Consider the following 115343-nt stretch of genomic DNA (forward strand, 5'->3'; position numbering starts at 1 on the left):
GCTTCATCTGCGAAAAGGCCAATGCGCTCACGGCGGCGCGGCGCACATGGGCATCGGGATCGTTGATCAGCGCGGTGAGCGCCGGAATGGATTCCTCCAGCTTGAGGAAGCCGATCACGCCGATCGCCTGCACACGTACAGCCGCGTCGGGATCCTGGAGCGCTTCCAGGGCGGGCTTGAGTGTATCCCTGCGGCGCAGTTCCTTCAGCGCGCGCAGAGCGCCCATGCGGACGAAAGCGTGGGTATGCCTGACCAGCGGCAGGATAGCGTCGGCGCAGGCGGGATCCTTGAATTCAGCCATGCCATCGGCCGCAGCCGCCGCGACGATCCTCTCGGGATCGACGAGCAGCTTCACCAGCGCGCTTGCTGCCTCCGGTCCGTCGAACTCGCCGAGCGCCATCGCGACCTGCTGGCGCACACCGGCATCGGGATCGGCGACCATTTTGGCGAGATGTGCGACCGCGACGGGATCGCCGGAATGGCCGAGTGCAATGATGGCGACGCGGCGTTCGGCGGGATCGGCCGCTTGCAGCCGCTCGTCGGCGTCCTCGAGATCGTCGTAGGATTCGAACGGGCTCGACATGATCACCTCAACAGATAGGGAATGTTGACGGTAACCGCGCCGGTCGGGCAATCGGCTTCACAGGGCATGCAGTACCAGCACTCGTCATAGGCCATGTAGGCCTTGTTGGTCATGTCGCTGATGCGCAGCACGTCGAGCGGGCAGACGTCGACGCAGACGGTGCAGCCCTTGTCCGCGATGCATTTGGCGTCGTCGACGACCACCGGAACCGATGTCTGATAGGACGCGAGAGGCATGTGATGTCTCCTGTTGGCTATGTTCTGGTGGATCAGGCCGAGGCGCGAATGCGCTGCTTGTCGTAGAGGTCCTTCTCGTCGTCCGCGATCGGCACGACATAGGGCTCGACGGCGCGCTTCTCGCTGGTCATCCTGCCGTCCTGTTTGGACAGCAGCGTGTGGCAGAACCAGTTCTCGTTGTCCTTTTCCGGGAAGTCCGTCCGCCAGTGATAGAGACCCCAGCGGCTCTCTTCGCGGTAGAGCGAAGCGTGCGCGGCCATATCGGCACAGTCCATGATCGACTGCACTTCGAGCGCGCGCAGCAATTCGTGCGCGTTGCGCGCGATCATGCGCTCCTGCATATCCTCACGCGCTTCGGCGAGCCGCCGCATGCCGAGCTCATATTTGCGCGTGACCTTCGGCGGCTGGAGATAGTCGTTGACCAGGCGGCGGGTCTTGTACTCGATCTGGTTCGGCGGAATGCCGTCCTCGCGCTTGGTCGGCGCCATCACGCGGTCACGTTCCGTGGCGACGTCGGCCGCGTCGAACTCCGCGAAATCATGGTTGTCGGCGAACTCCATCGCGTCGATGCCGGCGACCGAGCCGTTGGTGAAGGCGCCGAGCATGTAATTGTGCGGGACGCTCGCCATGTCGCCGGCGGCGTAGAGGCCGGGCACGGTGGTGCGGGCATTGTCGTCGACGAACACGCCGGAGGCGCTGTGGCCGGAGCAGAAGCCGATCTCGGAGATATGCATCTCGATGGATTCGCTGCGGTAGTCGACCCCGCGCCCCTGCTGGAACAGGCCGCGCGTCGGACGCTCGACCTTGTGCAGCGTGGATTCGATCTCGGAAATGGTGTCGGGGTGGAGATGCTTGAGCTGGAGGAACACCGGACCCTTGCCGGAGAGGAGCTCGTTGTAGAACTCCAGCATCATCTGGCCGGACCAGTAATCGCATTCGATGAAGCGCGAGCCTTCGTTGTTTGCCGTATATGCGCCGAACGGGCCGGCGACATAGGCGCAGGCCGGGCCGTTATAATCCTTGATCAGCGGATTGATCTGGAAGCATTCGAGGTTCGCGAGCGCTGCGCCGGCGTGATAGGCCATGGCGTAGCCGTCGCCGGAATTGGCGGCGTTCTCGTAGGTGCCGAACATGTAGCCGGAGGTCGGCAGGCCGAGGCGACCGGCGGCGCCCATGCAGAGGATCACGGCCTTTGCCTTGATCACCAGCATCTCGGCGGTACGCGTATTGACGCTGATGGCCCCGGCAATGCGGCCGTCGGTCGACTTGAGCAGCCGCGTCGCCATGTAGCGGTTGGAAATCAGGATGCGGGCGCGGCGGAGCTGACGATACAACGCCTTCTTCACGGTCTCGCCGTTCGGCATTGGCAGCACGTAGGTGCCGATGTGGTGCACCTTCTTGACGGCGTAGTCGCCGTTCTCGTTCTTCAGGAAACGGATGCCGAAGCTGTCCAGTTCCTCGATGATCTTGTAGCAATTCTGGGCGTATTTGTAGACCGCCTTCTGATCGACGATGCCGTCATTGGCGATGGTGATTTCCTTGGTGTACTGCTCCGGCGTCGCGTAACCGGGGATGACGGCGTTGTTGAGCCCGTCCATGCCCATCGAGATTGCGCCGGAGCGCTTGACGTTCGCCTTTTCGAGCAGGACGACATTGGCCTTCGGATTCTTCAGCTTCGCTTTCAGTGCCGCCATCGGGCCGGCTGTGCCGCCGCCGATCACCAGCACATCGCAGGAAACCTCCGAAAGTCCGTCGACGATCTGATCTAGTGCCATCGCTTGCTCCTGGTTCGCCGATCCCGGCGCCTTTGCGTCAGATTTGTTCAGGGGGCGTCGCCGCGATAGCAATTAGTTGTCGCTGGGACGCGATTTGTGGCTCAGCGCTCGACGAAGGCTTTTTCGATGACGAAATGGCCGGGCTGGCTATGGTTGCCCTCGACAAAGCCGCGCGCCGCGAACATCGCGCGGAGTTCCTCGAGCATCGCCGGGCTGCCGCACAGCATGATGCGGTCCGTTTCGATCTCGAGGCTCGCTTGTCCGATATCCTCGAAGAGCTGGTTCGAGGCGATCAGGTCGGTGATGCGGCCGCGATTCCGGAACGGCTCGCGGGTGACGGTCGGGTAGTAGACGAGCTTGTCGCGGATCAAGGGGCCGAAGAATTCGTGATTGCGCAGGTCCTCGACGAGGTGCTCGCCATAGGCGAGTTCCGAGACCTGGCGGCAGCCATGGGCGAGCACGATGGTCTCGTAATTCTCATAGACGTCGGGGTCCTTGATCAGGCTGGCGAAGGGCGCTAGGCCCGTTCCGGTTGAAAGCAGCAGCAGGCGTTTTCCCGGAATGAGGTTGCCGGTGATCAGCGTGCCCGTCGCCTTGCGACCCACCAGGATGATGTCGCCTTCCCTGATCTTCTGAAGGCGCGAGGTCAGCGGGCCGTCCTGCACCTTGATCGAGAAGAATTCGAGCGCCTCCTCGTGATTGGCACTGGCCATGCTGTAGGCCCGCATCAACGGCTTGCCCTCGACCTCCAGTCCAATCATTGCGAACTGGCCGTTCTGGAAGCGGAAGCCGGGATCGCGCGTCGCGGTGAAGCTGAACAGGGAATCGGTCCAGTGCCTGACCGACAGAACCGTTTCCTTCTGAAATGCACTCATCGTCTCTCCTTGTCGTCGATGACGCGCAAGGTTTCGGAGAGAGGAGAGTCCGGCAATTCGGAAGTGAAGTTCCCGGTCGATTAGTTTCACATTTAGCGTGGGTTGCTCGAAGAGCGGGCTCGCGATCCCGCCCGCACCGGCAATTAGTTGCTATTCGTGCGTTCCCGCCTCGACGTAGAATGAAGTCAGAGGTTCGTCATGACGATGACATTGGTGGCACCGACCGCGGCCGGCTACGAAGCCAGCGCCGATCTCGCTTCGCTCCTGGTCCGCACCGCGCAGGGCGGCGCGCTCAGCGTTTCCGCCGAAACACTCCGCCTCTCCTGCAAATGCGCCCATTGCACCCGCGCCCGCTTCGACGGCCGCTTCCCCAAAGCGTTTCCGGGGATTGCGATTACTGACATCGGCGATCTCGGCTATGGGCTGAACATTTCGTTTTCGGATGGGCACAACCGGGGGATTTATCCGAAGCCGTATCTGCTGAACTTGGCGGGGCGGTGACCCGGTATTCGGTGTCATTTCCCCGCGCGAGGCGTCTGCCCCCATCTGGCACGGACATTGCTCCTCTTTAGAACGATTTGAAACGTTCGGGAGGCAGGCGATGTTGCAGGCAGCGAATGCGGTTCGCGGGGCTGTTCCCCCAGCAGTCAGGCCTGCCAGCAGTTCCTCGCTGCTGCTCACCGAGAACCAGCAATGGATCGGCGGTCCACCCCCGTTGATGGACAAGCTCTCACCGCGCGAGCGGGAGTTGGTGCTGAAGCAGGGCCGCCGCAAGGTGCTCAATCGCGGCCAAACGCTGTTCAGCCAGGGCGGCAAGCATGACGGCATCTGGCTGATCGAGAGCGGCCGCATCCGTGTCTTCTACACCTCGCCACTCGGACGCGAGATCACGCTGGCCTATTGGCATGTTGGCAATTTCGTCGGCGGTCCCGAAGTGTTCGAAGGCACCGTGCATCAATGGTCCGGCGTTGCCTCCAGTAATTGCAGCGTCGTGCACCTGCCCGGAAAGGAACTGCGGTCCCTTGCCGCAGAGATCCCGAACCTCGCGATTGGCCTGATCGAAGGCCTGACGTTCAAAGGCAAATGCTATTCGGCGCTGGCCCAGATGCTTGGGACGCGCTCGATCACGCAGCGTCTCGCCCATCTCTTGCTGCATCTCGTCGAGCTTTACGGCGTCGCGGATGCCGACGGCACCGTGATCGCTGCGGCCTTCACCCACGCCGACATCGCCCACATGGTCGGCGCCACCAGACAATGGGTCACGATCAGCCTGAAGCGGATGCAGGAGAAGGGAATCGTGCTGACCAAACGGTCGCAGATCGTGGTCTGCCGGACCGACATTCTGGAGGAGATGCGCGGCCAGGCGGCGGATTGAAGGGGGCCCGCGACCATGGCCGGTGCACAGGCAAGCGGCTTTATAGTGCAGGACTGCCCAAGGAGTATGCAATCAGCTTTTCCCGGCAACTAATCGACTGCGGCGGCCACTCCGGATTTGCCCTGCCTGCGCCCTCCCCCAATCATGGCACCCACAGCACATCCAACCGAATGAGGATGAGAATGGCCCGCCATCTTCCCACGCTCTCGATCGCGATGTCGGTGACGTCGCTGGCGCTGCTCGTCGCGCAGCCGGCTTCTGCGGAAACCGTCAAGCTCGGCATCGGAACGCAGGATACCACGACCAACACGGTCACCGCAGGCGTCGTCATCCGCCAATTGCAACTGCTTGAGAAGTACCTGCCGAAGGACGGCAAATACGCCAACATCAAGTTCGAGCTCGAATGGCAGAACTTCACCTCCGGTCCGCCCGTCACCAACGCGATGATGGCGAACAAGCTGCAGATCGGGATGATGGGCGACTATCCGCTCATCGTGAACGGATTCACCTTCGAGAGCAATCCGGAGAGCAAGAGCCGCCTCGTCGGCATCGCCGCCTACAGCCTGTCCGGCTCGGGCAACGGCCTCGTCGTCCACAAGGACTCACCCTATTACGACCTCGCCGATCTCAAGGGTAAGCTCGTCAGCGTGCCTTTCGGCTCCGCCGCGCACGGCATGGTGCTGAAAGCGATGCAGGATCGCGGCTATGCGTCCGATTTCTTCCAGCTCGTCAGCCAGAGCCCGGAGGTCGGCTCGACCAATCTGCAGGAGAAGAAGATCGACGGGCACGCCGATTTCGTCCCCTTCGCCGAGCTGTTGCCGTTCCGCGGCTTCGCGCGGAAGATCTTCGACGGCGTCGAAACGAACTTGCCGACCTTCCACGGCATCGTGGTTCGCACCGACTTCGCCGAAAAATATCCCGAGGTCGTCGTCGCCTATTTCAAGGCGCTAATCGCCGCCAATCAGTGGCTGCGCGCGGATCCCAAGCTGGCCGCCGAGAAGATCCAGGAATGGACCGGCATCAACAAGGAGGTCGTCTACATCTTCTTAGGGCCCAGCGGCAATATGACGACCGATCCGACTATCAAGCCGGCGCTGATCGATGCGGCCACGACCGACGTCAAGGTGCTGCAGAATCTCGGCCGCATGAAGGAGTTCGATCCGAAAAAATGGGTCGACGACAAATACATCCGCAAGGCCTATGCTGAAATGAAGCTCGACTACGACGCCCAGCTCGCGAGCACCAACAACTATGAGATCTCGGGCGAGGACAGCTTCTGCAAGAAGCCCATCACCGATCCGCGCAAGGCGGGCGAAGTTTGGGTCGACGGTGCCGGCATCATGCCCTTCTCGTCCGCCAGCTGCACGCTCGGCGCCTATGCCGACTACAAGGCCAAGGGCAAGAAGATCGACGTCGCCTACGTCTTCGACACCACGCGCGGCATCAAGCTGTTCGCCGATCAGGCCTTCTTCGCGGTCGGCAATAGCGAGGTCGCCCCGTTCCTGCTGAAGAAGGACGCCGAAGCCTACGCTGCCAAGATCAGCGGCAAGGTGCTCGGCTTCGATGAAGCGATGAAGGCCGCCGTCGGCGGAGGCAAGACGTGAGCAGCCCCGCCCTCGTCAGACAGCCCGAGGACAGCATGCCGGCAACAGCACTTGCTGAGGCGGGCTCCGCGCCCGCCGCCATCATCCGGCCTTCGACGCCGCCTTCCTTCGCCACACTGGGGTTGCGCTGGTACCGGCTCAATCGGGCAGGTCTGCGCGCGGCGGCAATCGGCGTGATTTCGCTGCTCGCCTTTCTGCTGGTCTGGCATCTGCTCACGACCTATCGGGTCGTGTTCTTCGTGCGCTTCACCAACGTGCCCTCGCCGCTCGCGGTCTATGACAGCTTCATAAAGGCGATTCACGATCCTAAATTCCTGATGCACATCCTGCTCAGTTGCCGGCGCATCTTCATCGGATTCTCGCTCGCGGCGATCGTCGGCGTGCCGCTCGGCCTGATCATGGGGCGCTTCAAGCTGGTGCATGAGGTGATTTTCCCGGTCGCCGAAGTGCTGCGGCCGATCCCGGCAATCGCCTGGGTGCCGATGGCGATCATGCTGTGGCCGACCAACGAGCAGAGCATCGTCTACATCACCTTCCTCGGTTCGTTCTTCCCGATTCTCGTCAACACCCTGCACGGCATGTCGCTGGTCGACCCCGTGCTGGTACGCGCCGCACAATGTCTCGGCGCGCGCGAACGCTCGATCTTTCGGGAGGTCTATTTCCCAGCCTCGCTGCCGCACATCTTCACCGGCCTCACCGTCGGCATGGGCGTCGCCTGGGTGTCGCTGATCGCGGCCGAGATGATCTCCGGTCAGTACGGCATCGGTTACTTCACCTGGGAAGCTTATTCGCTGGTCCAATATGCCGACATCGCGCTCGGCATGATCGCGATCGGGGTGCTCGGCCTCGGATCGAGCCTGCTGATCCGGGGCGCGGGGCAATTGGTGATGCCGTGGAGATCGACATGAGCGAGGTGCTAGCGAACAGCCCAAAAGGCCACATCGAAGTCAAGAACTTCTCCCTCGCCTACGAGACCATCGAGGGCGCGGTGCAGGCTGTCACCGACACGCAGATCCATGTGCGGCCCGGCGAGTTCGTGTCGATCGTCGGCCCGTCCGGCTGCGGAAAGTCGACGCTGCTCAATGCGGTCGCAGGCTTCCTCAAGCCGACGACCGGTGTAGTTACCGTCGACGGCGAGCGGGTAAACGGTCCGAGCGCCGAACGCGGCATGGTGTTTCAGCAATATTCTCTTTTTCCGTGGAAAACCGTGCGCGAGAACGTCGAGTTCGGCCTGAAGATGCGCGGCATGCCGCGCTCGCAGCGCGAACGCGCCGCGCGCACGCTGTTGGGGCTTGCGGGACTCGAAGCGTTCGAAAAGCATTATCCGGAAAAGCTCTCCGGCGGCATGAAGCAGCGCGTCGGCATCGTCCGCGCGCTCGCGACGGGACCGAAAGTGCTGTTGCTGGACGAGCCCTTCGGCGCGCTCGACGCGCAGACGCGCGTCATCATGCAGCAGATCCTCACCAATATGTGGCAGCGGCTGAAGATCTCGGTGCTGTTTGTCACCCACGACATTGACGAAGCCATCTTCCTGTCCGACCGCGTCTATTGCATGACCGCGCGGCCGGGCTCGATCAAGGCGGAGATCCCGATCCCGCTGGAGCGGCCGCGGCAGCAATCGATGATGATGTCGTCGGAATTCTTGGCGCTCCGCCGCGGGCTGATGTCGCTGATCCGCGAAGAGAGCCTGAAGGCGATGGGCGGCGAGATCAACGACTTGGGCATGCAGGGGCTGAACATCGAGCTGCACGGCCACTCGCTCGCGGACGTGATTTAGCTTACCGCTCGCAGCAATGACGGTCTCGTAGGGTGGGCAAAGCGAAAGCGTGCCCACGGTTCTCCGTCTCTTAAGAACGGTCGGCACGGCGCTTGCGCCCCTTTGCCCACCCTACTGCAGCTTTGCCCTGATCACTTGAACCAGTGCACCAGCGCGATGCTGATCCCCAGCAGCAGCAGCAGCGACAGCGTCACGGCCGCCGTCACCCGGCCGCCGACATTGGCGAGCACGCGCACGTCGACGCCAAGGCCGAGGGCGGCCATCGAGACCACCGTGAGAAAGCTCGTGATCGTCGTCACGGGGCCAACCACCGTCGCCGGCACGATCTCCAGCGAGCGCAGGGTCGCAAGCGCAAGGAAGCCGAGGATGAACCAGGGGACCAGGCGGAAGAAGCCGACGCTGGTTTTCTTGGCATCGCTCTGCCAGCGCGAAGCGACCAGCGACAGGCCGACGACGACCGGGCCGAGCATCAGGACACGCATCAGCTTCACCAGCGTGCCGATCTGGGTTGAGACGAGACCTGCCGGCACCGTCGCGGCGAGCACCTGCGGCACTGCGTAAACGGTGAGCCCGGCGAGAATGCCGTACTGCGTTGCGGACAATTGCAGCAGCGGGATCAGCAGCGGCAGGCCCAGCACCATCATCACGCCAAGGATCGCCGTAAAGGAGATCGAGGATGCAATCTCGTCGTTGCTGGCGCCGATGATGGGCGCCACTGCGGCGATGGCGGAATTGCCGCAGATCGAGTTGCCGCAGGCGATCAGGATCGACAGGCGCGTCGACAGGCCGAGTAGCCGGCTGAGGCCGAAGGAGACGCAGAGCGCGACCACGACGACCGCGGCGATGGAGGCGAGCAGCGCAATGCCGGAAGCCGCGATCGCGGCAAAGCTGATGGAGGCCCCGAGCAGCATCACCGCGACTTCCAGCAGTTGCTTGGCGCTGAAGGCGATGCCGGCCTGCCACCGCGGGGCCGGCTTCCAGAAGCTGCGCACCGCCATGCCGAGCAGAATCGCCATGACCAGCGCCTCGACATAGGGGTGCTCGAACATGCCCAGTTCGGCCCGCTCGAGCAGGGCCGACACACCGGCCACGAGAACGCAGAGGAGGATGCCCGGAATCAGCGCCGCAATACGGCCCGCGGCGGTGACCGGCTTGGAATCGGCCGGGCTGGATGCTTGATTCTGCGACACAAATCTCTCCCGAAGGAGAAAGATTTATACGCACCACGACCCGATTGGGAAATATGTTTTCGACATATCAGGGCCGAGAGAAGTTCTGTCCTCGGACCGGAATAAACGGCCTCAGAAGATCAGGTTCTTGGCCAGCGAGGCGACGCGGCTGAAACCGTCATAGATGCCGGGCTCGAAGAAGGCTGCACGGGCCAGCACGATGCCCGCGACCAGCGACCAGAACAGGGTGGTGCCGGCCCGCAGCAGGAGCTTCGAGGCGCGCGACTTCGGCTGTGTGTCCGTTGCGGACACCAGTTGCTCGCCGAAGGGCTCAAATCCAGTGCGTTCCATGGCTGCCGATCCACCAATTTCTGGCGGAAATGTCGTCGTTTCGGCTGCAAACAGCAATGGAAGCGATTGGCGTTTTTGCGCTCGGAAGGGGAAACTCCTTCCTCCTGACAGGACCGCGGCAATAGTTTTCTTCTTTCCGCCTATTTGGACACCGCCGCTCCGGTCACAACGCCTTCACCGCGTCGGGATTCCCCGAGGGCTCGGGAGCACGGCGGCAGCGCCATCTTCCAGTCGGTTGATGGCGCCGCACCGACGATGGCCCATCTCGCTACGCCGCCAGTCCGCTCTCTACTGGCGCAAACTCCAGCCCCAGACTCTCCGCTACCGCCTTGTTCGTCACCCGGCCGCGATGCACGTTGAGCCCGTTGCGCAGATGCGGATTCTCCAAGATGGCCGCAAATCCCTTGTTGGCGAGCATCAGGCCGAACGGCAGCGTGGCGTTGTTCAGGGCTTGGCTCGAGGTCACCGGCACGGCTCCCGGCATGTTGGCGACGCAATAGTGAACGACGCCGTCGACCTCGTAGGTCGGCTCCGCGTGGGTGGTCGGGTGCGAGGTCTCAAAGCAGCCGCCCTGGTCGATCGCGACGTCGACCAGCACGGCTCCCGGCCGCATCGATTTCAGCATCGCACGGGTGACGAGCTTCGGCGCGCTGGCGCCAGGCACCAGCACTGCACCGATCACGACGTCGGCGGCGAACACCTCGTCCTCGACCGCCTCGATGGTGGAGAAACGGGTGCGTACGCGTCCAACAAACAGATCGTCCAGTTCGCGCAGGCGCGGGATCGAGCGGTCGATCACGGTGACTTCGGCACCTAAGCCGGCGGCCATGCGTGCCGCCTGCGTTCCGACCACGCCGCCGCCGAGCACGACGACGCGTGCCGGCTGCACGCCGGGCACGCCGCCGAGCAGCAGGCCGCGGCCGCCGCTGGAACGCTTGAGCGCGGCGCCGGCGGCCTCGATGGCGAGGCGGCCGGCGACTTCGCTCATCGGGGCGAGCAGCGGGAGGTGACCGCTCGCGTCCGTGACGGTTTCATAGGCGATTGCGGTGCAGCCGGAAGCAAGCAGGCCCTTGGCCTGGTCGGGATCCGGCGCAAGATGAAGGTAAGTAAAAAGGATCTGGCCTTCGCGAAGCTGAGCCCATTCGCTCTTCTGCGGCTCCTTCACCTTCACGATCATGTCGGACTTTGCAAAGATCTCGCGAGCGGTCTCGGCAATGGACGCCCCTGCCCGCCGGTACACCTCGTCGGACGCACCGATGCCGCTGCCGGCGCCGCTCTCGACCGTCACCTGGTGCCCGGCGGCAACGTATTCGCGGACCGCACCTGGGGTGAGCCCGACCCGATATTCCTGCACCTTGATCTCCTTCGGGACTCCGACGCGCATCTTGATCTCCCTCGCCAATGCTTTGATTCCATTGTTGATCGTAGCGAGAGGGTCGGTTTGGTTTCGTGCAAATATCCGCTACCTTGGCAGCGCCCGCGCCGGTTTCCGGCGCGAAATGGTCCTTTGACGCTGGAAACGAAACCTTGGCCCTCGACCGGAAAGACCTCGCCATCCTCGCGGAACTCACGACCAATGCGCGAGCCAGCCACACCGAGCTTGCCAACAAGATCGGCTTGTCGAGCACGGCGCTGGCGCGGCGGCAGAAGGCGCTGGAGGATGACGGCTACATCCAGGCCTACCAGGCCGCGCTCGACCTGGCCCAGTTCGGCCTCACCACCACGGTGCTGGTTCGCATCGCGCTGGAGAGCCAGAGCGACGAGGCACTGAAGGCGTTCGAGGCAGAGGTGACGAAATGCCCCTCTGTCGTGCGCTGCTTCCTGATGTCGGGGACGGACGACTACATCCTGATCGTGCTCGCCCGCGACATCCAGGATTTCGAGCGCATCCATCGCACCGAGCTGTCCCGCCTGCCCCGCGTCGCGCGGGTGCAATCGAGCTTCGCGCTGCGCGAGATCGTCAACCGCGCGGTGCCGACCGTGGTGTTCGGCGAGACCAAGCGCTGATCTCGTAAATCCAATCGGGAGAACCGATTGGGAACCAAGCAACTCGTCATCCGTTGGGCGCTATCGGCCAGCGGCGGCAACGCAGTCTCGCGTCATTTGCACAATTTGCCCGGCTCGGCCTTTCCGCAGGGAAATAGAACATGGCCGATATTACGATGCCCGAACGCATTCCGATCAACCTCGTCGTCAATGGCGAAAGCCGCGCGCTCGAGGTCATGCCATGGACCACGCTTCTGGATGCGCTGCGTGACCGTCTGCAGCTGACCGGCACCAAGAAAGGCTGCGATCACGGCCAATGCGGTGCCTGTACCGTGCTGATCGACGGAAGACGGGTCAATTCCTGCCTGACCCTGGCCGTCATGAGGGATGGCGCCGAGATCACGACCATCGAAGGCTTGGCCAGGGACGGCGCGCTGCATCCCCTGCAACAGGCCTTCATCGACCACGACGCCTTTCAGTGCGGTTATTGCACGCCGGGACAGATTTGCTCTGCCGCGGGCCTGTTGGCCGAAGGCCGTGCGCGCGATGCGGATGAGATCCGGGAGCTGATGAGCGGAAACCTCTGTCGCTGCGGTGCCTACCCCAACATCGTGGCTGCGATCGAGCAGGCAATGAGCCGGTCATGAACAACTTCCAATATTCCCGCGCAAGCGATGTTGCCGACGCCATCCGCCTGCTCGCCGCCGATCCCGGTGCGAAGTTGATCGCCGGCGGCACCAACCTGATCGATCTGATGAAGGAGAACGTCGAACGGCCCTCCCGGCTGATCGACATCTCCCGCCTGCCGCTCCGCGACGTCGAGGAGACGGCGGACGGCGGTCTGCGCATCGGCGCCTTGGTGCCGAATTCGGACCTCGCCTACCACCCGTTGATCGAGCAGCGCTATCCCCTGCTTGCCAGCGCCATCCTGGCCGGCGCCTCCGCGCAGCTGCGCAACATGGCCTCGGTCGGCGGCAATCTGATGCAACGTACGCGCTGCCCCTACTTCTATGACACCACGACACCCTGCAACAAGCGAAGCCCCGGCACGGGCTGCTCGGCCCTCGATGGCCTCAACCGCAACCATGCCATCCTCGGCACCAGCAACTCCTGCATCGCGACCAATCCATCCGACATGAGCGTGGCGCTGGCCGCGCTCGGCGCGCTCGTGCATATCGCACGCCCCTCGGGGCAGCGCACCATCGCGCTGACGGATTTCCATCGGCTTCCCGAGGACAAGCCTCATCTCGATACCAATCTCGGCAGCGGCGAGATCATTATCGCCATCGAGCTGCCGCCGCACGGCTTTGCCCGGAACTACAGCTATCTGAAGATCCGCGACCGGCTGTCCTACGCCTTTGCTCTGGTCTCGGTCGCGGCCGCGGTCGACCTGGAGGGCAACGCGATCAGCGAAGCGCGCCTTGCGCTCGGTGGCGTGGCCCACAAGCCCTGGCGAAGCCTCGAGGCCGAAGCCGCATTGCGCGGTCAGGCGGCAACACCGGATCATTTCGGGCGCGCCGCCGACCTGCTGCTGCAGGGAGCGACGGCACGCTCCCACAACGGGTTCAAGATCGACTTGGCGCGCCGAGCCGTCGTGCGTGCGCTGATGCAGGCCGCAAGCGCCACGCCGCAATCACAAGCTCACAAGAAGATCGCATGAGGACCCGATGAACGCCTATGTCGGAACACCAACGTCGCGCGTCGACGGCCGCGCCAAGGTCACCGGGGCCGCCAAATATGCCGGCGAATTCGCAGCAGACGGTCTCCTTCACGGCTTCGTCGTCGAGGCCAGCATCGCGCGTGGGCGCATCGCTCGTCTCGACACCAGCGAGGCGCTGAAGGTGAAGGGCGTGGTCGACGTGCTCACGCATGAACATCGGCCGCCCCTCGCCGACAAGGACGAAGCCTGGAAGGATGAGGTGGCGCCGGAGAAGGGCTCGCCGTTCCGGCCGCTCTATGATGAGAGGGTCAAGTTCAACGGCCAGCCGATCGCACTGGTCGTCGCGGAGGACTGGGAGATCGCCAAGTTCGCCGCAACCCGCGTTCGCGTCGAATATGAGCAGGAGGCGTTTTCGACCGATCTTGAATCCGAACGCGGCAAGGCCGAAAAAGTGGATCAACCGCACAAGCCGCGTGGTGATGCCGCAGCAGCCCTGACGCGCGCGGCCGTGCGCCACGAGGCGGATTACGTCATTCCGACCGAGCACCACAACCCCATGGAGCTCTTCGCGACGACAGCCGTCTGGAACGGCAGTGGCGGGCTCACGGTCTACGACAAGACGCAGGGCGTCCAGAACGTCCAGAAGTTTCTCTGCAGTGTTTTCGGCAAGAAACCGGACGACATCCGCGTGATCTCGCCCTATGTCGGCGGCGCCTTCGGCTCGGGCCTGCGGCCGCAGCACCAGGTGGTGCTGGCAACCCTTGCCGCGCTCGCACTGAAGCAGTCCGTCCGCGTCGTGCTGACGCGGCAACAGATGTATGGCCTCGGCTATCGTCCCATGACCATCGAGCGCGTTGCGCTCGGTGCAAAGCCGGACGGCACGCTCGATGCGATCACCCACGAAGCCGTTGCCGTGACCTCACGTTATGAGGATTTTTCGCGCAACGATACGGGCTGGGCCGAGCAGCTTTACAAGAGTCCCCACAGCAACTTTTCGCATAAGCTGGTCGAACTCGACGTTTCGACGCCCTGCGACATGCGCGCGCCGGGTGCGGCAACGGGCGTCTGCGCGCTCGAATGCGCCATGGACGAACTGGCCGTCGCGCTGAAGCTCGATCCGGTCGAGCTGCGCCTGAGGTGCTACTCGGATCGCGACCAGAGCCAAGGCCTGCCTTACACCAGCAAGCAGCTGCGCGAGTGCTACGCCCGCGGCGCCGAAGCGTTCGGCTGGAGCCGGCGTAATCCGGCGCCGCGTTCCATGCGAGACGGCAAGGAACTGGTCGGCTCGGGCATGGCGACCGGGGTGTGGGAGGCGCTGCAGATGCCGGTCGCCGTCCGCATCGTGCTGACGGCCAACGGCCATGCCGAGGTCTCCTGCGCCGCGTCCGATATCGGCACCGGCACGTACACCATCGTGGCGCAGGTCGCGGCCGATGCCCTCGGGCTGCCGATCGAGAATATCAGCGTCCGGCTCGCCGATTCGACCTTGCCGCAAGCCCCCGTCGAGGGCGGCTCCTGGATGGCGGCATCAAGCGCGCATGCGGTCTTGGGAGCGGCCGAAGAAATTCGCTGGGAACTCGCACGTCTTGCCAAGGCCATGCCCGGCACACCGCTCGCTGACCTCGACGCCGCCGACGTCACCCTGACTGACGGCATGATCGCCAGCAGCGACGGTCGCGGGGCCGCTGTCTCGATTGCGGATGTCATGCGCCACAGCAAGCTCGAGCGGATCGAAAAGGAGAAGCTCAACCAATTCGCGGAGGATAAATCGCATGCCCGCAACACACATTCGGCGGTCTTCGCGGAGGTGAAGATCGACGAGGAGCTGGGAATTATCCGCGTCACCCGGATCGTGAATGCGGTCGCGGCCGGGCGCATCCTGAACACCAAGACCGGCCGCAGCCAGATCATGGGCGGGGTGGTCTGGGGTATTGGAATGGCGCTGCACGAGGAAACGGTGATGGATCACCGCTTCGGCCGCATCATGAACGCGAACATTGCCGAATACCACATTCCCGTGAACGCCGACGTCCACGACATTGACGTCATTTTCGTCGACGAGCCCGACGACCGCATCAACCGGTTGGGAATCAAGGGGCTCGGCGAGATCGGCATCGTCGGCGTCCCGGCCGCAATTGCGAACGCCGTCTATCATGCCACCGGCAAGCGCATCCGGCGCTTCCCGATCACACTGGACAAGCTGCTGGAGTGAAGCGTCAGGCTAACCTTGCCGCAGCACTCGGGCATGTCATCCAGATGTCATCGAATGTGCAGAGAGCTGTATCTTCCTGCACATTCGGGACCTGCCATGGACTATTTCAAGCGCTTCAACTTCCTGTTCGCCGCCCCTGTGTTCGATGCCGACGATCTCGAAGGCGTCCGCTTCAACCAGATCATCGAGGACATCCAGCGCTCCGGCTTCGAGGTGGTCCGGGCCCGCAAGCTGGAGGATGCCGAGATGGCGGTGCAGACCGATGCCGCGATCGGCTGCATGGTGGTGGACTGGGGCAAGAAGGGCCTGGAAGGCAAGACCTCGGCGCTGATCAATCTGATGCGCCGCCGAGGCCTCGACTTCCCGATCATCCTGCTGATCCGTCGCAAGCGGTTCGAGGATTTGCCGGTCGAGGTGCTCGATTTCATCGACGGCTATGTCTTCCTGTCTGAGGAGACGCCAACCTTCATCGCCAAGAACCTGATCAGCCGGCTGAAGCAATATGCTGAGACGCTGAAGACGCCGTTCTTCGGCGCGCTGGTCGACTATGCCGAGGAAGGCAACCAGCTCTGGACCTGCCCGGGCCACAATGGCGGCGTGTTCTACAACCGCAGCCCGATCGGGCGCGTGTTCGTCGAGCATCTCGGCGAATCCGTGTTCCGCGACGACCTTGACAATTCCGTGCTCGACCTCGGCGACCTCCTCACCCATGAGGGCCCGGCGCTGAGGGCGCAGAAGGAAGCGGCGGCGATCTTCGGTGCGGAAAAGACCTATTTCGTGCTCAATGGCACCTCGACCTCGAACAAGGTCGCGCTGGGCGCCCTCGTCACCGACGGCGATCTCGTGCTGTTCGACCGCAACAACCACAAGGCCGCCCATCACGGCGCGCTGATGATCAATGGCGGCATCCCGGTCTATGTGCCGACCGTTCGCAACGCCTGGGGACTGATCGGCCCGATGCGCTGGGACCGGCTCGAAGAGAAGAGCTTGCGCGAGGCGATCCGCAACCATCCCCTGGTGAACGATCGCGACGCTTGGCGCAAGGAGCGGCCGTTCCGTGTCGCCGTGGTCGAGCAGTGCACATATGACGGCTCGATCCACAGCGCCGAGATGATCATCAAGCGTATCGGCCATCTCTGCGACTACATCCTGTTCGACGAGGCTTGGGCCGGCTTCATGAAATTCCACCCCCTTTATGCCGGCCGCTTCGCCATGGGGCTGGTAAATCTCTCGCCCGACGCCCCCGGCATCATCGCGACGCAGTCGACCCACAAGCAGCTGGCAAGCTTCTCGCAGGCCTCGCAGATCCACATCAAGGACCGCCATATCCGCGGCCAGAAGCGTCGCGTCGAGCACCGCCGCTTCAACGAGAGCTTCATGCAGCACGCCTCGACCTCGCCGTTCTACCCGCTGTTCGCCTCGCTCGACGTCGGCGCACAGATGATGAAGGGCCGCTCCGGCGAAGTGCTGTGGGACGACACGATCCGGCTCGGCATCGAGCTGCGCAAGAAGATCCGCGCGATGCGCCAGGAGTTCGAGGAGAAGGAGCAGAACCCGGATCGCCGCTGGTTCTTCGAGCCCTTCGTTCCCGATCGCGTCGCCATTGCCGATGTCAGCCGTCCCGGCGCGGCGCATAACGTCGCCTGGGAGACTCTCTCGACCGACGAGCTCGCCACCAACCCCGCGCTGTGGCAGCTCTCCCCGGATACCAACTGGCACGGCTTTCCCGATCTCGCGGAAGGCTTTGCCATGACCGATCCGAACAAGCTGACGCTGCTCACGCCCGGGTTCGATCGTGCGACGGGAGCTTATGCCGAGCACGGCATTCCCGCGCCGGTCGTCGCGCAATATCTGCGCGAGAACCGCATCGTCCCCGAGAAGAACGACCTCAACTCCCTGCTCTTCCTGCTCACGCCCGGCGTCGAGGCGAGCAAGGCGGGCACGCTGATCTCCGGCCTCGTCGCGTTCAAGCGACTGCACGACGACAATGCGCTGCTCGCCGACGTCATCCCCGAATTCTATCAGAGGCGGCAGGCGCGCTACGCCGGTGCACGGCTGCGTGACCTCTGCGGCGAGATGCACCGTTTCTTCCGCACCGCCGATGTCAGCGCGCTCCAGGCGCGGCAGTTCATGCCCGAGCATATGCCCGAGATCGCGATGTCGCCCCGCGATGCCGCGCGCTATCTGTTCAAGAACGACGTCGACTACCTCCCGATCGAGGCGATCGCCGGCCGAATCGCGACCACGCCGTTCGTGGTCTACCCGCCCGGCATCGCCACCATCGTGCCAGGCGAGCGGCTGACGGAACGAGCCAAGCCCATGATCGATTATCTCAAGATGTTCGAGACCTGCTTCAACACATTTCCGGGCTTCGACGTCGAGATCCAGGGCGTCTACAAGGAGGTCGATGCGAATGGGCGCATCGGGCTCTACACTTATGTCGTGACCGAGTAGGTGCCGATGAACGAAGCAGCTGCGCGCGTGGGCGATGAACCCGTCCTGGTTCGGCCATCACGTGAGAGCGACATCGAGGCGATGCTGGCGATCTACCGCCATCACGTCCGCAACGGCGTGCCGCGCGATGTCGAAGGTACCGGTGCGCCAGAGCCGGACGATCTGCGCGACCGGCGCAAGAACCTGAAGCAGACCCGCCTGCCGCATCTGGTGGCGACCTGGCGCGGCGAGGTCGTCGGCTATGCCTATGCCGTGCTGTTCCGCAAAAGGCCGGCCTATCGATACACCGCCAAGCACTCGATCTACGTCCATCACGCCCATCTCGGCCGCGGGGTCGGACGGCTGTTGCTGCAGGAATTGATCGACGCCTGCGCTGCGGCCGGCTTCCGCCAGATGATCGGCTATATCGATGCCGATAACGCGCCCTCGCTGAAGCTGCACGAGCGGTTCGGCTTCGCGCGCGCCGGCCTGCTCAGCGGCGTTGCCTACCGCCACGGCCGCTGGTCCGACACCGTCATGGTGCAACGCTCGCTCGGCGCGGGGACGACGACGCCCCCGCCCGTCACGGCACCCGGGCGCTAGTCGCTACGACGGGAAGTCGGCGGGTCTGACATGGATGCGGTCGGCATGCAGTGACCAGTGATGCAACGCCTGGTCCTTGCAGAACCTCGCTTTCGCCCGTTCCCTGGCCTCGTCCTCGTCGGCGGCGTCGATCTCGAGCGTGCCCTGGCAGACCTCGCATTGCCGGCCGTATTCGCCGAGCACGTCCTTCATGAACCTGACGACATAAGTTGACATGGGACCTCCCTGCCTGCCCGCCGGCACTCTAGTCCCATTTAGGCCGGACGGGGAAAGGAGATTTTGACGCGGATCAAGGCTTGTCCATCCCGGCGGAAGATTCGTTGCGGAACCTGCCGCGCGGGTTTATGGGCAAATGCCGGTCGCCAATGAGGAACTTGCCTTGCACTTTGTCTCCGATACCGAAGTCACGAAGGCTCTGACCTTTCCGATCCTGATTGCGGCCCTCGAAGAAGCGCATCGCCGGCCGAAGATGGAGGTGCTGGACGCCTTCCTTGGAGACGAGAGGGGGCAATACGTCATCCGCAGCGCCGTCGATTCCGGCCGATACATGGCCAGCAAGATGTTCACCAGCTTTCCGGCCAATCTGGCCGAAGGCAGGATGCCGGCGGTGCAGGCCGTGTGCGTGCTGTTCGACGGCACCAACGGCCGGCCGCTGGCGGCGATGGACGGGACCGAGATCACGCATTGGCGCACCGCAGCCGACTCCGCGTTGGCCACGAAACTGCTCGCCCCGCCCAATCCCGAGACGCTGCTCTGCGTCGGGGCCGGCGAGATGTCCGAATGGCTGATCCGGGGTCATCGCACCGTGCGGCCGTCACTGGAGCGCGTGCTGATCTGGAATCGCAGCCCGGACCGGGGCGTGGATCTCGCTCAGCGCTTGGCGAAGGCCGGCATCAAGGCGGAAGCAATCACGGATCTCGACGCCGCGACGCGCGAGGCCGATGTCATTACCACCTGCACCCGCGCGCATCAGCCGCTGATCAAGGGCCGCAATCTGCGGCCGGGCACGCATCTGGACCTCGTCGGCGGCTACACACCGCAAACCCGGGAGGCTGATGACGAGGCGGCCAAGCGCTCCCGCGTCTTCGTGGACCGGCGGGAATCCGCCTTCCATGGCGTCGGCGACATCCTGCAGCCGGTCGCGAGCGGCGCGATCAGCGAGGCGGACGTCCTCGGCGACCTCTACGACCTCGTCGGCGGCCTTGTGCAGGGGCGAACGTCACCGTCCGACATCACGTTCTTCAAGAACGCGGGCGGCGGCCATCTCGACCTCATGACCTGCGAGGCCGTGTTCCAGCAGCTCGGCGCAAAGCTGGGGTAGTGGCCCAGGCTGGCGAGACACGGCCGACGTCCAGTCCTCACGCCTTGATGTCGAGGAGCGTGTCTTGCGTCTCGGCGTAGGCCTGAATGACCTTCGCATTGGCAACGAAGCTGTATTTTGCGGTCACCAGCTGAGCGAATTCGCTAGCAAGATCGACATTCGGCGCTGCCACCAGGCCGTCCTGGTTTGCGAAGGGAGCGCTCGGGTCGGATTGCGCGGTATAGCTCGGCGATACCGTCGATACGGTCGCAACCGTACCGCCCGGCGTCGAACCGCTCGACTGGGAGACCTGATCGACCCGCAAGGGCACGTAGGCTGCAGGAAACGTTGGAGCAATGCCCGCACCGGCCGATGCGCTCGACCCGCCTGACGCGGGTAGTGGGCCGGTCGTGCTGATGTTGGCGATATTGCTCGCCGCCACGTTCACGCGCAAACTCGCCGCAGAAAGTCCGGATGTCGCAATCGAAAGTATGCTCATGCTCCCTGATCTACAGGAGAGGTCATACGCGTTCATTCACGCCATCAGTAAAATCCACCGCTCTCCGTTTTCATCCTGATAACCAAGGATCGGCGCGCAACTGGGCTTCGCGCACCCTACCCCGGCGTCACGCCAAAAGCCTGCTTGAAGCGCTCGGCATAGCGCGGCCAGGCTTCGGGATTGATGATGCGCGGCGGGCGCTTGCCGTCGAGCACATCCAGCACCTGCTCGGCGGCGATCCGGCCCATGTTCTGGCGCGCCTCGATGGTGACGCCTGCCGTGTGCGGGCTCGCCAGCACGTTGTCGAACTGGAGCAGCGGATGCTCCGGCGGCGGCGGCTCCTTGGACCAGACGTCGAGGCCGGCACCGGCGATGCGCTTGTCGCGCAGCGCCTGCAGCAGCGCGTCCTCGTCGTGAATGAAGCCGCGTGCGGTGGTGATGAAATAGGCATGCGGCTGCATCAGCGCGAATTCGCGTGTGCTGATCAAGTTGCGGCTGCCCTTGTTGAGCGGGCATGAGATCGAGACGAAATCGGCGCGGCGCAACAGCTCGTCGAGCTCGACCTTCTCCCCGCCCCGCTCGGCCATCACCTCAGCCGACAAATACGGATCGTAGGCAAGCACTGTCATGCCGAGCAGGCCCTTGCACAAGGCGGCGATGCGCCGGCCGACATTACCGAGGCCGATGATGCCGACGGTCTTGCCTTCGACCTCGTTGCCGACGAGATCGTTGCGGTTCACGTCGCGCTCGCGGCGCAGCCGGCGATCCGACTGGATGATGCGCTTGGACAGCGTCAGCATCATCGCCAGCGCGTGCTCGGCGACCGAATGGGCGTTGCCGCCGGACTGGTTGACGACTACGACGCCTGCCTCCGTGCAGGCCTCGACGTCGACGGGATCGAAGCCGGCACCGTTGCTGGAGACCAGCAGCAAATTCGGCGTCCGCTTCAGGAAGGCGGCATCGACATGGAAATGCGGGGCGAGCTCATCGCGGGCGGCGCCGACCTGGTAGACGTGGGCAGCGCCGAGGAGCGGGCCATAAACATCCTCAGGGCTTCCATTTTCGATGCGATCGACCCGCACGTCGGACCGCGCCTTCAGGATGTCGATATAGATCGGATTGGCCAAATAATTGGAGTAGACGACGCGCTTGTTGTTGACGGACATCAGGACCCTTCCGGCTCGTTCGCGGGAGATCCGCACGGTCAGCGCGATGCGCGCCCTCCTATGCCCCCTCCCGTGTTCTGGTTGTCGCCGCTTATGCCATGGCGGTGCCGGCCACGGCAGGCCTGCTGGCGCAGATCAAGGTGACGGCGCGGACATGTTGACAATCCCGCTGCCCGCGTCAAGTTCGGCAGACCGCCGCGACGGCAAGAACCAAGAAGCATGCGCGGCCCCAGGGAGAGCGCGATGGCGATTGCGGAACAGCAGCCGCAGGGGAGCAGCGACGGAAGCTGGCACGGCATCGTCCTGCAAACCTTGAAGCGGAACGAGATCAACCTGATCCCTTACGTGCCGGACCGCGTGCTGACGCCGCTGATCAAGAACCTGCACGCCGATCCCTTCTTCACCACTTTCGCGACCGCCCGTGAGGAAGAGGCCGTCGGCATCGTCGCCGGCGCCTGGATGGGCGGTCGGCGCGGCGCGGTGCTGATGCAGACCTCCGGCTTTGCGACGCTCGCAAACGTGCTGGCCTCGCTCGCAGTGCCCTACCAGATTCCGCTGATCATGCTCGTCTCTGAGCGCGGCACGCTCGGCGAATTCAACTACGGCCAGTCCCTGGTCTGCCGCACCATGCGACCGGTGCTGGATTCGCTGGCGCTGGAGCATCACACCATCACCCGGCTCGACGAGCTCGAATTCATCGCCGACCGCTCGATCAAGCAGGCCGTCACCACGCAGGCGCCGGTGGCGTTGATCCTCAACCCGCTGCTGACGGGCGGCAAGGTCTTCGACAAGTGAGGCCGACGGTGAACACTGGCAACACCAAGGTGATGAACCGCTTCGACGTCACCTCGCGGCTGATCGCGAAGCTGAAGCACGAGGAAGCCGTGATCGGCGGCATCGGCAACACCAATTTCGATCTGTGGGCCGCCGGCCACCGCCCGCAGAACTTCTACATGCTGGGCAGCATGGGACTCGCCTTTCCGATCGCGCTCGGCGTGGCGCTGGCGCAGCCCGACCGCCGCGTCTTCGCGCTCGAAGGCGACGGCTCGCTCCTGATGCAGCTCGGTGCGCTCTCGACGATTGCAGCCTTGAAGCCGAAGAACCTCACGATGATCGTGATGGACAACGGCATCTACCAAATCACCGGGGCGCAGCCGACGCCGGCAGCGAACGTTGCCGACATCGTCGCCATTGCCATTGGCTCTGGTCTTGCGAGCAGCGCCTGGGCCGCGGACGAGGAAGATTTCGAGCGGTTGGTCGACGACGCCATGGCCGCTTCCGAGCCGAGCCTGATCGCGGTCAGGATCGACGACAAGCCCGGCGTGGGCACCACCCGGCGCGACCCCGTGCAGATCCGGGAACGGTTCATGCATGGCCTCGGCGTGCGCGATCCGCTTTAACATTTTTGTCATTAACTACACGGCGATCTGATACGAGCCTCGCGACAACCCGACCAAATTCGTGCTAAGCGACCCGGATGTTCATTCGTACCTTTGCCTGGCTGCTCGCCGCTGCCGTTACGTTCGCCACCCTCGGTCCTCCCGGCCTTCGCCCCCATTCCGACCTCGGTCAGGACGGCGAACATGCGCTTGCCTTCGTCATGGTGGGATTGGCCTTCGGCCTCGCCTATCCACGCCGGCGCCTACTGAGCGCAGCGGCCGCGGTCGTCCTGATCGGCGTTCTCGAGCTGATGCAATTTTGGGCACCCGGCCGTCACGCGCGGCTGGTGGATTTTTTGGTCGATGCTGCCACCGCGTGCCTCGGCTTTGCACTCGCCGCCGCCGTAGACCGGCTACTCTCGCGCTTTCGCACCAGCTCCGCCATGACAAGCGAAGGCCCCGCGGAGTGATGCTCCGCAGGGCCCTGCTCAGCACAAAGAATTGCGTCGATCAGTCGATGATCTTGACCACGCGGCGTGTGCGCGGCTCGACGATCACACGGCGATCGTTCACGACCGCATAGCGATATTCGTTGTAGTTCGGCACGGGCCGCAGCACCACGGTCGGAGGCAGGGGCTCGCCGACCACGACGCGCTCCTGGACCACGACGGAGTCGCTGCGAGGAATTCCGCCGAGGACCGCATTCGGAATTTCGAGACCGGCGCCGACGGCTGCACCCACGGTGCCGCCAACCATTGCACCGATCGGGCCGCCGATGTCGCCACCTGCACGCGCGCCGTCCCTGGCGCCCTGTTCGGTCGTCGACTGAGCAAAGGCTGCGCTCGACGCCAGCAGCGACGCTGCAGCCAACGTAATCGCAAGACGGGTTTTCATGGTGTTCTGTCTCCAGTGATTGTCCTGCGCCTTCAACCCGCGGGGCCGGAGCATTGTTCCGGTTCCCCTGCGACGAAAGATGGATCACTGGACAGTGTTACCGCGTAACAGTTCAGGCCCTGGCGATCTCATGCCCCGCCATCAGTTCCAGCGCCCGCACCATGGCGGAGTGATCCCAGGCCTTGCCGCCATGTGCGGTGCAGGACGAGAACAATTGCTGCGCCACCGCCGTGCTCGGCAGCGACAGGCCGAGTGCACGCGCACCTTCGAGCGCGAGATTGAGATCCTTCTGGTGCAGCTCGATGCGGAAGCCAGGATCGAAATTGCGCTTCACCATGCGCTCGCCATGCACCTCCAGAATTCGCGAGGACGCGAAGCCGCCCATCAGCGCCTTGCGCACCAGCGCGGGATTCGCACCGGCCTTGGATGCGAACAACAGGGCCTCGCTCACGGCTTCGATGGTGAGCGCGACGATGATCTGGTTGGCAACCTTTGTCGTCTGCCCGTCGCCGTTGGCGCCGACATGCGTGACGTTCTTGCCCATCTTGTCGAAGATTGGCTTCATGGTGCCAAAAGCCCGCTCGGGCCCGCCGACCATGATGGTGAGGCTCGCCGCCTTGGCGCCGACCTCCCCGCCCGACACCGGCGCATCGAGATAATCAGCGCCGAGCGCCTCGATCTTTTTTGCAAACTCCTTCGTCGCCAGCGGCGAGATCGAGCTCATGTCGACGACGATCTTGCCCTTGGAGATGCCGCTGGCGACACCCTCCTTGCCGAACAGCACGGCCTCCACATGCGGCGTATCCGGCACCATGATGATGACCGCGTCCGCCTGCTCCGCGACCTTGCTGGCGGATGTGCAGGCGATGCCGCCCGCGGACATCAGCTCTGGCGCGATCGGCGCAACGTCATGCAGGAGAACGCGATGGCCCGCGGCCAGGAGATGGCCGGCCATCGGCCGTCCCATGGTGCCAAGTCCGATGAAGCCGATGTTGGTCATGTTTGATTTCTCACAGTTGAAGTAGCAAAATTCATCCGCGCACTCGGTGCACCTCTCCCGCTAGCGGGAGAGGGAGCGCACCGCCGACGTGGCAATATTCTCAGGTCTCAAACGTCTGTGCCGCATGCCACGACAGGCCCTCCAGCGTCGTGGTGCGCGGCTTGTATTCGCAGCCGATCCAGCCGCGATAGCCGATCGCGTCGAGGTGGCGGAACAGGAAGGGATAGTTGATCTCGCCGGTGCCGGGCTCGTGACGGCCGGGATTGTCGGCAAGTTGGACGTGAGCAATCTGAGGCAGATATTCCTGCATGGTGCGGGCGAGATCGCCTTCCATGATCTGCATGTGGTAGATGTCGTACTGGATGAAGAGGTTGTTCGATCTCACCTCGGAGATCAGCTGCACCGCCTGCTCGGTGCCGTTGAGGAAGAAGCCGGGAATGTCGAGCGTGTTGATGGGCTCGACCAATAGCTTGATGTTCTCTCGCGCCAGCGACGAAGCTGCAAAAAGCAGATTCCCGACCAGCGTCTCCCGAAGCTCGTGCGGATCGGCGTCGACAGGGGCGATGCCGACGAGGCAGTTGAGCTGCTCGCAATCGAGCGCCCTGGCATAATCGATCGCGCGGAACACGCCGTCGCGGAATTCGGCGATGCGGTCGGGCAGAATCGCAATGCCGCGCTCGCCCCCCGCCCAGTTGCCGGCGGGGAGATTGTGCAGCACCTGCGTCAAGCCATGCGCCTCGAGCTGCTCGCGCAGCTGCGCCTTATCGAAATCATAGGGGAAGAGATATTCGACCCCGGCAAAGCCCGCCGCCTTCGCCGCCGCAAAGCGGTCGAGGAACGGCATCTCGTTGAAGAGCATGGTGAGATTGGCGGCAAATTTCGGCATGGTGCTTCGTCCCCTATTCCGCCGGCTGCAGCACGCGCGTGGTATCGACTTCGTCGAGCGGAAGGTCCAGCACCTCCTCGAACTCGACGATGTTGTCGATCTCCGTGCCCATCGCGATGTTGGTGACCCGTTCGAGGATGAACTCGACCACCACAGGCACGCGGTGCTTGGCCATCAATTCGCGGGCGGTCGCAAACGCTGCCTGCGTGTCCTTCGGGTCGGTGACGCGGATGGCCTTGCAGCCGAGGCCTTCGGCGACCGCGACATGGTCGACGCCGTAGACGCCGATCTCGGGCGCGTTGATGTTCTCGAAGGAGAGCTGGACGTGATAGTCCATGTCGAAGCCGCGCTGGGCCTGTCGGATCAGGCCGAGATAGGAATTGTTCACGACGACGTGGATGTAGGGCAGATTGAACTGCGCGCCGACCGCGAGCTCCTCGATCAGGAACTGGAAATCGTAGTCGCCGGAGAGCGCGACGATCTCGCGCTCCGGGCACGCCGCGCGCACGCCGAGCGCGGCCGGCAGCGTCCAGCCGAGCGGCCCCGCCTGCCCGGCATTGATCCAGTTGCGGGGCTTGTAGACGCCGAGGAACTGCGCGCCGGCGATCTGCGACAGGCCGATCACGGTGACATAGGTGGTGTCGCGGCCGAACGCCTTGTTCATTTCCTCGTAGACGCGCTGCGGCTTGATCGGGATGTTGTCGAAATGGCTCTTGCGCAGCATCGTCTTCTTGCGGTCGCGGCAGGCCGCAGGCCACGCCTGGCGCTCGCGGAGCCTGCCTGACCGCCGCCACTCCCTGGCGACGGCGACGAACAGTTCGAGCGCGGCCTTTGCGTCCGAGACGATGCCGAGATCGGGATTGAACACGCGCCCGATCTGCGTCGGCTCGATGTCCACGTGAACGAATTTGCGACCCTTGGTGTAGGTCTCGACCGAGCCGGTGTGGCGGTTGGCCCAGCGATTGCCGATGCCGAGCACGAAGTCGGACTCCAGCAGCGTGGCATTACCATAGCGGTGGCTGGTCTGGAGACCCACCATGCCGGCCATCAGCACGTGATCATCGGGGATCGCGCCCCATCCCATCAGCGTCGGCACGACGGGTATGTTGGCGATTTCGGCGAACTCGACCAGCAGGTCCGAGGCGTCGGCGTTGATGATGCCGCCGCCCGCGACGATCAGCGGCCGTTCGGCGGCGTTGAGCATCTCCAGCGCCTTCTCGACCTGCTTGCGCGTCGCGGCGGGCTTATAGACCGGCAGCGGCTCGTAGGTCTCGTCATCGAATTCGATCTCGGCGAGCTGTACGTCGAGGGGCATGTCGATCAGCACCGGCCCCGGCCTGCCTGAGCGCATCACGTGAAAGGCTTGGCTGAACACACGCGGCACCAGCGCCGGCTCACGTACCGTCAGTGCCCACTTCGTGACAGGCTTTGCAATCGACTCGATGTCGACCGCCTGGAAATCCTCCTTGTAGAGCCGCGCGCGCGGCGCCTGCCCCGTAATGCAGAGGATCGGGATGGAATCGGCGATCGCGGAGTAAAGACCGGTGATCATGTCGGTGCCAGCCGGCCCGGAGGTGCCGATACAGACCCCGATATTGCCGGCCTTGGCGCGTGTATAGCCTTCGGCCATGTGCGAAGCGCCCTCGACATGGCGCGCCAGGATGTGGCGGATCGAGCCGCGCTTCTTCAGCGCCGAGTAAAGTGGATTGATTGCAGCGCCGGGAACACCGAAGGCCGTCGATATACCTTCCTTCTCCAGGATACGCACGGCCGCATCGACAGCTCGCATCTTCGCCATATCGGACCTCGCTCAAATTGCGTCAGCGAGCGAGATCATCAGATACGCAGAAGCCGATCTCAACGAGACCGATTTTATTTTCCACGATGCGGCAACCACGAGAAAATCGTGGACGTGTCAATCGGTTAGATCAACAGATGCGTGAAAGCAGCTCACTCGAACAGCGGCACCAGCTGCATCTGCGGCACCAGCACGAGTCCCTTATCGGTGATGCGAATTTCCGGAATGACCGATAGCGGAATCAAATTGAAGCCCATGTACGGGATGGTGCAGCCGGCCTCGGCCCATTCCTTCTTCAGCATCTTCACCTCTTCCGCCACTTCGGTGACACGCTTGTCGGACAGGAGTCCTGCGATCGGCAGCGGAACCAGCGTCCTCACCTCGCCGTCGGCGACGACGCAGACGCCGCCCTGCCGCTCCTTGATGGCGGCGATGGCGACCTGCATGTCGCCCTCGTTGGTGCCAGCGACGATGAGATTGTGGCTGTCGTGTCCGACGCTGGAGGCGACCGCGCCGCGCTTCAGGCCGAAATCCTTCAAGAGGCCATGGGCGACGTTGCCCGCGGATTGGCCATGACGCTCGACCACCGCGACGAAGCAGAGGCCATAGCGCGCGAACAGCGACGGCCAGTCTTTTGCGGGTTCGATCGCGACCTTCTCGTGGATCAGCGTGATGCCAGGCAGCGCGGTCTTGATGGCGTTGACGGCGCAGGCCTTGGCCGGCAATTCGGGCGTCAGCTTCATCGTCTGCGGCAGCTTGACGGTCGCATAGGCTCCCTTGGGATATTGGTAGCGATGCGACAGCGCCTGATCGAGACGCGGGGTGATCTTGCCGTGCTCGACCACGAGCTCGCCACCATACCAGGTGCATTGTGGCTCGAGCTGATCGTCCATCAGCACGAGATCGGCGCGGCGGCCGCCGCCAAGCCCGCCGATATCGCCTTCCATCCCGAAGCGGGTCGCGCCATGCAGAGAGCCCATTGACCAGGCCTGCTCGGGCGACATCCCCGCCTTCACGGCCTCGCGCACCACCCAGTCGAGACCGAACAGCAGGAGATCGTCGGCATCGCGATCGTCGGTGCAAACGGTGGTGCGCTTGTGCGAGGCCCCGAGCTCGGTGATCGTTCGGATCGCTTGCGGCAGCGAATGCCAGGGCGTGGTCGGCGGTCCCCCGCGCAAAAACACCCAAACGCCGGCATCGAGCAGGTCATCGGCGATGTCGCGGTCGATCGCCTCATGGGTGTCGGTGACGCCGGATGCCGCATAGGCCGCAACGAATTCGCGGCCGTAGACATGCCCGGAAACGGGACGCCCCCGCTTCAAGGCTGCGGAGAGGATGGCATGGCTGCGCTCGTCGCCCATCGTGACAGGCACGAAATCCATCTTCTCGCCAAGCGCCACCGCTTCGGGCCAGCGATCGAACAGACCGGCGATCTTGTCCGGCGTGAGGTCGCCGCCCGCCGTCTCCAGTTCAGCCGAGGTCGCGGGAACCGTGCTCGGCACGGTCAAGAAGATCGACAGCGGCGCCTCGCGCGCATCTTCCAGCATCGCCTCCACACCGGCGACGTCCATGACGTTGCCGATCTCGTGGCTGTCGCAGAAGATCGTGGTGGTGCCGTTCAGCAACGCAGCCTCGGCATAGGCGCAGGCCGTCACCATCGAGGATTCGATGTGGATGTGCGGATCGACGAGGCCGGGCGCGATGATGCCACCGGCGGCGTCATACAGCGGAACATCGCTCCAGGCTTTCTTGGCTGTGCCTGCCGGTTTCACCGCCGCGATGCGGCCGCCTGTGATCCAGACTTCCCGCCCCTGATGAATGCGCTCCGAATAGGTCGAGAGCACCCGCGCCCCCGTGACGACGAGATCCGGCGCGACGCGGGCCGACGCAACATCGGCCAAGCGCCGCGTCATGCTGTGCAGGGGAGCAACGGTGAAGCGGGTGAGTTTGGTCATCGGGGCTCTCACGGATATTGGACAGCCCAGCGATGGTTGCCCCCGACGGGGGCAGGGGCAACTCAAATAAAACGGCACCTTTGCTTACGCATTGGGCAAACTGGCCGTTGATGAGTTCCGCTAGTCCTCATTCGCCTTGAACCGCCCGAGCCCCTTCAAGACGAAGGGTGCCACCAGCGCGATCAGCGCGACGCCGAGGAGCGTCGCCGAGATCGGGCTCTGCAGCAGCGTCATGAGATCGCCGAGGCTGATCGCGAGCGCGCGGCGGAGCTGGCTTTCGGCAATCGGGCCCAGGATCAGGCCGACGACGACGGGCGCGATCGGGAAATCGAACCGGCGCATCAGGAAGCCGAGCACACCGAAACCGGCCAGCATCGACAATTCCACCACGGACGGCTTTGCCGCGATCGTGCCCATGGTCGCGAACACCAGGATGCCGGCATAGAGCCAGGGCTGCGGGATCGCGAGCAGCCGCACCCATAGGCCGACCAGCGGCAGGTTGAGCACCAGCAGCATCATGTTGGCGATGAAAAGACTTGCGATCAGACCCCACACGAGGTCGGGCCGCTCGGCGAACAGCAGCGGGCCCGGATTGAGGCCGTATTGCTGGAAGCCCGCCAGCATCATCGCGGCGGTCGCCGAGGTCGGCAGGCCTAGCGTCAGCAGCGGCACCAGCGTGCCGGCAGCGGAGGCGTTGTTGGCGGCTTCGGGGCCGGCGACCCCTTCGATCGCGCCCTTGCCGAATTCTTCGGGATGCTTCGTCAGCCGCTTCTCGGTCGAATAGGACAGGAAGGTCGGGATCTCCGCGCCGCCGGCCGGGAGCGCACCGATCGGGAAACCGAACATGGTCCCGCGCAGCCATGGCTTCCAAGACCGCTTCCAGTCCTCCTTGGTCATCCACAGCGAGCCGCGCACCGGCTCCAGCTTCTCCTCGGTGTGGTGGCGGCGCGATGCGACGTAGAGTGCCTCGCCCACCGCGAACAGGCCGACCGCGAGCGTTGTGACTTCAACGCCGTCGAGCAATTCAGGAACGCCGAACGCAAGCCGCGCCTGACCGGTCAACTTGTCGATGCCGACGAGACCGAGCGTCAGACCGATGAACAGGCTGGTCAGGCCGCGGATTGGGGAATCGCCGAAGGTCGCCGACACCGTGACGAAGGCAACGCACATCAGCGCGAAATAATCCTCCGGACCGAAGCGCACGGCGACATCGACCAGCCATGGCGCAAGGAAGGCCAAGCCAATGGTGGCGATGGTGCCGGCGACGAAGGAACCGATTGCGGAGGTCGCAAGCGCCGGCCCGCCGCGGCCGGCCTTGGCCATCTTGTTGCCTTCGAGCGCGGTCGCCATCGAGGCGCTTTCACCCGGCGTGTTGATGAGGATCGCTGTGGTCGATCCGCCGTACATGCCGCCATAATAGATGCCGGCGAACATGATCAGCGAACCGCCGGGGTCGAGCTTGTAGGTCACTGGCAGCAGCAGCGCGACCGTCAATGCCGGGCCGATGCCGGGCAGAACGCCCACGGCCGTGCCGAGGAACACGCCGATCAGCGCGTAAAGCAGGTTCATCGGCTGGACGGCGACCGCCATGCCGTGAGCCAGCGCGGCAAAGGTATCCATCACAGCAGTCGCTCCAGCGGGCCGGCAGGCAGGCTCAGCGTCAACAACCGGTCGAACGCGAGATAGATGAGGGTCGACATCACGAGAGCGATGATGGCGTCGATGAGGATGGCACGGCGTCCGAAGGCCGCCGAGGTCGTCACGAACAGGGCCGAGGTCGCCAGGATGAAGCCGCCGCCAAAGCCGATGATGGCGATCAGCAGCGCCAGACCGACGAGGATCAGAACCACAGGCACGGGATCGGCGCTTTCGCGTGCCGGCAGGTTGCCGCGCAGTGCATCGACGAAATTGCCGATCGCAAGCAGCGCAAGGCCGCAGGCGACCACGACCGGCATCGCCTCCGGCCCCATCCCGTACATCGCGGCGGATTGCAGGCCGCGCGCGTCCCAGACCAGCACGGCGGCGAGCACCGCAAGCGATGCCGCGATGACGAGGCCGGCGCGGTCGACGCGCCGCGGCGGCTGGACGGGATCGCCCGAGGTCATGACTTGACCAAGCCGACCGATTTCAGCACGTCGGTGACCCGGGCCGTTTCCTTCTTCAGGAAGTCGGCAAAAGCGTCGCCGCCCAGATAGGCGTCCTCCCAGCCTTTTTGCTTGAGGATCTCCTTCCAGGCGTCAGACTTCACCATCTTCTCGACCGCATCGCTCAAGGTCTTGCGCTGCTCCGGCGTGATGCCGGGAGGCGCGACCACCGAACGCCAATTGGCGATCACGAGGTCGATGCCCTGCTCCTTGAACGTGGGGATGTCGCTGCCTGCGATGCGCTTCTCCGAGGTCACGCCGATCGCGCGCAGCTTGCCGGACTTGATCTGCCCTTCATATTCGCTGAGCCCCGAAATGCCCGCGGTGACCTTGCCGCCGAGGATCGCCGCCAGCGACTCGCCGCCTCCGGAGAACGGGATGTAATTGATCTTCTTGGCGTCGGCACCGACGGCGCCGGCGAACAAGGCCGCCATCACATGGTCGACGCCGCCGGCCGAACCGCCGGCAAAGGTGACCTTGGCGATATCGGCCTTCACCGCGGCGGCCAGATCCTGCGCAGTCTTGATCGGTGAGTTCGCGGGAACCACGATCACCTGGATTTCCTCGGTCAGGCGCGCGATCGGCGTCACCTGCTCCAGCGTCACCGGCGACTTGTTCATGGCGAGCGCGCCGACCATGACGAAGCCGTTGACCATCATCTGGTTGCCGTCGCCCTTGGCGCCGTTGACGAACTGCGCGATGCCGACGCTGCCACCTGCACCGGGAACATTGGTGACCTGCACGCTGCGGGCGACGCCCGCAGCCACCAGCGCCTGCTGCATCGAGCGCGCGGTCTGGTCCCAGCCTCCGCCCGGAGCCGCCGGCGCCATCAGCTTGAGCTCGAGCTGCTGGGCAAAACCCGGATTGGCTGCCGCGAGGGTCAACGCGACGGCTGCGCCGACAAGGCGCGCGAGAAATCGGAACATGAGGGCATCTCCAGGCTCATGCGGACGTTTGCCGCATTGTGTCGTTTGGTCGCATATCAGCCAAAACGGCCGATGCTGTCCAGTGAGATCCCCAAGAGTCCTTTTAGCGGGGCGCTGGGATCACCCCGCCAAGCGCGGCCGTCAATTCGGCCGCAACTTCCCGGACGATCTGCCCGATCTCCGGCAACCGTTCGTCGGTAACGCGGCTGGTCATGCCGGATACGGAGATCGCGGCAAGCGGTTCAGCCAGTGAGTTGTATACCACCGCGGCGACGCAGCGTAGCCCGATCTGCGCCTCCTCATCGTCAACAGCAAAGCCCTGTTTGCGGATTTTCTCGAGCTCCCTGAACAGGTCGCTCGGCCGCACGATCGACTTCTCGGTCAGGCGGGGCATGCCGTGATGGCGGATGACGGCGCCGACATCCTCGTCTGAATAGGTTGCGAGCACCGCCTTGCCGACGCCGGAGGTCACCATGGGGACGCGGCCACCGACCTTGGTCAGCGAGCGCATGATCTCGCGGCTTTCCATACGGGTCAGCACGATGATGAACTCATCGTCGACCACGGCGAGATTGGCCGTCTCGCGGGTGAGATCGCGCAGCTTGCGCAAATATGGAATCGCCTGTGCGGAGAAATTGCGTCGCCGCGCAAAGCTGGCGCCGACCGTGAAGCTGCGCACCCCGACATGCCATTTGGATTCGCCACGGTCGAACTGCACGAAGCGGCGGCTTTCGAGCGTTGCGAGCAGCCGGTGCACGGTGGACGCCGACAGGCCGGTGCGGATCGCGAGATCGCTCAGACGATAGCCTTCGTCGTCCTCGGCCAGCGTCTCGATGATCGACAGCGCGCGGTCGACCGATTGCACGCCACCGTCGCGGCTCTCGTGATCGGCCTCCGAGGCCGATTTGGGCTCGAGCGATTTGCGCCGGATCACGTTCTTGCTCATCGCGACCTGCATTTCTTCTCTTCCCCTCTCCCGCTTGCGGGGCCGAGACGAGCAACGCTCGCTCTGAAAGGGTCAGGGTGAGAGGGAGCTTCCGCAAGGACAGTGGCAATTGGACTCGCGGAAGCTCCCCCTCGCCCGGAATTTGCTGTGCAAATTCCGGCCTCTCCCCGCAAGCGGGGAGAGGTGAACGCAAGCTCAGAGCAGCCCTGCCCCGCGCGCCCACTTGTACTTGGCGCCAAGCACCTCGACCGGTAGCTCGGTCGAATAGGCGTAAGCCGGGATGCCGTTCTGATAGAGATATTCGGCGGCCTCCTCGACCTCGACGTCGCCAGCGAGCGAGGCAACCATCGGCTTCACAAAACCCTTGGCCTCCATCTCCTTCTTCACCTCGACCATGTTGCGAGCGAACACCATCGGCGGCGTGACGATGGTGTGCCAATAGCCGAGGATCAGCGCGTGGATGCGCTCATCCGACAGGCCGAGCTTCACGGTGTTGACGTAGGTGATCGGCGGTTCGCCGCCGGTGATATCCACGGGATTGCCGGCAGCACCGAACGGCGGGATGAACTTGCGGAAGGCCGCATCGAGATCCGGCGGCATCGACATCAGCGACAGGCCGTTATCGACGCAGGAGTCCGACAGCAGCACGCCCGAGCCGCCGGCACCGGTGATGATGAGAACGTTCTCGCCCTTCGGCGTCGGCAGCACCGGTACGCCGCGGGCGAATTCGAGCAACTGGCGAAGTGAGCGGGCACGGATCACGCCGGACTGCTTGAACACGTCCTCATAGATGCGATCGTTGCCGGCGAGCGCGCCGGTGTGGGACGACGCCGCCTTCGCGCCGGCCGAGGTCCGGCCGGCCTTGAGCACCACCACCGGCTTGTTCTTGGACACGCGCTTTGCGGCTTCCGCGAAGGCGCGGCCGTCCTTGAGGTCTTCGCAGTGCTGGGCGATCAGATTGGTGTTCGGGTCCTGCTCGAAGAAGGCGAGCAGATCGTCCTCGTCGATATCGGACTTGTTGCCGAGGCCGACGATCGCGGACACGCCCATCTTGGCCGAGCGCGAGAAGCCGATGATGGCCATGCCGATGCCGCCCGACTGCGACGACAGCGCCGCATGGCCCTTGACGTCATAGGCGGTGCAGAAGGTCGCGCAGAGATTGGCGGGCGTATAATAGAAGCCGTAGATGTTCGGCCCCATCAGACGGATGTCGTACTTCTTGCCGACCTCGACGATCTCGGCCTGCAGCTCCGGCGCACCGGCTTCAGCGAAGCCCGACGGGATCAGCACCGCGCCCGGGATCTTCTTCTCGCCGCATTCGGTCAGCGCGGCCGCGACGAATTTCGCGGGGATTGCGAACACCGCGACGTCGATCACACCAGGCACGTCCTTGACGCTCTTGTAGGCCTTGTAGCCGAGGATCTCGGCGGCCTTGGGATGGATCGGATAGATCTCGCCCTTGTAGCCGCCGTTGATGAGGTTCTTCATCACGGAATTGCCGATCTTGCCGTCCTCCGCGGAGGCGCCGACCACGGCGACCGCCTTCGGCTGCATGATGCGGTTCATCGCCGCGACGATCTCATCGGTCGGACGCGGCTTCGGCTTGGGCTTGTAGGCGAAGTCGACCACGATGCGGACGTCTGCGGCCGTGGCATCCTTCGGCGTCGCGAACACCGGGTTGAGGTCGAGCTCGACGATCTCAGGGAAATCGGTGACGAGCTGCGAGACCTTGACGATGACGTCGGCGAGCGCGTTGCGGTTCACCGGCTCGCCGCCGCGCACGCCTTTCAGGATCTCGTGCGCCTGGATGCCGTCGAGCATCGAGAGCGCGTCTTCCTTGGTCGCCGGCGTGAGGCGGAAGGTGATGTCCTTGAGCACCTCGACGAGCACGCCGCCGAGGCCGAAGGCGACCAGCTTGCCGAACGAGCCGTCGGTGATCGAGCCGACGATGACCTCGGTTCCGCCGGCCAACATCTGCTGCACCTGCACACCTTCGATCTTGGCATCGGACTTATATTTCTTTGCGTTGCCGAGGATGGTCTCGTAGGCCTTCTCAGCCTCCTCGGTCGTCTTGAGGCCGACGATGACGCCGCCGGCTTCGGTTTTGTGGAGAATGTCCGGCGAGACGATCTTCATCACGACGGGGAAGCCCATGGACGAAGCCATCTTGCCGGCCTCGCCCGCCGACTTGGCCACGCCCTCCTTCGGCACCGGAATGCCGTAGGCGTCGCAGACCAGCTTGCCTTCCGGGGCCGTCAGGCTGGTGCGATTGTCCGCCTTGACCTGGTCAAGCACCTTGCGGACGGCATCTTTGGAATTGGACATGTGGCTTCTCCCTTGACCTCAGTTCGTTCTTTTCAAAGCGCGCGCGTGTTTGCGGCTGCCCATGATGCTTGCCATTCGCCGCGCTCTGTTCCATGCGGCGGTACGGAGTGGCATAAGCCTCAAGACTACTCCGCCGGCATGGATCAAAAATGGCTGGCGATGGCATTTGGTATGCCAGAAGCCAACTTGTCAAGCTGGTGCATGGCCTAGAAGGCCGCAAAAAATAGGCAGCTTGACATTCTGGCATGTGGTATGCCAAAAACTTTCCAGTTAATATTCCTGTAAAAGACGACTCCCCACTGGAGGAGATTCGTCGTGTCACTACGGAAACCAACCAAGGCGTTGCCGAACATGGCCGAGGCAGACATCGCAATCGTTCGTATTGCCCCGGAGAGCAGCTTCAAGAACAAGGCGTATGACGCCTTGAAGGAAGCCATCCTCAAGATGGACATCTACTCGACGCCCGAGCCGGTGATGCTCGACGAGCGCGCATTGTCTGAGAGGCTTGGCGTCAGCCGCACGCCGATCCGCGAGGCCATCGCGATGCTGGAGCAGGACGGTTTCGTGAAGACCGTGCCCCGCCGCGGCATCATGGTGGTGCGCAGGACCAAGAGCGAGATCGTCGACATGATCCGCGCCTGGGCGGCGCTGGAGAGCATGGCCGCCCGCCTCATCACCACCACCGCGCGCAAGAAGGACATCACGGCGCTGCGCGACTATTTCAAGGATTTCGGCAAGGACCGACTGCCCGAGGATCACGTCGAGGAATATTCGCGCGCCAACATCGCCTTCCACCAGGCGCTGATCTCGCTGTCGGAATCGCCGGTGCTGGTCGATCTCACCAACGACCTGCTCTTGCACGTGCGCGGCTATCGCCAGCTGACCATCGGACGCAAGGACCGCACCGCGACGTCACTGCCCGAGCATCTCGGCATCATCGAGGCGCTGGAAGCGCGCGACACCGAGCTTGCCGAGAAGCGCGCCCGCGATCACACCCTCGGCCTTGCCGCTTACGTCGAAGCGCACGGCCAAGAACTGTTTACGTAACTGTTCACTTAAGCAACGTTCACCAGAAGGGCGAACAACTCGCCCCAACGACCTTGAGACCAGGGAGACAAGGCCCATGCTGAATACCGCGACCAAGTCCGAAGCACCGGGCACCGAGCAGGAACTGACGGATGGCTTCCATCTCGTCATCGACGCGCTCAAGCTGAACGGCATCAACACCATCTATAATGTGCCGGGCATCCCGATCACGGATTTGGGCCGCATGGCGCAGGCCGCGGGTATTCGCGTGATCTCGTTCCGTCACGAGCAGAACGCCGGCTACGCCGCCGGCATCGCCGGCTATCTCACCAAGAAGCCCGGCGTCTGCCTCACGGTGTCGGCGCCCGGCTTCCTCAATGGTCTCACCGCCCTCGCCCACGCCACCACCAATTGCTATCCGATGATCCTGGTCTCCGGCTCTTCCGAGCGCGAGATCGTCGACCTCCAGCAGGGCGACTACGAGGAGATGGACCAGCTTGCGATCGCAAAGCCGCTGTGCAAGGCGGCCTATCGCGTGCTGCACGCCCAAGACATCGGCATCGGCTTCGCCCGCGCCATCCGCGCTGCGGTCTCAGGCCGTCCGGGCGGCGTCTATCTCGACCTGCCGGCAAAACTGTTCGGCCAAGTCATGAACGCCGAGGCCGGCCAGAAGTCGCTGGTCAAGGTGATCGACGCGGCGCCCGCGCAGATCCCCTCGCCCGCATCCGTGAAGCGCGCGCTCGACGTGCTCAAGAGCGCCAAGCGCCCCCTCATCATCCTCGGCAAGGGCGCGGCCTACGCGCAGGCCGATGAGGAGATCAAGAGCTTCGTCGAGAAGAGCGGCGTTCCGTTCCTGCCCATGAGCATGGCCAAGGGCCTGCTGCCCGACACCCATCCGCAATGCGCCGGCGCCGCCCGCTCGACGGTGCTGAAGGACTCCGATGTCGTCATGCTGATCGGCGCGCGGCTGAACTGGCTGCTGTCGCACGGCAAGGGCAAGAGCTGGGGCGAGGCGCCGAAGAAGTTCATCCAGGTCGACATCGAGCCGAAGGAGATGGATTCCAACGTCGAGATCGTCGCGCCCGTCGTCGGCGACATCGGCTCGGTGGTCTCCGCCTTCAACCAGGCGATGGGATCATCCTGGACCGCCCCGCCGGCCGAATGGACCAAGGCGGTCTCGTCCAAGCGCGAAGAGAACGTCGCCAAGATGGCGCCGAAGCTCATGAACAACAAATCGCCGATGGATTATCACGGCGCGCTCGGTGTGCTGAAGAACGTCATCAAGGACTATCCCGAGGCGATCCTCGTCAACGAAGGCGCCAACACACTCGACCTCGCCCGCGGCGTCATCGACATGTACAAGCCCCGCAAGCGTCTCGACGTCGGCACCTGGGGCGTGATGGGCATCGGCATGGGCCAGGCGATCGCGGCCGCGCTCGAGACCGGCCACCCCGTGCTAGCGGTGGAAGGCGACTCGGCGTTCGGCTTCTCCGGCATGGAGGTCGAGACCATCTGCCGCTACAATTTGCCGATCTGCGTCGTCATCTTCAACAATGACGGCATCTATCGCGGCACCGACGTCAACGGCGCCAACTCCGATCCGGCAACGACCGTGTTCGTCAAGGGCGCGCGCTACGACAAGATGATGGAAGCCTTCGGCGGCGTCGGCGTCAACGCGACCTCGCCGGACGAGCTGAAGCGTGCCGTCAACGACGCCATGAAGTCCGGTAAGCCGACGCTCATCAACGCCGTGATCGATCCGGCCGCCGGCTCGGAGAGCGGCCGCATCGGCAACCTCAATCCACAGAGCGTTCTGCAGAAGAAGAAGTAAGTCCACCCCTCAACCCTTATTCCCTGCCGGGTGCAGGGGCAGACAGAGTACGGAGCAATACGATGACCAAAGCGCTCGAGGGCGTTCGCATTCTCGACTTCACCCACGTCCAGTCAGGACCGACCTGCACGCAGCTGCTGGCCTGGTTCGGCGCCGACGTGATCAAGGTGGAACGCCCGGGCGTGGGTGACATCACCCGCGGCCAGCTGCAGGACATCCCGAACGTGGACAGCCTGTATTTCACCATGCTCAACCACAACAAGCGCTCGATCACGCTCGACACTAAAAACCCCAAGGGCAAGGAAGTCCTCACCGAGTTGATCAAGAAGTGCGACGTGCTGGTGGAGAATTTCGGCCCCGGCGTGCTCGACCGCATGGGCTTTCCCTGGGAGAAGATCCAGTCGATCAACCCGAAGATGATCGTCGCCTCGATCAAGGGTTTTGGCCCCGGACCGTATGAAGACTGCAAGGTCTACGAGAACGTCGCCCAGTGCACCGGCGGCGCCGCCTCCACCACCGGCTTCCGCGACGGCGTCCCGCTCGTCACCGGCGCCCAGATCGGCGATAGCGGCACCGGCCTGCACCTCGCGCTCGGCATCGTCACCGCGCTCTACCAGCGCACCCACAGCGGCAAGGGTCAGCGCGTCACTGCCGCGATGCAGGACGGCGTGCTCAACCTCTGCCGCGTCAAGCTGCGCGACCAGCAGCGCCTCGCCCACGGCCCGCTGAAGGAATACAGCCAGTTCGGCGAAGGCGTGCCGTTCGGCGACGCCGTGCCGCGCGCCGGCAACGATTCCGGCGGCGGCCAGCCCGGCCGCATCCTGAAGTGCAAGGGCTGGGAGACCGATCCCAACGCCTACATCTACTTCATCACCCAGGCCCCGGTCTGGGAGAAGATCTGCGATGTGATCGGCGAACCCACCTGGAAGACCGATCCGAACTACGCCAAGCCGGCCGCGCGCCTGCCGCGCCTGAACGAGATCTTCGCCCGCATCGAGCAGTGGACGATGACGAAGACAAAGTTCGAGGCGATGGAGATCCTCAACAAGGACGACATCCCCTGCGGCCCGATCCTGTCGATGAAGGAGATCGCGGAAGACCAGTCGCTGCGCGCCACCGGCACGGTGGTCGAGGTCGACCACCCCACCCGCGGCAAGTACGTCTCGGTCGGCAACCCGATCAAGCTGTCGGATAGCCCGGCAGACGTGACGCGATCGCCGCTGCTCGGCGAGCACACCGACGAGATCCTGCGCTCGGTGCTCGGCTTCAGCGATCACCAGGTCGCCGAGATCCACAAGTCGGGCGCGCTCGACCCGCCGCAGAAGCAGGCCGCGGAGTAAGCGGACCACATTTCACGAGACCAAAGGGGCCGTCCGAAGGGGCGGCCCCTTTTGCTTGTGAAGGCGTGCAATCGCAGGCTCAAAATCAAAACTGGAAAACAACCCCATGCACAGTAGCCATCCCGTTGGCACGCAACGATATTTCTGATTCGACGAAAAACTTCTGACCCGTCGGGCAAAACAGGGGTATTATGCCATCGTGGCTATCATGCCGGGAGCGCACATCAGGCGCTGGCTGCTGCACATCGGAGCGGATCCCGACCACACGCTGTTCGCGGAAGGGGCTGCAGAGATCTGGAGTCCAAGGGCGCTTATCGGACGTCAGCCCGAGGGACGTCAGCATGGGCCACAACTGGACGGATCGCGGCGCGATCCAACGTGCCCGCCCAGCCGGAGCCAGTCGGTGCTAGCGAAGACCGGGAAGATCACCCTTCAGCCGCGCTTGCCGACCGTCGCAGACCCGGCGGTAACCTCGTCCTTGTGCGCGGCAAACGCAGCCAGCACCTCGGCTTTCTCGCGCTTAGGGACCTTGGCAAAGTCGAGGCTCCGCCCGAGTTCCGCCGCGACCTCATCGAACTCTGCCGGAGATATTCTGAGATTGCGGTGCGCTTCCTCAAGTCCGAGCGGCGTCGCGCCAGGCTTGGTGGCCGCGAACTTAAGGGGCCCGCCCGAAACGTCGCAGACCCACAGCGTCCGCATGAACTTGAGGCCCGGCAACCTTGTCAGGTTCTTGGTGTGCCATTCTCGTAGTTGCGGATTCTTGGACTTCTGGCCCACGACGGGATTCTTCACGACAGCGTCGCTGAAGTGATCCACCACGGCCGCAATAGCAAAAACGCCGCCCAGCCGCTCATACAGACTTTTCTCAGGAGAGGTTTGCTGGGCCTGCGCGTATGCCTTACTCGCTCCCTGCAATGCAGTCGTCGGGGCGGCGGTCAGCGCCATTCCTGCGACCATGCTTCGTCGTGTGATGGAAGTCGGAATAAATTGTACCATGGTCACCTCCTCTGGTGAGGCAACAGGATAATCCGTTGGGAGCATGCCGCCGGTCAGAATTCGTCACTTTCTTCCGGCATTAAATTTTAGGTCGATGGATTGAGATGGAAGCGTCGGGGTTACACGCTAAGAACGATTCACCGCACAGTGGCTTGTGTGGCCGCTCGGGACGTCTGCGATGGGCCACAAGCGGAAGTCGGCTCTCTATTCGATAACTTCATCGGCGCGGGCTAGGAGGCTTTCGGGTAATTCCAAGCCGAGCACTCTCGCGGTGTTGCGGTTGATGATGAATTCGAATTCGGTCGGAGCTTGCACTGGCAGGTCTGCCGGATTGGCGCCGCGCAAAATTCGATCAACGTAGGATGCCGCGCCTGCATATATTTTATTGAGGTTTACTCCATACGAAACAAGACCCCCTACATCGCAGAATAGTCGTAGGAAGTAGATCGCGGGCAACCTGCACTTAGCAACAAGCGCGGTCATTTCCTTCCGTCGTGCGGCAGTCAGTGCGTCAGGTAGAAAAACAAGACCAGCGTTCCGCGCGTCTTGGAGAGATACGATTAGCCGTTCGATGCTGGAGCTATCGCCGTGGGGCGTCTCCACCGAAACCACCCCGGAGGTTTGTGCGACGGCCTTTATCGAAGCGAGAAACGCAGCAGAGTTATTCCCTGGTTCTGGGTTGTAGATAACGCCGATCCGCTCAATCTGCGGCGCGATTTCCTTCAGCAGGGAGACCCACTTACCCCCGAGAGATGGTGCAAAGGCAGTGAAGCCGGTAACATTACGACCGGGCCGCGCGAAAGTCTCGACATAGCGCATTCCAATCGGATCGCTGACCATCGCGAATACGGTCGGGATGTTAGACCCCTCAGCTTGCAGTGACGCCATCGACGTGTTGGTAACCGCGAACAAGACATCAGGCTTCAACGAGATCAATTCGCGCGCGCACTTGCGGCTCTCCTCAGTATCGCCATCGCTTATGCAATAGTCTATGAGCAGGTTCTGACCCAACAGCCAACCTTTCTCCTTCAATACTCTTTCGAGAATTGGCCTGCTTAGAGGGCTAGCTAGGAGCGCACCCACGCGGCGGACTTGGGCCTGAGCCCCCGCAGTATATGGGAGGATTGCTACGGCACCGCTGAAGACTATGAATTCCCGCCGTCGCATGCGTCGCTCCCTCTAGGGATCACGCCTGTGGGAAGATCAGCTTAGCACTTTTTTCGTCAGACTATACCGGGTGCAATGATTGCTTCGGGTCAAAAAGCTGCTGTCGAACACGAAGCCGCAATAGGTCTGCCAAGGGCCAGAAGCGGAAGAAGTACAGCCGAACTAATCAGGTATTCCCCAGGTGGCACGCACAAATAAACGGGCCGGCGGCAGCACGGAGGCGAGGTCAACTGGGGCGCGGTCCGGCTTAATTGCAATCAGATCGTAGCTCGCACCATGGTCGCTCGTCGTGTCCCTTAGCATTACACCGTCCGCGGTGTCTCGCGTCAGGGTCGCCGGTGCGGGATCAACGATGACGGCGGCGCGAATGCGCGCGTCCTGTATCGGCTCGGGCGGCGTCTCGCCGTTGTGAAGCTGTGCGCACATGCCGGTCGTCTCCTTGCAGAGGCTGGCGACCCTGGCGAAATCCGGCTTGATCCCCATCAGCACGAGGCCGGTCGCCCCGCCGAGCGAGAAACCGACGAAGCCGACCCTTGCAGGATCGATCACGGCCCTGTCCTTCGCATTGACTGGTGCCGGCCTGCGCGCACGCCTCGTCCTTCGAGACGGCGCTCCCGCGCCTCCTCAGGATGAGGTTCATCGGCGTCCGTGCTCGTTGGCTATCTCGACCGGCTCAATGCGCCGACACCCTGGTCGACAAAGATGATGCCGCATCATCTCTGCATGCTGCGCAGCCAGTGCCGGATCGCCGCGAGCTTTGGCGGCGGCATCGCAGGCTCGCGAGGCGCAAGGACGTCAGCGACGAGCCCATAGGCGATTTTCACTCGCCGTCACTCCTCTCAGGGGAGCTGATGCATTCCCTTCAGCCTGACGTTCATTGCTCTCCGGCTCCCCGGCGCTCCCCCTCGATGGCGTCCCGTTTCGAATTTCGGAAGTGATCTATGCCATAGTGGATCGTCAGTCCGACAATCCACCCGATAAAGGTGCCTAAGTGGGTCGTGTGGCCGAACAGCTTCTCCTCAATCCAGGCGCCCCCCCAGATTGAGACGAGTATTAAGATCAGCGTCCATAGAGTAGTGCTCGTTTTTTCTTTGAGTGCACTTCTCGCCTCCCTTGCAGGGCTCAGTGCTATTGACGCGGACGGACCAACTCCGAGCGAAACCGATCTTCTAGCGTCGCCCGGCAGCTGCGCGCATCAGCTTTCGCGCCCCTTAAGCAGCGCAGATCAATTTCAGATCAGCTTCGAACCTGATGCTGCGCTTGCCCGCAAGCGCCGTGCCCTCGAGGAAACCGCCCTTGGCATCGCACGTCCCGGAAAAACCAATTCCAATCTCGTGTCCGCCGAATACCGGGTCTTCCCCTCGCGCCGGCGTATGCTCTTGATTGACCATCTGCCCTCTCCATCGACCGCTGGAGGAGGAATATGACCCCAGATAGTAGAAGAAGGCATCGCCACCCAGGATACGGCCGTTGTTCAATAGCATCACTCCAGTCAGGCCGCCGGGGACGCCGTCCAAGATTTTGAGATGGATGGAGTACAATCCGTTGGAAATGCCACCTTCACCAATCATCCCGGGCGCCGGAAGGTCGCTTTCATCCAGCGGGGTCATGATGGATCGAAAGACGGCACCCGGCACCTGCGGGGAACTGCCCTCGAAGTGAAACGCCTTGCCAACGGCTCTTCCAACGACGGAAATTGACGAGACGTCGGAACCCAGCAAAGACTGATGATCAGCGCCAAAATTGTGTCGTCGGCTGGTCACATCGACACGGATTGAGTCCCCCTCGACATGGTAATTCCCGATATGAGCAAACCCTGAATTGCCGCCCAGCAACTTGCCCCGGCGCACATACGTGACGCTCCGGCCAACCATTTGATTGATCGAGAATTCACTTTTGAAGAGGCCGTCGAAAGTGCTTGATAACTCGTTCATCCGGCACCACCGATTGACTCGGACTCCTCTTTTGCTCAGCGGCTAGTCTCGGAAGACCGAGAGTACCGTTCGATTATTTCGACATCGGGGTCGATGACGCCCTCGCGATAGCCGAACAAGTTGACGTCTGAGTTCGGGGCAGAGCAGACTTGCTCTGCCCTGCCCGTGGTTCGCTACTGGCCGCGCCTGCGTTACCACCACTAAGCACCACAAAATCCATTCAGTCAAAACCGATAATTGATGCCGCCCTTGGCCGTATGAAGCTGAACCTCGGTGTCCGTGAAGGACGCGCCGGGGAATGCAAGAGCATTGCCGTTCGACTTTTCGAGATTGATGTAGATGTACTCGGCCTTGAACGTCCAGCGCGGATCGAATGCCCATTCAAGACCGCCACCCGCGGAGAAACCCACCTGGACCTCCGACGAGGAAGCGCTTCGCGTCAGGGCCGGGAAGAAGCCGTTGAAATTGGCGATATTCGGCGTGGCGAGGTTGGAGGTGAAGATGCTGTTCTTGACGTGGCCCCAGGCGAAGCCACCGGTACCGTAGATCAGCACATTGTTCGCCGCGTATCCGAGACGTCCGCGGACCGTGCCGAAGACGTCGATTTCCTGCTTGAGATTGAATACGCCGGTGAAGGCGCCATTGTCGCCGCCGATCGTGCCGGTGACGCTGAACGGGCGGCTCGCCGTCTCCCTGATGGCTGCGCCGCTGACATCCGCTTCCAGGCCGTACACGAACGTGCCGGACTGCCAGTTATAGCCGATTTGGCCGCCGCCGAATCCGCCCTTGGGGCTCACATCCAGGGTGAACGGCCCAGTCCCGCCCGTGACGACATAGCCGGGCACCGTCCCGGTCGCGAGCGCGCCGGGATCGAAGGTCGCCGTCGGATCGCTCCAGCCATAACCGCCATGCACGCCGGCGTAAAAACCGGTCCAGCTGAATGCGACCGGCGCGGGCGGCGCCTTGGTGTAGGCCCTGGCAAGATCGGCCGCGGAGGCGGCGTGGGAGAGACAGAGAGCCGAGAGCAGGAGAGTACCAGAGACAATGGATTTCATGACTTCCCTCAAATTGCGCCGAGAGGCGGCGCACCCATGGAACGATTCAGTAGCGGCTTTTCGCCTGCCTATTTCACAGAGGTGATCGCAACCACCATCTGCATGCGCGTTTGCCACCGTGCACCTAGTCGCAATAGCAGAAGCCATAGACGGCACCGATCTTCGCAATGTGAATATCCGCACTGGTCTTTCGCGACGTGGTGTCTGCGTTCGACCTGAAAATGGTCGTGGTGCCCAGGGTCTGCGTGCTCGAGCTGGTCCGTGTCTCGTTGCGGTCGATGTCGAAGTGCATGTAGCGATATTCGCCGCGCAATGACCATCGCTGCGTCAGCTTGAACTCGCCGCCCGCGCCGGCCGTATAACCCGCCACCCACTTGCCGTTGGGCCCTTCGAAATTGCCGGGATCGGGAAAAGTGAAATGGCCCAGCGCCAGGCCGCCGAGACCGTAAAGCATCAAGTTCGGGGTCACGAGATAGCCGGCCCGGCCGATCACGCCGACGTTCGAGCGCAATTGCTCGCTGGCCTGCATCGCCACCTGATTGACACCTGTCGTCACGACACCGTTGGAAACTTGCCGGGTATTCCTCGTTTGCTCGCCGACCGTCTTGAACGCGACATCGGAGAACAGCGTGCCTTCGATCTGACCGCCGGCCACGACATTGCCGGCTCGCCAATTGTAGCCTGCGAACAGGTCGACCATCGAGCCCATCGTGTCGCCGACGGCATTGCCGCGGGTCGTCGTGCTGACGACGCCATTCGTCGTTAGCACGGCGCCATTGAAATTCTGCTGCGCGGAGTCGGCCGTCGAGGCGAGGTTCTGTCGGGCGCGGCCTGCGCCGGCAGCGAAATAGGCGCCGAGATAGGGGCCCGCCCAGTGGTCGCTGGGCGCGCCAGGCATCGCGGCCATGGCCGAACGCGGTCCGCCTTCACTGAACCGGTAGACCATGCCGATCTTCCCGGTGTGGAAATCGGCATTGATCTGACGATGGGTGCTGTCGGTGGACACAGAGGTCCTGGAGGATCCGGTCGATTGCGAGTTCGATGCGAATTTGCTGGATTCGTCGCGGTCGAAGCCGTAATGCGCATAGCGATACTCGCCACGCAGCGACCAATTGCCTGTCAGCTTCACTTCGCCGCCGGCGCCCAATGTGTAGCCGGCCACCCACTTGCCGCTGGAATCGCCGCGGCTGAAGTCCCCGTCTGCGTTAGTGAAATGCCCCAGCGCCAGACCCCCGAGGCCGTAGAGCAGCACGTTCGGTGTCAACAGATAACCGGCCCGGCCGATCACGCCGACATTCGAACGCAGCTGCTGCTGAGCCTGGCTCGCAGCGGTTTGCGAGCCCGAGAACCGCGAGGTGACAGCTCCGTTCGAGGTGTCGACTGAGGTGAATGTCTGAGGACCGATGGTGTTGAACGTAACGTCGGAGAACACCGAGCCTTCGATCTGCCCGCCGGCCACGACATTGCCGGCGCGCCAATTGTAGCCCGCGAAAAGATCGACCATCGAGCCCGTCACGTCCCCGACGGGACGGCCGCGCGCCGATTCAGTGCTGGTGGAGGTCGTGGTCCCGACGCTGGTGGTCGTGCTGGTCCAGCTGTTGTTCGTTGCGATGGTTTCCGCCGCACGTCCGGCACCGGCACCAAAATAGGCACCGATATAGGGTCCCGCCCAGCCGTCGCTCCAGGCCGGGCCCGGCGGTGCCGCCATCGCCGACCGCGCGCCTGACGCGCCGAATTGGTAAACCAGTCCAACCTTGCCGACGTGGAAATCGGCATCGATATGCCGCCGGTGGACGGTGCTGTTGGTGGACGTGTTGGTGCCGCCGCCCGATACGGACGTCGACGAGTTGCCTGACGGCTCGTTACGGTCATATCCGAAATGCATGTAGCGGTATTCGCCGCGCAGCGACCAGCTGTCCGTCAGCTTGACCTCGCCGCCCGCGCCCGCGACATAACCGGCCACCCATTTGCCGTTCTTGTCGCTGACCTGCGCTTCCGGGTCGGGATAATTGTCGGGATAGGTCAGGTGCCCCAGCGCCAGGCCTCCGAGGCCGTACAGCAGCACATTCGGTGTCACCAGATAACCGGCCCGGCCGATCACGCCGACGTTCGAGCGCAATTGCTGCCGGTCCTCGATGCTGTTCGTCCCCGATTCTGTCGAGGTGACGACGCCGTTGTCGCTCGACACCGAGCTGTATGCCTCGTTGCCGACCATCCTTGTGGTGACGTCGCTGAACAGGGTGCCTTCGATCTGCCCGCCGACCACGACATTGCCGGTTCGCCAATTGTAGCCCGCGAACAGATCGACCATCGAACCGGTCATATCGCCGGCGAGATTGCCGAATCCTGATTGCGTGAACGCCGACGTTCCGCCGGGAACGCTGACACTGCCTTCGTCGTCGATTCTCGTGGAGGTCTGCCTTGCCCGCCCGGCGCCGGCGCCGACGTAAGCACCGATATAGGGGCCGGCCCAGCTGTCACCCCAGGCGCTTGCGAACGAAGACCCGCGTGCTGCCGGAGGTATCGCCGCCATTGCGGACAGCGGCCCGGAATCACCGAATTGGTAGACCAGACCGATCTTGGCCAGGTGGAAATCAGCATTTATGCGTGACGAAAAGGATTGACTGCTAGTCGAGACGGACGTGGTTGCGCCCGTCGCCGAGTTGGCCGTTGAGCTGGTGGCTGCGCTCCGGTTGAAGCCAAAGTTCAGATACCGATACTCGCCGCGCAGCGACCAATTGCCGGTCAGCTTCAGCTCGCCGCCGGCGCCGACCGTGTAGCCGGTCACCCATTTGTTGTTGTCACCGCCGAAAGGATCGGCGCCGTCGGCAAAGGTAAAGTGACCGAACTCGAGGCCGCCGAGGCCATACAGCAGCAGATCCGGACGCGCGAGAAAACCGACCCGGCCGATCAGCCCGACCCGCGAGCGCAGCTGCTGGTTGCTCTGCACGATCGCCGTGCGGGTACTCGTCGAGGTCACCGCCCCGAGCAGCACGTTGGTGCTGACGCTGTTGAGCGTCTCGTTGCCGAACGGCTTCAACGCGACATCGGAAAAGACCGTGCCTTCGACCTGTCCGCCCGCCACGATACTCCCGGCCTGCCAATTATACCCCGCGAACAGGTCGACCATCGAACCGGTCACATCGCCCGCAAGATTGCTCGCGGTCGTTCCGGCCAGGGTCGAGCTCGACGTCACAACACCGGCGTTTGTCGAGACAGAACTGTTACCGAAACGGCCCGTCGAGGATTCCGTCACACGTCCGGCACCCGCGCCGAAATAGGCGCCGATATAAGGCCCGGCCCAGCTATCGACCCAAGCCGGTCGGGGCGGCGCCTTCACAGTGGGGTCGGCGGCCAGAGCTCCTGCAGAAACCATGATCGAGGCGCCAGCCAATGAAGCGCCCGTCAGTGATGTCAGCTTTTTCACTCTACCCCCCAATTCCAAAGCAGGCGCTCCAAAACTACCGGAACGCCCCCCGTCAACAGGCGTAGCGCACCACGCCCTTGCCGCCTTCGTTTGATGGCTAAGTTACTGACACGTCATGGCCATCGGCTTCTTGTCCTGGCCTGCACCCGAGTTGGACGATTCCGCATCGTCTGCCCTTTTCGGAATCCATGTTGCTCGGTGGATACATTCGCCCGTTCAAAGCATGACGAAGTTTGACAGCGGCGCGCTCGACTTAGACTGGCGCGCGCAGCCAATTAGTTCTCGCAGAGAATGCGGCGCTTTACCGCACACGTAGTGCTTGCGCCGCGATAAACTCTGCGGCGGTATCACGTTACACCTGAACTTTGCCGTGCAACGATGTCCAAGGTCGTATTCGCTTCGGATCAGCTTCCCGCGCATCTTGACGAAGGTGCGCGCCAGCGGCTGTGGCTCGACCTGTTCACCGACCATTTGTGCGCGGCGGACATTTCGTTCTTTCCCGATGCGCCGTTTTATTCGCGGTCCGAATTCCTGAAACTCGGCGATATCGCGGTCACCCAGCTTGAGGCTAATATTCAGACGGCAGTGCGTACCCAGCGTCACGTCGAAGCGGATACGCGCGGCGACTACATCATCGGCACCACGTTCAACGGTGTGAGTACGCTGATCAGGCAGGAAGGCCGCGAAGCCATTCGCGGCGCGGGGGAGGCGATGCTCTATACCAACGCCGCGCCGATCGCGTCGCAACTTGATGGGCCGATCGCCTTTCGCGGCATCACCGTGCCGCGCGCGCTGCTGGCCGAGCGGCTGCCGAATTTCGAGGACCTTGCCTTGACGCCGTTGGCTGCATCGCCCGCCTTGCGTCACCTGGAGCGCTATCTCGCCATCGTCATCGACTCCGATATCGATGCCGACCTTGTGCTGAAGGAGAACATCAGTACGCATCTCATCGATCTGGTCGCGCTGGTCCTCGGCGCCCGCGGCGATTCAGCCGAACTTGCGACGCGCCGCGGGTTGCGTGCCGCGCGGCTGCAGGACGTGATCGCGAATATCAGGACGCGTTTCGCTGATGCGTCGTTTTCGCCGAGCGAACTTGCACTCAAGTTAGGGCTTTCGCCGCGTTACGTCCAGGAACTGCTCCAGGAGACCGGATCGAGCTTTACCGAACGTGTCACCGAGCTGCGACTGCAGAAGGCACGAAAGATGCTGCTCGATTCGCGCTACAACCGATCGAAGATCAGCGATATCGCCTATGCCTGCGGCTTCAACGAGGTGTCCTACTTCAACCGCTGTTTCCGCCGCCGCTTCGGAACTTCGCCGAGGCATTATCGCCGCGATGTCGGCGAGCCGATGTGATCGGACGCGCAGTCCCGCGATCCGCTGGCTCGCGTCCACCACGCACCATGATCGCCTCCGATCGCGTCGTGGCTGCGGCTTGCCAGGCGGAGACACCTTGCCGCCGCTGTTGGTGTTGAGGCAAAGTGTCCGCAAGAAAGTCAGGGCTATCGCATATGACTAGTGGCGGCCTGCGCGCACTCCGCCCTCATCCTGAGAGCCCGCCTAAGCGGGCGTCTCGAAGGATGGCCGCAAGGAGAAGCTTTCAAATGCGATAGCCCCGCGCAAGGCAGGGAGGTCAGCATGTCACTGCTCGGCAAGGCCGCCGTCGCGATGTGGTGGAGCGTCCGCCCGGAGCAGCGCAGCGAGTTCGGCGACTGGCATTCGCATGAGCACTTTCCCGAGCGGATGAGCATTCCCGGCTTTCGCCGGGGTTCGCGCTGGACCAGCGCGACGGATGCCGAGGGCTTCTTCGTGCTCTACGACCTCGAGCACTACGGCGTTCTCGCGTCGAAGGGCTATCTCGACCGGCTCAATGCGCCGACACCGTGGTCGACAAAGATGATGCCGCATCATCTCGGCATGGTGCGCAGCCAGTGCCGGATCGCCGCGAGCTTTGGCGGCGGCATCGCAGGCGCGCTCGCCACCATCAGGCTGTCGCCGCTCAACGGACGGGCCGCCGAGCTACAGGCCCACCTTCTCGATACGCTTGGCGCCCTTGCCTCGAAGCCGGGGCTGACGGGCGCCCACCTCCTCCTGACCGATACGCCCAAGACGAGTTCGCCCACCACTGAACAGCAAATCCGCGGCAATGACGGTGCCGCCGACTGGATCATTCTGGTGTCAGGTTACGATATCGATATGGTTGACGCTGTCATCGCCGGACAGCTCTCGCCGCCATCGCTTCAAAGAGCGGGCGCGCAGGATGGTCCGACGCCAGGTCGTTACAGGTTGGCGTTCACAATGACACCGAATGACGTTGCGGCTTAGGCCGAGCCGATCAAAGAGCGTGCCGCTGCTCCGCGAAGAGCTTCTTTGCAACGGCATGAAGTTTGCGCCCATCGTTTGGTCGTAGACCGAACAATGAGCGCCTCCTGAACTCATTTGGGCGTCGAGCTCTTCTTGGAGGATTGTCCGCCAGGGGTGCTGCTGCCCGAGCCGTCCGTGGTGCCGGTCGACGAGGTCCCGGTCGTCATGCTGCCTTTGGATTTGTCATTGTTCTTCGTGGTGTCGCTTGTTCCGCCCACCCCGGATTGCGCGCCTCCCTGTTGCTGACTGGGTTGCGCCATTGCGGTGGATCCCATGATCGAGGCGATCACTGCGCCCAGCATGAGCTTCTTGATCATCTGACTGTCTCCTGTTCTGATCGCGAACAACACGTCGCAACGCTCCGTGTTCCTCACCTGCAGTGGTTAAACCTGGAGTCTCCACGTCGTCATGGCGGGACTTGTCCCGCATGACGACCTCTGGTGAATGTGCAAATGCGATACCCCTTTGCGCAGAAGGGACGTGCATCGGGCCCTGAGAGCAAGGGCGGACAAGTCAGGCGATTGGCGGGCTCGCGAGGTTGACCGCCCCTGCGACAAATAATCTGCAAGACTCCTGTCGGATCGGCGGCTTGCCCGTCGTCCTCGTGACATGAATGGGCCATAGAGGCCAGCTCGGGCCCATCAATCATCGAAGGATAACAACCATGCCCAATACCGTCCGCCTGCACCGCGTTCTCGCCACCAGCCCGGAGAAGGTCTATCGCGCCTTCCTGGAAGCCGATGCGATGGCGAAATGGCTTCCGCCGAACGGCTTTACCTGCACCGTGCATCATTTCGAGCCCAAGGTCGGCGGCACGTTCAAGATGTCGTTCCGGAACTTCACGACGGGCAACAGCCATTCGTTCGGCGGCGAATATCTCGAGCTCGTGCCGGGCGAACGTCTCCGCTACACCGACAGATTCGACGACCCCAACCTGCCCGGCGAAATCCAGGTGACCGTGATCCTGAAGAAAGTCTCGGTCGGCACCGAGATCGACATCACGCAGGCCGGTATCCCCGACGTCATTCCACCGGAGGCGTGCTATCTCGGCTGGCAGGAATCGCTGCGTAATCTGGCCAAGCTCGTCGAGCCGGAGATCAATGAATAGCGGTCAGTATCTTAGGGTGGGCAAAGCGACTTGTCCGCCGTAGCTCGACGAGCGAAGGCGGAAGCGTGCCCACCAACGGTCTCTCAACCTCGCAAAGATGGTGGGCACGGCGCGAAGAGCGCGCCTTTGCCCACCCTACGGCACTTGCCAGATGGCGCGCACGGCGGAGCGCGCCTTTGCCCACGCGGCGGCACTGGTGTGCGGTCTTGATATGCATCAAGCCGTCAAGACGGCGAAGCGGCTAGGAGCAGAAGTCTTCCCTGCGCGCGTCGGAGGCGAAATGATGCGATCTGCTGTCGAATGGTTGATCATTGCCGGTGTTGCCGCCGGTTTCGTCACCGCGGCCAAGGGCGAAGACGTCGATATCGGCAAGGCGGAATTTCAGTCTTCGTGCGCGAGCTGTCATGGCGCCGATGCAAGGGGCAGCGGACCCGTCAGCAACCAGCTCAAGATCCGGCCTTCCGACTTGACCATGTTGACCAAGAACAACAACGGGGTGTTTCCCACCAACGCCGTTTACGAAACCATATACGGGTCGAAATCGGTTCCGGCGCACGGCACCCGTGAAATGCCGATCTGGGGCGAGCGGTTCAACCCCATCGTCAACCTGCCTCACGCCGTCGATTCCTATTACTGGCAAAAGGCAGGGCCGCAGCAGAACCCGGAGGTCGTCGTGCGGACTCGCATTCTCGCGGTGATCGACTACCTGAACCGAATTCAGCAGAAATAGCGATCGAACAGCGTCGCCGCACAGACGCCGAACGCCGCCTGCTATGCCTTCGCGGCAGGCCCTCCGCCTGCCGTCCAGCGCTCGGGATCCGGACTGTGCCCGATCAGCGCCAGGCCATAGGCGATCGACTCGAACTGGTCGCCGGACATCAGGCGCTCGTTGCCGAAGCGGTCGGCGAACAATTTTCGGACCGCAGGCACAAACGAGGTGCCGCCGGTCAGAAACACCTTCTCCACCTCGCGCGAGGCGATGCGGGCCTCGGCCAGCACCTTGTCGACGGTGGCACCTAACCGGGCGATGTCGTCGGCAATCCAGGCTTCGAATTTCTTCCGCGTGATGGCCGCGCCGATGTCGACGCCGCCGCCCCTAAAGCGGAAGTCCACCTCGTCCTGCGCCGAGAGCGCCACCTTGGCGTCGGACACCGCGCGGTAAAGCGCAAAGCCGAGGTCGAGATCGACGATAGTGATGAAGTCCTCGAGCAGCTCGGGCTTCAGCGCGGTGCGCGCGAGCTCGCGGAGCTCGCGCAGATCGCCGTTGCTCTTCATCATCGCGAGCTGATGCCAGCGCGCCAGGTTCGTGTAGTGCCCGGTCGGGACCGGCAGCACCTTGTCGAACGAGCGGAAGCTGGAGCCCTTGCCGAGCCGCGGCGACACGATGTGGTCGACGATGCGATAGTCGAAGGTGTCGCCGGCAACGCCGATACCGGCATGACCGAGCGGCTCGGCTCGAAGAACGCCGCCCGCGCGCGAGAAACGCATCACGGAAAAGTCGCTGGTGCCGCCGCCGAAATCGGCCACCAGCACGGTGGCATCGCGCTCCAGCCTGCGGGCAAACGAGAACGCCGCGCCCACGGGCTCGTAGACATAGCGCGCGTGGCCGGCGCCCAAGCGCTCGAACGCGGCGCGGTAGCGCTGCATCGCCAGCGCCTCGTCGGGATTGCCGCCGGCAAAGCGCACAGGGCGGCCGACCGTGATGTTCGCCGCCTCGAAGCCGAACTTGTCCCCGCCATGGCGCGCCAGCGTGCGCAGGAACGCCGCCAGGATGTCCTCGAATTTGTAGCGCTGCCGGAAGACTTGCGTGGTGTTGAAGCTCGAGCTCGCTGCGAAGGTCTTGAACGATTGCAGGAAGCGGTAGACGTGGCGTCCTTCGAGAAACTGCTCGATCGCCCATGGCCCGCCCTCGGCCTGGGCACCGGCGCCCGGCCGGTCCTCCCAGAAGCACAGGGCCGACACGTAGACGCTGTGGCGCTGCCCGCCATGGTCGAAGCGAATGGCTTCGACCCGGCGGTCGTCCGCCGCCAGCGCAACAACCGTGTTGCTCGTGCCAAAATCGATGCCGATCGAGACGGCGGGCGAGGCGCTCGACATGAACCACTCTGAATGATGCTTGGAAAGGGGGCAGAGCACTAACGGCTTTGCCGTCCCCTTGCAAGACCTGGTCCGAGATGGTCGAGCCCGGACCTCACGTCGCGTGGCTGGCAGGCACGTCGATCAGTTGGACTGATCGCCTCGACGCCAGGCCGGAAACGGATCGGCGAGAGCGGACCATGCGGCGATGTCCATGGTGGACGTATCAGGGACAAGGCATGCGTCCAGCCTGCCACGGATCTCGGCCTCGTCCATGCCAGTGCCGATGAACACAATCTCCTGGCGACGATCGCCGTACAGCTTGTCCCAATACTGGCCGAGCCGCTTGCGCCAGGCCTCATCGTTCGGCCACCGCTCCTTTGGAACGCTCGCCCACCAGAACCCCAGCGCTTCGGTCCTCACAATCGCTCCCGCCTGGCTGATCTCGCCAATCCATTGCGGCCTCGTCGCCAGCCAGAAATGACCCTTCGCCCGGATCACGCCTGGCCAGGATGCCTTGACGAACTTGTCGAACTTCGCCGGATCGAACGGCCGGCGGGCGCGGTAGACGAAGTTCTTCACGCCATATTCCTGCGTTTCAGGCACGTGGTCGGCGAAACCATAGAGCTCCTTGTACCAGAGCGGATGCTGCTGGGCCTTCTCGAAGTCGAACCGGCCGGTGTTGAGCACGCGGTCGAACGGCACGCGGCTGTGATTGGCCTCGATGGTGTCGGCTTCGGGATTCAACGAGCGGATGATCTGCCGTGCCGCCTCGCGCTGTTGCGGCGAGGCATCGTCCACCTTGTTGAGGACGATCACGTCGGCGAACTCGATCTGCTCCACGAGGAGATCGACCAGCGTCCGCTTGTCGCCGTCCAGCGCCTCGCCGCGCTCGCCGAGGAACTCGGTCGAGGAATAGTCCTTCAGCAGGTTGGCGGCGTCGACCACCGTCACCATCGTGTCCAGGTAAGCGATGTCGGAGAGGCTTTCGCCCTCTTCCGAGCGGAAATCGAACGTCGCTGCGACCGGGAGCGGCTCCGAAATGCCCGTCGATTCGATCAGCAGATAATCGAAGCGCCCGCTTTCGGCGAGCGCACGTACTTCCCTCAGGAGATCGTCGCGCAGGGTGCAGCAGATGCAACCGTTGGTCATCTCCACCAGTTTCTCATCAGTCCGCGAGAGGTTGGCACCACCATCGCGGACCAGGTCCGCATCGATGTTCACCTCGCTCATGTCGTTCACGATTACCGCCACTTTCAAGCGGTGCCGATTGTTCAGGACGTGATTCAGCAAAGTGGTCTTTCCAGCCCCGAGGAAGCCGGACAAGACGGTAACGGGGAGTTTGGGCATGGAGATCGAACAGCCTCTTGAGGGGATGGGCCGAGGACGACGAGACACGGCATCTCACTATGTAATGTTATAACATTACATTCTCTGTTCGACCTGACCCGTGTCAAGGCGCTCGGCCCGCCCGGGGTTCACCGCCTATGCCGCAATGCGGAAGAAAGAATGCTGCTATGCAAACAAGAGCATGGACGCTGGCATCTGGCATACATAGATTGTTCCCAGAAATGAGACAGCAAGACTGACTGTTCTCAAGAAAGGGATTTCCGATGTCCAAGACCGCTTCCGTCGCTCTTGCGCCCTCCTCCTCGCTGTTCGCCCGCCTGATGGCCGCGATCGACGGCTTACTGCTGGCGAGCGCCGAAATCTCCAATCGCAACGGGGACTTGCCGCGTTTCGGCCTGTAAGAAGGCCTTCGCTGCCTCACCGAACGGGCGACGGCACAGAAGCCAAAAACACGGTGTTTGACCAAATGGCCCCGCCTGTCGGGGCCATTTCTGTTTGGCAGCGCCCTCCCACGCAGGCGAGCGCAACTGCGACGATTAGTCCGCCGAGGCCAACCGACGATTCCGGTTGTTTGTCTACTGGCATTTCGCATACCATCCATTCAAACAAGAACGGTTGCACGATTCAAAAGTGTAAGGACGGGGAAGCGTAACGCAGGACGGAAGGCCGAGTGGCATGTTTGCCGCGCCCTTGGCGAAGCCTTAGCCGAAAGATGCGGATGCCGCGCGTTATCCCTGCTCATACAGTTTCTATCGGGACTGCCATGGGTGCTAGACCGCAAGGGTAAACCCGGGGCATGTGACTCGGGATGGGCTGACGCAAGCCGACAAAGAGCGGCTGCGTTGAGGGTTCGACAGGGAGTGAACAAGATGAAGCCATTCGTTCTGAATGTCGCGTTGGCGGCAATGGTGATGTCGTGCGCGAGCAGCACCGCAAGCCGTGCCGCCTGGGAGCCGGTCCGTCCGGTCGAGTTCATCGTGCCCGCGGGCACCGGCGGCGGCGCCGACCAGATGGCGCGCACCATCCAGGGCATCGTCACCAAGCACAATCTGATGAAGCAGCCGCTGGTCGTCATCAACAAGGCCGGCGGCGCAGGCGGTGAAGGCTTCCTCGATGTGAAGACGTCGGCGAACAATCCGCACAAGATCATCATCACGCTGTCGAACCTGTTCACGACGCCGCTGGCGACGGGCATCCCCTTCAACTGGAAGGATTTGACTCCGGTCGCGATGCTGGCGCTCGACGAGTTCGTGCTCTGGGTCAATGCCGAGAAGCCGTACAGCTCCGTCAAGGACTATGTCGAGGCCGCGAAGAAGGCACCAAGCGGCACGTTCAAGATGGGCGGCACCGGGTCCAAGCAGGAAGACCAGATCATCACGGTCGGGATCGAGAAGGCCATCGACGCCAAGTTCACCTACATTCCCTACAAGGGCGGCGGCGAAGTCGCGGTGCAGCTGGTCGGCAACCACGTCGATTCGACCGTCAACAACCCGATCGAGGCGGTCGCGCAATGGCGCGGCGGCAAGCTCCGTCCGCTCTGCGTGTTCGACGCCCAGCCGATGGCCTATGACGAGCCGATCGCCGACGGCAAGGCCTGGAAGGACATTCCGACCTGCAAGTCGCAGGGCCTTGCGATGGAATATCTCATGCTGCGCGGTATCTTCATGTCGCCCAAGGCCACGAAGGACCAGGTCGAATATTACGTCGAGCTGTTCAAGAAGGTGCGCGCCACGCCGGAATGGCAGGAGTTCATGAAGAGCGGCGCCTTCAACACGACCTTCCTGACCGGCGCCGATTACGCCAAGTGGATCGAGGCGGAGGAGAAGCGGCACGAAAGCCTGATGAAGGAAGCCGGCTTCCTCGCATCGAATTGAGCCTGGCATCGATGACGGCCGAGGATGCTGCGCGTCCTCGCGCCGGCAGCGACTGCGAAAGACTGCATTTCCGCCTGGAGGCCTCATGACTGAACGATCCCGAGCCGAATCCGGCCCCGCCCACAAGACGCTGGAAATCGGCATGGGGCTGCTGATCGGCGTGTTCGGCCTCATCGTGATCTTCGGCAGCCTCAAGGCCGGCATCAATTGGGGCCCGGAGGGGCCGCGCGCCGGTTTTTTCCCGTTCTATATCGGCGCGGCCATCGTCGCGGCGAGTGCGATCAACGTCTGGAACGCGCAGCGCGACGACGACGGACGGTTGTTCGCCGAATGGGGGCAGCTGCGCCAGGTCATGAGCGTCGTGGTGCCGACCGCCATCTACGTCGGCACAATGCCGTTCATCGGCCTTTACGTCGGCTCGATGCTCTTCATCGCCTGGTTCATGCGCTGGCTCGGCGGCTATCGCTGGCTGACCGTCGCAGCGGTGGCGGTCGGCATGCCGGTCGTGACTTACCTCGTTTTCGAGCGCTGGTTCCTCGTCCCTCTGCCCAAGGGGCCGCTCGAGGAATGGCTCGGCCTGTGAGACCCATCCACCCATTCAATTGCTGCTGCAGGACGTTTTGACATGGAAGAGTTGGCCAATCTGTTTCACGGCTTCGCGGTCGCCCTGCAGCCCTACAACATCATGCTGATGGTGATCGGCATCACGCTCGGCGTCCTCATCGGCGTGCTGCCGGGGCTCGGGGGCGCCAACGGCGTCGCGATCCTGCTTCCGCTGACCTTCAGCATGCCGCCGACATCGGCCATCATCATGCTGTCCTGCATCTATTGGGGCGCATTGTTCGGGGGAGCCATCACCTCGATTCTGTTCAACATCCCTGGCGAGCCATGGTCGGTGGCGACCACCTTCGACGGCTATCCGATGGCCCAGCAGGGCAAGCCCGGCGAGGCCCTGACGGCGGCCTTTACCTCCTCCTTCGTCGGCGCGCTGTTTGCCGTCGTCATGATCACGCTGGTTGCGCCGCTCGTCGCGGGCTTTGCGCTTCGATTTGGGCCGGCGGAGAAGTTCGCGGTGTATTTCCTCGCCTTCTGCTCCTTCGTCGGCCTCAGCAAGGAGCCGCCGTTCAAGACCATCGCCGCAATGATGATCGGCTTTGCGCTCGCGGCCGTCGGACTGGACTCGATCACCGGACAATTGCGGCTGACCTTCGGCATCACCGAACTGCTCAACGGCTTCGACTTCCTGATCGCCGTGATCGGCCTGTTCGGCATCGGCGAGATCCTGCTGACCATGGAGGAAGGGCTCGCCTTCCGCGGCGGCAAAGCCAGCATCAACCTTCGTGTCGTGCTCCAGACCTGGCGCGAGTTGCCCGCCTATTGGTTGACATCGCTGCGGTCCTGCCTGATCGGCTGCTGGATGGGCGTCACCCCGGCCGGCGCGACGCCTGCTTCCTTCATGAGCTACGGCATCGCCAAGCGGCTGGCGCGACGCGGCAACAATTTCGGCAAGGGCGAGATCGAGGGCGTGATCGCGCCGGAGACGGCCGCACATGCCGCCGGCACCGCGGCGCTGCTGCCGATGCTGTCGCTCGGCGTGCCGGGCTCGCCGACCGCCGCCGTGCTGCTCGGCGGCCTCTTGATCTGGGGCCTGCAGCCTGGCCCGATGCTGTTCGTCGAGCAGAAGGAATTCGTCTGGGGCCTGATCGCCTCGATGTATCTCGGCAATCTCGTCGGGCTCATCGTCGTACTCACCTGCGTGCCGATCTTCGCCGCGATCCTGCGCGTACCCTTCGGCATCATCGCGCCGTTGATCCTGGTGCTCTGCGCGATCGGCGCCTATTCGGTGCACAACAGCACCTTCGACGTGATGCTGATGTTGGTGTTCGGCGTGATCGGCTATCTCTTGAAGAAGTGCAATTACCCGCTCGCGCCGCTGGTGCTCGCCATCGTGCTCGGCGACAAGGCCGAGGAAGCCTTCCGACAATCGCTGCTGGGCTCGCAAGGATCGCTCGGGGTGTTCTTCTCCAACGGCCTCGTCAGCACCATCATGGCGCTCGGCTTGGTCGCCCTGTTCTGGTCCGCGATCCAGGAAGGCTACAGCCGGCTGCGCACGTCGATGGCGTGAGGCGGGATCTGCGCAATCCGCATCGGTACCGACGCCAAATTGCCGCACTCCAGACTTCTGGAATATAGAATTCCAGAGATTGCGCCGTCCCCCGCCGACGGCGCCTCGGCGCACGCGACCAATGCAGGCCTGCAAGAACGCCAAGTGCATAGGCTTTCAACAACGCCCCGCGACGTCGCCGATCCGAGATAAAGCGCTGTAAAAACAGCCTCTTAGCTTTAATCAACTGCAATCGCCGCCATCACGCCGACGCGATCGGGCTTTACATTTCCGCGCTCATAGCGCATGTGAACAAGCCCGCGCTATTTCGCCGCACCCTCCCGTCCTCGCTTGAATCTTGGCATATTGCATACCAGAGTGCGCGCCAGCGCATGCATAAAAATGATGGCGCGTTTGGGAGGGTTTTTGATGACGGACATGGTGCAGTCGGCAGCAGCGGCCCCGAGTGCCGCGCGCGTAAGCGATGCCTATCGCTGGGCGCAATTGGCGATCGGTGTGGCGGCGATGGTGATGATCGCCAACTACCAATATGGCTGGACGTTCTTCGTCCCCGACATCCAGAAGACGTTCGGCTGGGATCGTGCCTCGATCCAATGGGCCTTCACGCTCTTCGTGTTGTTCGAGACCTGGCTGGTGCCGGTTGAAGGATGGTTCGTCGACAAATACGGCCCGCGCATCGTGGTGCTGGTCGGCGGCGTGCTCTGCGCTATCGGCTGGGCGATCAACGCGCAGGCGACCTCGCTGAACGGCTACTATCTCGGCATGATCATCGCAGGCATCGGCGCCGGCGGCGTCTACGGCACCTGCGTCGGCAACGCGCTGAAATGGTTTCCGGACAAGCGCGGTCTTGCGGCCGGCATCACGGCGGCCGGCTTCGGGGCAGGCTCCGCGCTGACCGTGGCGCCGATCCAGGCCATGATCAAGGACAGCGGATTCCAGACCACCTTCCTCTATTTCGGCCTCGGGCAAGGCATCATCATCTGCCTCCTCGCCTTCTTCCTGCTCGCGCCGAAAGCGGGCCAGGTGCCGCACGTGGTGGCGAATGCCAATATCATCCAGACCCGGCGCAACTATCAGCCGACCGAAGTGCTGCGCCAGCCGATCTTCTGGCTGATGTACTTCATGTTCGTGATCGTCGGCGCGGGTGGACTGATGGTCACCGCGAACCTGAAGCCGATCGCGGTTGACTGGAAGGTCGACAGCGTCCCGGTCACGCTGATGGCGGTGACGATGACGGCGGTGACCTTCGCGGCCACGATCGACCGCGTGCTCAACGGCCTGACGCGTCCGTTCTTCGGCTGGATCTCCGACATGATCGGCCGCGAGAACACGATGTTCATCGCCTTCGGCATGGAAGGGTTCGGCATCTGGATGCTCTACCTCTGGGGTCACGATCCGGTCTGGTTCGTGCTGCTCTCGGGCTTCGTGTTCTTCGCCTGGGGTGAGATCTACTCGCTATTCCCCTCGACCTGCACCGACACGTTCGGCACCAAGTTCGCGACCACCAATGCCGGCCTGCTCTACACCGCGAAGGGCACCGCCGCGCTGCTGGTGCCGATCGCCAACTACATGCAGCAGACATCGGGGACCTGGGACAGCGTGTTCATCATCGCGGCCGGCGCCAACATCCTGGCTTCGGTGCTGGCGATCGCGGTGCTCAAGCCCTGGCGCAAGGTCGTGGTCGCGAAATCGACGATCTGACCGGCGATACAATTCAGCAAGCACGACGCCCGGCCTCACGGCCGGGCGTTTTTCTTTGGCGATCGTCGCATCGCCTCGCCGGGGCGCGGGCGGAGCCACCAAGAAGTGACAAGTTAGGGCTTGCAATCTGGAATATCGTATACCAATCTCCGCGTCGCGCCTGCGACGATAAGCCACAATACTCGCGACACCAGGTCGTCTTGCGATCCTGTGTCACGGACAATCAGGCGCTGGGAGGTTCTCGATGATTTCCAGCCCGGACGGCGCCGTCACCGTCGCGCCGCTTCGCACCGGTTTCCGCTGGCTCCAGCTCGGCATGGGCATCGTCTGCATGGCGATGATCGCCAATCTGCAATATGGCTGGACGCTGTTCGTCGATCCAATCGATGCCGCCCACCACTGGGGGCGCACTGCGATCCAGCTCGCCTTCACCATCTTCGTCGTCACCGAGACCTGGCTGGTGCCGGTCGAGGCCTGGTTCGTCGACAAATACGGCCCGCGCATCGTCATCATGTTCGGCGGCGTGATGATCGCACTGTCCTGGATCCTCAACGCCTCCGCTGACAGCCTCACCCTGCTCTATGCGGCGGCGATCGTCGGCGGCATGGGCGCGGGTGCCGTGTACGGCACCTGCGTCGGCAACGCGCTGAAATGGTTTCCCGACCGCCGCGGCCTCGCGGCGGGCGCGACCGCCGCCGGCTTCGGCGCAGGGGCCGCGATCACCATCGTGCCGATCGCGAGCATGATCGCCTCGAGCGGCTATCAGCACGCCTTCCTCACCTTCGGCATCGCCCAGGGCCTCGTCGTGTTCGTGCTCGCCTTCTTCATCCAGCCGCCGCGCCTCTCCATTCCGCCGAAGAAGAAGCAGCTCAATTTGCCGCAGACCAGGATCGATTTCACCCCGCCGCAAGTGCTGCGCAGCCCTGTTTTCTGGGCGATGTATCTCGTCTTCGTCATGGTCGCTTCCGGCGGACTGATGACTGCGGCGCAGATCGCCCCGATCGCACACGACTTCAAGATCGCCGACAAGCCGGTGACGCTCGCCGGCTTCCAGATGGCGGCGCTGACCTTCGCGATCTCGCTCGACCGCATCTTCGACGGATTAGGGCGACCCTTCTTCGGCTGGGTCTCCGACACGATCGGCCGCGAGCCCACCATGTTCATCGCCTTCGGCACCGCGGCCTTGATGCTGCTGACGCTCTCGGCCTATGGCCAGGTGCCTGTCGTCTTCGTGCTGGCCACCGCGGTTTATTTCGGCGTGTTCGGCGAGATCTATTCGCTGTTCCCCGCGACCTGCGGCGACACCTTCGGTGCGAAGTTCGCAACCACCAACAACGGCATGCTCTACACCGCGAAGGGCACGGCTTCCCTGCTCGTCCCGCTCGCGAGCGTGATCTCGACCGCCTATGGCTGGAAGGCCGTGTTCGTGCTGGCGGTGGCGCTGAATGCCATGGCGGCGCTGATGGCGCTGCTCGTGATCAAGCCGCTGCGCCGCGCCTTCATCCACGGCCAGGAAGCCGAGCGCACGGACAAAGCGACCGGCACTGCCAAGACCGAGACGGCGTGAGCGGCTGAACCTTGCCGGCTTGCGAAGGGGCGCAGCGATGCGCCCCTTTCTTTTTGGGGCACGGCGATAATGTCAGTACGCCTGTCGCAAGATTTTTCGGATCCGCCAAATCCAGCGCTTGACGATTGGCATTATGTATACCACACTTCCTCACTACTCACCCAGGGAGGTTGCAATGCTGGTCGGAGACATTCTGCGCAAGAAGACGCCGCGCGTTGTCACGGTGCGTATGAACGAAACGGTGGGGATCGCGGCCAAGCTGATGCGCGCCAACAATATCAGCGCGCTGGTGGTCAAGGATGTGGTCCGCTCCGAGGGCAACACCGCGGTCGGCATGTTCACCGAGCGCGACGTGGTGCGCGCCGTCGCCGAGCACGGCGCGGGCGCCGTCAACGTCAAGGTCTCCCAGCTGGTCTCGGTGCAGCAGCTGGTGTCCTGCACCTCCACCGACACGATCGAGCACGTCCGGCATCTGATGAACCGTCATCATATCCGCCATCTGCCCGTGATCGACGATTACAGCCTCGTCTCCGTCATCAGCATGCGCGACATCGCCGCGGCGATGGACGAGGCGCTCAACGGCACGCCGCAAGCGGCGGCTTAAATGATCCGGAAAAGCGCGCAGCGGTTTTCCGACAAGATCATGCTCAAACAATAGACTAAAGCGCATCGCGCTTTAGAGCGGCAAAACTTCCCCCTGCGACTGCCGGCCCCGGCTCGGATCCTTCCGAGCCGGACCGGATCTTTCGTCCCAAAATCCGTCTCTGCTCGCGAGGATTTCATGAAGATCTGCATCTACGGCGCCGGCGCGATCGGCGGATATCTCGGGGTTCAGCTCGGGCGCGCGGGCGCCGACGTCAGCCTGATCGCACGCGGCGCGCACCTTGCCGCCATGCGCGAGCGCGGCCTGACGCTGCTCGCGGGCGAGGAAAAGCACACCGTTCATCCGCGCTGCACCGATGACCCCACCGAGCTCGGCGTGCAGGACTTCATCATCATCACGCTGAAGGCCCATTCGATCACCGGCGTAATCGAAAAGATGCAGCCGCTGCTCGGGCCTCACACCCGCATCGTCACCGCCGTCAACGGCATTCCCTATTGGTACTTCTACAAGCACGGCGGCCAATACGAGAACTCGACGCTGGAGAGCATCGATCCCGGCGGCCGGCAGTGGGGTGAGCTGGGGGCCGAGCGCGCCATCGGCTGCATCGTCTATCCCGCCACCGAGATCGAGGCGCCCGGCGTGATCCGCCACGTCTACGGCAACAACTTTCCGCTCGGCGAGCCCTCGGGCGAGATCACCTCCGACGTGCAGCGCCTCGCCGATCTCTTCGCCGCCGCCGGCCTGAAGGCTCCCGTGCTCGACCGCATCCGCGACGAGATCTGGCTGAAGCTCTGGGGCAATGTCTGCTTCAACCCGATCAGTGCGCTGACCCACGCCACGCTCGACGTGATCTGCACCGATCCCGCCACGCGCGCGCTGTCGCGCGCGATCATGGTGGAGACGCAAGCCATCGCCGAGACCTTCGGCGTCAAGTTCCGCGTCGACGTCGAGCGCCGCATCGAGGGGGCGCGCAAGGTTGGCGCGCACAAGACCTCGATGCTGCAGGATCTCGAGCGCGGCCGCCCGATGGAGATCGATCCGCTCGTCACCGTGGTGCAGGAGATGGGCCGGCTCACCGGCATCGCCACGCCCGCGCTCGATTCGGTGCTGGCCATGGTGACGCAGCGCGCCCGCATCGCCGGCCTCTATGACGGCGTCTCGACACCGGCTGATCCGCGCGCACTGGCGGTGGCGTGATGACGAGCGTGACCAAATGGCTGCGCTTCCGCCATGCCGGGACGACGGGCTTCGGCACGCTGACGTCCTCCGGCATCACCGTGCACGAGGGCGACATGTTCGGTCGCAACGCCGCAACGGGCAAGATTTTGGCGCTCTCGGAGGTCGAGCTGCTTGCGCCCTGCGTGCCCAGCAAGATCGTCGCGCTCTGGAATAATTTCCACGCGCTCGCGGCCAAGCTGAACCAGCCTGAACCGCCGGAGCCGCTGTACCTGCTCAAGGCCACCACCAGCATCGCCGCACCCGGCGCCGTGATCCGCCGCCCCTCTTATTACGACGGCAAGACCACCTATGAGGGCGAGCTCGGCATTGTCATCAGCAGGACCTGCGCCCGTGTCTCGCCAGATGAGGCCGACGGCTACATCTTCGGCTACACCTGCGTCAACGACATTACCGCCAACGACATCCTGACGCGCGACCCCACCTTCGCCCAATGGGCCCGCGCCAAGGGCATCGACGATTACGGTCCGTTCGGCCCTGTGATCGCGACCGGTCTCGATCCAGCAAAACTCACGGTTCGCACCATCCTCAACGGCGCGGAGCGGCAGAACTACCCGATCTCGGACATGATCTTCAGCGCGCAGGAGCTGGTGAGCAGGATCTCCCACGACATGACCCTCTCGCCCGGCGACCTCATCGCGGTCGGCACCTCGGTCGGCGTCGGCGTGATGAAGGAGCCCGTCAACACGGTGACCGTCGCGATCGACGGCATCGGCGAGCTCACCAACGAGTTTCGGCTGTAGACTTTTTCGCCGCCGCAGAGCAGCAAAATTGATCTGGCGCAAACCCGCCGTCGCGGCCAAGGCTACCCTCCCCGGCAAAAGATTGATTTCTGATGCAAGGGAGGACGCACATGTCGAATGCCGGCAACGCACTGCTGTGGACCGTGCTGTACTTCGCTCTCTCGTTCGCCGCGATCTTCGTGGTCTGGTTCGCCGATAGGATTCGGTCGAACTTGCTCGGGAAGCGATAGCCCCAGGGCACGTTGCTTCGTCCTAGCGCTGGCGGCTGGCCTGGGTGCAAGCGGGCCGGCACAGGGACGTGGGCGCCACCTCGCATCTTCCCGCAGCGCCTGGCGTTGACGGAATCCCGGTGCTGCGCGCTCCCGGCAAGCCCAGCGGGCCCCTGTCGGCACCAAGGGTCGGTCGCGCTCCGAAACATCCAGACACATCACATCTCCGCGCGCCCGAGCAATGCCGCCAACATGTCCCGTGCGCGCCGCAACTTGGACGCATTCGGCCGCCCTTTTGGGAGGCGTGTCTGGGGGCACGGCATGACCGTGTTTGGACCAAACCTTCTAGGGGTATCGCTGTGAAGAAGATTGTATTTGCTCTGGGTGCCACGCTTGCTTTTGCGACGGCTGCAAACGCTGCAGATCTGCCGCGCCGGCAGCCGGTGCCAGCCTATCCGGGCGAGCAGGCGCCAATCGGCAAGATGCCGATCGGCAAGAGCCCGATTGGAAAGGCCCCGATCGGCAAGGCGCCGGGCCCGGTCGCCGCGCGCTACTGACGCGCAGCGAAATACGCGTCAGACATTTGCGCTCAATGGTCGAGGGGGAATAGCGTGACGAACAAAGCTGGTCGATCGGGATCCTGCATCCTCGCGGGCTTCGCTCTTGCGGCTATGCTCTCATGCACGACGCCCTCGGCCTCAGCCCATGAGACCGACAAGCAGACCGACAGGCGCGTTGCCGATGCGAACGCGCTTGCTACGACCGACACCGCCCCGCGGCCACAGCCGCAATCGACGCGGCGCTCGGTCGCGCGTGCGGAGAAAGGCCCCTATTACGTCGACTTCCGCGCCCGCACGGCTGCGAGCTGGGGCCATGCCTTCGTCTGGTACGGCAAGACCAGCGAGAAGGCCGTCGAGGTTGCGGGCCTGACGCCGGCGGGCGATACGCTCGCTTACGTGCTCGGTCACATCACCTTTGTGCCATCCGAGACCGGCGCCAGCTACGGCGATCTCGATCCGGAATATCTCACCGCGAGCTATCGGGTCTACCTGAACGAAGCCGACGCCAAGCGCGTGTTCGCCTACATCAAGGAGTTGCAGGCCAGCTCTCCAGTTTGGAATGCCGAGACCATAAACTGTACCGGCTTCATCGGCGACATCGCGGAGTTCATGGGATTGAAGGTCCCCCATCGCTGGCAGCGCCCGGAAAACTTCGTCAACAGCCTCAAGGAAATCAACGGCGGGCGCCAGATGGTGCGGCTGTCGGCGAAGTAGCTTTTCGCCCCATACTCGGTGTCATTGCCCGCGGAGGCGGGCAATCCAGTATTCCAGAGACTGCGAGGGTAGAGCCGAGAGGTCGCGGCGTACTGGATACCCCGCCTTCGCGGGGTATGACGGCGGAGTTTGAGGAAAGAGCTTGCCCTCATGAGGCAGCAGCGCACCCCAATTATCCGCCCCGCGGAATCTCCTCGCCTTCCGCATGGTCGCCCCGCCGGGCGGCGCAATAGACTTTTCCCACCCCCAGCGGCATCCTGCCGCCATCAACCGAGAACAAAGCGCCACGCGGGGCGCGGGGGGAAACAGATCATGTTGCAGACACGGTTCACCAAGCTCGTCGGCGTCCAGCACCCGATCGTTCAGGGCGGCATGCAATGGGTCGGACGCGCCGAGCTGGTCGCCGCGGTCGCCAATGCCGGCGCGCTCGGCTTCATCACCGCGCTGACCCAGCCGACGCCGGAGGACCTGACCAAGGAGATCGCGCGCTGCCGCGACCTCACGGACAAGCCGTTCGGCGTCAACCTCACCATCCTGCCGGCGATCAAGCCGCCGCCCTATGCCGAATACCGCGCCGCGATCATCGAGAGCGGCATCAAGGTGGTCGAGACCGCCGGCAACAAGCCGCAGGAGCATGTCGACGAGTTCAGGAAGCACGGCGTCAAGGTCGTGCACAAATGCACCAGCGTCCGCCACGCGCTCTCGGCCGAGCGGATGGGCGTCGACGCCATCTCGATCGACGGCTTCGAATGCGCCGGCCATCCCGGCGAGGACGACACGCCCGGCCTGATCCTGATCCCGGCCGCCGCCGACAAGATCAAGATTCCGATGATCGCCTCGGGCGGCTTTGCCGATGGCCGCGGCCTGGTCGCGGCGCTGGCGCTGGGAGCCGAGGGCATCAACATGGGCACCCGTTTCATGGCCACCAAGGAGAGCCCGATCCATCAGCTCATCAAGGAGAAGATCGTCGCCAATGACGAGCGCGAGACCGAGCTGATCTTCCGCACCATGCGCAACACCTCGCGCGTGGCCAAGAACGCGGTCTCGACCAAGGTCGTCGCGATGGAGAAGGAAGGCGCCAAGTTCGAGGACATCCGCGAGCTCGTCGCCGGTGCCCGCGGCAAGATGGTCTATGCCACCGGCAATTCCGACGAAGGCATCTGGTCGGCCGGCCAGGTGCAGGGCCTGATCCAGGACATCCCGAGCTGTGCCGAGCTCGTCTCCCGCATCGTGCGCGAGGCGGAGGCGATCATTCGCAGCCGGCTCGAGGGGATGATCGTTCAGTCACAACGCGAAGCGGCGGAATAATCACTGCAAGACGTGAGAGTATTGCATGAAAGCCTACGTCTACGGCCCTGAAGGCGCGGGGATTTCCGACGTCGCTCAACCAAAGCCCAAAGGCACGCAGGTGCTCGTCCGCGTTCGCGCCTGCGGCCTCAACCGCGCCGACACCGGCATGCGCAAGGGCCACGCCCATGGCGCGGCCGGCGGCGTCGGCACCGTGCTGGGCATGGAATGGGCCGGTGAGGTCGCCGAGCTCGGGCCCGATGCGAAGGGCGTGAAGATCGGCGACCGCATCATGGGATCGGGCGGCGCGGCGTTCGCCGAATATACGCTGGCCGATCACGGCCGGCTGTTTCACGCGCCCTCGAACATGAATTTCGAGGAGGCCGCCACCCTCCCCGTCGCGCTCGCGACCATGCACAACGCCGTCGTCACGATCGGCGGGGTGCAGGCTGGCCAGAGCGTGCTGGTCCAGGGTGCGAGCTCCGGCGTCGGGCTGATGGCAATGCAGATCGCCCGGCTCAAGGGCGCGAAGCTGGTGATCGGCTCGTCCACCGACGCGTATCGCCGCGGCCGGCTGAAGGAGTATGGCGCCGACCTCGCCGTCGACAGCTCCGATCCGAAATGGGTCGACGAGGCGCTGAAGGCGACGAACGGCGAAGGCGTCGACCTCGTCGTCGACCAGGTCTCGGGCAAGGTCGCCAACCAGAACCTCGCCGCGACGAAGATCAAGGGCCGCATCGTCAATGTCGGCCGCCTCGGCGGCACCCATGCTGACTTCAATTTCGACCTGCACGCGGCCCGCCGCATCGACTATGTCGGCGTCACCTTCCGTACCCGTACCATCGAGGAGGTCCGCGAGATCTTTGCCGAGGTCCGCAGGGACATCTGGGGCGCGGTGGAATCGCGCAAGCTGCAACTGCCGATCGACAAGGTGTTCGCGTTCGACGACATCGACAAGGCGTTCGAGCACATGGAAGCGAACAAGCATCTGGGGAAGATCGTGGTGACGGTGCCGTAGGGCGCCGGCAGCGGCCCGGTAGGGTGGGCAAAGCGAAGCGTGCCCACGATCTGCATCCATCGCGGACGAATGGTGGGCACGGCGCTAACGCGCCTTTGCCCACCCTACGGGGCCGGAGCAAGGCGTAGACCGCTCCTGCAACTCACTAGCGACTACATCCTGTGGATCATCGCTTGATGTCCCACACGGGGCTGCTAAATCCCCGCCCATGACCTCCCAGCATGACAAAACCTCGGTCGCGGCCATCTCGATCTTCGCCAGCGGCGGCATGGCGGCGGCCAAGTTCGCGGTCGGGATCGCGATCGGCTCGCTGGCGCTGATCTCGGAAGCCCTGCATTCCCTGATCGACCTGGTTGCGACCATCATCACCTGGGCGGTGGTGCGGGTGTCCGACAAGCCCGCCGACGAGGAGCACCATTACGGCCACGGCAAGCTGGAAAGCATCTCCGCGCTCGGCGTCACCGCCCTGCTCTACGTGCTGGCCGGGGGCATCCTGGTCGAGGCCTATAGCCGGCTGCGCGAGGGAACCCCGCCGCCGACCATCTCGGCCGTGCCGTTCGTGGTGCTGGTGATCGATATCGCCGTCAATCTCTGGCGCGCCCGCGCCCTGCACCATGCCGCGCGGGAGACCAGAAGCCAGGCCTTGGCGGCCGACGCGCTGCATTTCGCCTCGGACGTGATGGGCTCCTGCGCCGTGATCGTGGGCCTGATCCTGGCTGGGCTCGGCTTCTGGTGGGGCGACACCGCGGCGGCCGCAGCGGTTGCCGTGATGATCGCAGCGCTCGGCCTGCGCATGGCCGGCTCGACCGTGCAGACGCTGGTCGATCGCGCTCCCGAAGGCGCGCAGGAGAAGGCCAAAGCGGCGATCCGCAGCGTGCCCGGCGTGATCGACGTCGAACGCTTGCGCGTGCGCATGGTCGGAGCGACCACGTTCATCGACACTATCGCGAAGGTGCCGCGGACCTATCCGATCGATCGGGTCGAGGACATCAAGCGCAACGCGCAGGCCGCCGTCGCCAAGGCTTTCGGCGATGCCGACCTTACCTTCGCCGCAGTGCCCGTCGCGCGCGACAACGAGACCGTGCGCGACCGCATCATGGTGATCGCGCGCAATTCCGCCCTCGCCGTCCACCACGTCACGGTGCACGATCTCGGCGTCAAGCTGATCGTCAGCATCGACCTCGAGGTCGATGCCAACATGCAGCTCGAGGCCGCGCACGACATCGCCAACACGCTGGAGCGCAACATCCAGGAGGAGTTCGGCGAGGACGTCGAGGTCGACGTTCACATCGAGCCGCTGGAACCGGAACTTCCGTTCGGGGTCGATGCCACGCCGGACCGGGTGCGGACCATCGCCGCCGCGCTGACGGAATATGCCGCCGGCAGCGAGATCCACGACATCCACAATGTGCGGGTCCGCAACACCGACGCCGGCGAGATCGTCAACTTCCACTGCCGCGCAACACCGTCGATGAGCGTGATCAAGGTGCACGAGCATGTCGACGCGATCGAGCGTGCGTTGCGGCGCGCGTTCCCGAGCGTGAAGCGCGTCATCAGCCACGCCGAGCCGCCGCGGGCGTGATGAAGAATGCGCGGCGAGTCACACGTTCTCGTTTCGGACTCGTTGCACCCGTGCCTTTGCGGACGCGCGACGCACAAACTGCGTGTTGGATAAGAATAATTTCGCGTTAACGATTCGTTGACTCTCGACAGCTCGCGAAAACTGGATTCAAATCGGTGTGATTCGGAAGTGACGTGGGGCTGCTTCCGGAACTCGTTTTTCAGGGGGCCGAAGGCATGTCGCGTGCAGACGCCGCGAACGCGTGCGTCCAATCCGATTCGATCAAGGGATTGGCGCAATCGATCGCGAAACCTGCCTATCATCGGCTGTTGATCGCGGAGCCGGCGCTGCGTCGCGCCGTGCCGACGCTCATCATCGCCTTCCTGATCACGATCTGCCTCGGTGCCTTCGTGCAGGTGGTCGATCAAACGCGCCAGAAGCGGCTGGTGATCCGACACGACATTTCGGCGCTCGCCGACCTGCTCGCCGAGCGCATCGACCGCCTCACTTCGGTTCGCCAGGAGCGGCTCAAGACCATCGAGGGCCTGCCGACGCTGCTGCCTGATCTCATTCCGTCCTGGGCCACGGCCTCGGGCCGGCACGTCATCGTCACCTCCGCCGGCATCGACCGCCGCATCCTCGCGCGCATCCCGGCCGACAGCGACCCGATCGGCAACGACCGCCTGCTCGATGCGATCACGACCGCGCAGCTGGTCGCGGCGCCGCCACGCGACGCCAACGTCTCCGACCTGACGCTGCCGAGCGGCAACGCGGCGATGGCGACCTCGCGGCAGATCAAGTCACTGCCCGGCTTCGTCACCGTGATCCAGGAGCGCAACGAGCCGATCTGGGGCTCGGACGCCGCGCTTTCGGTGACGCTGTCGGCGACCACGGGCTTCGTCGTCCTGATCCTGGGCTTCGCCTTCCACTGGCAGTCGACCCGCGCCCGCGAAGGCGATCTCATCAACGACGCGGTGCGCGGCCGCATCGACACCGCGCTCAACCGCGGCCGCTGCGGGCTGTGGGACTGGGACCTGTCGCGCGGCCGGATCTTCTGGTCGCAGTCGATGTTCTCGATCCTCGGTCTCGACGGCCGTCACGAACTCCTCACCTTCGGAGAGGTCAATGCGCTGGTGAAGTCCGACGACATCGACCTGTTCGCGATCGCCGACCAGCTCATCTCCGAGAAGATCGACCATATCGACCAGACCTTCCGCATGCAGCATGTCGACGGCCACTGGATCTGGCTCCGCGTCCGCTGCGAGAAGACGCGCGGGGCGACCGATTCCAGCGTCCACCTGATCGGGATCGCGGTCGACATCACCGAGCAGAAGAGCCTCGCCGAAAAGACCGTGGAAGCCGACCTCCGCCTGCGCGACGCGATCGAGACCATTCCGGAGGCCTTCGTGCTGTGGGATGCGAGCGACCGCCTGGTGCTCTGCAACTCGCACTTCCAGCGCCTGCACAAGCTGCCCGACACCGCGGTCATCCCCGGCACCTCCTACGAGACCGTGCTCGAGGTCGGCCGCATGCCGGAGGTGCGCACCCGCCACAACGAGACCGCGGCCCAGGGCCCGGGCGCACGCACCTTCGAGGCGCAGCTCGATGACGGCAGCTGGCTGCACATCAGCGAGCGCCGCACCAAGGACGGCGGCTACGTCTCGGTCGGCACCGACATCACCCGCATCAAGGAGCACGAGCAGAAGCTGGTCGACAACGATCTGCGCCTGCGCGCCACCGTCATCGACCTCAAGCGCTCGCAGGCCGCGCTGGAGCGTCAGGCGGTCGAGCTCGCCGACCTCGCCGAAAAGTACCAGCGCGAGAAGACCCGCGCCGAGGAAGCCAACCAGACCAAGTCGAAATTCCTCGCCAATATGAGCCACGAGCTGCGCACGCCGCTCAATGCCATCATCGGCTTCTCCGAGATCATGGGCTCGGGCATGTTCGGCGAGCTCGGCAGCGAGAAGTACCAGGAATATTGCCAGGACATCCTGACCAGCGGCCATTATCTGCTCGAGGTCATCAACGACATCCTCGACATGTCCAAGATCGAGGCCGGCCGCATGAAGCTCGACATGGAAGAGCTCGACCTCGCGCAGACGCTCGCCGAATCCTTGCGGGTCGTCACCGGCCGTGCGCAGGACAAGCACCTGACGCTCGATGCCGACATCGCGAAATCCATCTCGGTCGTCGCCGACCGCCGCGCCACGAAGCAGATCATCGTCAACCTGCTTTCCAACGCGGTGAAGTTCACGCCCGACGGCGGACGCGTCGTGGTACGCAGCCGGCAGCTCGACGACAGGATCGTGCTGATGATCGCCGACACCGGCATCGGCATCGCACCGCATTCGCTGGCGCGGCTCGGGCGCCCCTTCGAGCAGGTCGAGAGCCAGCTCACCAAGACCTATCACGGCTCGGGCCTCGGCCTTGCCATCGCCCGCTCACTGGCGCAGCTCCACGGCGGCTCGATGCGCCTGCGCTCGAAGATCGACGTCGGCACCGTCGTGCGCGTGACCCTGCCGCGGGATGCGGTGAAGGCGGGATCGGGGATATCGGCTGCGGCTTAAAACCGCGAGCAACGATCGAGTCAGTTTCGATCTGGGATGCCCTTTTCCCCTTGTGGGAGAAGGTGGCGCGAAGCGCCGGATGAGGGGTGTCTATCCACGCGCAATACTTTCGGGAGGAGAGATACCCCTCACCCGTCTCGCCGCTACGCGGCGAGCCACCCTCTCCCACAAGGGGAGAGGGGAAGAAGAGCTCTCGGTTCACTCGGCTCAGCCAAAAGACCTTCCGCTTACGATTGCAGCGTCGGCGCGACTTCGCGCGCGACGTTGACCAGAGCCGCGATCAGTGGCGTCATGGGATCGCGCTGCGGGATCACCAGGCCGATGCTGTAATTGACTTCGGGGTCGACGATCGGGATCGACCGCACGGTGTCGGACAGGCCGAGTGTCTCGGCGAGCTTGGCCGGCATCACGCTGGCCCAGCGCCCGGTCTTGACGTGCGTGAACAGCACCAGCAGCGAGTTCGAGGTCAGCGTCGGCGTCGCCTCCGCGCCGACCGATCGCAATGCGCGGTCGATGATGCGGCGGTTCTGCATGTCTGGCGTCAAGAGGCACAGCGGCACCTGCCCGACCTCGGTCCAGGTCACCGTCTCGCGATCGCCGAACATGGCGTCCGGCGCGGTGAGCAGGCGATAGCTCTCGTTGTAGAGCGGGATGGTGCGCACCTTGCCGATCGGCTCGTTCTCGATATAGGTCAGCCCCGCATCGACCTCGAGATTTTCCAAGAGCCCCAGCACCTCGGACGAGGTGGTGGACTGGATGCGGAAGCGCACCTCCGGATGCTTGGCACGGAACGGCGTCGTCAGCGCGGCGACCATGCCGAGCACGGTCGGGACCGCCGCGATCCGGATCTCGCCGGAGAGCTGATGCTTCAGCCCGTTGATCTCGTCGCGCATTGCGCGGGCATCGCCGACGATCCGCCGCGCCCAGTCCAGCGCCCGCTCGCCTTCGGGGGTAAATCCCTGAAAGCGCGAGCCGCGCTGGACCAGCATCACGCCGAGAATCTCCTCGAGCTGCTTGAGCCCGGTCGACATCGTCGGTTGCGTCACGCCGCAGGCCTCGGCCGCGCGTCCGAAATGCCGCTCCTTCGCCAGCGCCAGCAATAGTTCAAGCTTGTCGATCAACCGGCCGTCCCCTCGGATTCCATCGTGGCACGCAAGCTAGCACGCCGGGCCTGCACCAACACGCAAAAACCCGCAGCCGACCCAACTTTCATGACCAATCCGTATCGATGGATTGCGGTTGCAAATCGATCGGAATCCGCAATCGCAGCTTCTGAGCGATGAGCTCGGTCACCGCGCTGAAGCAGGCTATGACCCTTCCAGCAGCGCCCTGAACACGCGCCGCACCTCGCTCTGGGTCTCCTTCACCCGCGCCTCCAGTGAGGAGAAGTCCGGCGCGTCGCCGGCGCGCGCCATGACGCGCTGCAGGTCGGTGCCGGCGGTATCAGGCTTGAAGCGCTCGCTGACGCAGAGACGCAGGATCTGCGTGAGGTCGTGATAGAGCCGCGCCGCGGCCCGCAAAATCTCCGTCTCGGATTGCGCGAGCACGCCGATCCTGCAGGCATTCTCCAGCACCTGCATGGTGCTGACGTCGAGAATCTCGGGCTTGTCGTGCGCGTGCACGAGCTGGAGATACTGCGCGATGAAGTCGATATCGACCATGCCGCCGGCGGCATGCTTGAGATCCCAGCAATCGGCCTCGCCCTTCTCCTGCGCGATCGCGCGCCGCATGTCGGCGACGTCGTTGGCGGTGATGGCGGGATCGCGGCGGCGGGTCAGGACATCGCGGATGACGCGCTCGATCCGTTCCCGGAATTCGGGCGAAGCCGAGACCACGCGCGCACGCGTCAATGCCATGTGCTCCCAGGTCCAGGCTTCGTTCGCCTGGTAGTCCGCGAACGAGACGAGGCTCGAAGCCACCGGACCTGCGCGTCCCGAGGGCCGCAGCCGCATGTCGATCTCGTAGAGCACGCCGTAATTGGTGCGGGTCGTGAAGGCGCTGATCAGGCGCTGGGTGAAACGGGCGAAATAGTGTGCGCCGTGAAGCGATTTCACCCCGTCGGAGTCCGGATGGTCGCCGTCGAAATCATAGAGCAGGATCAGGTCGAGATCGGACGAGGCCGTCATCTCGCGGCTGCCGAGCCGGCCCATCGCGACGATCGCGGTCTCCTGACCCTTGATGCGGCCGTGCTGGGCGGCGAAGCGATCGGCGACGAGACCGTGCACGGTGTGGACGATTCCCTCCGCGACGTCGGCGAAGGCCGTGCTCGCCTGCTGCGCCGAGACGGTGCCGGAGAGGATGCGTGTGCCGATCAGGAACAGGCTCTCCTGCCCGAACAGGCGCAGGCGATCGAGGAACTCCTCGTATGAGCCGGCGTCCTGCACGGTGGTCGCGAGCCGCCCCGACATTTCCTGCCTGTCGGGCATGGCGCCGAAGAAGCGCGGATCGATCAGGCCGTCCATCAGCTGAGGCTGCCGCGCCAGCATGTCGCCGAGCCGCGGCGCGGCTCCCAGCACCAGCGCCACCAGCGCGACGAGATCGCGGTTCTGGCCGAGCAGCGTGATCAGCCGGCCGCCGCGCTGCAGCGCGCCGAGGAAATGATCGAACGAAACGACGGCGCGATCCGGCTCTTCGGCATGGGCAAGGCCGTCGATCAAGGCCGGCACGAACTCGACGAAGGCGCTTCGCGTCGCCTCAACGCGGAAGACGCGATAGTCGCCGGTGATCCAGTCGCGCACCGTCTGCGCGACCGCGGCGGGCTTCTTGAAGCCGAGCGTCGCGAGGTGCTGCAGCAGGCGCGGATCATCGGGGCCCGCACCGTAGTCGAGCGCCGGCAGCCTCGCCGTGCCGGTGGGGTCATCGCCCTCGAACAGTTTTTCGTAATGGCCCTGGACGATCTGGAGCTGGCGCAAGAGGTCGCGCGCAAAGGCCTCCCGAGTCCGATAGCCGAAGAACCACGCAAAGCGCTCGACCGCTTGCTTGTCCTCCGGCAGCGTGTGGGTTTGCTCGTCGGCGATCATCTGCAGGCGATGCTCGACACGGCGCAGGAATTCGTAGGCGGTCGCCAGCTCGTCACGCGCCGCCACAGTGATCCAGTTGCTGGCGGCGAGCACGTCAAGCGCCCGCAGTGTCGGCCGCACTCGCAATTCCGGATGGCGGCCGCCGGCAATCAATTGCTGGGTCTGCGCGAAGAATTCGATCTCGCGAATGCCGCCGCGTCCGACCTTGACGTTGTGGCCCTCGACCGCAACCTCGCTCTGGCCGCGATAGGTCTGCATCTGCCGCTTCATGTCGTGTACGTCGGCAAGTGCGGCAAAGTCGAGATGCTTGCGCCAGACGAACGGCCCGATCTCGGCGAGCAATGCCTCGCCCGCTTTTGAATCGCCGGCACAGGTCCGCGCCTTGATCATCGCGGCGCGCTCCCAGGTGCGCCCTTCCCGCTCGTAATAGTTCAGCGCGGCGTCCCGCGAGATCGCCACCTGCGTCGAGGACGGATCGGGCCGCAGCCGCAAATCGACGCGGAAGACGTAACCATCATAGGTGCGCTGCTGCAGGATGCGCGCCATGCCTTGCGTCACGCGGACGAAGAACGGCTGCGGCTCGATATCGGGCGCGAGGGTCGTCGCATCGGGATCGAAGAACACGATGAGATCGATATCGCTGGAATAGTTCAGCTCGCCCGCACCCATCTTGCCCATCGCGAGCACGATCAGCCCGCAGCCCTCTTCGGGTGCCTCGGGATTGGGCGGTGAGAGCTTGCCGCGTGCGGCTTCCTGCCGCAGCAGATATTGCAGCGCCGCCTGCACCGAGGACACCGCGACATCGGTCAGCGCCGCCGTCACCCGCATCACCGGCCAGACACCGCCGATGTCGCACAGCGCGATCAGGAGCGCAGCCTCAGCCTTCATGCGGCGGAGCAGCCGCATCACCTCGGCCTCCTCCGAAGCCGCGAGCACCGCGCTGCGCGCCTCCGCGATCAGCGCCGTCAGATGCGCATCCGGATCGCATTCGAGCAGCCGGATCAGGCGCAAGGCATCGGCGCGCACCAGGTCGAACAGATAGGGCGAGAATTCCGCAATCCCGGTCAGTATCTCGCGGGCGAAGGGATGGCCGAGATGCGTTTCAAGACGGGCCGATTGCGCCGGCTCGAGCTCGGCCAGCCAGCTTTCGAAACGGCGTTCGTCGGTTGCGGAAGCGGCAATATGGGGAGCCTCCGCGAAGCGTGCGGCCAGCCTCTCACCATGCTTGTCCGCGTTTCCCGGCGCGGAGTGGTTCATGCCACCTTCTGTGGCACATCCGGTGTTGGCGGAGCAACCCTGTCGCCGGCGCCCGCGCGCGCCGGCAGCACGAGCGTGGCGACGAGGCCGGGATGGGCATCGCCCAAGCGCAATTCGCCGCCGTGCAACGTCGCCACCGCCGAGGCGAGGCTGAGGCCGAGGCCCGAGCCCGGCAGCGTGCGGCTGGCCTCCAGCCGCACGAATCGCTCGATGACGTGCTTGCGGTCGGCTTCGGGGATGCCGGGGCCGCGATCGGTGACGCTGAGCAGCACCTGGTCGCCGTCGCGCCTCGCCTCGATCGTGATTTGCCTCGCGTCCATGCTGACCACGGTTCCCGCTGGCTGTGCCGCGGGCTGGCCGTATTTGATCGCGTTCTCGACAAGATTGGCGAGCGCCTGGCTGATCAGCTCGCGATTGGCATGAACCGGCGTCGGCTCGCACTTGACCTTCAGGGTCATGCCGTCGTCCTCGGCGAGCGGCTCGTAGAGCTCGTGGATGCCCTCCGCGACCTCTGCGGCGTCGAAGTCGTCCATGTTGCCGCGCGCCTGTCCGGATTCCGCGCGCGCGATCATCAGCAGCGCGTTGAAGGTCCGGATCAGCCCGTCGGACTCCTCGATGGTCCGCTCCAGCGCGGCGCGATAATCCGCCTCGCAGCCCGATCTCGCCAGCGCCTCCTCGGCGCGATTGCGCAGCCGTGTCAGCGGCGTCTTGAGGTCGTGGGCGATGTTGTCGGAAACCTCCTTCAGTCCCGCCATCAGCGCCTCGATCCGCTCCAGCATGGCGTTCAGGTTCTCGGCGAGGCGATCGATCTCGTCGCCGCTGCGCCCTACGGGCAGGCGCTCGCTGAGATCGCCGGTCATGATCCGCTGCGCCGTGCCGGTCATCGCGTCGATGCGCCTCAGCACCCGCCGCGCGACGAAGATGCCGCCGCCGAGGCCGAGCACGACGACGATCAGGACCGAAAATTGCGCCGCCTTGGCGACGATGCCGAACAGGCGCCGCCGCTCGGCCAAGTCGCGGCCGATCAGAAGCCGGAAGCCGTTCTCCAATTCGGTGACGCGAACGAGCGCGCGATGATCGCGGTCATCGCTGTCCTCGATCCGCCGGTAGGCTGTCTCCGACCAGCCGCGCGTCGCCATAACGCCCGGCGCCAGCGAGCCGACATTGCCGGCGATCGCCTGGCCCGTCGGCGTGGTCACGAGATAGAGATTGGCGCCTGGCCGCAGCGCCCGATACTCGATCGTGCGCACGAGACCGACTAGGCCGCGGCGGTCGTAGATCTCGTTGATCTCCGAGGTCTCGGCATTGACGGTCTGCGTGATCTCCTCGGTGATCAGCCGCCGCGTATTCCAGGCGAAATAGGCCAGCAGCGAGGCCGCGAACATCGCGAACAGCAGCAGATAGACCAGCGTCAGCCGGAACGCCGTGGTGCGGACGAGTTTACCGAATGCCGTCACGGATCATGTACCCAGTTTCAACCACGCGCCTGCATCACGAGCATCGACACTCACGTATTTCGCTTTGTTTACAATAACATAGCCTTTAGATTGTCGCACCTGCGCCTAGGTCCCTTGTGGAACGAGCAACGCGAAAGGCATTCGTGACCACACGTGATAGGCGCACGCGGAACGTTAAAGGGGCACTCGATCGGAACCAAGTTAAATCCCCGCAAGCTCGGGCCATGCGGACACCGGACGGAGCCTGCGGGAGCAGTGATCCGCTGTGGGCCTCCCCTTCCGACCACGCTGAGGAACATCAGCCGTTACGGGCGGACGTCCTTGTCGAGGGCATCGCGCCATTGCGGTCGAACCCGCCGGCTTCCCTCACACTTCCAGCCATTGCGCGCGAACGTCGCTGTTTGATTTCAGTTGCTCGGGCGTACCTTCGAAGACCACACGACCGTGCCCCATGACGTAGACGCGGTTGGAGATCTTCATCGCAATCGACAGCTTCTGCTCGACGAGCAAAATTGCGACGCCGGCCTGCGCAATGCGGGCGATGAGATCGCCGACCTGCTGCACGATCAAGGGCGCAAGACCTTCGGTCGGCTCGTCGATCATGATGAGATCGGGGTCGCCCATCAGGGTCCGGCACGTCGTGAGCATCTGCTTCTCGCCGCCTGACAGCACCCCCGCAGGCGTATCTGCCCGCGCGGCAAGATTCGGAAACATGTCGAGCATGTCCTGAAGCTGCCATTTGCCGGGACGCCGCGTATCCTTGATGCCGAGGAGCAGATTCTGGCGGACCGTCAGCCCCGGAAAGATGTCCCGATGCTCCGGCACATAGCCGAGACCGAGGCGCGCGATCCTGTAGCTCGGCAGCCCCGCGATGTCCTTGCCTTTGAAGCGGATCGTGCCTTGCGGCGCAACCTCGCCCATGATCGCCTTGACAGTGGTCGAACGTCCGACGCCGTTGCGGCCGAGCAGGCTGACGACCTCGCCTGCCGCAACGTCGAGATCGACGCCCTGGAGAATGTGGCTCTTGCCGTAATAGGCGTGCAGGTCCCTGACCTCCAGCATCAGTGCGCCTCCTCGCCGAGATAGGCTTCCTTAACTTTCGGGTCCCGCCTGATCTCCTCCGGCGTGCCGGAAGCAATGATGTGGCCGTAGACCAGCACGGAAATGCGGTCGGCCAGGCCGAACACAACGCTCATGTCGTGTTCGACGATGACCAGGGTCTTGCCCTCGGTCAGGCGCCGGATCAGCGACACCGCGCGGTCGGTCTCGGCGTGGCTCATGCCCGCCGTCGGTTCGTCCAGCAGCACGACGGTCGCGCCGCTGGCGATGGTGATGCCGATCTCGAGTTCGCGCTGCTCCGCGTAGGTCAACAAGCCGGCCGGAACATCGCGCCGATGCGTCAGATGGATGTCGTCGAGGATTTGCGCCGTGCGCTCGCGCACCTCCGGCAGGCTATCGACGTTCTTCCAGAAGGCGTAACGGTGCCCCGTCGCCCACAGCACGGCACAGCGGACGTTCTCCCAGACCGACATGCGCGCGAATACGTTGGTGACCTGGAACGACCGCGACAGGCCGCGCCGGTTGATCTCGAACGGCCTGAGGCCGGAGATCACATCGCCGTTCAGTCTCACCTCGCCCGAGGTCGGCTTGATGTGGCCACTGATGAGATTGAACGTCGTCGATTTCCCGGCACCGTTCGGACCGATGATGGCGTGACGCTCACCTTGCGCGACGCTGAGATTGAGATCGCGGATGATGCCGACATTGCCAAAGCGCTTCTCAACGGCGCGGACTTCGATCGCTGCCGTCATGCCAAGTACCCCCGATCGCGCGCGACCGTCGCCGCGCGGTCCCATGCCTCGGCGACGCGCCGCCAGCTCAGGCGCGCGACGAAGAAGCCGCCGATGAGGAGGACCGCCGCGCTCGCCCACGTCAGCGGCGACGCCGGACTGAAGGCAACGCCGAACAGGTTGATCGGATTGCCCTGACCGCTATGCGTGCGCGCGATCGATTCGATCGTCAGGATCACACCGCAAGCCAGTGCCAAGGTCGGCACCGCCGCGATCAGATAGGAAGGGATCACCGTCGGCAGAGTTCCGGCGCGAACCAGCGGCCGGTGCATCATGACCAGCCCGGCGATGCCGCCGGGGGACAGCATCACGATGCCGATGAAGATAATGCCGAAATAGAGCTGCCACACGCCGGTGACGCTGGTCAGCCCGAGCTGAAGATAGGTCACGAGGATTGCACCCAGGATGGGTCCGAAGAAGTACGCGACGCCGCCAATGAAGGTCGAGAACAGCACGAGGCCGGATTGGATCGCGCCGAGATAGGCGGCGTTGGCGATCTCGAAGTTGATCGCGGCCAGGCCCCCTGCCACGCCAGCGAAGAAGCCGGCAAAACAGAAGGCGATGTAGCGCACCACGTGCGGATCATAACCGATGAACTGGACGCGCTCGGGGTTGTCCCGCACCGCATTGCTGATTCGCCCCAGCGGGGTCCGCGTCAGCGCATACATCGCGACGGCCGAGATCACCAGCCAGAACGCGATGAGGTAATAGACCTGAAGCTGCGGGCCGAAACTCAAGCCGAAGATCTTCGGCAAAGCCGTGCGGTCGGTCGATATTCCGGACTCGCCGCCGAACACCGAACGCAGGATCAGCGAGGACGACGCCACCAGTTCGGCAATGCCGAGCGAGATCATCGAGAACACGGTACCAGCCCGCTTGGTCATCAGCCAGCCGATGATGATCGCGAAAACGAGGCCGCCGAGTCCACCGAACAGCGGTATGAACGGCAGCGGGATTGGCCAGCCGTGCGAGACCACTGCATTCATCATGTGGCACGCTGCGAAGCCGCCGAGGCCGTAATGCACCGCATGGCCGAACGACAAGAGGCCGGTCTGGCCGAGCAGGATGTTGTAGGACAGCGCGAACACGATCGCGATGCCGATCAGGCTGAAGGACGTCAGCGAGCCGCCGGAGGAGAAGATCAGCGGCAGCACGATCAGCACGGCGATGCCGGCAAGCCATATGCCGTAGAAGCGCAGGCCGTCGCCGGCCGGCTTCCCTGCGATTGTCGATGTCGGCGTCGATGTCGTTTTGGCGTTCATGTCTCGCGCGTCCCCATCAGGCCCATGGGGCGTACGATCAGAATGATCACCAGCAGCAGGTAGGGTACGATCGGCGCCACCTGGGCAATGGTGACGTTCCAGATGTCGGTGAGCACGGACGGCCCTGCCGACGGATCGAGCGGACCGAAGGCGCTCGCCAACGAACCGTTCAGCGCCACCGCGAAGGTCTGTATCAGGCCGATCACCAGCGAGGCGATGAAGGCGCCCGGCAAGGAGCCGAGGCCGCCAAACACGATGACGACGAACAGGATCGGTCCCAGCGCCGCGGCCATGTCGGACTGCGTCACCAGCGCCGGACCGGCGATCACGCCGGCAATTCCCGCCAGCGCGCTGCCGACGCCGAACACCAGCATGAATATGCGTCCGACATTGTGACCGAGATGCCCCACCATATGAGGATGCGTCAGCGCGGCCTGAACGATCAGGCCCACCCTCGTGCGCTTGAGCACCATCAGCAACACGATGAATATCAGGATCGACACGGCCAGCATGAAAATCTTGTAGGCGGGATAATTCGTCGAGAAGATCGTGAAGGCCGGAAAGTCGAGCAGCGCCGGCACGCGGTAATCGACGGGGCTCCTGCCCCACATCATCGCCACGATTTCTTCGATCGCGAACGCAAGACCGAAGGTCAGGAGCAACTCCGCCACATGGCCGTGCTTGTGCGTATTGCGCAGGCCGTAGCGCTCGACCGCCATGCCGATCGCGCCGACCAGCAGCGGAGCCAGCAGCAGGGCCGGCCAGAAGCCAATCCATTTGGTGAGCTGGAAACCGAAGAAGGCGCCGAGCATGTAAAAGCTGGCATGGGCGAAGTTGAGCACGCCCATCATGCTGAAGATGACGGTCAGGCCGCTCGACAGCAGGAACAGCAGCATGCCGAACAGCAGACCGTTCAGCGTCGATATAACGATCAGTTCAAGCACAGTAATCACACCTCTGGCCGGGACAGAAACGGCCCCGGCGAAGTCGGTCCGGATGCGAGCAGCAACCTTCCCGCGAGCCGCTGTCGGCTGCGGGAAGGCAAAGCTATTCCAGGCTTACGGCCGGGTCATCTTGCAGGTTGTGGGAACCATCGTCTTGGATGTGTCGATCTTGGAAACCAGATGCCATCCCCAGCCGGTGCCTTCCTCGTCGAACGGCTCGTCTGCAGCGAGCTTGCCGAAGGAGGAGATGTAGATCGGCTGGAAGAACTGGTGATCGTCCTTGCGCATGACGCCCTCACCGCCATCCAGCACCTCGAACTTGAGATCCTCGAGGGCAGCCGCGACCCTCACCGGGTCGAGCGAGTTGGCCTTCTCGGCCGCGGCCTTGAACATGCGCATCTCGTTGACGGCGCGCGGATACCAAAGCGACATGTTGACCTTGGCACGGAAGGTCTTTTCGAAGTCCATCGCCGGCTGGTGGCCGGAATTGGCAAAGCCCTCGGTGATCTGGAAGACCTGATGGTCGAGACCGGTCTGCTTGATTGCGGTCGGACCACCAGCGCCGCCGGCATAGTAGGTGTACCAATTGACCTTCAGGCCGGCGTCCGCCGCGGCTTTGAGCAGCAGTGCGATGTCCTGGCCCCAGTTGCCGGTCACGACGCTATCGGCGCCCGAAGCCTTGATCTTGGCGATATAAGGCGAGAAGTCGGTGATCTTCAACAGCGGATGCAGTTCGTCACCGACGATTTGGATGTCGGGCCGCTTGGCGCCCAGCATCTTGCGCGCATCCGCACGCACCGACTGGCCGAAGGAGTAGTCCTGGTTGATCAGGTACACCTTCTTGATCGCGGGGACGTCCTTCATGTAGCTGGTGAGCGCTTCCATCTTGATGTCGGAGCTCGCATCCCAGCGAAAATGCCAGTAGCTGCACTTTTCGTTGGTCAGGCTCGGATCTACGGCGGCATAGTTGAAGTAGAGCACTTCCTTGCCGGGATTGCGCGTGTTGTTCTTGGTAACGAAGTCGGACAGCGCTGCGGCGACCGACGAGCCGTTGCCTTGCGTGATGAAGCGGGCGCCGGCATCGATGGCCTTCTGCGCCTGCACCAGGCTTTCCTGCGGGTTGGTCTTGTTGTCGAGAGGCAGAATCTCGATCTTGCGGCCCAATATGCCGCCCTTGGCGTTGATCTCGTCAGCCAGATACTGGAACGTCTTCAAGCCGCCTTCACCGATGCTGGCGCCACCGCCGGACAGCGGATCGATGTAGCCGAACTTGATTGTTTCCTGCGCGAATGCCGCTCCTCCGAGCATCGTCAGCGCTGCCGCCGCAGCAATTGCGAGCTTGTGCATCCTGGCCTTCTCCCTTTTGTATGTTCTTGTCCTTGGCGATCGAAGCTGACTCACAACGTCGGTCGCGCCCACTCTTCGCTACTCCAATATTGAATACTGTGTAAAGTTTTGGTGCAAGAAGTAATTGCGGCCTCAACGTGAAGATTGCCGCGCGCCGTCCGGAATATTGAATTCACAGGCAACTTTTGGGATCAAAGCCGCGCTCAATCTGCGGCTGTCATCAAGTCCGAACGGGAAAGGATGAAGAGCGCGATCAGGGTCTCAGATTGGTTGCTTTATACCACTGCCCGACGGGGCTTGAGCCCCAAAAGGAACAGCCGCGAAAAATAATCGGCAATCTGCATCGGAGACCAGCTCCGCTCGTCCCTGAACCAGATCGGGTACCAGTGGCCCATTCCAGTCAGAACGCGTTCGGCGAAGTAAGTGTCGACGCTGCGGAAGTATCCCTCGTCGATCCAACACTGGTGGTTTCTCTGGTCCTGCTGGATCGTTGCGAGCACCTGTCTGACATAGTGCTTGCGGTCAACGTCGTTGAGATAGTTGATGTTGTGGTAGGTCGCCTTCGGGCCGCAAGGGGTATCGTGCAGCATCAACAACAGGCGGACTCTCTGGACGACGTAATCGAACGCCCCGAGCCTCAGGTCCTGCAAATATTCTCGAATCCCGATCTCACCGGCCAGACCTCTTCGCAGGCAAGCCAGCAAGAGGCGCTCCTTCTCGCTGAAATGATAATAGATGCCGGCGCGGGTCATGCCTGCCTCCGCCGCGATGCTCTCGAGCGACGTACCGGACGCGCCCCTTCGATTGAAACTGTCCGAAGCAATCGAGAGCATCCTGTCCAGCTTCGCGGCGCGCTTGTTCAATTTCGAGCGGGACTGGAGAAATGGTGCCAGGCTCGGCGCTTCAGGCATGTCCGGTAAGGCAATCTCACGCCGATACACCCCGTGCGTGATGATGTCGTCAATGGCATCAATCGCCTGCTGGCGCGAATAATAGTCGCGCTCGGAGAACCAGAACGGAACCCAATCCAGGATGGAGATGAGGGCGACGGCCGTAAGGAGCGGCTCCTCGCAGGCAATCGAGCCGTCGGCAATGCCACGCTTCAGAAAGTCGGCGAGCAGCGCGGCATTCTGCCAGCGCCTGGCATGCACGTCTTTGCTGTAAGACGCAGCCAGTGCATCGATGTCGGAGAACAGGATCATGCGCTGGCCTTCAGGCCGCAGCCGGGCTCTTATGAAGCGCCTGACGATTTCGAGCCCGTCTATCCCGGGTTCGGCCGCCGTCTCGATTTCGTGCCTGTAGATCGCAAGACCGCGCAGGTAGCAGTGAAAGATCAGGTCTTCCTTGTCGCGGAAGTAGTGGTACAGCGCTCCCGGCACCGATCGAACCGATGCTGCGACCTGCTCCATCGTCACATTCGCATAGCTATGGCGGGCAAACAGCTTGGAAGCCGACACGAGGATCTCTTCAGCTCGGTCGGACGGGAAGGCGGCGACTTGCAAGCTTGAATATCCTTCCTGATCGTGGACGGATTCACCCCGGTGAAACGTCCACTACCACACGTCGGATATTCTTGCCATCGGACGAGGCGTTAGGCCAGTATCGCCCGCAACCCTCGGACGGCGGTGCAAATGAAGACGCAGCCGATGATTGCAGGCGCGCCGTAGATCGACGCCGAACGCCCTATCTCATGCCGTCACGGATCATGTATCCGGCGCCGCGGATCGTGTGCAGCAGCGGGCGCTCGAAGCCCTTGTCGATCTTGGAGCGCAGCCGCGAGATGTGCACGTCGATGACGTTGGTCTGCGGATCGAAATGATAGTCCCAGACGTTCTCCAGCAGCATGGTGCGCGTCACCACCTGGCCGGCGTGCTTCATCAAATATTCGAGCAGGCGAAATTCGCGCGGCTGCAGCGTCAGCTCGTCCTTGCCGCGGGCGACGCGATGCGAGAGCCGGTCGAGCTCGAGATCGCCGACGCGATAAAGCGTCTCCTCGGCGGGACCGCCGCGGCGGCGCGACAGCACTTCGACGCGGGCCAGCAGCTCGGCGAAGGAATAGGGCTTCGGCAGATAATCGTCGCCGCCGGCGCGCAGACCCTTGATGCGGTCATCGACCTGCCCGAGCGCGGAGAGAATCAGCACCGGCGTCGTATTGCCGTTGTCGCGCAATGCGCCGATCAGCGACAGGCCGTCGCGCTTGGGCAGCATGCGGTCGACCACCAGCACGTCGTATTCGCCATTCTCGGCCATGGCGAGGCCTTCCTCGCCGTCGGCGGCGTGGTCGGCGATGTGTCCGACTTCGCGAAACGCCTTGGCGAGGTAATCGGCGGATTCACGGTCGTCTTCGATGATGAGGAGGCGCATCGTGCGTTCGGCGGCGGTCAAGGAGGTCAACCTTCTCTAAACATGGCGCGAGCGGCGACCGCATGCAAGCCGAGCAGGAGAGGCTCGAAGCGGGGAAAAAGGCGGGCGGTGAAGCTGGGGGGACCTCACCGCCCTAGGCCTTCCGACGGAGGGGGGCGTAATTCCACCGGAAGGTAGATGAGGGAAGCCAGCGTTGCGCTGCTTCCCAGAAGGGCACCGGCGGCGGGGGCGACTGATGCCGGCGGTACCCTTCATCTCGTGGGCCTCCTGAAGGCCTCAGCCCTTGGCGATGGGCACCGCGACGAAGCGCGACTGGCCGCCGCTCTTCACGCGCATCAGGACGCTGTTCTTGTTGTCGGTCCGCGCCGCATTGATGGCGTCGCGGACTTCGCCGGCGGTCGCCACGCTCTTGCCGCCGACCTCGAGGATCACGTCGCCTTCCTTGAAGCCGCGTTCGGCCGCCGCGCTCTTCGGATCGACCTCGGTGACCACGACGCCTTCCTTGCCGGCACCGGCCACGGAATTGGCCGGCGCAACGGTCATGCCGAGCTTCGGCACGTCGGTGCCCTTGCTGGCGCCCTTGCCGCTGTCCTTGTCGGTATCGGCCTTGGCCTCGACCGTATTCGGCAACTGGCCGAGGGTGAGATTGACGATCTTGTCCTGGCCCTTGTGCAGCACGTTGAGCTTCACGGACGCGCCGGGCGCCATGCCGCCGATCGTGCGGGCGAGCTCGCGGGCATCCTTGACGGGGTCGCCGTTGACCGCGGTGATCACGTCGCCGGACTCGATGCCGGCCTTCGCGGCCGGACCGTTGGCCTGCGGCTCCGCCACCAGCGCGCCTTCGGCCTTCTTCATGCCGAGGCTGTCGGCGATGTCGGAGGTGACGGGCTGGATCTGGACGCCGATCCAGCCGCGGCTGACCGAGCCCTTGTCCTTGAGCTGCGCAACCACGCTCTTGACGGTGTTGGCCGGGATCGAGAACGCGATGCCGACGCTGCCGCCGGAGGGCGAGTAGATCGCGGTGTTGACGCCCATCACCTCGCCGTTGGTGTCGAAGGCCGGACCGCCGGAATTACCCTTGTTCACGGGCGCGTCGATCTGGATGAAATCGTCATACGGGCCGTTGCCGATGTCGCGGCCGCTCGCCGAGACGATGCCCGCGGTCACGGTGCCGCCGAGACCGAAGGGATTGCCGACCGCGAGCACCCAGTCGCCGATCCGCGGTTTGCTGTCGGCGAGCTTGGCGAACGGGAAGTTCGTGCTGCCTTCGACCTTGATCAGCGCGAGGTCGGTGCGCTGGTCGGTGCCGATCACCTTGGCGGTGTAGGTCTTGCCGTCGTCGGTGGTAACCTCGACCTTGTCGGCGCCATCGACCACGTGGTTGTTGGTCACGGCATAGCCGTCAGCCGAGATGAAAAAGCCGGAGCCCTGCCCCTGCACGACGCGGCCACGGCCGCCCTTCAGGCCGGGGGGCAAACCATCCGGACCACCGAAGCGGCGGAAGAAGCGCTCCATCGGCGAGCCCGGCTGGAACGGCGAGGAGGAATCGTCGCCGTCGTCATTGCTGGCGGTCTTCTCCTTCATGTTGACCTTCACCGAGATCACCGAAGGCTTCACGCGCTCGACCACGTCGGCGAAGCCGACCGGACGCTCGACCTTGCGGACCTCGTTGTTGACCTGCGCATGCGCCGGGCTGGAGAACAGGTCGGCCGGCGAGGTCGACGGGCTGAAGCCATAGACGGCCGCGCCGAGACCGGCGACGACCGAAGCCATCAGCGCGAGCTTGCGCGCGGAAAACACCGACCGGCGCGGCTGCCGGTAGGACGGGAGGTTCGAAAGGTCGATACGATCGTTCATGCGGAAATCTCCAGAGCCCTGAATTCCTGTTGGTGCCGGATGCCGGCACCTTGCGGACCTGAAGATGGGGACTCCCGCCTTACCGCGCGCTGGCGGCGGGGTTAAACTTTCGTAATGATGGTCGGGGCCGATGCGGCAGTTTAGCACAGGCCAAAAATCGTGGCCTTACAGGAACTTAATCGAGTTCCCCCGACCACGCGCCAAGCGCGAATTCTGGCCCCTCAGCTCGCCCTGACACTGACGATGAACTCGTCGACTTCGCGCTTCAAGGTCTCGGCCTGCCGCGACAGATCGACGGCCGAATCCCTGGCTTCGGCCGCCATGCGGCCGGTCTCGGCCGAGGTGGAGGTGATCTGGACGATATGGTTGGAGACGTCGAGGGTTCCGCGCGCGGCGTCCTGGGCGCTGCGCGTGATCTCCTGGGTGGCGTTGCGCTGCTGGGCGGTGTCGACCTCGATGCCCGACATGATCGACGAGATCTCCGACAGCGTCCTGGAAATGCCGTCGATCGCGCCGCGGGTCTCCGCGGTGATGCCCTGAATGCTGGCGACCTGCGAGGTGATCTCCTCCGTCGCCTTACTGGTCTGATGCGCCAGGTTCTTCACTTCCGAGGCGACCACCGCAAACCCCTTGCCCGCTTCGCCGGCCCGTGCCGCCTCGATGGTGGCGTTGAGCGCCAGGAGATTGGTCTGCGATGCGATCGCCTGGACGAGCTGGACGACCTCGCCGATCTTTTCGGCGGCATCCGACAGCGTGTGAATGGTATCGCGGCTTTTCTCCGCCTGGCTTGCAGCGCCTTCGGCGCGCTGGGTCGCGTCCGTGACGCGGCGGCTGATCGTGCCGATCGAGTTCGTCATCGCCTCGGCAGACCCCGCAACCGTCTGCACGCTGGCGCTGGCCTGGCTCGCCGCGCTCGCGACCGCATTGGCCTTGGTGCTGGTGTCGTTGGCGGTCCGCGACAGCGTCTCCGCGTTGGTCTTCAGATGCACGGCCGATGACGCCACGCTGGCGACGACACTGGCGACGAGATCGTTGAAGCGCTTGATCCTGTTATCGAGGAATTTCGACCGCTCGGCCTGGTGCTGCGCTTCATGCAGCTGCTGCTCGGAGAGGCGGCGCCGCTCAATGCCGTTGGTCTTGAACACCTCCAGCGCACCGGCGAGCAGGCCGATCTCGTTGGTGCGGCCGAGCCCCGGAACAGATGTCTCGAACTTCTGGTCGGCAACCTGGCGCATGGCATGCACGATGGCCGCGAGGGGATTGAGGATGCCGTTGCGCACGGCGAACCAGGTGGTGAAGCAGATCGCGAAAGCGACGACGGCGATCACGCCGCAGGCGACCAGGAAATAAGAAAACGCGGTCTGCGCCTGCTGGTAGATCTGCATGGCATGGTCGCGCGCCGGGCCGCTCAGCGCGGCGAAGTTCGAGGACAGGCTGGTGATCTCGTTGTTGAGATAGAGGACCGCGATGAAGCCGGTGCCGCCGCCGATGCCAAGCAGGAACAATAACGCAGCGACGACGGCGCCGACCAGGAAGCGGATCGTCAGATTGCTGTTCGCGAACATCGGGGGACTCAGGAGCTGGAATCAAATCTCGCGACAAGCTTCCAGACAAAGGTCAATTTAGCATGAACCATGCAGCCGTTGCCGCGCACTGCGTGGCACGACGTAGACGGCTTCAGGGCGAATTGGGTTCGTCCGACATCAAGGCCGCGAGCCGTGCCTTCTCGTCGGGCGTGAGCGGCGGTGCTGGTACGTCCACACCACTTCGCGAGCGGCGGCGGATTTGCAGCCACAGCGCCAGGCCGCCGCCGATCAGCAGCACCGGCCCGAGCAGCCACAGCAGCAGGGTCTGCAGCTCGAAGCGCGGCTTGAGCAGCACGAACTCGCCGTACCGCGCCACCAGGAAATCGAGCACCTGCGAATTGCTGTCGCCGGCCGCGATGCGCTCGCGCACCAGCAGTCTGAGATCGCGTGCCAGCGGCGCATCGGAATCGTCGATCGACTGATTCTGGCAAACCATGCAGCGAAGCTCGCGCGACAATTCGCGCGCGCGCGATTCCTTCACCGGATCCGGCATGATCTCGTCGGGCTGCACGGCGTGGGCCGCCGGCAAAGCCAGCAACACCAACGCGATGAACGCGGCCATCATCCGGCGCATCGGGTCATTCCGCGGGCTGGAGGCGCTGCTTGGCCCGCGCCGGCTTCGGCGCGCCGACCCGCAGACGGCGGTCGGAGAGTGAGAGCACGCCGCCGAACGCCATCAGCACCGGTCCCCACCAGATCAGGAGAACCAGCGGCTTGTGATAGATGCGCACGGCGATGGCGCCTTCGGCGGTGGCGTCGCCGAGCGAGACGTAAAGCTGGCTCGCGCCGCTGGTCAACAGCGCGGCCTCCGTCGTCGAGGAGCCGCGGGTGGTGAAGCTGCGCTTGGACGGCGTCATCACCGTGACCGCCTCGCCATCGCGGCTGATCTTGAACTCTGCGATCATCTCGCGGTAGTTCGGGCCCTGGCGTTGAAACAGCCCGTCGAGCTTCAGATCGTAGCCGGCGACATGGGCAGTCTCGTTCGGTTTCATGGTCGCGATGTATTCGCTGTTCCAGGTGGTCTCGCAGACGATCCCGATCAGCGCAACGCCGAGGCCGGCATGTGCGAACGCGGTGCCCCAGGCCGAGCGCGGCAGGCCGCGCGCCCGGTGCAGCACCGTTGCGAACGGCAGGCGCACCAGGCCCGTCCGTTCGACGAGGTCGGTGACCGCGCCGGCGATGACGAAGACGCCGAGCCCGATCGCGAGCGGTGCCAGCGCGCTGCCGCCCCGCACCCAGGCCCAGACGATGGCGACCACGACCAGCCCGGCAACGCCGGCCGCGAGCAGGCGCTGCATCACGCCGAGCAGGTCGCCGCGCTTCCACGCCAGCATCGGCCCGAACGGCACCGCGAGCAGCAGCAGCGCGAACAGCGGCGCGAAGCTCAGATTGTAGAAGGGTGCGCCGACCGACATCTTGAAATCGGCGAGCATCTCCATCGCGAGCGGATAAAGCGTGCCGAACAGCACCACGGCGCAAGCCACCGTGAGCAGCAGATTGTTCAGCACCAGCGCGCCCTCGCGCGAGATCGGTGCGAACAGGCCGCCCTGCTTCAGCGAGGCGGCGCGGCCCGCGAACAGCGACAGGCTGCCGCCGATGAACAGGCACAGGATCAAGAGGATGAACACGCCGCGGGTCGGATCGGTGGCGAAGGCGTGCACCGAGGTGATGACGCCCGAGCGCACCAGAAAGGTGCCGAGCAGCGACAGCGAGAAGGTCAGGATCGAGAGCAGGATGGTCCAGACCTTCAGCGCGTTGCGCTTCTCCATCACCAGCGCCGAATGCAATAGCGCGGTGCCGGCGAGCCAGGGCATCAGCGAAGCGTTCTCCACCGGATCCCAGAACCACCAGCCGCCCCAGCCGAGCTCGTAATAGGCCCAATACGAGCCCATGGCGATGCCGAGGGTCAGGAAGATCCAGGCGACCAGCGTCCAGGGCCGCACCCAGCGCGCCCAGGCCGCATCGATCCGTCCCTCCATCAGCGCCGCGATCGCGAAGGAGAACGAGATCGAGAAGCCGACATAGCCGAGATAGAGCATCGGCGGGTGCACGGCGAGACCGATGTCCTGGAGCACGGGATTGAGATCGCGTCCCTCGATCGGGGGGCTCGCGATGCGCAGGAACGGGTTCGATGTCATCAGGATGAAGAGGTAGAACGCGCTGGCGACCCAGGCCTGCACAGCCAGCACATGCGCGCGCAGCGAGAGCGGCAGATTATTGCCGAAGCTGGCGACCAAGCCGCCGAACAGCGCGAGGATCAACACCCACAGCAGCATCGAGCCTTCATGGTTTCCCCACACGCCGGTAATCTTGTAGAGCAGCGGCTTCATCGAGTGGGAATTCTCGTAGACGTTGGCGACGGAGAAATCCGAGTTCACGTGCAGCATCACCAGCGCGGTGAACGAGGCGCCGACGAACAGCAGCTGCGCGAGCGCGGTGGAGCGCGCCACGTTCATCAGGGCGGCGTCGCCAAGGCGCGCACCGACCAGCGGCACGACGGACTGGATCAGTGCGAGGGCGAGCGCCAGCACCAGCGCGTAATGTCCTGATTCCGCGATCACCGCACCGCTCCCTGCGGATTGCCCTGGGCGGTCGTCGCCGCGGGTTTGGCAGCGCCAGAAGCTTGGGCGCCGTAATCGTCCTTCCAGTGCCCCTGCTTCTTCAGGGCATCGGCGACGTCCTTGGGCATGTAGGTCTCGTCGTGCTTGGCAAGGACGGTATCGGCCTTGAACACGCCGTTGGCATCGAGTGCGCCTTCCGCCACGACGCCCTGCCCTTCGCGAAATAGGTCGGGCAGAATGCCTTTGAAGGCGACCGGCAGCTTGGCGTTGCCGTCGGCGACCTCGAACGTCACCGCGAGATTGTCGCCGCGCTGGAGCGAGCCGGGCTGCACCAAGCCGCCGAGGCGAAACCGCTTGCCGGGCTCGACATGCTTCTCGGCGACCATGGTCGGGGTCGAGAAGAACACGATGGAGTCGCGCAGCGCGTTGAGCACCAGCGCGGCGGCGAGCGCGAGCACGGCGAGCGATCCGCCGATGATGGTCATACGTCGCTGCTTGCGCGTCATGGCGTATCCGTTCTCCGCATCTCTCGTCCCGAAATCATCATCCGCCGATCCCGAGAGTCTTCAGGCCTTCGTTGAGCTGGCGCAGCCGCTCGGCGTTGCTGGCAACCGCCTGCCGGGCATCGGCCGAAGCGCCCATTGCCTTGTCCCGCTCGCCCATCACCAGATAGGCGCGCACCAGGCGCAGCCAGCCCTCGACATCGTCGCCGTTCTGTTTCAGCCGCGTCGCGAGACGATCGACCATGCCGCGCACCATGGCGTTGCGATCGGTTTCGGCCATGTCCTTGGAGGCAGCAATCGTCTCGTCGGACAGCGCCGGCAGCGTGCCGCCGCCACCGACCCGCGCCAGCGAGGACTGCACCAGGGCACGCCACGGCGCATCCGCAGGCGCTTTCGCAAGCAGCGCGCGCCAGATATTGGCCGCGTCGTCCTTGCGGCCGTCCTGCTCGGCGGCAAGGCCCAGAAAGTAATTCGCCTTGGGATCGTCGGCGTTCAAGGCGTGTGCGCGCTCGAATTCGGCCTTGGCCTCGGCGGTCACCACGCCGCCGGCGGCAGCCGAGATCGCTTCGCCGAGATCGGACCTGCGCTCCGCGCTTTCGCCATTGTAGGTGAGCGAGTTGCGATAGGCGCGCACCGCGTCGTCGAAGCGGCCGAGCCGCTCCAGAACCGGCGCGAGCACGTTCCAGCCGCGCCCGTCCGTCGGATTCTTCTCAAGATGCTGCTCGACCTGCACGACGAGGTTCTCGAGCGACTGCGCCATGCCACCCCCGCGCTCCCGCTGCGCAAGGGGAAAGTCCTGCAGCCGGGGCGAGCCGAGTGGCATGTAGACGCCGGCCGCGATGAGCGGCAGTCCGGCAAGCGCCAGCACGGCCGCCGCACGGCGCCATTTGAGGTTCGACTTCGGCGCCGTTGCCGGCTCGCTGGCCGCCGCCGCGAGCAGCCTGCGGCTGACCTCGACGCGCGCAGCCTCCGCCTCCGGCGCCAAGATCAACCCTGCGGCGAGATCACGCTCAATTTCGGCCAGCTGGTCCTTGTAGACCGCGACCTCGCTGCCCTGATCCTGCGCGCGGCTGGTGCGGCCAAGCGGCAAGAGCACGGCGAAAATCGCCGCGACCGTCATCAGCGCGAACACGAACCATAGCGTCATCTGGCAAGCTTCCGGCGGCGCCCGAACCGCGCCTGTAGGTGCCTTTACACCACGGCCGGACGATGCGGCAATTGACAATTGTCAAGGCGGCGCAACCGCATGTAGTGCCGAAAAGGTGAAAATCCAACGGCTTAGCCGATCTCGAAGTCGACACTTTGCGCGGCCTGCTCGCCGTGCCCGTTGAAGGCCTTCAGGAAGTATGTTCCCGGCTTGATTGCATCCGGCAATCTGATGCGCAGCGCTCCGACCGGAACCCGAGATGCAACCCTGGTGGCGGTCTCAGGCAGCTGCCGATCGCTGGCCTTCTCGACCAGCACCACCTTGGCTCCAACCATCAGCCGTTGATACTTGGCAACGATGACGCGGTTCTCAATTTCAATCGAGCTGATGACCGGTTTCATGCGCCTACAGATGGAAATTTCCAGACTTGCACCCGCGAAAGTACGGTGCGCCATCAGTGTCGTCAACTTCAAATTGTGATCAGGAAAAATGCGCGCCGATCAGCCTGCGCGCGACGATTTGCGCTCGCCCGTGAGTGCATTTTCGGCGGCCCGGCTCATCAATGAGGCGTAATCGTCGCCGAACAGCACCTGGCAGAAGCGGATCGCGGCCTGCACCTGCTGCTGCCGATAGGTGCGGACCTTGTGATCGGCGGCACGCAGCGACTGCACCAGCTGCTCGGTCGACCGTTCCACATATTGCTGGAGATCGGAGAAGGTACGCAGCGTCACCTCGTTGATCGCAAGCTCGCTCGCATAGTTGCGGCACGTCGCGACGAAGTCGATCAGTGCCACCGTTTCCTCGACTTCGGTGCTGTCGATCCGCGCGCCCGGCGGAATGTCCTTTTCGGGGCGCTGGCGCAGGATGCGGCGGACGCGGCCGGGAACGCTGTCGATCTCGGACTGCAGCGCATTGGAGATGTCGGCCCGGATCGACGTCAGTTGCTTGCCCCAGGTCGAATCGTTGCGCAGGTCGAGCTCGGTGCGCAGTCCGCGCACGCCGTCGTGCAGCGTCTTGAGGTTGCCGGCAACATTGTCGAAATGGCCGCGCTTGATGTCCATGCGCAGGACCGCGGCGACGCAGGACAAATCGTGCAGGGCCATCGTGACGGCCATACCGTAGGGCGTCGCCGCGACGCGGATCTCGTCATCGGACGCCGCTATCTTGACCGCAAGGCGGATGATCTGCCAGGGCGCGGTCATCCGCTGCACGACGATCGACAAGGCGAAAGGCAGCATCTGCGGCGTCTGAAGTGCCGGAATGTTGAGCGCCGACGTCACCGAGGCGATCTGGGAATCCCCGAAGGCCCGCAAGGTGCGCGGTAATTTCTCGTTCAATGTCGCAATGGCGTCCCGGACCTGGAGCACCGCACCGATCGAATAGAGATCCTCGATCACGTTGGGCGGTCCGACCCGGGCCAGCGCTCGCGACTTGTCGCCGCCGCCCGGCCCCGTCAGCTCGAAGATGGCGTCCGCGGCCACCGCCTGAAGCTTCTGCGCCAGGGCTTCGACCTGCCCAGCACTGTCCGCCGGCATGCGCGCCAGCGCCGCCTCGAATTCGTTCACCTTGTCCGGTGCGCCGTCACGGCCAAGCCACTGCCAGATCGGCTGCAGCGAGGAGCGGCGAATCTGGCCGGCCCTGACAGGAGTGCCCGCTTCGATGAGGAACGGTTCCAACACCTGGAATAGGAGCCGCGACAGATCGTCCGTGCGCGGCGGCAAAGCCTCGTCGGCCTCGCTCTTGCGGACGATCTTGCGCAGCTGCTCGAGCACGAGGGTGGCCACCGCCGTGTCCTGGCCGCGCTCCAGCGCACGCTCGAACTCCCGCATCAGCAGTGCCTGCGACTGCGGCGGGAGCTGCGCGAGATATTCCCTCAGCCGCTCGATCGATGTCTGGCTCATGCGCCCGGGTAATGCACGGTAAAATGGCGGACATGGGATGGGTTCGGCGCGATCATAGGGGGTCCCCACTTAAGAAGCCGTTTAGGAAGCTGCCTCGAATGCCTCCCATGCTTCGCTCGAGGAGCCTCAGCTGCGCCGGAAATTGTCGTCGAAACAAGGGATTATAGCCCGGGAAGAACCAGCTCGGCGCGCAGACCCCCAGTCGGGGCGCTGCCGAGCGAAAGGCTGCCACCATAGAGGGCCGCGAGGTCGGTCACGATCGACAGCCCCAGTCCCGACCCGGGCTTGGACTCGTCGAGGCGCTTGCCGCGCCGGGCGACCTGGGCGCGCTCGGCTTCCGACAGGCCACGGCCGTCGTCGTCGACGATGACCCGCAAACGCGGGCCGGCGCCGGCCCGCTGTGGCGGCTCGACGAGGACATCAATGAGGACGCGCGAGGCCGCCCATTTGCAGGCATTGTCGACGAGATTGCCGACCATCTCCTCGAGATCCTGCCGCTCGCCCCGGAACTTGGCGGATGGATCGGCCTTGGCCTCGACCACGATGCCGCGGTCGCGATGGATCTTCTCCATGGTCCGCCGCAGTCCCTCGATGGCAGGCGCCACCTCCGTCACGGTCGCGACCACCGAGACCCGTGCCGCGATGCGGGCGCGCTCCAGATGATGGGCGACCTGATCACGCATCACATCCGCCTGCTCCATCACCTTCTCCGCGAACGGATCGGCGGCATGCGCGCTGGCTTCGTTGACGATGACCGAAAGCGGCGTCTTGATCGCATGAGCGAGATTGCCGACATGGGTGCGCGCCCGCTCGACGATCTCGCGATTGGCGTCGATCAGCGCGTTGGTCTCGCGCGCCAGCGGCGCGATCTCGACCGGGAATTCACCCTCGAGCCGTTCCGCCCGCCCGGAGCGGATGTCGGCGATCGCGTCCGAGATGCGCTTGAGCGGTGCAAGGCCGAAACGGACCTGGAACACGGTCGTCAGCAGCAGCACGATGCCGAGCGCCGTGAAGGTGCCGCCGAGATAGTAGTCGAAGCTGCGTGTCTCGTCGAAAATCTCGGTATCGTCCCCGGCGACGCTGACCAGAAATTTGCCGTCGGCACCGAGATCGACCGGCCGTTCCACCATGCGCAGATTCTGCCCTTCCGGCCCGTCGACATAGGCGAGGCGGATGCCGGCGGCGGTGAGCTCGGCACCCTGCTCTTCGAGCTTCGGTAGCTTCTTGTCCCAAAGCGAGCGCGAGGAGCGCACTTCCGGCTTTTCGGTGTCGGTCCGCGTGATCTGCCAGTACCAGCCGGACAGCGGCAGGTCGAACAGGGGCTCGCCAAGCGACTGGAACTGGCGGTCCGGCGGCTCGTCGGGCGTTGCGACCTCGGCGATGAGGGTGCGCAGATAGAGATTGAGCCGGCGGTCGAAGGCGCGCTCGGTGGCGTTCTTGTAGACCGACGACAGCACCACGCCTGTGATGGCCAGGATCACCACGAGCCAGGCGGTCGCCGACAGGAACAGTCGGTTCGCAAGCGAGCTAGCGGCCATCGGAATGATCCCGGGCGGCGCAGGATGGCAGGTGGTCGGACGTCATGACCGGACCAAGGGCCCTGTTCGGCCTCCCGTCAAGCCAAGATACTTCAAAGGCCGGAACGCCTCAGGCGCCCGGGGCCGGCGGCGGGGTCAGGAGATAGCCCAGGCCGCGGACGGTCTGGATGATGTCGACGTCGAGCTTCTTGCGGATGCGGCCGACGAAGACCTCGATGGTGTTGGAGTCGCGGTCGAAATCCTGGTCGTAGAGATGCTCGACCAGCTCGGTGCGCGAGACCACCCGCCCGGAATGGTGCATCAAGTAGGCCAGAAGCCGATATTCGTGCGAGGTCATCTTGATGGGATTGCCCGACACGCTGACCCGGCCGGTTCGGGTGTCGAGCGTAACCGGGCCGCAGGTCAATTCGCTCTGGGCATGGCCGGTGGAGCGGCGCAGCAGGGCGCGGATGCGCGCCAGCACCTCCTCGAGGTGGAACGGCTTTGCGACGTAGTCGTCGGCGCCGGCATCGAAGCCCTGCACCTTGTCGCTCCAGCGGTCGCGTGCAGTGAGGATCAGGACCGGCATGGTGCGGCCGTTGCGGCGCCAGGCTTCCAGCACCGAGATGCCGTCCTTCTTCGGCAGGCCGATATCGAGCACCACGGCGTCATACGGCTCGTTGTCGCCGAGATAGTGCCCCTCCTCCCCGTCGAAAGCCCGATCGACGACATAGCCGGCGTCGGTCAGCGCCTTGGTGAGCTGGCGATTGAGATCGGGGTCGTCCTCAACAACGAGCAGGCGCACGCTTCTCTCCAAGGATAGGCTGCAAGAACAGGCGACATGAACACCGCCACAGATGAGCAATTCCGGCGTGAACTGAATATGAACGCAGGGAACCGGGCTACGTTACTTTTTGGTCATATACGACCCGGCGCGCGCAAATGCGACTGCGCCCACCATGCCGCCGGAGGAGCCGGTGGCATGGTGGGCGCAACGTGCCGCATCGCGCGGCGAGCCGGAAGGTGCCGGCGTGCTGATCCGGCCGTCAGGTCCGGAAGAACACGAACCAGACGACGGCGAGGATCAGGATCGCAAGCCCGGTCGAGATGGCGAGCAGCGCCGCCACCGATGGTCCGGGCTCGCCCTGGCGTGCCTCGGTCGGAGTTTCGACGATCCGGTTCTGCTCTCGCCTGGTTGCCATGGTGACCTCGATCTGTGGCTGTCGCGTCGGATGGCCGCGACCTCCTCGGCGATGAATTGCCGGGGCAACGCGTCATCTCGGGCGATGTTCCGGTCCAGCAAACACGGCGCAGGCGGCGATTAACGCCGTTGCAAGATTCCGCGCCGGCGGTTGCTATGATTCGCAACTGGGCGATGGTATCCTCAAAGCTTGTCCGCTGTTGCGTCTGGAGTAGCCCATGGCCCCCCGCGCCAATTGGAAGGGTTTTCTGCGTCTGTCGCTCGTGACCTGCCCGGTCGCGCTCTATCCGGCCACTTCGGATACGGAGAAGGTTTCGTTCAACCAGATCAACCGCAAGACCGGCCACCGCATCAAGTATCTCAAGGTCGATGCCGAGACCGGCGACGAGGTGACGTCCGAGGACATCGTCAAGGGCTACAAGGTCGACACCGACACTTATATCGAGGTCACCAAGGACGAGCTGGACGACATCGCGCTCGATTCCACCCACACGATCGAGATCGACGAGTTCGTGCCCAAGGCCGACATCGACAACCGCTATCTGATCCGCCCCTACTACCTCGTGCCGGACGGCAAGGTCGGCCACGACGCCTATGCGGTGATCCGCGAGACCATCCGCAGCATGGACAAGGTCGCGATCGGCCGCGTGGTGCTGACCAACCGCGAGCACATCATCGCGCTGGAGCCGCTCGAGAACGGGCTGATGGGCACGCTGCTGCGCTACCCCTACGAGGTCCGCAGCGAGAAGGAATATTTCGACGACATCCAGGACGTGAAGCTGACGAGGGACATGCTCGACCTCGCCAAGCACATCGTCGAGAAGAAGTCCGGCGCGTTCGAGCCCGAGCTGTTCGAGGATCATTACGAGACCGCTCTGATCGATCTCATCAACAAGAAGCGCAGCGGCATGCCGATCACCGCCAAGGCCGCACCGAAGACCGGCGGCAACGTCATCAGCTTGATGGACGCGCTGAAGAAGAGCATCGCGAACGAGAAGGACGCGGCCCCCGCGGCGAAGGTCGCCAGGGACACGGACAAGGAGACCGCCAAGGACACCAAGGCCAAGAAGCCGAAGAAGCGCGTCGAGGGCCAGCGCGAGATGCTGCTGCCGATATCAGGCAAGGGCGGCAAGGACGCTGCGGCGAAGGCTGCGACCACGCCGAAGAAGGCCGCCGACAAGCCGGTGCGCGCGCCGGCGCGGGCAAAGAAGGCCGGCTGACAGCACCACGCCCCGCGATCACGCCGTGATGTCTCTCCTCGCCGATCGGCCGGCCTGACATGCCCTGGTCGACGACGTTCGACGATCCCGTCCGCGTGAGCAACAAGCGCAAGCTGCTCACGCTTCAAGAAGCCGCCGACTACATCATGGAGCTGCCCGAGGACGCCCAGCACGAGGCGCATTGGCAGACCGCGATCGAGACCTTGATCAATGCGGCCGAGACCGGCGGCGGCTGGGTGATGTTCGCCCGCATCGCGATGTTGCGGGCGCTGAATACGGACGGCCGGCGCGGATGAGCGCGATCGAGACATCCTTGCCTATTCGTTGACGAACAGGCTCAACAATCGGTTAAGCGGTCAAGCCAATGGGGGCAATGCACCGGGCTGTCGGTTTGACTTCATTTGAACGGATCGACGGAACCCTAATTTAATGAATGCCGTCGTACGAGGTAAGGTGCGATCGCCGTGTTTTGGCGCGCTCGAAGATTTATTCGATCGATTTGCAAGTCCGATAACGACGCGACCATCCATCGGATCGGATGAACAGGAGTTGGCAATGCGTCTGCTTAGGTCCTTCCTTGCCGATGAGAATGGCGCAACCGCAATCGAGTACGGCCTGATCGCCGCAGGGATCGCTCTGGCAATCGTGACCATCGTCAACAGCACGGGCGCTGCGCTGCTCAACAACAAGTTCAACTCGGTCAGCACGGCGATGAAGTAACCGCCGGCCAACGGCCTGCGCAGCGGCTGCCCGCCGGAGCGGCGGGCCATGATCTGGGTCAACAGCATCGGGACGGCGACGTCTAAGCATGGAGGTCCGACTCCCTGCTGCCGGCCCGTCCATGCATCCAGACCTTCCGCATTCCCAACTGAAGATCCGCCGCGTCCGCCTCGACACCGGCCGTGAGAACGTCGTCGTCGTCTCGAGGCGCTCCAAGGCGCTGCGCGCGGAGATCTTCCGCGGTTTCAGCCGCGTCGAGCTTCGTCAGGGCGGCAAGGTTCTGCTGGCGACCCTGCTGATCACGGACGACGATACGCTCGCGGCTCCCGACGAGATCGGCCTCTCCGAGCCTGCGTTCCGGCGCTTCGCCGAAGCGGTCGGATCGGAGGTCACGGTCAGGCCCGCCTCGCCTCCGGAGAGCCTGGAAGCGGTGCGTGCGAAGATCCGCGGACGAACTCTGAGCCAGGCCGAGATCGGCGCGATCATCAGCGACCTTGCCCATTATCGCTACTCCGACATGGAGATCGCCGCCTTCCTGATAGGGTCGGCGAGCTTCATCACCAGCGACGAGCTGCTCGCCCTCACGGGGGCCATGGCGCAGGCCGGCACGCAATTGGTCTGGCCGACCCCTGTCGTCGTCGACAAGCATTGCATCGGCGGCATCCCCGGCAACCGCACCTCGATGGTGGTGGTGCCGATCGTCGCCGCGCATGGCCTGCCGATCCCGAAGACCTCCTCGCGCGCGATCACCTCGCCGGCCGGCACCGCCGACACGATGGAGGTGCTGGCGCGGGTGAATATCTCCGTCGAGGAGATGAAGGCGATCGTCTCCTCCTGCAACGGCTGCCTGATCTGGGGCGGGCACGTGAACCTGTCGCCGGCCGACGACGTCCTGATCTCGGTCGAGCGCCCGCTGAGCCTGGATACTCGCGAGCAGATGGTCGCGTCCATCATGTCCAAGAAGATCGCGGCAGGCTCGACCCATCTGCTGATCGACATTCCGGTCGGGCCGACCGCGAAGGTCACCGGCGGCGTCGAGGCCATGCGGCTGCGAAAGCTGTTCGAATTCGTCGGCGACCGCTTCGGCCGGACGGTCGAGGTGATCACGACCGACGGCAGCCAGCCGATCGGCAACGGCATCGGGCCGGTGCTGGAGGCCAACGACGTCATGGCGGTGCTCGGCAACGACAAGGATGCGCCGCGCGATTTGCGCGAGAAGTCGCTCCGGCTCGCCGCCCATCTCTTGGAATACGATCCCAAGCTGCGCGGCGGGGCCGGCTATGCCCGGGCGCGCGAACTGCTGGATAGCGGCGCGGCACTGAAGCAAATGCAGAAGATCATCGACGCACAGGGCCCCTCGACATGCAGCAACGAGCTCGGACCGCTCAGCTTCGACGTCGAGGCGAGGCATGATGGCATCGTGTCCGCGATCGACTGCCTGCGTCTGAACCGCCTCGCCCGCACCGCCGGCGCGCCGCTCGACAAGGGCGCAGGCATCCGCCTGTTCAAGAAGATCGGCGACCGCGTCGAGCAGGGCGAGCCACTCTATCGCGTCTACACGTTCGGCCGGTCGGAGCACGATTTGGCGGCCAGCGCGACTGCGGCCGACAACGGCTATGCGATCAACGGCAAGTCCCTCGGAGAATGACAGATGAGCATCACCGTTCGATTTTGCGGTGCCACCCGCACCGTGACCGGCTCGAGCTATCTGTTCCAGACCGCAAGCGGCTGTTTCCTGGTCGATTGCGGATTGTTCCAGGGCCAGAAGACGCTGAAGGAGCTCAACTACCGCGCCTTTCCGTTTCGCCCCGCCGACATCGATGCGGTGCTGCTCACGCACGCTCACATCGACCATAGCGGTCTGTTGCCGAAGCTCGTGCGCGCGGGCTTCGAGGGGCCGATCCTGGCGACGCGCGGCACGATCGACCTCTGCTCCTACATGCTGCCCGATGCCGGCAACATCCAGGAATCGGAGGTCAAGCAGCTCAACCGGCGCAACGCCTCGCGCGGGCGCAAGGAGGTCGAGCCGATCTACACGCAGGCCGACGCGATCGCATCGCTGCGATCGTTCCGCGCCGTCGACTACGAACGATGGACCGACGTGATCCCCGGCGTCCGCGCACGCTACTGGAACGCCGGCCATTTGCTCGGCTCCGCCTCGATCGAGCTGGAAATCGCCGAGCAAGGCGCGCCGCGGCCGCTGCGCGTGCTCGTCTCCGGCGACGTCGGGCCGGAGGCCAAGCTGCTCCAGCCCGATCCCGAAGCGCCGAGCGATTTCGACTACGTCATCTCGGAATCGACCTATGGCGACCGCGTGCGCGAGGCCACGACACCTGCGCTTCGCCGCAAGCACCTCGCGGCCGAGGTGCGCGATGCCGCGGCGGCCGGCGGCGCGCTGCTGCTGCCCGCCTTCGCGGTCGAGCGCACCCAGGAGCTGATCGTCGATCTCGTCGACCTGATGGAGCACCGCGAGATTCCGACGGCGCCGATTTTCCTCGATTCACCGCTCGCGATCCGCGCGACCGAAGTGTTCCGCCGCCATTCCGAGAGCCTCGATCCGTCGGTCGACGCCACGCGCCTGCTCAACTCGCCGCATCTGAAGTTCACCGAGACCGCGGACGAGAGCAAGGCGATCATGCGTCTGTCCGGATTTCACATCATCATCGCCGCGAGCGGCATGTGCGATGCGGGCCGGATCCGCCATCATCTGAAGCGCTGGCTGTGGAACGAGCGCGCGACCGTGCTTCTGGCCGGCTTCCAGGCCAACGGCACGCTCGGCCGCTTCCTTCAGAACGGGGCCAAGGCCGTCCGCATCCAGGGCGACGAGATCAAGGTCGCCGCCCGCATCCGCATGATCGACGAATATTCGGGTCATGCCGACGGAGCCGGCATGGCCAGCTGGATCGCGGCGCGTCGTCCCATCGCGCGCGGGCTGTTCCTGGTCCACGGCGAGGAAGCGGCGGTTGCGGGCCTGGCCGAGCGCGTTGCCGAGCGCATCATTCCCGCGGCCAGGATCTACCAGCCGATGCTGGACGACACTTTCGAGCTCGCGGCACCCGAACCGCGCGTGCTCGACGCCGATCGTCGCCGGCGACTGTCGCCGGAGGCCGTGACGCGTCTCGACTGGCACAACGAGATGTCCGAGCTGATGCTCGACATCAACGATCGCGTCGCAGCCGCCGCCGACGACCGCGCCCGCGGCGTCATCATCCGAAGGCTGCGGCGGGCGCTGCAGGAAACGGCGTAGCGCTGGCGGAAACAATAATCCGGATTGCGCCTCGCTTCATCCAGGCTACGGCGCTTTGACGGCCCTCTGGGTGCTGATATTCTCCGGCGGAACGGGCTCGACGAGCCATGCCGTCAATCGATCAACCAGCGCTGCCGAGAGAATGCGGATGAGACGCGTGATGCTCCTGACGATCGGCCTCATGTCTGTCGTCGCCTGGCCGCACGACAGCGCCAGAGGCCAAACTTCGGCCGCGCCGCCGGTTTCGCTTGCTCGGCCCGATGCAGCGCCGCCACGCCCGGGTGCCACCAAGCCCGCCCGGGTAACGACGAACGGAACTCCAGCAGCGACGTCCAGCAGAGAGCCTTCCGTGATTGGCCGGCCTCAACCGAATCCAGCCGCCGATTACGATGGCTTCAGCGTCGGCACCGTCGATGACGTCGACACGCCGAGCCGCGTGACGCCGGCCGTGCGTTCACGCGCAGCAAGGGACGCCAGGTCCAATCCGGATGGTCTCGATCAAGAAGATGAGGCGTTGAAGCGAAAGCTGATGATCTGCCAGAGCTGCAAATAGCAGAGCAATCGGATATGACTTGTGGCGGCGGCCTGCGCGCACGCCTCGTCCTTCGAGACGGCGCTGACGCGCCTCCTCAGGATGAGGCTAGTCAGCATCAGTGCTCGTTGAAATGGCTGCCGCGCACTCCGCCCTCATCCTGAGGAGCCCGCCCATAGCGGGCGTCTCGAAGGATGGCCGCCGGGGAAACTCCCAAATGCGATAGCCCTGCTGCAAAGAGGGATGTAAGCACAGCTTCAGATGCCGCGCCCATCCCGCTCGAATTCGTCCTTGCGAATCTTCAGGTTTTCGCGCCGCTGCTCCTATCCTTGAGGGCGGCCAGCAACTCTTTTCCGAGCGCTCCGGCAGAGGCGGGGTTCTGGCCCGTGATGAGCCGGCCATCGACGACGACGTGAGGTTGCCAATTGGCCGCGGACGAGTACTCGGCACCCTCTGCCCTCAACGCATCCTCGAGCTCGTAAGGTACGTCATCGCGCGCATAGTCGTACTCTTCCTTCTCCGAAAAGGATGTCAGCTTCTTGCCGCGCACGAACGGGACGCCATCGCCGAGGTCGACGCCAAGCAGCGCGCACGGCCCGTGACAGACAGCGGCGACGAGCTTGCCGGTGCTCCAGGCTCGCACAACGGCACTTTGGACCGCCGCATTGCGCTGGATGTCCACCATGGGACCAAGACCGCCGGGTATCAGGATGGCGTCGTAGTCGGCGGCATCCACCTCGGATAATTTACGGCTGTGATTCAGGCGGCGAAAGGCTTTGCTGGCGAGGAAATCCTTCTGAGCAGGATCTTTCTCGTCATATGCATCGTAAGGCGTCCACCCCCCGGCCGGCGACGCGAACTCCACCGCGACGCCAGCCTTGTCGAGCACCTCGAAAGGGTGAGCGACCTCGGCGAAGAAGAAGCCGGTCTTGCGACTATGCGGACCGATCACGGCTGCATTGGTAACGATGAAGAGGACATGTTGGGTCATGGTTTTCTCCGTTCGATAGCGCTGTACGTTCAAGCGGCCAGAACACCACGACTGGCCGAAAATATTCTCGTTGAGAGAGTGATCAGTTCGGACACGGCTGTCCGGCCGCGCCCCACATCGCCATGTCCTTGACGTGATCCTCGAAGGTGCCGGGCGGCGTTGAGCGGCCGGCTCCGGGCGCCCAGCCGCGCGGGATGAAGCCGCTCAGCGAGGCATCGTGCCGCAAATGCCCGACGAGACCAGCGGCGTCGCGACCGCCGTTGCGCTTGGGATCTTTCATCTGGGCACAGATCTCGGCGCCGCTCTTGCCGAACCAGATGAAAGCCACCGGGGCGAGCTGCCAGTCGATGCCGGCGCGCGGCGGCGACGGCGACGGCTCGTTCGCCTGGGTGGAGGTCATGTGGCAGGTCGAGCACGGGATCGCTTCCGCGCCGATGCGGCTCTCGCCGCCGTGAATGTTCATGCCATGCGGGCGTGGCTTGGTTTCGCCGGCCGGCGTCCAGATCGGGATGGCCTTGGCATCGACATGGCAGTTGGCACAACGTGGATGTGTTACGACGGCCTCGATCCGCTTCCACGCCTCCAGCCCCTCGGCGCGACTGACGCTGCCGGGCGGCAGCACGTCCTTGGCGGCCTCATCCTTGGCCGCGACGATCCCGGTAAGGGCCGCGACGGCTGAGGCTGCCAAGACTAACGCGATCAGACATCTCTGCATGGCTCGTCTCACACGAAATCGATGAACTTGTTGAAGGGCATTTCGCGGATGCGCTTCCCGGTCGCCGCGAAGATTGCATTGGCGAGCGCAGGCGCGGCGGGTGGCACCGGTGGCTCGCCGACCCCCCTCACCTTCGGATCGTTCTCCAGCCCGCGCACTTCGATGACCGGGCATTGGTAGATCCGCATCGCCTCATGGTGATTGTAATTGGTCTGCTGCGCTGCGCCTTTTGAGTAGGTGAGCTCGCAGTTCATGGCGTGGCCAAGCCCCCAGACCACGCCGCCCTGGACCTGGTTCTCGAAATTGACGGGATCGACGACCTTGCCGACGTCGGCCGCGACCCAGACCTTGTCGATCCGGATGCCGCGCTCCGTCGCCGTCACCTCGACGACTTCAGCGACCGGCGTTCCGAAGGACTCCACGAAGGCGACGCCGCGGCCACGGCCGTTGCCGAGCGGTCCCTTCCAGTCCGACATCTCCGCGACGGTCTCCAGCACTTTCCGATAATGCGGCACGGTGCACATCGCGATGCGCGCCTTCATCGGATCGAGACCGGCCGCATGAATCAATTCGTCGATGAAGCTCTCGGTGAAGAAGCCGGATGTCGAGGCGCCGACCGAACGCCATGTGGTACTTGGCGACAATCCTTGCGCCTCGTAGCTGGTGGCCCGGAAATTGGGGATGTCGTAATAGACGTTCCACAGGCCGGCGGCCAATTGCCCGTCGGGATCTTTCGACGGCGTGCCCGAACGCTCGAGCAGTCCCTTGAGCGGCGTGGTCGAAGCCAGTTGCAGATCGGCGGCGACGATCTTGCTTTTGTCGACGCTGCCGCGGTGCCGTGCGATCGCAATCTGCCGCGGAATGTCCTGGAGGAAATCTTCCTCGCGCGAGAACACGAGCTTGATCGGCGTGCCCTTTATCTGATTGGCGATCTCGGCGAGCACGCGAACGTTCTCGTATTCCAGACGATGGCCGAAACTTCCGCCGGTCCATTGGTTGTGAAACGTGACCTGCTCCGGCTTGAGGCCGATTGCGGTCGCCGCGACCCATTGCACGAAGCGGGGGCTCTGATGGCCGACCCAGATCTCCATGCCCTTGTCGGTGACGAGACCGATGCCGTTCAGCGGCTCCAGCGGTTGATGGGCCAGATAGGGCGCGCGATACTCGGCTTCTACGAGCCTGCCCGTCTTCAGGCCGGCGTCGATGTCGCCGATCTTCTTCCACTCCTTGCCCAAGAACTCGGGCTTGAACGAGGATTCCAGAACTTTCCAATGGTCGGCCTGCTCGGCGGGATAGGCCGAGGGCGCCCACTCGCAGGCGATGGTTTCGACAGCCTTCATCGCGTACCAGCTGTTCGTCGCGATCACCGCGACGCCGTTCTTGATCTCAAGGACCTTCTTGACGCCCGGCATCGTCTGCGCCTTGCGGGCGTCGTACGATTTCAACGGTTGCCCCTTGTTCGGGTTCAGCTTGACGGACGCGTAGAGCATGCCGTCCATCTTCATATCGATGCCGAACTTCAGCTCGCCCATCACTTTCGAGCGGACGTCGAGCCGCATCATCGGCTTGCCGAGCATGCGCCATTTGGAGGGGTCGCGCGGCTGCGCATCGAGCACCGGCGGAATTCTGGACGCCTCGGCCGCGAGCGCGACATAGGCGATCCTGCTTCCGTTCGGCAGGATCACATGGCCCGATTGCGTGCGCAGGTCGGCCACCGCGACGCCCGAACGCTTGGCCGCGGCGGCCTTGAGCGTCTCGCGTGCGACCGCGCCGGCAACACGCAGCTTCTGGTAGGTGTCCGGGATCGTGCTCGATCCACCCGTCATCTGCAGGCCGGACTTGCGCAGCCATTCGAGCGTGGCGGCGCGCGCTTCCTCTGCGGCAGGACTCTGGTCCGCAGCCACGAACGGCGCGAACTCGTCGGCGAAGCCTGTGTTGAAGTAAGCGGGGCTCGGGCCGGCGAACCGGATCTCGAACTGGCCGGGGTCGAGATCCATTTCTTCGGCGATCATGATCGGCTGCACCGATCCGACGCCCTGGCCGATGTCGGCATGTTGCGCGATCAGCGTGATCTTGTCCGGGCTGATCTCGACCCAGGGGTTGAAGGTCACCGAATTCGCGCCGAGGCCGGCGGCCAGCGGATTGCCGTCGGCGCTCGGCGCGGCCGCTTCGGCACAACCATAGGCACCGAAGGCGATGCCACCGGCGACGGCGGCGGAGCCGAAAACGAAAGCCCGACGGGAAAGGGTCTGCATATGGCCCATCTCACTTCTCCGCCGTCTTGTTCGCCGCCGCAGCCGCGTGGATCGCAGCACGGATGCGCGGATAGGTGCCGCAGCGGCAGAGATTGCCGGACATCACCTGATCGATCTGCTCGTCGGTGGGCCTCGGGATCAAGCCAAGAAGCGAGATCGCCTGCATGATCTGTCCGGTCTGGCAGTAGCCGCATTGCGGCACCTGATGCTCGATCCAGGCCTGCAAGACCGGGTGCTGATCCCTGTTGTCCAGGCCTTCGAGCGTCACGACCGATTTGCCCGCGACCTCGCCGATATGCGACTGGCAGGACCGCACGGCCAGGCCGTCGATGTGAACGGTGCAAGCGCCGCATTGCGCGACGCCGCAACCGTATTTGGCGCTCGTGATGCCGAGTTCGTCGCGCAGCACCCACAACAGCGGCATCTCGGGAAGGACGTCCACCTGGCGCTTGATCCCGTTCACCGTGAGCTCGATCATATCGATATGTCTCCTAGCGGATATGGTCCGCACAACAGCACTGCCTGATAGACGCTGAGCCGTATTCCCGATTCCTGCGGAATCATGCGCAATCCCTGCGGAGTGCCGTATCCGAACGATCGCTCTTCACCTCGGCCTGGCCGCAGCACAATTCGCGAAACTGCCCCGGCGTGAGATTTGCGGCCTTGCGGAATACGCGCGTGAAATTGGCCTGCGAGCCGAAGCCGAACTCCAGGGCAATCTCGACCAGCGACAGGTGGTCGCGCGCGAGCTCCTGTCGCGCGGCGTGGACGCGGCGATCGGTGACGTAACGGTGCGGTGACAGTCCGGTCGCCTCGCGAAACAGCCGGGAAAAATGATAGGGGCTGAGGCAGGCCTGGGCCGCCAGATCCTCGAGCCTGATGTCGCTGCCGAGAGACGCCTCGATATAGTCCAGCACGCGCTGGAGGCGCCGCGGATCGAGCGCCGGCGACCTGTCGGGCGCGCGCCAGCGGTCGATCGTGTAATTGCCCAGAAGATGCGCCGCGAGCGCAACCTGGATCCCCTCCACGAACAGCGCGTCGGTCGGCTGGTGCGGGCGATGGAGCAGATCCCGAAGCGGCGAGCAGATATGGAAGAGCACCTGGTCCGCCAGACCGTGAGCGTAGGCGATCTCGACCTTGGCCGGATCGATGCCGAAATCCGCAAGTGCGCTGTGGTCCAGCAGCGCCGGCGGCAGGTAGAGATGAAGACATTCCATGCGGTCGGAGAGCTCGAGATGGCTCTCCTGCGTCCCCACCGGCACGAGATAACTCATGCCTGGACGCGCGAGGCTTTTCTGGACTTCGCCGTTGCCGGCGCGGCACACCATCCCCCCGCCCGACAGCAGCATGACGAGCTCGGTGCAGATGGGAACGGGCGTTGCCTGACGGCCCGCCTCGAATTTGCGATGCTCGATGCTCAGCCCGGGCCAATCATTGGCCTCCGCGAGCTTCTCGCTGTTCTTGTACTTCTGATCTCCATGCGTCACGAGCGCCATCACGACCTCCGCTTCGTTGCGGCGATTCCCGGCCCCGTATCGCGCGAGCGATCATTCCATCCGGTGGTGAGTTGCAGCCCGGTCACTGCCACGCCGATCGCGAATTACTCACAAGCGGTGACGGCGAAGTCCAGAGGTTGCGCGGTTAAAAGAGGTAAAAGACAGCCAAGGCAAAGGCTTGGTGCCAGGCGTGTTCGGCCTCGAAAGTCTGACCTCGTCGCACCTTAGCAAGATGCGTGCGTCATCGCGCAGGAATCGGAAATATCGCAATACGGGCGCGCGCTAGTGAAGGCGCACCAACGACAATGTCGCCGTATAGAGGACAGGAGCCTGACATGAAGCCGCTTACCTCCGCGCTTGCCGCGTTGTCGATCGCAACCGCCGCCCCCGCGGCCGCCGCCGACAGGAATGTTTCGATTGTTCTCGTGCACGGCGCCTTCGTCGATGGCTCGGGCTGGAAGGACACCTACGGCATCCTCTCGGACGCGGGCTACGAGGTGCTCGTCGTTCAGCAGCCGACGATCACGCTTCGCGACGATGTCGCCGAGACCGAGCGCGTGATCGCCAAGGCGCGGCATCCCGTCATTCTGGTCGGGCATTCCTATGGTGGGATGGTCATCACGGAAGCCGGCGACAATCCCAAGGTTCGCAGCCTGGTCTATCTCGCTGCCTTTGCTCCTGACGCCGGAGAGTCCGTCAGCACGCTGGCGGAAGCCCCGGTGCCCGCCGGCGAGCACAAAGCTCCGCTGGTCACCGAGGGCAATTATCTGCTCGTCGACCGCGCAAAATTCCCCACCTCTTTCGCGGCCGATGTCGACCCGGCCACGACCCGCTTCATGGGCGCCGCGCAGCTGCCCTGGGGATTGCAGGCGGTGCAGACCAAGGTCGATCGCGTGGCGTGGAAGACGAAGCCGACCTATTACATGGTGACGAGCGAGGATCGCATGATCCCGCCGACGGCACAGCGCACCATGGCCAAGCGTTCCGGCGCGAAGGTGACGGAGATGAAGAGCAGCCACGCCGTCATGCTGTCGCATCCGCGCGAGGTCGCGGCGTTCATCAGAAGCGCAGACACGTCAGCGACCGACTGAGATCGGCTGCGCCGCACACCGACGGACTTGGCCCTCGCAGACAAGGACTAGCAACATGTCCCTCAAGGATATTCTGCCGGGACGACTAGGGTTCGGCGCGGCGCCGCTCGGCAACATGTTCCGCGACATCCCGGAGCGGGAAGCGCTCGCGACGGTGAACGCAGCCTGGGACGACGGCATTCGCTATTTCGACACCGCGCCGTTCTACGGCGCGGGGCTTGCGGAGATCCGCATCGGCGCCGCACTCGCCGGCCGGCCGCGGAGCGACTACGTGCTCAGCACCAAGGTGGGCCGCCTGATCCTGGACGAGATCGAGGACGTCGATGCCCGCGACCTCGGCGAGAAGGGCGGCGTATTCAGGTACGGCCGCCCGAACCGGATCGTGAACGATTATTCCCGGGACGGAACGTTGCGCTCGATCGAGGACAGCCTGAAGCGGCTCGCGACTTCCCACATCGACGTCGCTTTCGTGCACGACGTTGCGCAGGATTTCTACGGCGACGAGTGGCTCTCGGTGTTCGAAAGCGCCCGCAAGGGCGCCTTCAGGGCGCTCGACCGGCTGCGCGACGAAGGCGTGGTCAAGGCGTGGGGACTAGGTGTCAACCGGGTCGAGCCGATCGAGCTGCTGCTCGCGCTCGAAGAGCCGCGCCCCGACGGCTTCCTGCTCGCGGGCCGATACACGCTGCTCGACCATGCAAGGGCGCTGCAGCGGGTGATGCCGATGGCCGCCGAGCACGAGCTCGCGATCGTGGTCGGCGGCCCCTACAGTTCCGGCGCGCTCGTCGGCGGCCCGAACTTCGAATATGCGCCGGCGCCTCCCGAAATCCTCAAGAAGGTGGCGCGGATCAAGGCGATCGCAGACCGCTATCGGATCAGCATGAAGGCGGCCGGCCTGCAGTTCGCGCTCGCCAATCCCGTGGTTGCCGCCGTCATTCCCGGTGCGAGCCGCCCAAGCCGCATCGCCGAGGATCGCGCGGCGCTCGAGGAAGCCATCCCGGCGGAGTTCTGGCGCGAGCTGCGCTCCGAGGGGCTGGTCAGCCCCGCAGCTCCGCTTCCCGCCGCTGATTAACCAATCCACCGAACGACCAAGGAGAGCAACATGACAGATGAAACCGACAACACCACCGAGATGGGTCGCCGCGCCCTGCTTCAAACCGCCGGCGCCGCCGTCGTCACCGGCATCATAGCCGGCACGGCAATCGACGCACGGGCCGCGACACAGGATGCGGAGCGCGACGAGGCACCGCTCGGCGCGCGGCTCCAGGGCGTCCAGCATTTCGGGCTGACGGTCCAGAACATGGAGCGGGCGTACCAGTTCTACACGGAGGTGCTTGGCGGCACCGAGGTGTTCCGGCACGGCGACTTCCAGGGGGACGGGGTGCAGAATACGCTGCTGGCCGACCAGGAGATCGAGGCGAACGCACGCGGGATCAATCCGCGAACAATTGGCGTGCCCGACTTGCGAAGCGGGGCACAGCGGCTCGATGTCCGGTTCATCCAGTTCGACAACATGGTGCTGGAGCTGCTGCAATATCGCGAGGCTGATCAGCCCATGGGCAGCGCCAAGAGTTTCGCCGAACCGCTGGAGCACATGAGCCCGGCCTTTCCGCGCATGATGCACATCTGTTTCTATGTTCGCGACGATGTCGACTTCAACAAGTTCATTGCGGATCTCGAAGCGGAATCGGCGCGCCGCGGCATGACGCAGGTGAGGGCGAACCGCACCATCCGCGTCATGACGGAAGCGGATCGGAAGGCCGCGCCCCGCAGCACCAACACGAACCGGGTGACCGCCGAACCCTCGAACGGCTGGGAGTTGATCTATTGCAAAGGACCCGAAGGCGAGCAGCTCGAATTCGTCAAGGCGCTCGGTCCGGTCAAGAAGCGCTTCAGCGAGGCCTTGGCAAAACGGCAACAGAAGATCCTGCGCTAGATTCTCGTGCGGGGCGGCTGTCAGGTGTCCTGGCTGGTCACTCTGCGATCCAATCACATGTCGAGGACTTCACCATGCAAACTCTCGTCCGCAACTCGCTTGCCGCCCTGCTGATCGCCTCCGTGGCGCCGGCGACGCTTCCGGCCATGGCTCAGGAGGCGCCGCGCATGCACTATGGGGAGATCCCGGAGGGGGCATATTCCGTGGTGGCCCAGGTGCGCGCCAAGCCTGGAAAGGAAGACATGCTGCGTGCCGCCACCTTGCCGCTGATCGACTTGGTCCGCGGCGATCCCAAGAACCTGATCTATTTCCTTCAGGAAGACCGCGCCAAGCCGGGCCACTTCATCTTCTACGAAGTGTTCGCCAGCCAGGCCGATTTCGACGCACACAACGCGATGCCTTATGTGAAGGATTGGTTCGCCAAGCTTCCGGAACTTGCCGACGGCGGCGTCGAAGTCATGCGCATGGCCGTTCTTGGCAAGCCCAAAAAATAGCCGAGCCGTCCGGCGCGCGTGTGTCAATTGTCCTGCGGCAAATCGTACGACCCGGAAGGGTTCCCTTCAAAAATATTGCAGTGCATGATAATACCAGTCGATCTATTCGATCGATTGGCAATGATCAATGCGGGCTGCCACGGAGACACGACAACGGGGCACAGGCCGCCGGGAGCTAACCTACAGCTTCGGCTCCTTTCGACTGATACCCAGCCGCCAGTTGCTCCTTCTCAAAGGGCGCCCCGTCAAGCTGGGCGGACGCGCATTCGAGCTTTTGCAGCTGCTGGTGCAGCGCTGCGGCGAGCTGGTCAGCAAGAACGACCTGATGGCGGCCGCCTGGCCCGGCACCTTCCTCCACGACAGCAATCTCAAGGTCAACATGTGGAGCTTGCGGCGTTCGCTGGGAGACACCCAGATCGAGCCCCTCTACATCGCGACCGTGGCGCGCCGTGGATACAAGTTCATCGCGCAGGTGCAGATCAGCATCGGCGAGGTCGACGACGATCTTGCGCTCGCCGAACCGCTCCCCTCGTCCGGTCCGCCATTGCTGCGCGGCATCGTTGGTCGTGAAGCGGAAATCGACGAGATCACGGGCCTGTTGACCGGCAACAGGCACGTGACTCTGGCTGGCGCGGGAGGAATCGGCAAGACGACGGTTGCCTTGGCCGTCGCCCAGGCATTTGCGCCACAGTGCCGCCACGGCGTGTGCTTCGTCGATCTCGCAACGATCTCCGACCCGACGCTGTTCGGCGCCGCACTGGTGACGGCCCTCGGCATCAGGGGTAATCCGGACAACAGCCTGGCTGCGGCCATCGACTATCTGAGACAACGGCAGATGCTGGTCATTCTGGACAATTGCGAGCACGTCCTGCCGGCCGCAACGATCTTCGCCGGCAGGTTCATGGCGGACACATCGCCGTGCAGGCTGCTTGCGACGAGCCGCGAACCGCTCGGCACCGCGACCGAGCATGTCGTCCGGCTCGGCTCCCTGGCCTCACCCAAACCCGGTCACGCCCTGACTGCTGATCAAGCCGTCAGGTTTCCGGCAGTGCAATTGTTCGTCAGCCGCGCCGCTGAATGGGCGGACTACCAATTCGTCGACCATGATTGCGAGGCCGTCGCCGCAATCTGCCACTCGCTCGACGGCCTCCCGCTGGCGATCGAATTGGCGGCAGCCCAGATCGGCAGGTTCAATCCTCGCCAATTGGTGGAGTTGCTCGACCAGAATCTGGGTTTTCGTGCCCCCGCCGCCGATGGTGCGCCGCCGCGCCATGAAACGCTGATGGCGACGATCGACTGGAGCTTCAGGCTGCTGTCCCAGCGGGAAGCCAGACTGTTCGGCCTGCTCTCGGTGTTCAGCGACGCGTTCGAGGTTGAGGACGCGGTCTTCGTCGCCGAAGCGGCAGGGCTCACGCCGGTCGACGTCGTCACCGGCCTCGGCAGTCTCGTTGCCAAATCGCTCCTGAGCGCGCAGGCACATGGCGCGAGCCTCCGCTATCGCCTGCTCGACAGCACATGCCGCTACGCGGGCGAGCGGCGCCGGGCCGATCCTCCCTGCGACCAGGCGCTGCGCCGTCA

The 115343-nt window shown here is 64.1% G+C and carries 103 protein-coding genes (2 of these 103 only partly in view); 48 read left to right on the forward strand and 55 right to left on the reverse strand.

Annotation, left to right across the window (positions count from 1 at the left end; genetic code table 11):
- The 4 genes from I6F31_RS24910 to I6F31_RS24925 all read right to left on the reverse strand — a co-directional run.
- Positions 1 to 583, reverse strand: the 5' portion of a protein-coding gene (locus I6F31_RS24910; protein ID WP_225186270.1) for a HEAT repeat domain-containing protein. The gene continues 395 nt to the left of window position 1, outside the view; the window shows 583 of its 978 coding nt (coding positions 1–583); its start codon is at positions 581 to 583; the stop codon falls past the left edge of the window.
- A 2-nt stretch (positions 584 to 585) separates the two neighbouring features.
- On the reverse strand, positions 586 to 819 hold the full coding sequence (locus I6F31_RS24915; protein WP_007593252.1) for a ferredoxin family protein: 234 nt from the start codon (positions 817 to 819) through the stop codon (positions 586 to 588).
- A 32-nt stretch (positions 820 to 851) separates the two neighbouring features.
- Positions 852 to 2594, reverse strand: coding sequence for a fumarate reductase/succinate dehydrogenase flavoprotein subunit (locus tag I6F31_RS24920; RefSeq protein ID WP_225186271.1), 1743 nt, complete (start codon positions 2592 to 2594; stop codon positions 852 to 854).
- A 101-nt stretch (positions 2595 to 2695) separates the two neighbouring features.
- Positions 2696 to 3469 (reverse strand): ferredoxin--NADP reductase, encoded by a 774-nt coding sequence (locus tag I6F31_RS24925; RefSeq protein ID WP_225186272.1) that lies wholly within the window; start codon positions 3467 to 3469, stop codon positions 2696 to 2698.
- A gap of 204 nt (positions 3470 to 3673) precedes the next feature.
- Between I6F31_RS24925 and I6F31_RS24930 the strand changes: the two genes are divergently transcribed.
- The 5 genes from I6F31_RS24930 to I6F31_RS24950 all read left to right on the forward strand — a co-directional run bounded on the left by I6F31_RS24930 (position 3674) and on the right by I6F31_RS24950 (position 8225).
- Entirely contained in the window at positions 3674 to 3970 is a 297-nt protein-coding gene (locus I6F31_RS24930) for a gamma-butyrobetaine hydroxylase-like domain-containing protein (RefSeq protein WP_225186314.1), read from the forward strand.
- 100 nt (positions 3971 to 4070) lie between these two features.
- Positions 4071 to 4844 carry a Crp/Fnr family transcriptional regulator gene (locus tag I6F31_RS24935; protein WP_057030048.1) on the forward strand — a complete coding sequence of 258 codons (774 nt, stop codon included), beginning with the start codon at positions 4071 to 4073 and terminating at the stop codon, positions 4842 to 4844.
- A 182-nt stretch (positions 4845 to 5026) separates the two neighbouring features.
- Positions 5027 to 6448 (forward strand): ABC transporter substrate-binding protein, encoded by a 1422-nt coding sequence (locus I6F31_RS24940; protein WP_036005580.1) that lies wholly within the window; start codon positions 5027 to 5029, stop codon positions 6446 to 6448.
- A gap of 35 nt (positions 6449 to 6483) precedes the next feature.
- Positions 6484 to 7356 carry an ABC transporter permease gene (locus I6F31_RS24945; protein WP_050995895.1) on the forward strand — a complete coding sequence of 291 codons (873 nt, stop codon included), beginning with the start codon at positions 6484 to 6486 and terminating at the stop codon, positions 7354 to 7356.
- Entirely contained in the window at positions 7353 to 8225 is an 873-nt protein-coding gene (locus I6F31_RS24950; protein ID WP_036005639.1) for an ABC transporter ATP-binding protein, read from the forward strand. The genes I6F31_RS24945 and I6F31_RS24950 overlap by 4 nt, the downstream gene beginning before the upstream one ends.
- Before the next feature lie 131 nt (positions 8226 to 8356).
- Here the strand turns inward: I6F31_RS24950 and I6F31_RS24955 are convergent, their stop codons facing one another.
- From I6F31_RS24955 to ald, 3 genes are all read right to left on the reverse strand, one after another.
- Positions 8357 to 9415, reverse strand: a complete 1059-nt coding sequence (locus tag I6F31_RS24955; RefSeq protein WP_036005585.1) for a putative sulfate exporter family transporter — start codon at positions 9413 to 9415, stop codon at positions 8357 to 8359.
- Between the two features lie 111 nt (positions 9416 to 9526).
- Complete coding sequence (locus I6F31_RS24960; protein WP_027546306.1) at positions 9527 to 9745, reverse strand: hypothetical protein; 219 nt, start codon at positions 9743 to 9745, stop codon at positions 9527 to 9529.
- A gap of 268 nt (positions 9746 to 10013) precedes the next feature.
- On the reverse strand, positions 10014 to 11129 hold the full coding sequence (gene ald, locus I6F31_RS24965) for an alanine dehydrogenase (RefSeq protein WP_036005590.1): 1116 nt from the start codon (positions 11127 to 11129) through the stop codon (positions 10014 to 10016).
- 143 nt (positions 11130 to 11272) lie between these two features.
- On the opposite strand from ald, the gene I6F31_RS24970 reads away from it, so the two are divergent.
- The 6 genes from I6F31_RS24970 (at position 11273) to I6F31_RS24995 (ending at position 18639) form a co-directional block, all read left to right on the forward strand.
- On the forward strand, positions 11273 to 11752 hold the full coding sequence (locus I6F31_RS24970) for an Lrp/AsnC family transcriptional regulator (RefSeq protein WP_025035213.1): 480 nt from the start codon (positions 11273 to 11275) through the stop codon (positions 11750 to 11752).
- A 140-nt stretch (positions 11753 to 11892) separates the two neighbouring features.
- Positions 11893 to 12378 (forward strand): (2Fe-2S)-binding protein, encoded by a 486-nt coding sequence (locus I6F31_RS24975; RefSeq protein ID WP_036005594.1) that lies wholly within the window; start codon positions 11893 to 11895, stop codon positions 12376 to 12378.
- Positions 12375 to 13391: a xanthine dehydrogenase family protein subunit M gene (locus I6F31_RS24980; RefSeq protein ID WP_036005597.1), complete on the forward strand. Its 1017-nt coding sequence runs from the start codon at positions 12375 to 12377 to the stop codon at positions 13389 to 13391. The genes I6F31_RS24975 and I6F31_RS24980 overlap by 4 nt, the downstream gene beginning before the upstream one ends.
- Before the next feature lie 7 nt (positions 13392 to 13398).
- Positions 13399 to 15603, forward strand: a complete 2205-nt coding sequence (locus I6F31_RS24985; protein ID WP_036005600.1) for a xanthine dehydrogenase family protein molybdopterin-binding subunit — start codon at positions 13399 to 13401, stop codon at positions 15601 to 15603.
- A gap of 96 nt (positions 15604 to 15699) precedes the next feature.
- Complete coding sequence (locus I6F31_RS24990; protein ID WP_225186273.1) at positions 15700 to 18057, forward strand: Orn/Lys/Arg decarboxylase N-terminal domain-containing protein; 2358 nt, start codon at positions 15700 to 15702, stop codon at positions 18055 to 18057.
- Between the two features lie 6 nt (positions 18058 to 18063).
- On the forward strand, positions 18064 to 18639 hold the full coding sequence (locus I6F31_RS24995; RefSeq protein ID WP_036005603.1) for a GNAT family N-acetyltransferase: 576 nt from the start codon (positions 18064 to 18066) through the stop codon (positions 18637 to 18639).
- 3 nt (positions 18640 to 18642) lie between these two features.
- Here I6F31_RS24995 and I6F31_RS25000 read toward each other — a convergent pair whose 3' ends face one another.
- Positions 18643 to 18855 (reverse strand): hypothetical protein, encoded by a 213-nt coding sequence (locus I6F31_RS25000; RefSeq protein WP_036005605.1) that lies wholly within the window; start codon positions 18853 to 18855, stop codon positions 18643 to 18645.
- A 163-nt stretch (positions 18856 to 19018) separates the two neighbouring features.
- On the opposite strand from I6F31_RS25000, the gene I6F31_RS25005 reads away from it, so the two are divergent.
- Entirely contained in the window at positions 19019 to 19960 is a 942-nt protein-coding gene (locus tag I6F31_RS25005; RefSeq protein ID WP_036005642.1) for a dehydrogenase, read from the forward strand.
- A 37-nt stretch (positions 19961 to 19997) separates the two neighbouring features.
- Here the strand turns inward: I6F31_RS25005 and I6F31_RS25010 are convergent, their stop codons facing one another.
- Both I6F31_RS25010 and I6F31_RS25015 read right to left on the reverse strand, forming a co-directional pair.
- Positions 19998 to 20438, reverse strand: coding sequence for a flagellar basal body protein (locus tag I6F31_RS25010; protein ID WP_036005608.1), 441 nt, complete (start codon positions 20436 to 20438; stop codon positions 19998 to 20000).
- A gap of 116 nt (positions 20439 to 20554) precedes the next feature.
- Positions 20555 to 21604 carry a hydroxyacid dehydrogenase gene (locus I6F31_RS25015; RefSeq protein ID WP_225124816.1) on the reverse strand — a complete coding sequence of 350 codons (1050 nt, stop codon included), beginning with the start codon at positions 21602 to 21604 and terminating at the stop codon, positions 20555 to 20557.
- A gap of 243 nt (positions 21605 to 21847) precedes the next feature.
- Between I6F31_RS25015 and I6F31_RS25020 the strand changes: the two genes are divergently transcribed.
- The 3 genes from I6F31_RS25020 (at position 21848) to I6F31_RS25030 (ending at position 23453) form a co-directional block, all read left to right on the forward strand.
- Positions 21848 to 22399, forward strand: a complete 552-nt coding sequence (locus I6F31_RS25020) for a thiamine pyrophosphate-binding protein (protein WP_036005614.1) — start codon at positions 21848 to 21850, stop codon at positions 22397 to 22399.
- Positions 22400 to 22407: 8 nt separating this feature from the next.
- Positions 22408 to 23004, forward strand: a complete 597-nt coding sequence (locus I6F31_RS25025; protein WP_225111779.1) for a thiamine pyrophosphate-dependent enzyme — start codon at positions 22408 to 22410, stop codon at positions 23002 to 23004.
- A 77-nt stretch (positions 23005 to 23081) separates the two neighbouring features.
- Positions 23082 to 23453, forward strand: a complete 372-nt coding sequence (locus I6F31_RS25030) for a VanZ family protein (RefSeq protein WP_225143999.1) — start codon at positions 23082 to 23084, stop codon at positions 23451 to 23453.
- Between the two features lie 40 nt (positions 23454 to 23493).
- Here I6F31_RS25030 and I6F31_RS25035 read toward each other — a convergent pair whose 3' ends face one another.
- The 10 genes from I6F31_RS25035 to I6F31_RS25080 form a co-directional block, all read right to left on the reverse strand.
- On the reverse strand, positions 23494 to 23877 hold the full coding sequence (locus tag I6F31_RS25035; RefSeq protein WP_225186274.1) for a DUF1236 domain-containing protein: 384 nt from the start codon (positions 23875 to 23877) through the stop codon (positions 23494 to 23496).
- A gap of 112 nt (positions 23878 to 23989) precedes the next feature.
- The gene (locus I6F31_RS25040; protein ID WP_225124817.1) at positions 23990 to 24877 is read right to left on the reverse strand and encodes a 2-hydroxy-3-oxopropionate reductase; all 888 of its coding nucleotides are present in this window, start codon (positions 24875 to 24877) and stop codon (positions 23990 to 23992) included.
- A gap of 100 nt (positions 24878 to 24977) precedes the next feature.
- The gene (gene hyi, locus I6F31_RS25045; protein ID WP_225186275.1) at positions 24978 to 25763 is read right to left on the reverse strand and encodes a hydroxypyruvate isomerase; all 786 of its coding nucleotides are present in this window, start codon (positions 25761 to 25763) and stop codon (positions 24978 to 24980) included.
- Between the two features lie 13 nt (positions 25764 to 25776).
- Positions 25777 to 27561 carry a glyoxylate carboligase gene (gcl, locus tag I6F31_RS25050; RefSeq protein ID WP_225172440.1) on the reverse strand — a complete coding sequence of 595 codons (1785 nt, stop codon included), beginning with the start codon at positions 27559 to 27561 and terminating at the stop codon, positions 25777 to 25779.
- A gap of 152 nt (positions 27562 to 27713) precedes the next feature.
- The gene (locus tag I6F31_RS25055; protein WP_225186276.1) at positions 27714 to 29516 is read right to left on the reverse strand and encodes an adenine deaminase C-terminal domain-containing protein; all 1803 of its coding nucleotides are present in this window, start codon (positions 29514 to 29516) and stop codon (positions 27714 to 27716) included.
- A 120-nt stretch (positions 29517 to 29636) separates the two neighbouring features.
- Complete coding sequence (locus tag I6F31_RS25060; protein WP_225186277.1) at positions 29637 to 31136, reverse strand: tripartite tricarboxylate transporter permease; 1500 nt, start codon at positions 31134 to 31136, stop codon at positions 29637 to 29639.
- Positions 31136 to 31621, reverse strand: coding sequence for a tripartite tricarboxylate transporter TctB family protein (locus tag I6F31_RS25065; protein ID WP_225144001.1), 486 nt, complete (start codon positions 31619 to 31621; stop codon positions 31136 to 31138). The genes I6F31_RS25060 and I6F31_RS25065 overlap by 1 nt, the downstream gene beginning before the upstream one ends.
- Entirely contained in the window at positions 31618 to 32586 is a 969-nt protein-coding gene (locus I6F31_RS25070) for a tripartite tricarboxylate transporter substrate binding protein (RefSeq protein WP_057030060.1), read from the reverse strand. Before I6F31_RS25070 ends, I6F31_RS25065 begins: the two co-directional genes overlap by 4 nt.
- 103 nt (positions 32587 to 32689) lie before the next feature.
- Positions 32690 to 33532: an IclR family transcriptional regulator gene (locus I6F31_RS25075; RefSeq protein ID WP_036005661.1), complete on the reverse strand. Its 843-nt coding sequence runs from the start codon at positions 33530 to 33532 to the stop codon at positions 32690 to 32692.
- Positions 33533 to 33727: 195 nt separating this feature from the next.
- On the reverse strand, positions 33728 to 35857 hold the full coding sequence (locus I6F31_RS25080; protein ID WP_225186278.1) for an acetate--CoA ligase family protein: 2130 nt from the start codon (positions 35855 to 35857) through the stop codon (positions 33728 to 33730).
- A gap of 351 nt (positions 35858 to 36208) precedes the next feature.
- Between I6F31_RS25080 and I6F31_RS25085 the strand changes: the two genes are divergently transcribed.
- From I6F31_RS25085 to frc, 3 genes are all read left to right on the forward strand, one after another.
- Positions 36209 to 36904: a GntR family transcriptional regulator gene (locus I6F31_RS25085; RefSeq protein ID WP_157282741.1), complete on the forward strand. Its 696-nt coding sequence runs from the start codon at positions 36209 to 36211 to the stop codon at positions 36902 to 36904.
- A gap of 76 nt (positions 36905 to 36980) precedes the next feature.
- Positions 36981 to 38714: an oxalyl-CoA decarboxylase gene (gene oxc / locus I6F31_RS25090; RefSeq protein ID WP_225111776.1), complete on the forward strand. Its 1734-nt coding sequence runs from the start codon at positions 36981 to 36983 to the stop codon at positions 38712 to 38714.
- A gap of 62 nt (positions 38715 to 38776) precedes the next feature.
- Positions 38777 to 40054, forward strand: coding sequence for a formyl-CoA transferase (gene frc / locus I6F31_RS25095; protein WP_225186279.1), 1278 nt, complete (start codon positions 38777 to 38779; stop codon positions 40052 to 40054).
- A gap of 432 nt (positions 40055 to 40486) precedes the next feature.
- On the opposite strand, the gene I6F31_RS25100 is transcribed toward frc, so the two are convergent.
- From I6F31_RS25100 to I6F31_RS25125, 6 genes are all read right to left on the reverse strand, one after another.
- The gene (locus I6F31_RS25100) at positions 40487 to 41050 is read right to left on the reverse strand and encodes a group 1 truncated hemoglobin (RefSeq protein WP_036023379.1); all 564 of its coding nucleotides are present in this window, start codon (positions 41048 to 41050) and stop codon (positions 40487 to 40489) included.
- Positions 41051 to 41254: 204 nt separating this feature from the next.
- On the reverse strand, positions 41255 to 42082 hold the full coding sequence (locus tag I6F31_RS25105; protein ID WP_249788225.1) for an ABC transporter substrate-binding protein: 828 nt from the start codon (positions 42080 to 42082) through the stop codon (positions 41255 to 41257).
- Positions 42083 to 42379: 297 nt separating this feature from the next.
- Positions 42380 to 42766 carry a hypothetical protein gene (locus tag I6F31_RS25110; protein WP_050995893.1) on the reverse strand — a complete coding sequence of 129 codons (387 nt, stop codon included), beginning with the start codon at positions 42764 to 42766 and terminating at the stop codon, positions 42380 to 42382.
- A gap of 662 nt (positions 42767 to 43428) precedes the next feature.
- Complete coding sequence (locus I6F31_RS25115; protein WP_109144347.1) at positions 43429 to 44151, reverse strand: GrlR family regulatory protein; 723 nt, start codon at positions 44149 to 44151, stop codon at positions 43429 to 43431.
- A 224-nt stretch (positions 44152 to 44375) separates the two neighbouring features.
- Positions 44376 to 45206 (reverse strand): outer membrane beta-barrel protein, encoded by an 831-nt coding sequence (locus I6F31_RS25120; protein ID WP_225186281.1) that lies wholly within the window; start codon positions 45204 to 45206, stop codon positions 44376 to 44378.
- A 124-nt stretch (positions 45207 to 45330) separates the two neighbouring features.
- On the reverse strand, positions 45331 to 48633 hold the full coding sequence (locus I6F31_RS25125) for an outer membrane beta-barrel protein (RefSeq protein ID WP_225186282.1): 3303 nt from the start codon (positions 48631 to 48633) through the stop codon (positions 45331 to 45333).
- Positions 48634 to 49011: 378 nt separating this feature from the next.
- Here I6F31_RS25125 and I6F31_RS25130 point away from each other — a divergent pair, with 378 nt between their 5' ends.
- On the forward strand, positions 49012 to 49989 hold the full coding sequence (locus I6F31_RS25130) for an AraC family transcriptional regulator (protein ID WP_057030069.1): 978 nt from the start codon (positions 49012 to 49014) through the stop codon (positions 49987 to 49989).
- 282 nt (positions 49990 to 50271) lie between these two features.
- Complete coding sequence (locus I6F31_RS25135; protein WP_225186283.1) at positions 50272 to 50958, forward strand: hypothetical protein; 687 nt, start codon at positions 50272 to 50274, stop codon at positions 50956 to 50958.
- A gap of 110 nt (positions 50959 to 51068) precedes the next feature.
- Here I6F31_RS25135 and I6F31_RS25140 read toward each other — a convergent pair whose 3' ends face one another.
- On the reverse strand, positions 51069 to 51314 hold the full coding sequence (locus I6F31_RS25140; RefSeq protein ID WP_225186284.1) for a hypothetical protein: 246 nt from the start codon (positions 51312 to 51314) through the stop codon (positions 51069 to 51071).
- 347 nt (positions 51315 to 51661) lie between these two features.
- On the opposite strand from I6F31_RS25140, the gene I6F31_RS25145 reads away from it, so the two are divergent.
- Complete coding sequence (locus I6F31_RS25145) at positions 51662 to 52105, forward strand: SRPBCC family protein (RefSeq protein ID WP_036005710.1); 444 nt, start codon at positions 51662 to 51664, stop codon at positions 52103 to 52105.
- A 151-nt stretch (positions 52106 to 52256) separates the two neighbouring features.
- A complete protein-coding gene (locus I6F31_RS25150; RefSeq protein ID WP_225186285.1) occupies positions 52257 to 52835 on the forward strand; it encodes a cytochrome c in 579 nt (192 codons plus the stop codon).
- Positions 52836 to 52876: 41 nt separating this feature from the next.
- Here the strand turns inward: I6F31_RS25150 and I6F31_RS25155 are convergent, their stop codons facing one another.
- Positions 52877 to 54202, reverse strand: coding sequence for an Hsp70 family protein (locus I6F31_RS25155; protein ID WP_109144352.1), 1326 nt, complete (start codon positions 54200 to 54202; stop codon positions 52877 to 52879).
- A gap of 123 nt (positions 54203 to 54325) precedes the next feature.
- Positions 54326 to 55531, reverse strand: coding sequence for a zinc metallochaperone GTPase ZigA (gene zigA, locus I6F31_RS25160; RefSeq protein ID WP_225186286.1), 1206 nt, complete (start codon positions 55529 to 55531; stop codon positions 54326 to 54328).
- Positions 55532 to 55794: 263 nt separating this feature from the next.
- Here zigA and I6F31_RS25165 point away from each other — a divergent pair, with 263 nt between their 5' ends.
- The 15 genes from I6F31_RS25165 (at position 55795) to I6F31_RS25235 (ending at position 73297) form a co-directional block, all read left to right on the forward strand.
- Positions 55795 to 55932: a hypothetical protein gene (locus tag I6F31_RS25165; RefSeq protein ID WP_167361641.1), complete on the forward strand. Its 138-nt coding sequence runs from the start codon at positions 55795 to 55797 to the stop codon at positions 55930 to 55932.
- A 468-nt stretch (positions 55933 to 56400) separates the two neighbouring features.
- Complete coding sequence (locus tag I6F31_RS25170) at positions 56401 to 57405, forward strand: tripartite tricarboxylate transporter substrate-binding protein (RefSeq protein WP_036023325.1); 1005 nt, start codon at positions 56401 to 56403, stop codon at positions 57403 to 57405.
- A gap of 85 nt (positions 57406 to 57490) precedes the next feature.
- A complete protein-coding gene (locus tag I6F31_RS25175; RefSeq protein ID WP_036005718.1) occupies positions 57491 to 57988 on the forward strand; it encodes a tripartite tricarboxylate transporter TctB family protein in 498 nt (165 codons plus the stop codon).
- A gap of 42 nt (positions 57989 to 58030) precedes the next feature.
- The gene (locus I6F31_RS25180) at positions 58031 to 59530 is read left to right on the forward strand and encodes a tripartite tricarboxylate transporter permease (protein WP_225186287.1); all 1500 of its coding nucleotides are present in this window, start codon (positions 58031 to 58033) and stop codon (positions 59528 to 59530) included.
- Between the two features lie 408 nt (positions 59531 to 59938).
- Positions 59939 to 61231: an oxalate/formate MFS antiporter gene (gene oxlT, locus I6F31_RS25185; protein ID WP_036005723.1), complete on the forward strand. Its 1293-nt coding sequence runs from the start codon at positions 59939 to 59941 to the stop codon at positions 61229 to 61231.
- Between the two features lie 244 nt (positions 61232 to 61475).
- Complete coding sequence (oxlT, locus tag I6F31_RS25190; RefSeq protein WP_225186288.1) at positions 61476 to 62798, forward strand: oxalate/formate MFS antiporter; 1323 nt, start codon at positions 61476 to 61478, stop codon at positions 62796 to 62798.
- Between the two features lie 175 nt (positions 62799 to 62973).
- Positions 62974 to 63402, forward strand: coding sequence for a CBS domain-containing protein (locus I6F31_RS25195; protein WP_036005729.1), 429 nt, complete (start codon positions 62974 to 62976; stop codon positions 63400 to 63402).
- A 177-nt stretch (positions 63403 to 63579) separates the two neighbouring features.
- The gene (locus I6F31_RS25200; RefSeq protein WP_225186289.1) at positions 63580 to 64599 is read left to right on the forward strand and encodes a 2-dehydropantoate 2-reductase; all 1020 of its coding nucleotides are present in this window, start codon (positions 63580 to 63582) and stop codon (positions 64597 to 64599) included.
- The gene (locus tag I6F31_RS25205; protein ID WP_225139463.1) at positions 64599 to 65381 is read left to right on the forward strand and encodes a fumarylacetoacetate hydrolase family protein; all 783 of its coding nucleotides are present in this window, start codon (positions 64599 to 64601) and stop codon (positions 65379 to 65381) included. The genes I6F31_RS25200 and I6F31_RS25205 overlap by 1 nt, the downstream gene beginning before the upstream one ends.
- Before the next feature lie 562 nt (positions 65382 to 65943).
- Positions 65944 to 66147 (forward strand): hypothetical protein, encoded by a 204-nt coding sequence (locus I6F31_RS25210; RefSeq protein WP_036005927.1) that lies wholly within the window; start codon positions 65944 to 65946, stop codon positions 66145 to 66147.
- A 54-nt stretch (positions 66148 to 66201) separates the two neighbouring features.
- Complete coding sequence (locus I6F31_RS25215; protein WP_109144355.1) at positions 66202 to 66864, forward strand: hypothetical protein; 663 nt, start codon at positions 66202 to 66204, stop codon at positions 66862 to 66864.
- A gap of 312 nt (positions 66865 to 67176) precedes the next feature.
- A complete protein-coding gene (locus I6F31_RS25220; RefSeq protein WP_036005739.1) occupies positions 67177 to 68172 on the forward strand; it encodes a nitronate monooxygenase family protein in 996 nt (331 codons plus the stop codon).
- Positions 68173 to 68197: 25 nt separating this feature from the next.
- Positions 68198 to 69169: a zinc-binding dehydrogenase gene (locus tag I6F31_RS25225; protein ID WP_225186290.1), complete on the forward strand. Its 972-nt coding sequence runs from the start codon at positions 68198 to 68200 to the stop codon at positions 69167 to 69169.
- 208 nt (positions 69170 to 69377) lie between these two features.
- Entirely contained in the window at positions 69378 to 70751 is a 1374-nt protein-coding gene (locus I6F31_RS25230; RefSeq protein WP_036005745.1) for a cation-efflux pump, read from the forward strand.
- Between the two features lie 215 nt (positions 70752 to 70966).
- Positions 70967 to 73297: a PAS domain-containing sensor histidine kinase gene (locus I6F31_RS25235; protein ID WP_036005929.1), complete on the forward strand. Its 2331-nt coding sequence runs from the start codon at positions 70967 to 70969 to the stop codon at positions 73295 to 73297.
- A gap of 227 nt (positions 73298 to 73524) precedes the next feature.
- Here I6F31_RS25235 and I6F31_RS25240 read toward each other — a convergent pair whose 3' ends face one another.
- The 21 genes from I6F31_RS25240 to I6F31_RS25340 form a co-directional block, all read right to left on the reverse strand.
- Complete coding sequence (locus I6F31_RS25240; RefSeq protein WP_036005748.1) at positions 73525 to 74418, reverse strand: LysR family transcriptional regulator; 894 nt, start codon at positions 74416 to 74418, stop codon at positions 73525 to 73527.
- A 186-nt stretch (positions 74419 to 74604) separates the two neighbouring features.
- Positions 74605 to 77574, reverse strand: coding sequence for a bifunctional [glutamine synthetase] adenylyltransferase/[glutamine synthetase]-adenylyl-L-tyrosine phosphorylase (locus I6F31_RS25245; protein WP_225186291.1), 2970 nt, complete (start codon positions 77572 to 77574; stop codon positions 74605 to 74607).
- Complete coding sequence (locus I6F31_RS25250) at positions 77571 to 79031, reverse strand: ATP-binding protein (RefSeq protein WP_225145984.1); 1461 nt, start codon at positions 79029 to 79031, stop codon at positions 77571 to 77573. Before I6F31_RS25250 ends, I6F31_RS25245 begins: the two co-directional genes overlap by 4 nt.
- A 366-nt stretch (positions 79032 to 79397) precedes the next feature.
- Positions 79398 to 80093, reverse strand: coding sequence for an ABC transporter ATP-binding protein (locus I6F31_RS25255; RefSeq protein ID WP_036005758.1), 696 nt, complete (start codon positions 80091 to 80093; stop codon positions 79398 to 79400).
- Entirely contained in the window at positions 80093 to 80842 is a 750-nt protein-coding gene (locus I6F31_RS25260) for an ABC transporter ATP-binding protein (RefSeq protein WP_036005761.1), read from the reverse strand. The genes I6F31_RS25255 and I6F31_RS25260 overlap by 1 nt, the downstream gene beginning before the upstream one ends.
- On the reverse strand, positions 80839 to 82143 hold the full coding sequence (locus tag I6F31_RS25265; RefSeq protein WP_225111756.1) for a branched-chain amino acid ABC transporter permease: 1305 nt from the start codon (positions 82141 to 82143) through the stop codon (positions 80839 to 80841). Before I6F31_RS25265 ends, I6F31_RS25260 begins: the two co-directional genes overlap by 4 nt.
- Positions 82140 to 83087 (reverse strand): branched-chain amino acid ABC transporter permease, encoded by a 948-nt coding sequence (locus tag I6F31_RS25270; protein WP_036005767.1) that lies wholly within the window; start codon positions 83085 to 83087, stop codon positions 82140 to 82142. Before I6F31_RS25270 ends, I6F31_RS25265 begins: the two co-directional genes overlap by 4 nt.
- Before the next feature lie 114 nt (positions 83088 to 83201).
- On the reverse strand, positions 83202 to 84434 hold the full coding sequence (locus I6F31_RS25275; RefSeq protein ID WP_225145985.1) for a branched-chain amino acid ABC transporter substrate-binding protein: 1233 nt from the start codon (positions 84432 to 84434) through the stop codon (positions 83202 to 83204).
- Between the two features lie 275 nt (positions 84435 to 84709).
- The gene (locus I6F31_RS25280; protein WP_225145986.1) at positions 84710 to 85936 is read right to left on the reverse strand and encodes a TetR family transcriptional regulator; all 1227 of its coding nucleotides are present in this window, start codon (positions 85934 to 85936) and stop codon (positions 84710 to 84712) included.
- Positions 85937 to 86117: 181 nt separating this feature from the next.
- Positions 86118 to 86798, reverse strand: a complete 681-nt coding sequence (locus tag I6F31_RS25285; protein WP_057027240.1) for a response regulator transcription factor — start codon at positions 86796 to 86798, stop codon at positions 86118 to 86120.
- Positions 86799 to 87074: 276 nt separating this feature from the next.
- Positions 87075 to 88655 carry a Do family serine endopeptidase gene (locus I6F31_RS25290; RefSeq protein ID WP_036035199.1) on the reverse strand — a complete coding sequence of 527 codons (1581 nt, stop codon included), beginning with the start codon at positions 88653 to 88655 and terminating at the stop codon, positions 87075 to 87077.
- 221 nt (positions 88656 to 88876) lie between these two features.
- Positions 88877 to 90220 carry a HAMP domain-containing methyl-accepting chemotaxis protein gene (locus I6F31_RS25295; RefSeq protein ID WP_225186292.1) on the reverse strand — a complete coding sequence of 448 codons (1344 nt, stop codon included), beginning with the start codon at positions 90218 to 90220 and terminating at the stop codon, positions 88877 to 88879.
- A 112-nt stretch (positions 90221 to 90332) separates the two neighbouring features.
- A complete protein-coding gene (locus tag I6F31_RS25300) occupies positions 90333 to 90815 on the reverse strand; it encodes a cytochrome c-type biogenesis protein (RefSeq protein ID WP_225186293.1) in 483 nt (160 codons plus the stop codon).
- Between the two features lie 4 nt (positions 90816 to 90819).
- Positions 90820 to 92802 carry a heme lyase CcmF/NrfE family subunit gene (locus tag I6F31_RS25305; RefSeq protein WP_225186294.1) on the reverse strand — a complete coding sequence of 661 codons (1983 nt, stop codon included), beginning with the start codon at positions 92800 to 92802 and terminating at the stop codon, positions 90820 to 90822.
- On the reverse strand, positions 92799 to 93308 hold the full coding sequence (ccmE, locus tag I6F31_RS25310) for a cytochrome c maturation protein CcmE (RefSeq protein WP_036005786.1): 510 nt from the start codon (positions 93306 to 93308) through the stop codon (positions 92799 to 92801). The genes I6F31_RS25305 and ccmE overlap by 4 nt, the downstream gene beginning before the upstream one ends.
- Before the next feature lie 37 nt (positions 93309 to 93345).
- Entirely contained in the window at positions 93346 to 94452 is a 1107-nt protein-coding gene (gene ccmI / locus I6F31_RS25315) for a c-type cytochrome biogenesis protein CcmI (RefSeq protein WP_036005789.1), read from the reverse strand.
- 131 nt (positions 94453 to 94583) lie between these two features.
- Positions 94584 to 94853 carry a hypothetical protein gene (locus I6F31_RS25320; protein WP_036035217.1) on the reverse strand — a complete coding sequence of 90 codons (270 nt, stop codon included), beginning with the start codon at positions 94851 to 94853 and terminating at the stop codon, positions 94584 to 94586.
- Positions 94854 to 94952: 99 nt separating this feature from the next.
- Positions 94953 to 96353 (reverse strand): hypothetical protein, encoded by a 1401-nt coding sequence (locus I6F31_RS25325; protein ID WP_036005795.1) that lies wholly within the window; start codon positions 96351 to 96353, stop codon positions 94953 to 94955.
- Between the two features lie 161 nt (positions 96354 to 96514).
- A complete protein-coding gene (locus I6F31_RS25330) occupies positions 96515 to 97891 on the reverse strand; it encodes a sensor histidine kinase (RefSeq protein ID WP_225155611.1) in 1377 nt (458 codons plus the stop codon).
- 109 nt (positions 97892 to 98000) lie between these two features.
- On the reverse strand, positions 98001 to 98675 hold the full coding sequence (locus I6F31_RS25335; protein ID WP_036005801.1) for a response regulator transcription factor: 675 nt from the start codon (positions 98673 to 98675) through the stop codon (positions 98001 to 98003).
- Positions 98676 to 98916: 241 nt separating this feature from the next.
- Positions 98917 to 99072, reverse strand: a complete 156-nt coding sequence (locus I6F31_RS25340) for a hypothetical protein (protein ID WP_167361642.1) — start codon at positions 99070 to 99072, stop codon at positions 98917 to 98919.
- A gap of 217 nt (positions 99073 to 99289) precedes the next feature.
- On the opposite strand from I6F31_RS25340, the gene I6F31_RS25345 reads away from it, so the two are divergent.
- From I6F31_RS25345 to I6F31_RS25370, 6 genes are all read left to right on the forward strand, one after another.
- Positions 99290 to 100291 carry a Ku protein gene (locus tag I6F31_RS25345; protein WP_036005804.1) on the forward strand — a complete coding sequence of 334 codons (1002 nt, stop codon included), beginning with the start codon at positions 99290 to 99292 and terminating at the stop codon, positions 100289 to 100291.
- 59 nt (positions 100292 to 100350) lie between these two features.
- Positions 100351 to 100587, forward strand: coding sequence for a hypothetical protein (locus I6F31_RS25350; RefSeq protein WP_225155609.1), 237 nt, complete (start codon positions 100351 to 100353; stop codon positions 100585 to 100587).
- Positions 100588 to 100846: 259 nt separating this feature from the next.
- The gene (locus tag I6F31_RS25355; protein ID WP_036005811.1) at positions 100847 to 101011 is read left to right on the forward strand and encodes a Flp family type IVb pilin; all 165 of its coding nucleotides are present in this window, start codon (positions 100847 to 100849) and stop codon (positions 101009 to 101011) included.
- Between the two features lie 121 nt (positions 101012 to 101132).
- Positions 101133 to 102659, forward strand: a complete 1527-nt coding sequence (locus tag I6F31_RS25360) for a thymidine phosphorylase family protein (protein ID WP_225155608.1) — start codon at positions 101133 to 101135, stop codon at positions 102657 to 102659.
- A 3-nt stretch (positions 102660 to 102662) separates the two neighbouring features.
- Positions 102663 to 104258 (forward strand): MBL fold metallo-hydrolase, encoded by a 1596-nt coding sequence (locus I6F31_RS25365; protein ID WP_225186295.1) that lies wholly within the window; start codon positions 102663 to 102665, stop codon positions 104256 to 104258.
- Between the two features lie 148 nt (positions 104259 to 104406).
- Positions 104407 to 104811 carry a hypothetical protein gene (locus tag I6F31_RS25370; RefSeq protein ID WP_225145989.1) on the forward strand — a complete coding sequence of 135 codons (405 nt, stop codon included), beginning with the start codon at positions 104407 to 104409 and terminating at the stop codon, positions 104809 to 104811.
- 280 nt (positions 104812 to 105091) lie between these two features.
- On the opposite strand, the gene I6F31_RS25375 is transcribed toward I6F31_RS25370, so the two are convergent.
- From I6F31_RS25375 to I6F31_RS25395, 5 genes are all read right to left on the reverse strand, one after another.
- Positions 105092 to 105781 carry a type 1 glutamine amidotransferase domain-containing protein gene (locus I6F31_RS25375; protein WP_225186296.1) on the reverse strand — a complete coding sequence of 230 codons (690 nt, stop codon included), beginning with the start codon at positions 105779 to 105781 and terminating at the stop codon, positions 105092 to 105094.
- A gap of 82 nt (positions 105782 to 105863) precedes the next feature.
- Complete coding sequence (locus I6F31_RS25380; RefSeq protein ID WP_225145990.1) at positions 105864 to 106469, reverse strand: hypothetical protein; 606 nt, start codon at positions 106467 to 106469, stop codon at positions 105864 to 105866.
- A 35-nt stretch (positions 106470 to 106504) separates the two neighbouring features.
- A complete protein-coding gene (locus I6F31_RS25385) occupies positions 106505 to 108760 on the reverse strand; it encodes a molybdopterin cofactor-binding domain-containing protein (protein ID WP_036042993.1) in 2256 nt (751 codons plus the stop codon).
- 1 nt (position 108761) lies between these two features.
- Positions 108762 to 109229 carry a (2Fe-2S)-binding protein gene (locus I6F31_RS25390; protein ID WP_225145992.1) on the reverse strand — a complete coding sequence of 156 codons (468 nt, stop codon included), beginning with the start codon at positions 109227 to 109229 and terminating at the stop codon, positions 108762 to 108764.
- An 82-nt stretch (positions 109230 to 109311) separates the two neighbouring features.
- Entirely contained in the window at positions 109312 to 110247 is a 936-nt protein-coding gene (locus tag I6F31_RS25395; RefSeq protein WP_036042991.1) for an AraC family transcriptional regulator, read from the reverse strand.
- A gap of 335 nt (positions 110248 to 110582) precedes the next feature.
- On the opposite strand from I6F31_RS25395, the gene I6F31_RS25400 reads away from it, so the two are divergent.
- The 5 genes from I6F31_RS25400 to I6F31_RS25420 form a co-directional block, all read left to right on the forward strand.
- Entirely contained in the window at positions 110583 to 111338 is a 756-nt protein-coding gene (locus tag I6F31_RS25400) for an alpha/beta hydrolase (RefSeq protein WP_225145993.1), read from the forward strand.
- A gap of 55 nt (positions 111339 to 111393) precedes the next feature.
- Positions 111394 to 112407 carry an aldo/keto reductase gene (locus tag I6F31_RS25405; protein WP_109144365.1) on the forward strand — a complete coding sequence of 338 codons (1014 nt, stop codon included), beginning with the start codon at positions 111394 to 111396 and terminating at the stop codon, positions 112405 to 112407.
- A 30-nt stretch (positions 112408 to 112437) separates the two neighbouring features.
- Positions 112438 to 113271, forward strand: a complete 834-nt coding sequence (locus I6F31_RS25410) for a VOC family protein (RefSeq protein WP_036005827.1) — start codon at positions 112438 to 112440, stop codon at positions 113269 to 113271.
- A gap of 74 nt (positions 113272 to 113345) precedes the next feature.
- Positions 113346 to 113765, forward strand: a complete 420-nt coding sequence (locus I6F31_RS25415; RefSeq protein ID WP_036023255.1) for a putative quinol monooxygenase — start codon at positions 113346 to 113348, stop codon at positions 113763 to 113765.
- Between the two features lie 220 nt (positions 113766 to 113985).
- Positions 113986 to 115343, forward strand: partial view of a winged helix-turn-helix domain-containing protein gene (locus I6F31_RS25420; RefSeq protein WP_225186297.1) — the 5' end (the start) only. It continues 1471 nt past the right edge of the window; only the first 1358 of its 2829 coding nucleotides appear in the window; it begins with the start codon at positions 113986 to 113988; its stop codon lies off the right edge, out of view.

The organism is Bradyrhizobium sp. NBAIM01, assembly GCF_020194115.1.
Lineage (GTDB): Bacteria > Pseudomonadota > Alphaproteobacteria > Rhizobiales > Xanthobacteraceae > Bradyrhizobium > Bradyrhizobium yuanmingense.

Bases quoted from the DNA above. Each gene is read 5' to 3' on its own strand.
- I6F31_RS24915 (WP_007593252.1), bottom strand. From the start codon at position 819: ATGCCTCTCGCGTCCTATCAGACATCGGTTCCGGTGGTCGTCGACGAC.
- I6F31_RS24920 (WP_225186271.1), bottom strand. From the start codon at position 2,594: ATGGCACTAGATCAGATCGTCGACGGACTTTCGGAGGTTTCCTGCGAT.
- I6F31_RS24925 (WP_225186272.1), bottom strand. From the start codon at position 3,469: ATGAGTGCATTTCAGAAGGAAACGGTTCTGTCGGTCAGGCACTGGACC.
- I6F31_RS24930 (WP_225186314.1), top strand. From the start codon at position 3,674: ATGACATTGGTGGCACCGACCGCGGCCGGCTACGAAGCCAGCGCCGAT.
- I6F31_RS24935 (WP_057030048.1), top strand. From the start codon at position 4,071: ATGTTGCAGGCAGCGAATGCGGTTCGCGGGGCTGTTCCCCCAGCAGTC.
- I6F31_RS24940 (WP_036005580.1), top strand. From the start codon at position 5,027: ATGGCCCGCCATCTTCCCACGCTCTCGATCGCGATGTCGGTGACGTCG.
- I6F31_RS24945 (WP_050995895.1), top strand. From the start codon at position 6,484: ATGCCGGCAACAGCACTTGCTGAGGCGGGCTCCGCGCCCGCCGCCATC.
- I6F31_RS24950 (WP_036005639.1), top strand. From the start codon at position 7,353: ATGAGCGAGGTGCTAGCGAACAGCCCAAAAGGCCACATCGAAGTCAAG.
- I6F31_RS24960 (WP_027546306.1), bottom strand. From the start codon at position 9,745: ATGGAACGCACTGGATTTGAGCCCTTCGGCGAGCAACTGGTGTCCGCA.
- ald (WP_036005590.1), bottom strand. From the start codon at position 11,129: ATGCGCGTCGGAGTCCCGAAGGAGATCAAGGTGCAGGAATATCGGGTC.
- I6F31_RS24975 (WP_036005594.1), top strand. From the start codon at position 11,893: ATGGCCGATATTACGATGCCCGAACGCATTCCGATCAACCTCGTCGTC.
- I6F31_RS24980 (WP_036005597.1), top strand. From the start codon at position 12,375: ATGAACAACTTCCAATATTCCCGCGCAAGCGATGTTGCCGACGCCATC.
- I6F31_RS24985 (WP_036005600.1), top strand. From the start codon at position 13,399: ATGAACGCCTATGTCGGAACACCAACGTCGCGCGTCGACGGCCGCGCC.
- I6F31_RS24990 (WP_225186273.1), top strand. From the start codon at position 15,700: ATGGACTATTTCAAGCGCTTCAACTTCCTGTTCGCCGCCCCTGTGTTC.
- I6F31_RS24995 (WP_036005603.1), top strand. From the start codon at position 18,064: ATGAACGAAGCAGCTGCGCGCGTGGGCGATGAACCCGTCCTGGTTCGG.
- I6F31_RS25000 (WP_036005605.1), bottom strand. From the start codon at position 18,855: ATGTCAACTTATGTCGTCAGGTTCATGAAGGACGTGCTCGGCGAATAC.
- I6F31_RS25010 (WP_036005608.1), bottom strand. From the start codon at position 20,438: ATGAGCATACTTTCGATTGCGACATCCGGACTTTCTGCGGCGAGTTTG.
- I6F31_RS25015 (WP_225124816.1), bottom strand. From the start codon at position 21,604: ATGTCCGTCAACAACAAGCGCGTCGTCTACTCCAATTATTTGGCCAAT.
- I6F31_RS25020 (WP_036005614.1), top strand. From the start codon at position 21,848: ATGGCGATTGCGGAACAGCAGCCGCAGGGGAGCAGCGACGGAAGCTGG.
- I6F31_RS25030 (WP_225143999.1), top strand. From the start codon at position 23,082: ATGTTCATTCGTACCTTTGCCTGGCTGCTCGCCGCTGCCGTTACGTTC.
- I6F31_RS25035 (WP_225186274.1), bottom strand. From the start codon at position 23,877: ATGAAAACCCGTCTTGCGATTACGTTGGCTGCAGCGTCGCTGCTGGCG.
- I6F31_RS25040 (WP_225124817.1), bottom strand. From the start codon at position 24,877: ATGACCAACATCGGCTTCATCGGACTTGGCACCATGGGACGGCCGATG.
- hyi (WP_225186275.1), bottom strand. From the start codon at position 25,763: ATGCCGAAATTTGCCGCCAATCTCACCATGCTCTTCAACGAGATGCCG.
- gcl (WP_225172440.1), bottom strand. From the start codon at position 27,561: ATGGCGAAGATGCGAGCTGTCGATGCGGCCGTGCGTATCCTGGAGAAG.
- I6F31_RS25055 (WP_225186276.1), bottom strand. From the start codon at position 29,516: ATGACCAAACTCACCCGCTTCACCGTTGCTCCCCTGCACAGCATGACG.
- I6F31_RS25060 (WP_225186277.1), bottom strand. From the start codon at position 31,136: ATGGATACCTTTGCCGCGCTGGCTCACGGCATGGCGGTCGCCGTCCAG.
- I6F31_RS25065 (WP_225144001.1), bottom strand. From the start codon at position 31,621: ATGACCTCGGGCGATCCCGTCCAGCCGCCGCGGCGCGTCGACCGCGCC.
- I6F31_RS25070 (WP_057030060.1), bottom strand. From the start codon at position 32,586: ATGTTCCGATTTCTCGCGCGCCTTGTCGGCGCAGCCGTCGCGTTGACC.
- I6F31_RS25075 (WP_036005661.1), bottom strand. From the start codon at position 33,532: ATGAGCAAGAACGTGATCCGGCGCAAATCGCTCGAGCCCAAATCGGCC.
- I6F31_RS25080 (WP_225186278.1), bottom strand. From the start codon at position 35,857: ATGTCCAATTCCAAAGATGCCGTCCGCAAGGTGCTTGACCAGGTCAAG.
- I6F31_RS25085 (WP_157282741.1), top strand. From the start codon at position 36,209: ATGGCCGAGGCAGACATCGCAATCGTTCGTATTGCCCCGGAGAGCAGC.
- oxc (WP_225111776.1), top strand. From the start codon at position 36,981: ATGCTGAATACCGCGACCAAGTCCGAAGCACCGGGCACCGAGCAGGAA.
- frc (WP_225186279.1), top strand. From the start codon at position 38,777: ATGACCAAAGCGCTCGAGGGCGTTCGCATTCTCGACTTCACCCACGTC.
- I6F31_RS25100 (WP_036023379.1), bottom strand. From the start codon at position 41,050: ATGGTACAATTTATTCCGACTTCCATCACACGACGAAGCATGGTCGCA.
- I6F31_RS25115 (WP_109144347.1), bottom strand. From the start codon at position 44,151: ATGAACGAGTTATCAAGCACTTTCGACGGCCTCTTCAAAAGTGAATTC.
- I6F31_RS25120 (WP_225186281.1), bottom strand. From the start codon at position 45,206: ATGAAATCCATTGTCTCTGGTACTCTCCTGCTCTCGGCTCTCTGTCTC.
- I6F31_RS25130 (WP_057030069.1), top strand. From the start codon at position 49,012: ATGTCCAAGGTCGTATTCGCTTCGGATCAGCTTCCCGCGCATCTTGAC.
- I6F31_RS25135 (WP_225186283.1), top strand. From the start codon at position 50,272: ATGTCACTGCTCGGCAAGGCCGCCGTCGCGATGTGGTGGAGCGTCCGC.
- I6F31_RS25140 (WP_225186284.1), bottom strand. From the start codon at position 51,314: ATGATCAAGAAGCTCATGCTGGGCGCAGTGATCGCCTCGATCATGGGA.
- I6F31_RS25145 (WP_036005710.1), top strand. From the start codon at position 51,662: ATGCCCAATACCGTCCGCCTGCACCGCGTTCTCGCCACCAGCCCGGAG.
- I6F31_RS25150 (WP_225186285.1), top strand. From the start codon at position 52,257: ATGGCGCGCACGGCGGAGCGCGCCTTTGCCCACGCGGCGGCACTGGTG.
- I6F31_RS25155 (WP_109144352.1), bottom strand. From the start codon at position 54,202: ATGTCGAGCGCCTCGCCCGCCGTCTCGATCGGCATCGATTTTGGCACG.
- zigA (WP_225186286.1), bottom strand. From the start codon at position 55,531: ATGCCCAAACTCCCCGTTACCGTCTTGTCCGGCTTCCTCGGGGCTGGA.
- I6F31_RS25165 (WP_167361641.1), top strand. From the start codon at position 55,795: ATGTCCAAGACCGCTTCCGTCGCTCTTGCGCCCTCCTCCTCGCTGTTC.
- I6F31_RS25170 (WP_036023325.1), top strand. From the start codon at position 56,401: ATGAAGCCATTCGTTCTGAATGTCGCGTTGGCGGCAATGGTGATGTCG.
- I6F31_RS25175 (WP_036005718.1), top strand. From the start codon at position 57,491: ATGACTGAACGATCCCGAGCCGAATCCGGCCCCGCCCACAAGACGCTG.
- I6F31_RS25180 (WP_225186287.1), top strand. From the start codon at position 58,031: ATGGAAGAGTTGGCCAATCTGTTTCACGGCTTCGCGGTCGCCCTGCAG.
- oxlT (WP_036005723.1), top strand. From the start codon at position 59,939: ATGACGGACATGGTGCAGTCGGCAGCAGCGGCCCCGAGTGCCGCGCGC.
- oxlT (WP_225186288.1), top strand. From the start codon at position 61,476: ATGATTTCCAGCCCGGACGGCGCCGTCACCGTCGCGCCGCTTCGCACC.
- I6F31_RS25195 (WP_036005729.1), top strand. From the start codon at position 62,974: ATGCTGGTCGGAGACATTCTGCGCAAGAAGACGCCGCGCGTTGTCACG.
- I6F31_RS25200 (WP_225186289.1), top strand. From the start codon at position 63,580: ATGAAGATCTGCATCTACGGCGCCGGCGCGATCGGCGGATATCTCGGG.
- I6F31_RS25205 (WP_225139463.1), top strand. From the start codon at position 64,599: ATGACGAGCGTGACCAAATGGCTGCGCTTCCGCCATGCCGGGACGACG.
- I6F31_RS25220 (WP_036005739.1), top strand. From the start codon at position 67,177: ATGTTGCAGACACGGTTCACCAAGCTCGTCGGCGTCCAGCACCCGATC.
- I6F31_RS25225 (WP_225186290.1), top strand. From the start codon at position 68,198: ATGAAAGCCTACGTCTACGGCCCTGAAGGCGCGGGGATTTCCGACGTC.
- I6F31_RS25230 (WP_036005745.1), top strand. From the start codon at position 69,378: ATGACCTCCCAGCATGACAAAACCTCGGTCGCGGCCATCTCGATCTTC.
- I6F31_RS25235 (WP_036005929.1), top strand. From the start codon at position 70,967: ATGTCGCGTGCAGACGCCGCGAACGCGTGCGTCCAATCCGATTCGATC.
- I6F31_RS25245 (WP_225186291.1), bottom strand. From the start codon at position 77,574: ATGAACCACTCCGCGCCGGGAAACGCGGACAAGCATGGTGAGAGGCTG.
- I6F31_RS25255 (WP_036005758.1), bottom strand. From the start codon at position 80,093: ATGCTGGAGGTCAGGGACCTGCACGCCTATTACGGCAAGAGCCACATT.
- I6F31_RS25260 (WP_036005761.1), bottom strand. From the start codon at position 80,842: ATGACGGCAGCGATCGAAGTCCGCGCCGTTGAGAAGCGCTTTGGCAAT.
- I6F31_RS25265 (WP_225111756.1), bottom strand. From the start codon at position 82,143: ATGAACGCCAAAACGACATCGACGCCGACATCGACAATCGCAGGGAAG.
- I6F31_RS25275 (WP_225145985.1), bottom strand. From the start codon at position 84,434: ATGCACAAGCTCGCAATTGCTGCGGCGGCAGCGCTGACGATGCTCGGA.
- I6F31_RS25285 (WP_057027240.1), bottom strand. From the start codon at position 86,798: ATGCGCCTCCTCATCATCGAAGACGACCGTGAATCCGCCGATTACCTC.
- I6F31_RS25290 (WP_036035199.1), bottom strand. From the start codon at position 88,655: ATGAACGATCGTATCGACCTTTCGAACCTCCCGTCCTACCGGCAGCCG.
- I6F31_RS25295 (WP_225186292.1), bottom strand. From the start codon at position 90,220: ATGTTCGCGAACAGCAATCTGACGATCCGCTTCCTGGTCGGCGCCGTC.
- I6F31_RS25300 (WP_225186293.1), bottom strand. From the start codon at position 90,815: ATGCGCCGGATGATGGCCGCGTTCATCGCGTTGGTGTTGCTGGCTTTG.
- ccmE (WP_036005786.1), bottom strand. From the start codon at position 93,308: ATGACGCGCAAGCAGCGACGTATGACCATCATCGGCGGATCGCTCGCC.
- ccmI (WP_036005789.1), bottom strand. From the start codon at position 94,452: ATGACGCTATGGTTCGTGTTCGCGCTGATGACGGTCGCGGCGATTTTC.
- I6F31_RS25320 (WP_036035217.1), bottom strand. From the start codon at position 94,853: ATGAAACCGGTCATCAGCTCGATTGAAATTGAGAACCGCGTCATCGTT.
- I6F31_RS25325 (WP_036005795.1), bottom strand. From the start codon at position 96,353: ATGAGCCAGACATCGATCGAGCGGCTGAGGGAATATCTCGCGCAGCTC.
- I6F31_RS25330 (WP_225155611.1), bottom strand. From the start codon at position 97,891: ATGGCCGCTAGCTCGCTTGCGAACCGACTGTTCCTGTCGGCGACCGCC.
- I6F31_RS25340 (WP_167361642.1), bottom strand. From the start codon at position 99,072: ATGGCAACCAGGCGAGAGCAGAACCGGATCGTCGAAACTCCGACCGAG.
- I6F31_RS25345 (WP_036005804.1), top strand. From the start codon at position 99,290: ATGGCCCCCCGCGCCAATTGGAAGGGTTTTCTGCGTCTGTCGCTCGTG.
- I6F31_RS25350 (WP_225155609.1), top strand. From the start codon at position 100,351: ATGCCCTGGTCGACGACGTTCGACGATCCCGTCCGCGTGAGCAACAAG.
- I6F31_RS25355 (WP_036005811.1), top strand. From the start codon at position 100,847: ATGCGTCTGCTTAGGTCCTTCCTTGCCGATGAGAATGGCGCAACCGCA.
- I6F31_RS25360 (WP_225155608.1), top strand. From the start codon at position 101,133: ATGCATCCAGACCTTCCGCATTCCCAACTGAAGATCCGCCGCGTCCGC.
- I6F31_RS25365 (WP_225186295.1), top strand. From the start codon at position 102,663: ATGAGCATCACCGTTCGATTTTGCGGTGCCACCCGCACCGTGACCGGC.
- I6F31_RS25370 (WP_225145989.1), top strand. From the start codon at position 104,407: ATGAGACGCGTGATGCTCCTGACGATCGGCCTCATGTCTGTCGTCGCC.
- I6F31_RS25375 (WP_225186296.1), bottom strand. From the start codon at position 105,781: ATGACCCAACATGTCCTCTTCATCGTTACCAATGCAGCCGTGATCGGT.
- I6F31_RS25385 (WP_036042993.1), bottom strand. From the start codon at position 108,760: ATGGGCCATATGCAGACCCTTTCCCGTCGGGCTTTCGTTTTCGGCTCC.
- I6F31_RS25390 (WP_225145992.1), bottom strand. From the start codon at position 109,229: ATGATCGAGCTCACGGTGAACGGGATCAAGCGCCAGGTGGACGTCCTT.
- I6F31_RS25395 (WP_036042991.1), bottom strand. From the start codon at position 110,247: ATGGCGCTCGTGACGCATGGAGATCAGAAGTACAAGAACAGCGAGAAG.
- I6F31_RS25400 (WP_225145993.1), top strand. From the start codon at position 110,583: ATGAAGCCGCTTACCTCCGCGCTTGCCGCGTTGTCGATCGCAACCGCC.
- I6F31_RS25405 (WP_109144365.1), top strand. From the start codon at position 111,394: ATGTCCCTCAAGGATATTCTGCCGGGACGACTAGGGTTCGGCGCGGCG.
- I6F31_RS25410 (WP_036005827.1), top strand. From the start codon at position 112,438: ATGACAGATGAAACCGACAACACCACCGAGATGGGTCGCCGCGCCCTG.
- I6F31_RS25415 (WP_036023255.1), top strand. From the start codon at position 113,346: ATGCAAACTCTCGTCCGCAACTCGCTTGCCGCCCTGCTGATCGCCTCC.